The sequence below is a fragment of the Neorhizobium sp. NPDC001467 genome, assembly GCF_050275975.1.
Classification (GTDB): domain Bacteria; phylum Pseudomonadota; class Alphaproteobacteria; order Rhizobiales; family Rhizobiaceae; genus Neorhizobium.
Window position 1 is genome coordinate 1 of the sequence record NZ_JBNNPS010000010.1, and the last position, 114,527, is coordinate 114,527.

General features: G+C 61.8%; 111 protein-coding genes and 2 tRNA genes (1 of these 113 running past the window's edge). 84 read left to right on the top strand and 29 right to left on the bottom strand.

Annotated elements, in window-relative coordinates; translation table 11 throughout:
- The first annotated feature begins 140 nt into the window (after nt 1–140).
- From ACQKKX_RS17060 to ACQKKX_RS17100, 9 genes are all read left to right on the top strand, one after another.
- The gene (locus ACQKKX_RS17060) at nt 141–572 is read left to right on the top strand and encodes a DUF2948 family protein (RefSeq protein WP_427572305.1); all 432 of its coding nucleotides are present in this window, start codon (nt 141–143) and stop codon (nt 570–572) included.
- A 94-nt stretch (nt 573–666) separates the two neighbouring features.
- Nucleotides 667–1,965, top strand: a complete 1,299-nt coding sequence (hisD, locus tag ACQKKX_RS17065) for a histidinol dehydrogenase (protein ID WP_427572306.1) — start codon at nt 667–669, stop codon at nt 1,963–1,965.
- 3 nt (nt 1,966–1,968) lie between these two features.
- On the top strand, nt 1,969–2,442 hold the full coding sequence (locus ACQKKX_RS17070) for a UPF0262 family protein (protein ID WP_427572308.1): 474 nt from the start codon (nt 1,969–1,971) through the stop codon (nt 2,440–2,442).
- Nucleotides 2,443–2,446: 4 nt separating this feature from the next.
- The gene (locus ACQKKX_RS17075) at nt 2,447–2,926 is read left to right on the top strand and encodes a low molecular weight phosphatase family protein (protein WP_427572310.1); all 480 of its coding nucleotides are present in this window, start codon (nt 2,447–2,449) and stop codon (nt 2,924–2,926) included.
- 156 nt (nt 2,927–3,082) lie between these two features.
- Entirely contained in the window at nt 3,083–3,301 is a 219-nt protein-coding gene (gene infA / locus ACQKKX_RS17080) for a translation initiation factor IF-1 (RefSeq protein WP_004435948.1), read from the top strand.
- A gap of 9 nt (nt 3,302–3,310) precedes the next feature.
- Entirely contained in the window at nt 3,311–3,931 is a 621-nt protein-coding gene (locus ACQKKX_RS17085; RefSeq protein ID WP_427572313.1) for a Maf-like protein, read from the top strand.
- A 116-nt stretch (nt 3,932–4,047) separates the two neighbouring features.
- Complete coding sequence (gene yacG / locus ACQKKX_RS17090) at nt 4,048–4,245, top strand: DNA gyrase inhibitor YacG (RefSeq protein WP_427572503.1); 198 nt, start codon at nt 4,048–4,050, stop codon at nt 4,243–4,245.
- Nucleotides 4,246–4,437: 192 nt separating this feature from the next.
- Nucleotides 4,438–4,513, top strand: a tRNA-Phe gene (locus ACQKKX_RS17095).
- A gap of 159 nt (nt 4,514–4,672) precedes the next feature.
- Nucleotides 4,673–4,906, top strand: a complete 234-nt coding sequence (locus ACQKKX_RS17100) for a hypothetical protein (protein WP_427572314.1) — start codon at nt 4,673–4,675, stop codon at nt 4,904–4,906.
- A 3-nt stretch (nt 4,907–4,909) separates the two neighbouring features.
- Here the strand turns inward: ACQKKX_RS17100 and ACQKKX_RS17105 are convergent, their stop codons facing one another.
- From ACQKKX_RS17105 to mprF, 5 genes are all read right to left on the bottom strand, one after another.
- Complete coding sequence (locus ACQKKX_RS17105) at nt 4,910–6,151, bottom strand: TIGR03862 family flavoprotein (protein WP_427572315.1); 1,242 nt, start codon at nt 6,149–6,151, stop codon at nt 4,910–4,912.
- A 5-nt stretch (nt 6,152–6,156) separates the two neighbouring features.
- Entirely contained in the window at nt 6,157–7,368 is a 1,212-nt protein-coding gene (locus ACQKKX_RS17110; RefSeq protein WP_427572316.1) for an amidase, read from the bottom strand.
- Nucleotides 7,369–7,407: 39 nt separating this feature from the next.
- On the bottom strand, nt 7,408–8,040 hold the full coding sequence (locus ACQKKX_RS17115; protein ID WP_427572317.1) for a TerC family protein: 633 nt from the start codon (nt 8,038–8,040) through the stop codon (nt 7,408–7,410).
- Between the two features lie 183 nt (nt 8,041–8,223).
- Nucleotides 8,224–9,597: a virulence factor family protein gene (locus tag ACQKKX_RS17120; RefSeq protein ID WP_427572319.1), complete on the bottom strand. Its 1,374-nt coding sequence runs from the start codon at nt 9,595–9,597 to the stop codon at nt 8,224–8,226.
- Nucleotides 9,594–12,194 carry a bifunctional lysylphosphatidylglycerol flippase/synthetase MprF gene (mprF, locus tag ACQKKX_RS17125; RefSeq protein WP_427572320.1) on the bottom strand — a complete coding sequence of 867 codons (2,601 nt, stop codon included), beginning with the start codon at nt 12,192–12,194 and terminating at the stop codon, nt 9,594–9,596. The genes ACQKKX_RS17120 and mprF overlap by 4 nt, the downstream gene beginning before the upstream one ends.
- Here mprF and ACQKKX_RS17130 point away from each other — a divergent pair.
- The 14 genes from ACQKKX_RS17130 to visR all read left to right on the top strand — a co-directional run bounded on the left by ACQKKX_RS17130 (nt 12,193) and on the right by visR (nt 24,984).
- Complete coding sequence (locus ACQKKX_RS17130) at nt 12,193–12,342, top strand: hypothetical protein (RefSeq protein ID WP_427572322.1); 150 nt, start codon at nt 12,193–12,195, stop codon at nt 12,340–12,342. The two genes, mprF and ACQKKX_RS17130, sit on opposite strands and share 2 nt — an antisense overlap.
- A 619-nt stretch (nt 12,343–12,961) precedes the next feature.
- Nucleotides 12,962–14,557: a methyl-accepting chemotaxis protein gene (locus ACQKKX_RS17135; RefSeq protein ID WP_427572324.1), complete on the top strand. Its 1,596-nt coding sequence runs from the start codon at nt 12,962–12,964 to the stop codon at nt 14,555–14,557.
- A gap of 48 nt (nt 14,558–14,605) precedes the next feature.
- Entirely contained in the window at nt 14,606–14,905 is a 300-nt protein-coding gene (locus tag ACQKKX_RS17140) for an STAS domain-containing protein (RefSeq protein WP_427572326.1), read from the top strand.
- Nucleotides 14,902–15,267 carry a chemotaxis response regulator CheY1 gene (gene cheY1 / locus ACQKKX_RS17145; protein ID WP_112727556.1) on the top strand — a complete coding sequence of 122 codons (366 nt, stop codon included), beginning with the start codon at nt 14,902–14,904 and terminating at the stop codon, nt 15,265–15,267. Before ACQKKX_RS17140 ends, cheY1 begins: the two co-directional genes overlap by 4 nt.
- A gap of 16 nt (nt 15,268–15,283) precedes the next feature.
- Entirely contained in the window at nt 15,284–17,518 is a 2,235-nt protein-coding gene (locus ACQKKX_RS17150; protein ID WP_427572328.1) for a chemotaxis protein CheA, read from the top strand.
- A 30-nt stretch (nt 17,519–17,548) separates the two neighbouring features.
- Nucleotides 17,549–18,016, top strand: coding sequence for a chemotaxis protein CheW (locus ACQKKX_RS17155; protein WP_427572329.1), 468 nt, complete (start codon nt 17,549–17,551; stop codon nt 18,014–18,016).
- Nucleotides 18,013–18,921, top strand: a complete 909-nt coding sequence (cheR, locus tag ACQKKX_RS17160) for a protein-glutamate O-methyltransferase CheR (protein WP_427572331.1) — start codon at nt 18,013–18,015, stop codon at nt 18,919–18,921. Before ACQKKX_RS17155 ends, cheR begins: the two co-directional genes overlap by 4 nt.
- Nucleotides 18,918–19,955 (top strand): protein-glutamate O-methylesterase CheB, encoded by a 1,038-nt coding sequence (cheB, locus tag ACQKKX_RS17165; RefSeq protein ID WP_427572333.1) that lies wholly within the window; start codon nt 18,918–18,920, stop codon nt 19,953–19,955. The genes cheR and cheB overlap by 4 nt, the downstream gene beginning before the upstream one ends.
- Nucleotides 19,956–20,345, top strand: coding sequence for a response regulator (locus tag ACQKKX_RS17170; protein WP_112727551.1), 390 nt, complete (start codon nt 19,956–19,958; stop codon nt 20,343–20,345).
- Complete coding sequence (gene cheD, locus ACQKKX_RS17175; protein ID WP_427572335.1) at nt 20,342–20,899, top strand: chemoreceptor glutamine deamidase CheD; 558 nt, start codon at nt 20,342–20,344, stop codon at nt 20,897–20,899. Before ACQKKX_RS17170 ends, cheD begins: the two co-directional genes overlap by 4 nt.
- Before the next feature lie 78 nt (nt 20,900–20,977).
- Nucleotides 20,978–21,367, top strand: a complete 390-nt coding sequence (cheT, locus tag ACQKKX_RS17180) for a chemotaxis protein CheT (RefSeq protein WP_427572337.1) — start codon at nt 20,978–20,980, stop codon at nt 21,365–21,367.
- Nucleotides 21,368–21,483: 116 nt separating this feature from the next.
- Nucleotides 21,484–23,178 carry a flagellar basal-body MS-ring/collar protein FliF gene (fliF, locus tag ACQKKX_RS17185; protein ID WP_427572339.1) on the top strand — a complete coding sequence of 565 codons (1,695 nt, stop codon included), beginning with the start codon at nt 21,484–21,486 and terminating at the stop codon, nt 23,176–23,178.
- 307 nt (nt 23,179–23,485) lie between these two features.
- Nucleotides 23,486–24,223, top strand: a complete 738-nt coding sequence (gene visN, locus ACQKKX_RS17190; protein ID WP_427572340.1) for a transcriptional regulator VisN — start codon at nt 23,486–23,488, stop codon at nt 24,221–24,223.
- A 14-nt stretch (nt 24,224–24,237) separates the two neighbouring features.
- Entirely contained in the window at nt 24,238–24,984 is a 747-nt protein-coding gene (visR, locus tag ACQKKX_RS17195; protein WP_427572341.1) for a transcriptional regulator VisR, read from the top strand.
- Nucleotides 24,985–25,046: 62 nt separating this feature from the next.
- On the opposite strand, the gene ACQKKX_RS17200 is transcribed toward visR, so the two are convergent.
- The 6 genes from ACQKKX_RS17200 to motA form a co-directional block, all read right to left on the bottom strand.
- Nucleotides 25,047–25,484, bottom strand: a complete 438-nt coding sequence (locus tag ACQKKX_RS17200; RefSeq protein WP_427572342.1) for a hypothetical protein — start codon at nt 25,482–25,484, stop codon at nt 25,047–25,049.
- On the bottom strand, nt 25,481–26,569 hold the full coding sequence (gene flhB / locus ACQKKX_RS17205; protein ID WP_427572344.1) for a flagellar biosynthesis protein FlhB: 1,089 nt from the start codon (nt 26,567–26,569) through the stop codon (nt 25,481–25,483). The genes ACQKKX_RS17200 and flhB overlap by 4 nt, the downstream gene beginning before the upstream one ends.
- A 193-nt stretch (nt 26,570–26,762) precedes the next feature.
- The gene (fliG, locus tag ACQKKX_RS17210; protein WP_427572346.1) at nt 26,763–27,827 is read right to left on the bottom strand and encodes a flagellar motor switch protein FliG; all 1,065 of its coding nucleotides are present in this window, start codon (nt 27,825–27,827) and stop codon (nt 26,763–26,765) included.
- Between the two features lie 30 nt (nt 27,828–27,857).
- Entirely contained in the window at nt 27,858–28,514 is a 657-nt protein-coding gene (gene fliN / locus ACQKKX_RS17215; protein ID WP_427572348.1) for a flagellar motor switch protein FliN, read from the bottom strand.
- 76 nt (nt 28,515–28,590) lie between these two features.
- Complete coding sequence (locus tag ACQKKX_RS17220; protein WP_427572350.1) at nt 28,591–29,562, bottom strand: FliM/FliN family flagellar motor switch protein; 972 nt, start codon at nt 29,560–29,562, stop codon at nt 28,591–28,593.
- Between the two features lie 3 nt (nt 29,563–29,565).
- Nucleotides 29,566–30,441, bottom strand: coding sequence for a flagellar motor stator protein MotA (gene motA / locus ACQKKX_RS17225; RefSeq protein ID WP_427572352.1), 876 nt, complete (start codon nt 30,439–30,441; stop codon nt 29,566–29,568).
- Between the two features lie 244 nt (nt 30,442–30,685).
- Between motA and flgF the strand changes: the two genes are divergently transcribed.
- Genes flgF through fliP form a run of 13 tightly spaced genes read left to right on the top strand, consistent with a single transcriptional unit; the run spans nt 30,686 to nt 39,594 of the window.
- Nucleotides 30,686–31,420 (top strand): flagellar basal-body rod protein FlgF, encoded by a 735-nt coding sequence (flgF, locus tag ACQKKX_RS17230; RefSeq protein ID WP_427572354.1) that lies wholly within the window; start codon nt 30,686–30,688, stop codon nt 31,418–31,420.
- 15 nt (nt 31,421–31,435) lie between these two features.
- Complete coding sequence (gene fliI / locus ACQKKX_RS17235; RefSeq protein WP_427572355.1) at nt 31,436–32,818, top strand: flagellar protein export ATPase FliI; 1,383 nt, start codon at nt 31,436–31,438, stop codon at nt 32,816–32,818.
- A gap of 3 nt (nt 32,819–32,821) precedes the next feature.
- Entirely contained in the window at nt 32,822–33,400 is a 579-nt protein-coding gene (locus tag ACQKKX_RS17240) for a flagellar protein (protein WP_427572357.1), read from the top strand.
- A 53-nt stretch (nt 33,401–33,453) separates the two neighbouring features.
- A complete protein-coding gene (gene flgB, locus ACQKKX_RS17245; protein ID WP_427572358.1) occupies nt 33,454–33,840 on the top strand; it encodes a flagellar basal body rod protein FlgB in 387 nt (128 codons plus the stop codon).
- Nucleotides 33,841–33,844: 4 nt separating this feature from the next.
- Nucleotides 33,845–34,264: a flagellar basal body rod protein FlgC gene (gene flgC / locus ACQKKX_RS17250; protein WP_427572360.1), complete on the top strand. Its 420-nt coding sequence runs from the start codon at nt 33,845–33,847 to the stop codon at nt 34,262–34,264.
- Nucleotides 34,261–34,599, top strand: a complete 339-nt coding sequence (locus ACQKKX_RS17255) for a flagellar hook-basal body complex protein FliE (RefSeq protein ID WP_427572362.1) — start codon at nt 34,261–34,263, stop codon at nt 34,597–34,599. The genes flgC and ACQKKX_RS17255 overlap by 4 nt, the downstream gene beginning before the upstream one ends.
- A 22-nt stretch (nt 34,600–34,621) precedes the next feature.
- Nucleotides 34,622–35,410, top strand: coding sequence for a flagellar basal-body rod protein FlgG (gene flgG / locus ACQKKX_RS17260; protein ID WP_427572363.1), 789 nt, complete (start codon nt 34,622–34,624; stop codon nt 35,408–35,410).
- Nucleotides 35,411–35,430: 20 nt separating this feature from the next.
- A complete protein-coding gene (gene flgA, locus ACQKKX_RS17265; RefSeq protein ID WP_427572365.1) occupies nt 35,431–35,937 on the top strand; it encodes a flagellar basal body P-ring formation chaperone FlgA in 507 nt (168 codons plus the stop codon).
- Nucleotides 35,938–35,939: 2 nt separating this feature from the next.
- Nucleotides 35,940–37,052, top strand: coding sequence for a flagellar basal body P-ring protein FlgI (locus ACQKKX_RS17270; protein ID WP_427572367.1), 1,113 nt, complete (start codon nt 35,940–35,942; stop codon nt 37,050–37,052).
- A 14-nt stretch (nt 37,053–37,066) separates the two neighbouring features.
- Nucleotides 37,067–37,591 (top strand): MotE family protein, encoded by a 525-nt coding sequence (locus ACQKKX_RS17275; RefSeq protein ID WP_427572368.1) that lies wholly within the window; start codon nt 37,067–37,069, stop codon nt 37,589–37,591.
- Complete coding sequence (gene flgH / locus ACQKKX_RS17280) at nt 37,588–38,307, top strand: flagellar basal body L-ring protein FlgH (protein ID WP_427572370.1); 720 nt, start codon at nt 37,588–37,590, stop codon at nt 38,305–38,307. Before ACQKKX_RS17275 ends, flgH begins: the two co-directional genes overlap by 4 nt.
- A gap of 34 nt (nt 38,308–38,341) precedes the next feature.
- Nucleotides 38,342–38,860, top strand: coding sequence for a flagellar basal body-associated FliL family protein (locus ACQKKX_RS17285; RefSeq protein WP_427572372.1), 519 nt, complete (start codon nt 38,342–38,344; stop codon nt 38,858–38,860).
- Nucleotides 38,857–39,594, top strand: coding sequence for a flagellar type III secretion system pore protein FliP (fliP, locus tag ACQKKX_RS17290; protein WP_427572374.1), 738 nt, complete (start codon nt 38,857–38,859; stop codon nt 39,592–39,594). The genes ACQKKX_RS17285 and fliP overlap by 4 nt, the downstream gene beginning before the upstream one ends.
- A gap of 62 nt (nt 39,595–39,656) precedes the next feature.
- On the opposite strand, the gene ACQKKX_RS17295 is transcribed toward fliP, so the two are convergent.
- From ACQKKX_RS17295 to ACQKKX_RS17315, 5 genes are read right to left on the bottom strand one after another with little or no spacing between them, the layout of a single operon-like run.
- Nucleotides 39,657–40,373, bottom strand: a complete 717-nt coding sequence (locus ACQKKX_RS17295; protein WP_427572376.1) for a class I SAM-dependent methyltransferase — start codon at nt 40,371–40,373, stop codon at nt 39,657–39,659.
- Nucleotides 40,370–41,380 (bottom strand): ATP-grasp domain-containing protein, encoded by a 1,011-nt coding sequence (locus ACQKKX_RS17300; protein ID WP_427572378.1) that lies wholly within the window; start codon nt 41,378–41,380, stop codon nt 40,370–40,372. Before ACQKKX_RS17300 ends, ACQKKX_RS17295 begins: the two co-directional genes overlap by 4 nt.
- Complete coding sequence (locus tag ACQKKX_RS17305) at nt 41,370–42,263, bottom strand: glycosyltransferase family 2 protein (protein ID WP_427572380.1); 894 nt, start codon at nt 42,261–42,263, stop codon at nt 41,370–41,372. Before ACQKKX_RS17305 ends, ACQKKX_RS17300 begins: the two co-directional genes overlap by 11 nt.
- 53 nt (nt 42,264–42,316) lie before the next feature.
- Nucleotides 42,317–43,801, bottom strand: coding sequence for an FAD-dependent oxidoreductase (locus ACQKKX_RS17310; RefSeq protein ID WP_427572381.1), 1,485 nt, complete (start codon nt 43,799–43,801; stop codon nt 42,317–42,319).
- Between the two features lie 28 nt (nt 43,802–43,829).
- On the bottom strand, nt 43,830–44,939 hold the full coding sequence (locus tag ACQKKX_RS17315; protein ID WP_427572383.1) for a DegT/DnrJ/EryC1/StrS family aminotransferase: 1,110 nt from the start codon (nt 44,937–44,939) through the stop codon (nt 43,830–43,832).
- Nucleotides 44,940–45,146: 207 nt separating this feature from the next.
- Between ACQKKX_RS17315 and ACQKKX_RS17320 the strand changes: the two genes are divergently transcribed.
- Both ACQKKX_RS17320 and ACQKKX_RS17325 read left to right on the top strand, forming a co-directional pair.
- Nucleotides 45,147–46,142, top strand: coding sequence for a hypothetical protein (locus ACQKKX_RS17320; RefSeq protein ID WP_427572385.1), 996 nt, complete (start codon nt 45,147–45,149; stop codon nt 46,140–46,142).
- Between the two features lie 40 nt (nt 46,143–46,182).
- Nucleotides 46,183–47,163 (top strand): hypothetical protein, encoded by a 981-nt coding sequence (locus ACQKKX_RS17325; RefSeq protein WP_427572387.1) that lies wholly within the window; start codon nt 46,183–46,185, stop codon nt 47,161–47,163.
- 89 nt (nt 47,164–47,252) lie between these two features.
- Here ACQKKX_RS17325 and ACQKKX_RS17330 read toward each other — a convergent pair whose 3' ends face one another.
- Nucleotides 47,253–49,166 carry a glycosyl transferase gene (locus ACQKKX_RS17330; protein WP_427572388.1) on the bottom strand — a complete coding sequence of 638 codons (1,914 nt, stop codon included), beginning with the start codon at nt 49,164–49,166 and terminating at the stop codon, nt 47,253–47,255.
- A 312-nt stretch (nt 49,167–49,478) separates the two neighbouring features.
- Here ACQKKX_RS17330 and ACQKKX_RS17335 point away from each other — a divergent pair, with 312 nt between their 5' ends.
- From ACQKKX_RS17335 to ACQKKX_RS17485, 31 genes are all read left to right on the top strand, one after another.
- Nucleotides 49,479–50,423, top strand: a complete 945-nt coding sequence (locus ACQKKX_RS17335; RefSeq protein ID WP_427572390.1) for a flagellin — start codon at nt 49,479–49,481, stop codon at nt 50,421–50,423.
- 319 nt (nt 50,424–50,742) lie between these two features.
- Entirely contained in the window at nt 50,743–51,687 is a 945-nt protein-coding gene (locus ACQKKX_RS17340) for a flagellin (RefSeq protein WP_427572392.1), read from the top strand.
- 298 nt (nt 51,688–51,985) lie between these two features.
- Nucleotides 51,986–52,945: a flagellin gene (locus tag ACQKKX_RS17345; protein ID WP_427572394.1), complete on the top strand. Its 960-nt coding sequence runs from the start codon at nt 51,986–51,988 to the stop codon at nt 52,943–52,945.
- A gap of 313 nt (nt 52,946–53,258) precedes the next feature.
- A complete protein-coding gene (locus tag ACQKKX_RS17350) occupies nt 53,259–53,906 on the top strand; it encodes a hypothetical protein (RefSeq protein WP_427572396.1) in 648 nt (215 codons plus the stop codon).
- The gene (locus ACQKKX_RS17355) at nt 53,903–55,198 is read left to right on the top strand and encodes a MotB family protein (protein ID WP_427572398.1); all 1,296 of its coding nucleotides are present in this window, start codon (nt 53,903–53,905) and stop codon (nt 55,196–55,198) included. The genes ACQKKX_RS17350 and ACQKKX_RS17355 overlap by 4 nt, the downstream gene beginning before the upstream one ends.
- 2 nt (nt 55,199–55,200) lie before the next feature.
- Nucleotides 55,201–56,505 carry a chemotaxis protein MotC gene (motC, locus tag ACQKKX_RS17360; RefSeq protein WP_427572400.1) on the top strand — a complete coding sequence of 435 codons (1,305 nt, stop codon included), beginning with the start codon at nt 55,201–55,203 and terminating at the stop codon, nt 56,503–56,505.
- Entirely contained in the window at nt 56,502–57,989 is a 1,488-nt protein-coding gene (locus tag ACQKKX_RS17365) for a flagellar hook-length control protein FliK (RefSeq protein WP_427572401.1), read from the top strand. Before motC ends, ACQKKX_RS17365 begins: the two co-directional genes overlap by 4 nt.
- Before the next feature lie 94 nt (nt 57,990–58,083).
- Entirely contained in the window at nt 58,084–58,629 is a 546-nt protein-coding gene (locus ACQKKX_RS17370) for a transglycosylase SLT domain-containing protein (protein ID WP_427572505.1), read from the top strand.
- Nucleotides 58,630–58,909: 280 nt separating this feature from the next.
- Nucleotides 58,910–59,581 (top strand): response regulator transcription factor, encoded by a 672-nt coding sequence (locus ACQKKX_RS17375; protein ID WP_112727514.1) that lies wholly within the window; start codon nt 58,910–58,912, stop codon nt 59,579–59,581.
- A 196-nt stretch (nt 59,582–59,777) separates the two neighbouring features.
- Nucleotides 59,778–61,004: a flagellar hook protein FlgE gene (locus tag ACQKKX_RS17380; protein ID WP_427572402.1), complete on the top strand. Its 1,227-nt coding sequence runs from the start codon at nt 59,778–59,780 to the stop codon at nt 61,002–61,004.
- Nucleotides 61,005–61,036: 32 nt separating this feature from the next.
- Nucleotides 61,037–62,494: a flagellar hook-associated protein FlgK gene (gene flgK / locus ACQKKX_RS17385; RefSeq protein WP_427572404.1), complete on the top strand. Its 1,458-nt coding sequence runs from the start codon at nt 61,037–61,039 to the stop codon at nt 62,492–62,494.
- A gap of 2 nt (nt 62,495–62,496) precedes the next feature.
- Nucleotides 62,497–63,525 carry a flagellar hook-associated family protein gene (locus ACQKKX_RS17390; RefSeq protein WP_427572405.1) on the top strand — a complete coding sequence of 343 codons (1,029 nt, stop codon included), beginning with the start codon at nt 62,497–62,499 and terminating at the stop codon, nt 63,523–63,525.
- A 39-nt stretch (nt 63,526–63,564) separates the two neighbouring features.
- Nucleotides 63,565–63,912, top strand: coding sequence for a flagellar biosynthesis regulator FlaF (gene flaF, locus ACQKKX_RS17395; RefSeq protein ID WP_427572406.1), 348 nt, complete (start codon nt 63,565–63,567; stop codon nt 63,910–63,912).
- Nucleotides 63,909–64,358 carry a flagellar biosynthesis repressor FlbT gene (gene flbT, locus ACQKKX_RS17400; protein WP_427572407.1) on the top strand — a complete coding sequence of 150 codons (450 nt, stop codon included), beginning with the start codon at nt 63,909–63,911 and terminating at the stop codon, nt 64,356–64,358. Before flaF ends, flbT begins: the two co-directional genes overlap by 4 nt.
- A complete protein-coding gene (flgD, locus tag ACQKKX_RS17405; RefSeq protein ID WP_427572408.1) occupies nt 64,349–64,840 on the top strand; it encodes a flagellar hook assembly protein FlgD in 492 nt (163 codons plus the stop codon). Before flbT ends, flgD begins: the two co-directional genes overlap by 10 nt.
- A gap of 40 nt (nt 64,841–64,880) precedes the next feature.
- Entirely contained in the window at nt 64,881–65,147 is a 267-nt protein-coding gene (gene fliQ, locus ACQKKX_RS17410; protein ID WP_427572410.1) for a flagellar biosynthesis protein FliQ, read from the top strand.
- Nucleotides 65,148–65,280: 133 nt separating this feature from the next.
- Nucleotides 65,281–67,368 (top strand): flagellar biosynthesis protein FlhA, encoded by a 2,088-nt coding sequence (flhA, locus tag ACQKKX_RS17415; RefSeq protein ID WP_427572411.1) that lies wholly within the window; start codon nt 65,281–65,283, stop codon nt 67,366–67,368.
- 51 nt (nt 67,369–67,419) lie between these two features.
- The gene (fliR, locus tag ACQKKX_RS17420; protein WP_427572412.1) at nt 67,420–68,181 is read left to right on the top strand and encodes a flagellar biosynthetic protein FliR; all 762 of its coding nucleotides are present in this window, start codon (nt 67,420–67,422) and stop codon (nt 68,179–68,181) included.
- Between the two features lie 10 nt (nt 68,182–68,191).
- Nucleotides 68,192–68,605 (top strand): hypothetical protein, encoded by a 414-nt coding sequence (locus tag ACQKKX_RS17425; RefSeq protein WP_427572414.1) that lies wholly within the window; start codon nt 68,192–68,194, stop codon nt 68,603–68,605.
- A 133-nt stretch (nt 68,606–68,738) separates the two neighbouring features.
- Nucleotides 68,739–69,287, top strand: coding sequence for a rod-binding protein (locus tag ACQKKX_RS17430; protein WP_427572416.1), 549 nt, complete (start codon nt 68,739–68,741; stop codon nt 69,285–69,287).
- Nucleotides 69,288–69,312: 25 nt separating this feature from the next.
- Entirely contained in the window at nt 69,313–69,678 is a 366-nt protein-coding gene (locus ACQKKX_RS17435) for a hypothetical protein (RefSeq protein WP_427572506.1), read from the top strand.
- Nucleotides 69,678–70,220: a hypothetical protein gene (locus ACQKKX_RS17440; protein WP_427572417.1), complete on the top strand. Its 543-nt coding sequence runs from the start codon at nt 69,678–69,680 to the stop codon at nt 70,218–70,220. The genes ACQKKX_RS17435 and ACQKKX_RS17440 overlap by 1 nt, the downstream gene beginning before the upstream one ends.
- Before the next feature lie 184 nt (nt 70,221–70,404).
- Nucleotides 70,405–71,106, top strand: coding sequence for a hypothetical protein (locus ACQKKX_RS17445; protein WP_427572419.1), 702 nt, complete (start codon nt 70,405–70,407; stop codon nt 71,104–71,106).
- Between the two features lie 117 nt (nt 71,107–71,223).
- Entirely contained in the window at nt 71,224–73,059 is a 1,836-nt protein-coding gene (locus ACQKKX_RS17450) for a hypothetical protein (RefSeq protein ID WP_427572420.1), read from the top strand.
- A 126-nt stretch (nt 73,060–73,185) separates the two neighbouring features.
- Nucleotides 73,186–74,085, top strand: coding sequence for a bifunctional methylenetetrahydrofolate dehydrogenase/methenyltetrahydrofolate cyclohydrolase FolD (folD, locus tag ACQKKX_RS17455; RefSeq protein WP_427572507.1), 900 nt, complete (start codon nt 73,186–73,188; stop codon nt 74,083–74,085).
- Between the two features lie 119 nt (nt 74,086–74,204).
- On the top strand, nt 74,205–75,578 hold the full coding sequence (locus ACQKKX_RS17460) for an ABC transporter substrate-binding protein (protein ID WP_427572421.1): 1,374 nt from the start codon (nt 74,205–74,207) through the stop codon (nt 75,576–75,578).
- A 253-nt stretch (nt 75,579–75,831) separates the two neighbouring features.
- A complete protein-coding gene (locus tag ACQKKX_RS17465; protein ID WP_427572422.1) occupies nt 75,832–76,845 on the top strand; it encodes a carbohydrate ABC transporter permease in 1,014 nt (337 codons plus the stop codon).
- Nucleotide 76,846: 1 nt separating this feature from the next.
- A complete protein-coding gene (locus ACQKKX_RS17470) occupies nt 76,847–78,082 on the top strand; it encodes a carbohydrate ABC transporter permease (RefSeq protein ID WP_427572423.1) in 1,236 nt (411 codons plus the stop codon).
- A 38-nt stretch (nt 78,083–78,120) separates the two neighbouring features.
- Nucleotides 78,121–79,779 carry an alpha-glucosidase gene (locus ACQKKX_RS17475; protein ID WP_427572425.1) on the top strand — a complete coding sequence of 553 codons (1,659 nt, stop codon included), beginning with the start codon at nt 78,121–78,123 and terminating at the stop codon, nt 79,777–79,779.
- A gap of 19 nt (nt 79,780–79,798) precedes the next feature.
- Nucleotides 79,799–80,929 (top strand): ABC transporter ATP-binding protein, encoded by a 1,131-nt coding sequence (locus tag ACQKKX_RS17480; protein ID WP_427572427.1) that lies wholly within the window; start codon nt 79,799–79,801, stop codon nt 80,927–80,929.
- A 143-nt stretch (nt 80,930–81,072) separates the two neighbouring features.
- Entirely contained in the window at nt 81,073–81,429 is a 357-nt protein-coding gene (locus tag ACQKKX_RS17485; protein WP_427572509.1) for a hypothetical protein, read from the top strand.
- A gap of 27 nt (nt 81,430–81,456) precedes the next feature.
- On the opposite strand, the gene ACQKKX_RS17490 is transcribed toward ACQKKX_RS17485, so the two are convergent.
- Nucleotides 81,457–82,392, bottom strand: coding sequence for a GlxA family transcriptional regulator (locus ACQKKX_RS17490; protein ID WP_427572429.1), 936 nt, complete (start codon nt 82,390–82,392; stop codon nt 81,457–81,459).
- Between the two features lie 96 nt (nt 82,393–82,488).
- Here ACQKKX_RS17490 and ACQKKX_RS17495 point away from each other — a divergent pair, with 96 nt between their 5' ends.
- On the top strand, nt 82,489–82,992 hold the full coding sequence (locus tag ACQKKX_RS17495; protein WP_427572431.1) for a cysteine hydrolase family protein: 504 nt from the start codon (nt 82,489–82,491) through the stop codon (nt 82,990–82,992).
- Between the two features lie 155 nt (nt 82,993–83,147).
- Here the strand turns inward: ACQKKX_RS17495 and ftrA are convergent, their stop codons facing one another.
- Nucleotides 83,148–84,119, bottom strand: coding sequence for a transcriptional regulator FtrA (ftrA, locus tag ACQKKX_RS17500; RefSeq protein ID WP_427572433.1), 972 nt, complete (start codon nt 84,117–84,119; stop codon nt 83,148–83,150).
- 85 nt (nt 84,120–84,204) lie between these two features.
- Here ftrA and ACQKKX_RS17505 point away from each other — a divergent pair, with 85 nt between their 5' ends.
- The gene (locus ACQKKX_RS17505) at nt 84,205–84,609 is read left to right on the top strand and encodes a rhodanese-like domain-containing protein (protein ID WP_427572435.1); all 405 of its coding nucleotides are present in this window, start codon (nt 84,205–84,207) and stop codon (nt 84,607–84,609) included.
- Between the two features lie 82 nt (nt 84,610–84,691).
- Here the strand turns inward: ACQKKX_RS17505 and ACQKKX_RS17510 are convergent, their stop codons facing one another.
- The 7 genes from ACQKKX_RS17510 to ACQKKX_RS17540 form a co-directional block, all read right to left on the bottom strand.
- The gene (locus tag ACQKKX_RS17510) at nt 84,692–85,117 is read right to left on the bottom strand and encodes a type II toxin-antitoxin system VapC family toxin (RefSeq protein WP_427572436.1); all 426 of its coding nucleotides are present in this window, start codon (nt 85,115–85,117) and stop codon (nt 84,692–84,694) included.
- Nucleotides 85,118–85,273 carry a hypothetical protein gene (locus ACQKKX_RS17515; protein WP_427572438.1) on the bottom strand — a complete coding sequence of 52 codons (156 nt, stop codon included), beginning with the start codon at nt 85,271–85,273 and terminating at the stop codon, nt 85,118–85,120.
- Nucleotides 85,274–85,362: 89 nt separating this feature from the next.
- Nucleotides 85,363–87,180: a phosphogluconate dehydratase gene (gene edd, locus ACQKKX_RS17520; RefSeq protein ID WP_427572439.1), complete on the bottom strand. Its 1,818-nt coding sequence runs from the start codon at nt 87,178–87,180 to the stop codon at nt 85,363–85,365.
- A 112-nt stretch (nt 87,181–87,292) separates the two neighbouring features.
- The gene (gene pgl, locus ACQKKX_RS17525; RefSeq protein ID WP_427572440.1) at nt 87,293–87,991 is read right to left on the bottom strand and encodes a 6-phosphogluconolactonase; all 699 of its coding nucleotides are present in this window, start codon (nt 87,989–87,991) and stop codon (nt 87,293–87,295) included.
- 3 nt (nt 87,992–87,994) lie between these two features.
- Nucleotides 87,995–89,473 carry a glucose-6-phosphate dehydrogenase gene (gene zwf, locus ACQKKX_RS17530; protein WP_427572441.1) on the bottom strand — a complete coding sequence of 493 codons (1,479 nt, stop codon included), beginning with the start codon at nt 89,471–89,473 and terminating at the stop codon, nt 87,995–87,997.
- A gap of 95 nt (nt 89,474–89,568) precedes the next feature.
- Nucleotides 89,569–90,858, bottom strand: a complete 1,290-nt coding sequence (locus ACQKKX_RS17535) for an NAD(P)/FAD-dependent oxidoreductase (RefSeq protein WP_427572442.1) — start codon at nt 90,856–90,858, stop codon at nt 89,569–89,571.
- 10 nt (nt 90,859–90,868) lie between these two features.
- Nucleotides 90,869–92,296: a glutamine synthetase family protein gene (locus ACQKKX_RS17540; protein WP_427572443.1), complete on the bottom strand. Its 1,428-nt coding sequence runs from the start codon at nt 92,294–92,296 to the stop codon at nt 90,869–90,871.
- A 109-nt stretch (nt 92,297–92,405) separates the two neighbouring features.
- Between ACQKKX_RS17540 and ACQKKX_RS17545 the strand changes: the two genes are divergently transcribed.
- The 7 genes from ACQKKX_RS17545 to ACQKKX_RS17575 all read left to right on the top strand — a co-directional run bounded on the left by ACQKKX_RS17545 (nt 92,406) and on the right by ACQKKX_RS17575 (nt 100,392).
- The gene (locus ACQKKX_RS17545) at nt 92,406–93,638 is read left to right on the top strand and encodes an NAD(P)/FAD-dependent oxidoreductase (protein WP_427572444.1); all 1,233 of its coding nucleotides are present in this window, start codon (nt 92,406–92,408) and stop codon (nt 93,636–93,638) included.
- A 143-nt stretch (nt 93,639–93,781) separates the two neighbouring features.
- Complete coding sequence (locus ACQKKX_RS17550; protein WP_427572446.1) at nt 93,782–93,913, top strand: hypothetical protein; 132 nt, start codon at nt 93,782–93,784, stop codon at nt 93,911–93,913.
- A gap of 203 nt (nt 93,914–94,116) precedes the next feature.
- Nucleotides 94,117–95,955 (top strand): methyl-accepting chemotaxis protein, encoded by a 1,839-nt coding sequence (locus ACQKKX_RS17555; RefSeq protein WP_427572447.1) that lies wholly within the window; start codon nt 94,117–94,119, stop codon nt 95,953–95,955.
- Between the two features lie 328 nt (nt 95,956–96,283).
- A complete protein-coding gene (locus ACQKKX_RS17560; RefSeq protein ID WP_427572449.1) occupies nt 96,284–97,381 on the top strand; it encodes a polyamine ABC transporter substrate-binding protein in 1,098 nt (365 codons plus the stop codon).
- 86 nt (nt 97,382–97,467) lie between these two features.
- Entirely contained in the window at nt 97,468–98,619 is a 1,152-nt protein-coding gene (locus ACQKKX_RS17565) for an ABC transporter ATP-binding protein (protein ID WP_427572451.1), read from the top strand.
- A gap of 92 nt (nt 98,620–98,711) precedes the next feature.
- Nucleotides 98,712–99,575 (top strand): ABC transporter permease subunit, encoded by an 864-nt coding sequence (locus ACQKKX_RS17570; protein ID WP_427572511.1) that lies wholly within the window; start codon nt 98,712–98,714, stop codon nt 99,573–99,575.
- Nucleotides 99,576–99,579: 4 nt separating this feature from the next.
- Nucleotides 99,580–100,392 (top strand): ABC transporter permease, encoded by an 813-nt coding sequence (locus ACQKKX_RS17575; RefSeq protein ID WP_427572453.1) that lies wholly within the window; start codon nt 99,580–99,582, stop codon nt 100,390–100,392.
- Nucleotides 100,393–100,403: 11 nt separating this feature from the next.
- Here the strand turns inward: ACQKKX_RS17575 and ACQKKX_RS17580 are convergent, their stop codons facing one another.
- Nucleotides 100,404–102,245: an AsmA family protein gene (locus ACQKKX_RS17580; RefSeq protein WP_427572455.1), complete on the bottom strand. Its 1,842-nt coding sequence runs from the start codon at nt 102,243–102,245 to the stop codon at nt 100,404–100,406.
- A gap of 555 nt (nt 102,246–102,800) precedes the next feature.
- The gene (locus ACQKKX_RS17585; RefSeq protein ID WP_427572457.1) at nt 102,801–107,498 is read right to left on the bottom strand and encodes an ATP-binding protein; all 4,698 of its coding nucleotides are present in this window, start codon (nt 107,496–107,498) and stop codon (nt 102,801–102,803) included.
- Between the two features lie 285 nt (nt 107,499–107,783).
- Here ACQKKX_RS17585 and ACQKKX_RS17590 point away from each other — a divergent pair, with 285 nt between their 5' ends.
- The 3 genes from ACQKKX_RS17590 (at nt 107,784) to ACQKKX_RS17600 (ending at nt 109,565) form a co-directional block, all read left to right on the top strand.
- Nucleotides 107,784–108,176 (top strand): phasin family protein, encoded by a 393-nt coding sequence (locus ACQKKX_RS17590; RefSeq protein ID WP_427572458.1) that lies wholly within the window; start codon nt 107,784–107,786, stop codon nt 108,174–108,176.
- Nucleotides 108,177–108,301: 125 nt separating this feature from the next.
- Nucleotides 108,302–108,378 (top strand) — tRNA-His (locus tag ACQKKX_RS17595).
- A 518-nt stretch (nt 108,379–108,896) separates the two neighbouring features.
- Entirely contained in the window at nt 108,897–109,565 is a 669-nt protein-coding gene (locus tag ACQKKX_RS17600; RefSeq protein ID WP_427572459.1) for a helix-turn-helix transcriptional regulator, read from the top strand.
- A 106-nt stretch (nt 109,566–109,671) separates the two neighbouring features.
- On the opposite strand, the gene ACQKKX_RS17605 is transcribed toward ACQKKX_RS17600, so the two are convergent.
- The gene (locus ACQKKX_RS17605) at nt 109,672–110,565 is read right to left on the bottom strand and encodes a LysR family transcriptional regulator (RefSeq protein ID WP_427572461.1); all 894 of its coding nucleotides are present in this window, start codon (nt 110,563–110,565) and stop codon (nt 109,672–109,674) included.
- 117 nt (nt 110,566–110,682) lie between these two features.
- Between ACQKKX_RS17605 and ACQKKX_RS17610 the strand changes: the two genes are divergently transcribed.
- The 3 genes from ACQKKX_RS17610 to ACQKKX_RS17620 all read left to right on the top strand — a co-directional run.
- Nucleotides 110,683–112,188, top strand: coding sequence for a CoA-acylating methylmalonate-semialdehyde dehydrogenase (locus ACQKKX_RS17610; RefSeq protein WP_427572463.1), 1,506 nt, complete (start codon nt 110,683–110,685; stop codon nt 112,186–112,188).
- A gap of 263 nt (nt 112,189–112,451) precedes the next feature.
- Nucleotides 112,452–113,525, top strand: coding sequence for a YjgN family protein (locus tag ACQKKX_RS17615; RefSeq protein ID WP_427572465.1), 1,074 nt, complete (start codon nt 112,452–112,454; stop codon nt 113,523–113,525).
- Nucleotides 113,515–114,527 carry the 5' portion of a M48 family metallopeptidase gene (locus ACQKKX_RS17620; RefSeq protein WP_427572466.1) on the top strand. Its footprint extends 55 nt past the window's final position, so 1,013 of the gene's 1,068 nt are visible here — the first part of the coding sequence; its start codon is at nt 113,515–113,517; the stop codon falls past the right edge of the window. The genes ACQKKX_RS17615 and ACQKKX_RS17620 overlap by 11 nt, the downstream gene beginning before the upstream one ends.

The window sequence follows — 114,527 nt, forward strand, 5'->3', positions numbered from 1 at the left end:
CTTCAAGAGCGCGCGACACGGCTATCACCCGCGATCGCCTGAGCATTGCTGTTGCTTCTCGTCGCATGCCATTCTATTTCCAGAACCGTGTGAAAGATGCGCTCTTCTTCGGAAAAGCGCCGCCAAGGATGGAACTCGCAATGAGCGATCTCAGGCTGCTGGCCATGGACAAGGACGATCTCGATATCGTCTCGGCGCATATGCAGGACAGCGTGTTCAAGGCGCCGGATATCGTCTGGGATGCCAGGCGCCAGCAGTTTTCGCTCGCCGTCAACCGCTTCGTCTGGGAAAAGAGCGATCGCCGCGCCAGGGGGCATGAACGCCGCCGTGCGCTGTTGGTGTTCAAGCGCGTGCAGGCAGTTCGCTCGCTCGGCGTCAGCCGCGGCGATGACGCGGCCGTGCATGCGTTGCTGGCAGTGCGCTTCGAGCAGAAGGGCGAAGGGCCGGAGGGCACGATCGAGCTGACGCTTGCGGGCGAGGCCGCCATTAGTCTCGATGTCGAATGCATCGAGGCGCAGCTTGCCGATACAGGCGGCGCTTGGGAAACCACCAACAGGCCGAACCACGCCTGACGGGCGGCTGGCAGGCAGCATGAATGTCGCAGTGTCTTTATTCACGCCATCGGCGTCGTTAGGCGTTGCAGGAAGATGTGAAAGGGGATGACGAGTGGCAATCTGGCTTGAGCAACGGGCAGCGGATTTCGAGGCGCAGTTCAAGGCCTTCCTGACGACGAAGCGGGAAGTGTCGGAAGATGTGAATGCGGTGGTGCGCGATATCGTCAAGGATGTGCAGGCGCGCGGCGATGCAGCACTTGCCGATTATTCGCTGCGGTTCGACAAGGTCGATCTCGATACGGTCGGGCTGCGCGTCACCGAGGCCGAAGTCGATGCCGCCGTCGCCGCCACCGATCCGCAAGTGCTCGACGCGCTGAAGCTCGCGGCGGAACGCATCGAAAGACACCATGCCCGCCAGATGCCGAAGGACGACATCTACGAGGATGCGATCGGCGTCGGTCTCGGTTCGCGCTGGACGGCCATCGAGGCGGTCGGGCTTTATGTGCCGGGCGGCACGGCGAGCTATCCGAGCTCGGTTCTGATGAATGCCGTGCCGGCTCGTGTCGCCGGTGTGCCGCGCATGGTCATGGTCGTGCCGGCCGGTGGCGGTGCCATCAATCCCGCGGTGCTGGCCGCTGCCCGCATCGCCGGGGTCACGGAAATCTATCGCGTCGGCGGCGCGCAGGCTGTCGCGGCACTCGCCTATGGCACGGAAACGATCGCGCCGGTCGCCAAGATCGTCGGCCCCGGCAATGCCTATGTCGCCGCTGCCAAGCGTCAGGTATTCGGCACGGTCGGCATCGACATGATCGCCGGGCCTTCGGAAGTGCTGGTCATTGCCGATGCCGAGAACGATCCCGACTGGATTGCCGCCGACCTTCTGGCCCAGGCCGAACACGATGCCGGCGCGCAGTCGATCGTCATCACCGACAATGCCGAATTCGGCCGCGCCGTCGAGACGGCCGTCGAGCGCCAGCTGAAGACGCTGTCCCGCACCGAAACCGCCGCCGCCAGCTGGCGCGATTTCGGCGCCGTCATCCTGGTCGATGATCTGGCAGCCTCCATACCGCTTGCCAACCGCATCGCGGCAGAGCATCTGGAACTGGCCGTGGCCGATCCCGATGTGCTGATGGCCGGTATCACCAATGCCGGCGCGATCTTCATCGGCCGCCACACGCCGGAAGTGATCGGCGATTATGTCGGCGGCTCCAACCACGTCCTGCCCACCGCACGTTCGGCGCGGTTCTCGTCGGGCCTCGGCGTGCTCGATTTCGTCAAGCGCACATCCATTCTGCGGCTCGGCCCGGAACAGCTGCGCGCGCTTGGCCCTGCCGCGATCACGCTCGCCCATTCCGAAGGGCTCGATGCCCATGCCCGTTCCGTCGCCATCCGGCTCAACCGGGAGCGTTGAGCCATGGCGGCTGGCGACTTCCGGCTCTGCGACATCGTCCTCGACGGCAGTGTCGGCCGGTCGACGCCGGATGTCGAGCATGAGCGCGCCGTCGCCATCTTCGATCTCGTTGAAGAAAACAGTTTTCAGCCGATCGGCCATGACGGCGGGCCCTATTGCCTCAGCATCGCCGTCAACGGTCCGCGTCTGGTCTTTGTCATCACCACGCAGGAGGGCGGCGAGGTCGCAACCCATATCCTGTCGCTGACGCCGTTCCGCCGCATCATCAAGGATTATTTCCTGATCTGCGAAAGCTATTACGAGGCCATCCGCTCCTCTACCCCAAGCCAGATCGAGGCGATCGATATGGGCCGCCGGGGCGTTCACAACGAAGGATCGGAAACCCTGCAGGACCGGCTGAAGGGCAAGATCGAGGTGGATTTCGATACCGCGCGCCGGTTGTTCACGCTGGTCAGCGTGCTCTATTGGAAGGGTTAGGGTCATGCCGACCGCCGCTGCCTTCGAAACCCATGTCGAACGGCCGAATGCGATCCTGTTCGTCTGCGGCATGAACGCCATTCGCTCGCCCATGGCCGAGGTGATTGCAAAACATCTCCTGCCGCACGATATCTATATCCAGTCGGGCGGCGTGCGGGCCGGCGATGCGGATCCCTTCGTCGATGTCGTGCTGGAAGAGCTCGGCCTTGAGCTGCGGCGCCACACGCCGCGCACCATGGAAGACCTCGAGGACGACTTTTTCGACCTGATCATCACGCTGGCACCCGAGGCGCATCACGCGGCCCTGGAACTGACACGGTCCAGTTCCGTCGAGGTGATCTACTGGCCGACGCCGGATCCGACGGTGGAAACCGGATCGCGTGAGCAGCGGCTGGAGGCGTATCGCGCCGTGCGTGATCGGCTTTGGGCGCTGATCGACGAACGTCTTGCTCGTGGGCTGCCGCGGCGCGCGCAAACGCCGTGATAGCTGGCGGCGGGCGACGAATTGACCGCGCGCTGCATAAGACGGAGAATCGATGTTCACAAAGCCGCGCTGATTGTGTAGTTTCCGCGCAAATTTCCAAGGCTGCCGGTCCGGCGGCCTATTCCGCATTCAAAAAAACAGGAAGACAAGCTCTAGATGGCTAAAGAAGAAGTTCTCGAATTCCCGGGCGTCGTGACGGAATTGTTGCCGAACGCGACATTCCGCGTGAAGCTGGAAAACGAACACGAGATCATCGCTCACACCGCCGGTCGCATGCGCAAGAACCGCATCCGTGTTCTCGCCGGCGACAAGGTGCTGGTGGAAATGACGCCCTATGATCTGACCAAGGGTCGGATCACCTATCGCTTCAAGTAAGCGGGCCTCATGGCGCAGGAACAGAAGCTCATCCTGGCCTCCGGCTCTCCGCGCAGGCTCGATTTGCTCAACCAGGCCGGCATCAGGCCGGCTCGGTTGATGCCGATGGATATCGACGAGACCCCGAAAAAGTCCGAGCATCCGCGCTCGCTGGCCCGCCGGCTGGCAACGGAAAAGGCCGAGGCGGCTCTCGCTGTCCTCAAGGGCGATCTGGAATGGCGCCATAGCTACATTCTCTCGGCCGACACCGTGGTCTCCGTCGGTCGGCGCATTCTGTCGAAGACCGAATATTCCGACGAAGCCTCCTCGGCGCTGCATCTCCTGTCCGGCCGCGGCCACAAGGTCTATACCGGTATCTGCCTCGTCACGCCCGGTGGTCAGGCCCGGATCCGCGTCGTCGAGACCAAGGTGCGCTTCAAGCGTCTGTCCGGCCTCGAGATCGACCACTACCTCGCCTCCGACCAGTGGCGCGGCAAGGCCGGTGCCTATGCCATCCAGGGCATTGCCGGCGGCTTCGTGCAGAAACTGGTAGGCTCCTATACCAATGTCGTCGGCCTGCCGCTGTACGAGACGCTCGGACTTCTGTCCGGCGAGGGTTTCGACGTGACCGCGGGCTGGGCCGAGGGATAATATCCCGTCGCCGCAAAGGCCGGCTCCATTCCGGCGCCATGCCGCCCGCGCCTCTCTGCAGCCGGTATGCGGAAGGGGACTATAACCCGATTGAAAGGATGAACATGTCTGATCCGATCAGGACCGGCGGCAAGGTCGAGCCGTTGCGAAAGACCATGCCATGCCCGGTCTGCAACAAGCCGTCGGTACGCGACCACTACCCCTTCTGTTCGGACCGCTGCCGCACGCTCGATCTGTCCAAATGGTTGAGCGGATCCTATGCCATTCCGGTCGCCGATGACGAGGCAAAGGCCGACGACGTCGACGAGCGCTGACCCCAAGCCTCGGTGCGACCGGCGCTTTTTCCGCTTCTGCACAGGGCATGTCCGCTAAAAGTGCGGAACCGTCAAAAAAGTGCAATGGAGCGCTTGCCATGGCCGAACAAGATGTTATAACCCCGCTCGCTCCCGGGGGAAACGACCTCCGGTCAGCCGGAAGCGGCTGATAGGCTTGACGAAAGCCCAGATGCCCGGATAGCTCAGTTGGTAGAGCAGCGGATTGAAAATCCGCGTGTCGGTGGTTCAAATCCGCCTCCGGGCACCATTTTTCTACATCAGAACCCCTGCTGTCGCCGTATATAGTCCATTCCATATTGCGGCCATGCTTGACATGCAGCCGCCCGGGCGCGACCCTGACGCATTCGCGGGGGAGGGGCCGGCGCATCACGCGCTTGCCGCGCCGCGATGTCGGAGGAGAATGCATATGACATGGCAGATCGTGCTGAAAGACGGGTCGCGTCACGAGGTATCTGGCGATATCCATTTCGAAAGCGTGCGCGGCAGCAAGCGGATCTACCCGAGCCCGATCGGCGGCGACAGCGATATCCTCGTGCGGGCCGTCGAACAGCATGACGTCGTGCTGGAATCGCCCCATGGCCATCATTACAAGGCAGCCGTCGAGATGGTCGACGGCAAATGGCGGGTGGTCGGGCTGTAGGGTTTATGCGCCGGCGGGCCGCGATGCCAGCCAGGTCTCGATGCCGGCTGCGGCAGTGCGGCCGGTCGCGAAACAGGCCGTCAGCAGATAGCCGCCGGTCGGCGCCTCCCAGTCCAGCATCTCGCCGGCCACGAACATGCCAGGCAAAGCCCGCAGCATGAAGCCTTCATCGACCGCATGGCGGACAATGCCGCCGGCTGAGGAGATGGCTTCGGCGATCGGACGCGGCGCGACGAGTGGTACCGGCAGGGCCTTGATCCGTGCTGCCAGCATCTCGTGACCGGCAAGCGTGCCGGCGCTCGATAGTTCGCGCAGCAGCGCCACCTTGGTGCCGTCGAGGCCCGCCCCCTTGCGCAACCGGTTGGAAAGGCTCGCCTTGCGATCCTGGCGGGCAAGATCGCGCGCCAGCCGATCCTGGCTGCGTCCGGGCATCAGGTCGAGCACCAGCGCCGCCTTCCCCGTCATGCGCAGGCGCTCGCGAAGGCTGCCTGAAAAGGCATAGACGAGGCTGCCTTCAATGCCGTGGCGGGAGATCACGAATTCACCGGGCAGCGTGTCGCTGCCGGCAACGGACACGGTCACCGACTTGACTGGGGCGCCGGCATTGCGGTCGCGGAAATGGTCGCTCCAGGCAACGTCGAAGCCGCAATTGGCGGGACGGAACGGGGCAATCTCCACGCCGCGGCTTTCGAGCCATGGCACCCAGGCAGCGTCCGAGCCGAGCCGCGGCCAGCTTGCGCCGCCAAGCGCCAGCAGCACGGCATCCGCCTCAAGGATCAAGGGGCCATCCGGCGTCTCGATCACCGGACGGTTTCCCTCAAAGCCCGCCCAGCGATGGCGGGTCATGATCTCCACGCCCTGTTGGCGCAGCCGCGCCATCCAGCCCCGCAGCAATGGCGAGGCCTTCATGACGGTTGGAAACACTCGGCCCGACGTGCCGACAAAGGTTTCCGTCCCGAGATCGGATGCCCAGGCGCGAACGTCATCAGGCGTGAACGCCTGCAGCGACGCGTGCAGCCAGTCATTGGCCTCTCCGTAGCGCCCGCAAAACGTCTCGAAGGCTTCGGAATGGGTGATGTTGAGACCGGATTTGCCTGCCAGCAGAAATTTGCGCGCCACTGTCGGCATCGCCTCGTAGACGCGCACGGCATGCCCGCGGGCGGACAGGATTTCAGCGGTCATCAGGCCCGCCGGGCCGCCGCCGATAATAGCGATCCGCGCGCCGTCTTTGGTGTTCGTCGCCATGCCGGTCAGCCGCCGTCCTGGCCACTGGCGCTCAGCAGCGATCGACCGAGCGCGATCAATTGCCGATCGCTGCCGGCCGGCCCCAGCAGGGAAATGCCGAACGGCGCGCCATCGACACGCCCCAGAGGCAGGGTGATCTGCGGAAACCCGGAAAGTCCGGCCCAGCAAAGCAGCCTGAGCGCCCGTTCGCGGTAACCCTGCAGCGCATCCAGGGAGAGGTCCTTCAGCGGTGCTGCGCCCGGCACAGTGGGAAGAACGAGGAAGCCGTCGCCACCTAGAAGATCGGCGAGATAGTCGCGGAAGACGGCGCGGTCGGCCATGTCCTGCCGGTAACGGGCGATGTCGATCTGCGCGCCGTAGGCAAAGCGGTCCCGCACGCCGGGTCCAAGCTCTCGGTCGGTCTGCGAAATCCAAGCGCCATGCGCCGCCCATGCCTCATAGGCCTGTATCCTGCGGAACAAGGTGTAGAGGCCGTCAATGCCGAAAGGGGGCGCGATCGTCGCGATGCGCGGCGTGCCGAGGATGGGGCGTGCGGCATCGCGCATACGGGCATATTCGTCCGTTTCCGCAGCGCCCGGCAGAACCGCATCGAGCGCCGGCACGGCGATGGCGCGGACCAGCGTTTCGTCATGGGGGTCTTCGCCCAGCAGCACCGCACCGACGGCCTCGTATACCGCAGCGTCACGCGCGAACCAGCCGAATGTATCAAGGCTCGCGGCAAGCGGCATGGCGCCGGACATCGGAATGCGCGCATGGCTGGTGCGCAGGCCGATCAATCCGCAAAAGCTCGCCGGCGCGCGGATCGAACCGCCCGTGTCGGATCCGCAGGCTATATCGACAAGGCGCGCGGCGATCGCTGCCGCCGAGCCCGAGGACGAGCCGCCGGTGACGCGGTCCGGCGCCGCCGAATTGATCGGATGGGGAAAATGGGCATTCTGACCCATCAGCGAGAAGGCAAGTTCGTCGGTCTGCGTCTTGCCCACATAGCGCGCGCCGGCATCCATGAGGGCCTGCACGGCAGGCATGGTTGCGGCGGCAGGCACGGAGGCCTCGAGAATCTGCGGGTTGCCGCAGCCGGTACGGTCTCCGGCGACGTCGAAAATATCCTTGACCGCCAGCGTCAACCCGGCGAGCGGGCCCGAATGCCCGTCGAAAGGCAGGTCGCGCAGCGGCGGGCGGTCAAGAAAGGCGTTCACGGTGTCCGGACTGTCGGTCATGGGCGCCTTCCTTGTCGGTCTGATGGCTGTCTTTCCGCGTCAGGCCATCCATTGCTGGATATAGGGCCACATCTGCTCCCAGCCGTGATAGAGCATCGTTGCCGCGACATAGACGATGACGGCCAGGCCGACATAGGCGATCCAGCGGTGGCGATGCAACAGGCGGGCGACGAGATTGGCGGCAAGCCCCATTAGCGCGATGGAAATGACCAGGCCGATGATGAGCACCGTCGTATGGTCCTGGGCCGCGCCGGCCACAGCCAGGACGTTGTCGAGCGACATCGAAACGTCGGCGATCACGATCTGCATGGCCGCCTGTGCGAATGTCTTCTCGACCCGCGTTTCAGCCGCCGCTGCGGCGTTCTCGGCATCTTCGGCGGCGTGGTCGGCGGAGCGCAGTTCGGTCCACATCTTCCAGCAGACCCAGGCCAGCAGCAGGCCGCCGATGAATTGCAGGCCGACAATGCCCAGAAGCTGCGCGGTCACGGCGGCAAAGCCGATGCGCAGCACGGTCGCTGCGATGATGCCGACAAGAATGGCTTTCTTGCGTTGCTCGGCCGGCAGGCCGGCGGCGGCAAGTCCGATGACGATGGCGTTGTCGCCCGCCAGAACCAGATCGATTGCAATGACCTGCAACAGCGCTGCAAAACCGGCAGCTGTGAAGATTTCCATAGTGTGACGTACCTTCTCCTCTGGAGCCTGCGGGCCGCAAGCGGTCGGCATCATGCCGGCATTTTGCCTCGAAACGGCATGATCCGTGCTGTCGCTACGGGTTTGGGCTCTTGAACTCCACGGTCACGGGTACTGACATTTGCGTGAGGATGGCAAGCGAAAACTTGACATGGACAGGGTTCGTCAGGGCTTCCTGTCCAGACGTGTCCTCAATCCCGCAAGGATGCGCTCGGCAAGGCCCTTGTAATCCTCGTCGAAATGGTGGCCGCCTTCGATGCGCACCGTTTCGACCCCGGATGACGCAAGCGTCGGGCAGGGGTCGTCGTCATCTTCCGTGCCATAGATGCACTGGACGATCCTGGGATCGATCCTGCCCAGATCCACGATGCTGTCGCCGCCCTTGCCCTCGCCGGCGACACCCAGCCACCCGGTGACGGAAATTTCGTAATCCACCTCGCGGGCAAGCGCGAGCAGCGACATCTGCACGACGCTCGCCTTGGGATCGGCCTGAAGGCGATTATAGGTCGCCGGCAGCACATCCGCGCCGAAGGAATAACCGATCAGCAGCACATGCTTGACGTTCCATTCGCGCCGGTAGGTGCGGATGATGCGCTCGAGATCGTCGGCCACCTGTTGCGGTTTCAGCTCGGTCCAGAAATAGCGCAGCGCATCCATGCCCACGACCGGAATGCCCTGCGCCTGAAGCGTCTCGCCGATCTCGCTGTCGATGTCGCGCCAGCCGCCGTCGCCGGAATAGATGATCGCCAGCGTATCGAGGGTCGGCGTTGCGGGCAGGATGGTCAGCGGCAGGCCAAGCGGCTGGTCGGTGCCGGCGGCGGCATCGATCTGGTCCGACAGCGTGGCGGCCAGGAGCTCGTTCGGATCGCCGTCGTTCTCGTCGACCTCGATCTCGCTCCAGGTCTTTTCAAGATCGCGGACATGCGCCTTGCCCTGCGCATCGGCCTGCGGCGACAGCACGACCGTGACCGGCGCCGGAAGCGGTCCTTCGGTCAGGGCATAGACGATACCGCCCTCGACCGGCGTCTTGGCGGCCGGGGTGCACAATTGCTTCGTCAGCGGAACGCGCGCGAGCGGATTAACGGCGATCGCTCCGTCGATCGTGGCGAACGGGCTTTGGGCGATCATGGCGAGAACCAGACCACCGCCGGCGCCGATGCCGGCCAGCATCGGACGATGATATCGGCTGTTGCCGCGCGCGCGCTGCACCTGCTGGGCAAGCGATTCGATATCGGAAATCGTGTAGATGCAGTCCTGACTGTCCTTGGCCAGCGAGGCCATGTAGGACGGAAAGTCGATGCCGACGACGATCGCGCCTTTCTGCGTCAGTGCCTGCGCCTGTTTCTCTTCCGCAGGCCCCCAGCCGGCTGCGTCCGAAATCAGAAACACGCTGGCGGTGACCTCGCCCTTCGGCTGGAAGATGTGGGGAGAAGGGATGAGGCCGGTATCGTAGCCGGCTGCGGCCTGTTGCGCGCTTGCGGGCAGGGCGCTCGCGCCGGCAAGGGCTGCGCAGATCATCAGGGAAACGAAACGGTTCATTTGCCGACCACTCCTCGAACACCTCCACTGATCAGGAGGGTGACATCCATCAGCGCCAGCACCGCGCCGGTGCCGCCGGAAACGGCAAGATAGCGCGGTTGCCAGCGCGGATGAAACTTCGATTTGAAGGCACGCAGGCCCTTGAAGTTGTAAAACCGTTCGCCGTGCTCGAACATCGTGCCGCCGATACGGTCCCAGACCGGTGCGATCTCGCGTTTCGACATGCCGGAAAGAGGCGCCATGCCGAGATTGAAGACCTGGTATCCGTCGCTCTTGAGCTGTTCCAGCAGGCTGACGAAGAGAAAGTCCATCGATCCTTTCGGCGCGTCCGGGGCAAAGCGCATGATGTCGACCGTCGCCTCATGCTTGGTCGAGGTCACGAAGATGGTGGCAAACGCGACGACACGGCCTTCCTTGCGCAAAAGCGCGACCGGCTGAGCGGTGACGTAGTCGTCGGTAAACGCGCCCAGCGAGAAGGTTTTTTCGCGGGTATTGTGCTCCGACAGCCAGGCGTCGGAAACGGCCCGCAGTTCGGAAAGGATCGGCGCCACATCGGGCGGCGCCACGATCGAGAACTCCAGTCCCTCGCGGACCCCCTTGCTGAGCGCCTGTCTGAGACCGGCCAAACGGCCGCCCTTGAGTTCGAAATGGGGCAGGTTCACGGACGCCATCTCGCCCAGCTTGAAGGCACGCAGGCCGGCATCGGCGCAGTAGGACAGCAGCGACGGCGAGACCTGATAGAGAACGGCGCGGCCACCGGCGGCGCGTGCCGTCTCCACGAACCGCCAGATCAGGTCTGCTGTGTCGTCCGCCGCGCCCACCGGATCGCCAAGCGCAATCCACGACCGCCCCTGGATGCCGTACATGATGAAGGCTTTGCCGCTGTCGGAAAACATCACCCGCTTGTCGCCCATGCGTACCAGATTGGCATCGGCCAGATCCTGGGTGCCGACGATCGCCACGGCTTTCTCCAGATCGTCCGGCTGCAATTCTTCCGGGTGGCTGAAGGCCGGACGCAGCAGGCTGAAGAAGGCGATGGCCGAGGCCGAAAGCGTCAGCGCCAGAAGCGCGCGAAGGCTGCGCGGGGCTTCCTGATCGAATTCGAACTGCCACCACAGATCACGGCTGTAATCGATATCGCGATAGACGAAGAACAGGATGGTCACGGCGCTGGCTATGATCACCAGCAGGGCCGCCAGCCATGCCGGGCTCAATGCCTGGCCGAACAGCGATGCCGGGCGGTTGAAGCGTTTGACGTTGAGGATCAGCGCGAAGATGAAGAGAGCAAGCACGGTCGCTTCGACCACGGCAATGCCCTTCAGGAAGGCAAGCACGAAGGCACCGATCGCGCAGATCAGCGACACCCACCAGGCACCGTCCAGCCGCTGGCCGAGCCCGCGTGAGGCGATGGCGAGGACGAGGCCGAGCAGGCTCGAAAACAGATGCGCGCCCTCGATGACCGGCAGCGGCAGATAGGCGGACAGAAAATCGAGATTGGTATCCGGCGTCGGCGTCACGCTGGAAAAGATCAGCATGGCGCCGAGAATGAGCCCGTAGGCGGAAAGCAGATGCGGCGCCAGTCGCACGGCCATATTGCCGATGTCGTTGGCGACCGGATGCTGCATCGCCTCGCGCAGTTCGGCACCGACAACCAGCAGCACGGCGATCACCAGCGGCAGCACGTGATAAATCACCCGGTAGAGCACAAGGCTGCCGAGCAGCGCGTCGAGGCTGATGGCATTGCCGAGCGCCCCGAGCATCACCGTCTCGAACACCCCAAGTCCCGCCGGGACATGGCTGAGCACGCCCAGTCCGACCGCCGTCGCATAGATGGCGAAGAATGTGGGCCAGCTGACATTGGTTTCCGGCAGCAGCACATAGAGCACGGAAGCGGACGCTGCGATATCGGCTGCCGTGATCAGGAATTGGCGCGAAGAGGTCAGCGTGTCGGGAAGGCGCAGCTTCAGCTTGCCAAGCGTGACGACCCGGCCGTTGCGGCCGACAAACATCAGCACGGCGAGAACGGCGATGACCGAAAGCGCGATCAGCCGCAGGAGACCGGTATCCATGCCGGCCACGGTGGCCAGGCGCGGCGCGGTCGCAAGCGCGGAGAAGGCGCCCACGGCGAGAAGCCCGATGCCGAAAGCCAGCGTGACGAAGGCGATCACGCGGGCGATCTCCTCAGGCGTCAGCCCGAGCCGGGAATAGGTGCGGAAGCGGATGGCGCCGCCGCTCAATGCGCCGAAGCCCGCCGTATTGCCGATCGCATAGGCGCTGAACGCCGTCATCGCCACCGGCACCGGCGGCAGTTTGCGGCCGATATGGTCGAGTGCGTTGAAATCGTAAAAGATCAGCGCCGCAAAACTGATGGCGGTAAACAGCACTGCCAGTGCCATGGAGGTCCAGGTCGTCTGCGACAGGGCATCGAGCACCTCGTCGTAACGAACCTCCTGCGTCAGCTTGTAGACCGCGACGGTCATCAGGCCGAACACCGCGATCACGGCAAGCGAGGCAAGATAGGTCCTGAAGCGCAGCAGCGCTACGAGAAGCGGACGGCGTTCGACGGCGCCGGCTGCAGCGTCTGGAGAGGCGGGCATGTTTGAGAGCGTCACGGGGCACCTGATCAACGGCTGCGCGAATTCCGTGTTTAACCCAACGGCAATTCAGGGCAAGCAATCCCTTTTCAATCGGGCGGAATTTCGGCCGGGAAAAGAACAGTCGGGTGCGGGCTGGATCGGTTCATGAGCGCAATCGAATGGAAATGCGGCGCGGACGATGGCCGTTACAGAATACGGCGCGATGCCGCCGTGCGCTTCTGATCCAGTCTAAGGATCTGTGCCATTGCAAGCAGGAATACGATAGAAATAAACATTGCGCATGCTTGAAGAACAATCATTGCTCTCTCTCTGATGGCGTCATGGCCTGAGGATGATGTAGTATTGGACCTCAATCTTGCTCGAAGCTTACCTGTTTGCACTTTGAAAAATTTTCCGAGCATCTATCGGTCGAAGTTTACGCGTAAAAGACCTCTCCGTTGCACCGTTCATTAACCTTCGGGCAAGGAATTAACCATACATATGAGGACACACGGCGAATGGCCGGACCTGCGTCCGACCGTCAGGCATGAAGCCGCCGACGTCGTACCGGTTCCGATCCGGTATCCATCATGACATTGCCAAGGGGCCTGGCGGCCGGAACGCGAAAGGCGCGCAGAGTGCGCCAAGGGTTCCGCGTAGGGTTCTTCGAACGGTCGGCCGCATCACGGCAGGCTCGGGCAGGCCGGCAGTGGGGAACGATCGAAAGTGCAGCCATCCGACCATGTCGGAACGTCAACGGGGACTGGATTTTGGGGCAGGATACGCCAATGGATCAGGCGAGAAGCGCACAGGCGGGCAGCCTGCGTGACCGCCTAGCCTTTGCCGGTCTCGACGCCGGCCAGTGCGATCTGCTGCGCCGTTTCCGCCCCATGCTCGAAGAGCAGCTGCAGACGGGCCTGCGCGATCTTTTTCTCCGTTTCCAATCTTTCCCCGATGCCGCCCGCAATTTCGAAAACGAACGCCAGCTCGATCGTCTGCATGACCTGCAGGCCTCCCACTGGAGCGTGCTGACCGATGCCCGCTTCGATGCGCTCTATGCCGAGCGGGTAAAAGTTCTTTCTGACGCCGAAAGCCGCATGGGCCTTGATCCACGCTGGCATGTGGCCGGTCATGCGGTGATGCTCGAACATCTGGTGGCGGCACTGGTCGAACAGATCGGTGCAAAGTCGCTTCTGCCGGGCGCGCGCCGTCGCGACCAGGAAATCTCCGAAGCCATCGCCGCTGTCATCCGCCTCGTCATGGTCGATGTCGAGATCGCCGTCTCGCTGCGTTTCAACGAGTTGCGCCAGCGCCACCAGCGCTCCGCGCAGGAACAGCGGAAGGGCGATCAGGCCCAGGCTGTCGATACGTTCTTCGATTTTGCTTCCGCTCTCTCGATGAAGGATCTGACGGCGCGCGTGGAAGGCGACGTGCCGGATGTCTATTCGGAACTGGCCGGCATTCTCAATCAGGCCGCTGAGGCCATGCGCGGCGCGATCGAAACCGTCGGCGACAGGATGAGCCGCATCGATGCGCTGTCCGGCGGCCTCATCGCCGACGCCCGCACCGTTGCCACCGAGACGGCCGAACATGCCCGCCATCTTGCCGATACCTCGGGTGAATTGCGCGAACTGACCATCCGTTTCCGCGATACCGCCAGCCGTACCGTTGCCGCCGAACAGGCGGCAAGCGAGACCCGCAAATCGGTTGAGGAAAGCGGCGAGATCGTCGGTCGCGCCATCAACGCCATGACCGACATCGAACAATCGGCGGAAAAGATCGGCGAGATCATCGGCGTCATCGACGAAATTGCCTTCCAGACCAATCTTCTCGCGCTGAACGCCGGTATCGAGGCGGCGCGTGCCGGCGAGAGCGGTCGCGGTTTTGCCGTTGTCGCTCAGGAAGTGCGCGCGCTTGCGCAGCGCTCGGCCGATGCCGCCCGCGAGATCAAGACGCTGGTGTCCGGCACCAAGACCCAGGTCGGCGCCGGCGTCGACATGGTTCATCGCACGCAGGATGCCATTGCCGGCATCGTCCGCCAGGTCTCCGACATAAACGACAGCATTGCCGGCATAGCCCATGATAGCGGCGAACAGGCGCAGTGTCTCGATCGCCTCAGCGGCGAAATCGGCGGGATCGGGCAACGCGTCCTGGCGACCGCGGATATCGCGTCGCGCTCCGGTGCCAATGCCGACGAACTGCATACCGTCATTCTCGAACTGGGCCAGACGGTGCGCGAATTTCGCATTGCCCGCCAGGCCCATGAAAAGGCCAATCGCCCAACCCCGCGCGTCCAGTTGCAGCAGGCAGAAGGCGAAGCCGAAGAATACCATAACCCGGTGCATCAGCTGTTTTCGGCGCAACTCGCCGCTTTCAGGGGCTGAGATGCCGACAAGCAATTTTCTTTTTATGCCAACGACAAGGATCGGCTGATGGCGAGCAAGAAAGCAGACAAGGGAAGCCTCAAGCTGGTTCCCATACTCGACCTCAACGAAGCGTCGGTCCTGCATGGCCAGTTGACCAACATGCGCGGCGAGGACGTCAGAATAGACGCTTCCGAAGTCGAGCGCGTCGGCGTCCAGTGCGTCCAGGTCATTCTGGCCGCGGCCAAGACCTGGGAAACCGACAAGAAAAATTTTGTCTTCGAAAAGGTTTCGGAGGCTTTCGAAAAGACGATGCAGCTCATCGGCATCGATATTGAACATCTGCTCGCCAAGGAGATCCGGCAGTGAAGAAAAAAGTCCTGACAGTGGATGATTCCAGAACGATCCGGAACATGCTTCTGGTTACCCTCAACAATGCCGGTTTTGAAACCATTCAGGCCGAAGACGGCGTCGAAGGCCTCGAAGTGCTCGAAGGCTGCAACCCGGACGTCATCGTCACCGACATCAACATGCCGCGTCTCGACGGCTTCGGCTTCATCGAAGGCGTTCGTCGCAACGAAAAGTACCGCGCCATCCCGATCCTGGTCCTGACCACGGAAAGCGATGCGGAAAAGAAGAACCGCGCCCGCCAGGCCGGTGCGACGGGCTGGATCGTCAAGCCCTTCGACCCTGCAAAACTGATCGATGCGATTGAGCGTGTAACCGCCTGATACGGGAATTCCTGAAATGGATATGAACGAAATCAAAGAGATCTTTTTCCAGGAATGCGAGGAACAGCTCGCCGAACTGGAATCCGGTCTTCTCAAGCTGAATGATGGCGACCGCGACCCGGAAACGGTGAATGCGGTGTTCCGTGCCGTCCACTCGATCAAGGGCGGCGCCGGCGCCTTCGGTCTCGACGACCTGGTTTCGTTCGCTCACGTCTTCGAGACCACTCTCGACTGCGTGCGCTCCAACAAGCTGGAGCCCAATCAGGACGTTCTGAAGGTCATGCTGAAATCGGCCGACGTTCTGGCCGACCTCGTCACCGCCTCGCGTGATGGCGGCAGCGTCGACGAAAGCCGTTCGCGCACGCTCGTCAAGGAACTTGAAGCGCTGGCCAAGGGCGAAATGCCGAGCGGTGGTGCTGCCGAGGCCCCGAAGTCGGCTGCAGCCGCACCGGTTGCCGCCGCACCCGCGCCGACCGACGACAGCGGTTTCCAGCCGGTCCCGTTCTCGTTCGATGACGATTTCGGCGGCGACGACGATGCCGACAAGGCGGTCTTCGAAGTGACCTTCAAGCCGCGTCGCGAGCTGTATTCCAAGGGTAACGAGGCGGCTCTGCTTCTGCGCGACCTGTCGCGTCTCGGCAGCATGGCCATCAATTGCGATATCGATGCCCTGCCTTCGCTCGAAAAGATGGATCCGGAAGAGACCTATTTTTCCTGGACGATTTCCATCACGACCGACAAGACCGAGGAGGATATCCGGTCCGTCTTCGAATTCGCCGAATGGGATTGCGATCTGGAGGTGAAGGAACTGGCTGCGGAAGCCGCTGAAGAACTGCCGATGGTGCCGGTTCCATTCGATCTGTCGGCGCTCGACGACGAGCCCGCCGCTCCACCGGCCGCTGCTGCCGCAGCACCGGCCGAAACCAAGATGGCCGCCGCCGCTGCCCGCGTCGAAAAGAAGGAAGCGGCTGCCGCTCCGGCCCCTGCCGCCGCCAACAATGCTGCGGCTGCCGCCAACGCCGCCGGCCAGACGATCCGCGTCGACCTCGATCGCGTCGACCGCCTGATCAACCTCGTCGGCGAGCTTGTCATCAACCAGGCCATGCTCTCGCAGAGCGTCGTCGAAAACGACACGAATGGCACCTCGTCCATCAACATGGGTCTCGAAGAGCTGCAGCAGCTCACCCGCGAGATTCAGGACTCGGTCATGGCCATCCGTGCGCAGCCGGTCAAGCCGGTCTTCCAGCGCATGTCGCGTATCGTCCGCGAAGTGGCCGACATGGTCGGCAAGTCGATCCGTCTTGTCACCGAAGGTGAAAACACCGAAGTCGACAAGACGGTTATCGACAAGATCGCCGAGCCGCTCACCCACATGATCCGTAACGCCGTCGACCACGGCATCGAAAGCCCCGAAAAGCGCGAGGCCGCCGGCAAGGATCCGGAAGGCACGATCAAGCTTTCGGCAAAGCACCGTTCGGGCCGCATCCTGATCGAACTGATCGACGATGGCGGCGGTATCAACCGTGAGCGCGTGCGCCAGAAGGCCATCGACAACGACCTGATCTCCCCGGATGCCAACCTGTCGGACGAGGAAATCGACAACCTCATCTTCGCGCCGGGCTTCTCGACCGCCGACAAGATCTCCGACATTTCCGGCCGCGGCGTCGGCATGGACGTGGTCAAGCGTTCGATCCAGGCACTCGGCGGTCGTATCTCGATCTCCTCGCGTCCGGGCCTCGGCTCGACCTTCACCATGAGCCTGCCGCTGACGCTCGCCGTCCTCGATGGCATGGTCGTCACGGTCGCCGGCCAGACGCTGGTCGTGCCGCTCACGGCAATCGTCGAAACGCTTCAGCCCGAAGCGTCTGCCATCCACTCGTTCGGCGCCACCCAGCGCCTGATCTCGATCCGCAACTCCTTCTGCCCGCTGGTCGATGTCGGTCGCATCCTCAACTTCCGCGCCACCCAGGCAAACCCGGTCGAAGGCGTGGCGCTGCTGGTGGAATCGGAAGGCGGCGGTCAGCGCGCCCTCATGGTCGATGCCATCCAGGGCCAGCGTCAGGTCGTCATCAAGTCGCTCGAAGCCAACTACACCCATGTTCCGGGCATCGCTGCCGCAACCATCCTCGGGGATGGCCGGGTCGCACTCATCCTGGATGTCGATGCGGTCGTGGGCGCCTCGCGCGGACAGTCGATGAAACAGGATGGTGGCGCCCTCAAGGCGGACGTGTCGCTGGCAGCGGCCGGTTGATAGCAAAGTCTCAACAGACGGAAACGTAGCATGTCGTATATCGTGAAAAATCTTGCTCAGGGTGACCGGGAACTCATCGCGTTCCGCGTTGGCGATCAGGAATTTTGCGTGAATGTCATGGCGGTGCGCGAAATTCGCGGCTGGACGAAAGCCACGCCCATGCCGCACGCGCCCTCCTACGTCATCGGCGTGATCAATCTGCGCGGCGCGGTCCTGCCGATCGTGGATTTCTCCGCCCGTCTGGGCATGCGCCGCACCGAGCCGACCGCCCGCCACGTCATCATCGTGTCGCAGGTCGGCTCGCGCATCGTCGGTCTTCTTGTCGAGGCGGTGTCGGACATCCTCACCGTCACGCAGGAAAACATCCAGCCGGTGCCGGAAGTCGCGTCCGACCTGGTCAAGCAATATGCGCGGGGCATTCTCGCGATCGAAAAGCGCATGATCTGCATGATTGAACTCGATTCCCTGTTCCCCGAGACCGAAAGCGAAGCCGCATGAAGGCGATGAGCGCCCTGGATAGCCGGCAGTCACCCGACGAGATCCTCGCCAGCGGGGAATACCCGCTGTCGCGCAAGGACCTCGCTGATATTGCCGCGATGATCTATGCCGATGCCGGGATCTACTTGAACGACAGCAAGGCGTCGCTGGTTTATTCCCGCCTGTCGAAACATATCCGCAACCTGGGTCTCAGCGGCTTTCGGGAATATTGCGCGCTGGTTTCCTCGCCGGAAGGTGCGGGACCGCGACGTGAAATGCTGTCGCATCTGACGACCAATTTCACCCGCTTCTTCCGCGAGAACCACCATTTCGAACATCTTCGCGACGAGGTTCTTCCGGGCCTTCTCAACCGTGCCCGCTCTGGCGGCCGCGTGCGCATCTGGTCCGCTGCCTGTTCCGACGGGCAGGAGCCCTATTCCATCGCGCTGACCGTGCTGGGGATGATGCCGAATGTCGCCGATTACGACTTCCGCATTCTGGCGACGGATATCGACCCGAAGATCCTGGCGCAGGCGCGCGCCGGCGTCTACGACGAAAATGCCCTGGAGACCGTCTCGCCGGCCATGCGCAAGCAATGGTTCCGCGATGTCGATGCCGGCGGGCGCCGCAAGTTCCAGGTCGATGACCGTGTCAAGAAACTGATCACCTTCAACGAATTGAACCTGATGGCGCAATGGCCGTTCAAAGGCGGTTTCGACGTCATTTTCTGCCGCAATGTGGTGATCTACTTCGACGAGCCGACGCAGATGAAGATCTGGACGCGCTTTTCCACCCTGCTTCCCGAAGGCGGGCACCTCTATATCGGCCATTCCGAGCGTGTGTCGGGGGATTCGAAGAACTTTTTCGATAACATCGGAATAACCACCTACCGCTATACCGGTAAGGGTGCAGGAAGGAGAGCTTGAGCATGCCGGCACGCGTTCTCGTCGTAGATGACTCGCCCACCATGCGCGGCCTCATCACCGCGGTCCTGAATTCCGATCCTGACGTCAGCGTCATCGGCCAGGCCGGCGATGCCATGGAAGCGCGCGCAGCGATCAAGGAACTCAATCCCGATGTCGTCACGCTCGATGTCGAGATGCCCAACATGAACGGGCTGGAATTCCTCGACAAGATCATGCGGCTGCGGCCCATGCCGGTCATCATGGTCTCGGCCATGACCCATCACGGCGCCAATGCGACGCTTGCGGCGCTCGAAATCGGCGCCTTCGACTGCGTCGGCAAGCCCGCGCCGGGTGACGTGCGTCCGTTTGGCGATCTCGCCGACAAGGTCAAGGCGGCTGCCCGCTCCACCCTTCGCCGCAGCGCAGCCCCGGCCGCCGCCGTGACGCCGACGACAGAATACAAGGTCGGCCGTAAGGTTGTCGCCATCGGCTCGTCTACCGGCGGGGTGGAGGCGCTCATAACAGTACTTCAGAACTTTCCAAAAAACTGCCCGCCGACAGTAATTACGCAGCACATGCCGTCGACGTTTACCAAAAGTTTTGCAGAACGTCTTAATCGTATCTGTGCGCCTGTTGTGCAGGAAGCCACCGATGGTGCCCGGCTGGAGATCGGCAAGATCTATCTGGCGCCCGGTGGCGATCGGCACCTGCAGGTGGTCAATCCGTCCGCTCCGGTCTGCCGACTGGTCGAGCGCGATCCGGTCAACGGCCACAGGCCGTCGGTGGATGTGCTGTTCGATTCGGTCGCCGAACTGGCCGGTCGCAATGCCGTCGGGGTCATCCTCACCGGCATGGGCCGCGATGGAGCCTCGGGCCTGCTCAAGATGCGCCAGGCCGGCGCGCGCACGGTGGGCCAGAACGAAAAGACATGTGTGGTCTACGGCATGCCGCGGGTCGCATACGAAATAGGGGCGGTTGAGACCCAGCTGCCCTTGAGCTCCATCGGTGAGGAAGTTTTGAAATTAACCGCCGCCCGCAAAGAAGGTACTGAATAAATGTCTATCGCTGAAAAAATCAAAGTTCTGATCGTCGACGATCAGGTCACCAGCCGCCTCCTGCTCAGCGACGCCCTGACCCAGCTCGGCTTCAAGCAGATCACCGCTGCCGGTGATGGCGTCCAGGGCATGAAGATCATGAGCGAGCAGCCGCATCACCTGGTCATCTCGGACTTCAACATGCCGAACATGGATGGCATCGGCTTCCTGCAGGCCGTTCGCGCCAATCCCAACACCAAGAAGGCCGCCTTCATCATCCTGACGGCGCAGGGCGACCGCGCGCTGGTTCAGCGGGCTGCCCAGCTTGGCGCCAACAACGTTCTGGCCAAGCCGTTTACCATCGAAAAGATGAAGGCTGCCATCGAGGCAGTATTCGGAGCCCTTAAATGAATGACCTGGCGGGTGCCAAGCGAGTCCATATAATCCAGGGCGAATTCAAGGTCGTGGACGATCCAAACATCGTCCTTTCAACGATCCTGGGTTCGTGCGTGGCTGCCTGCCTTCGTGATCCTGTCGCCGGCGTCGGCGGCATGAACCACTTTCTCCTGCCCGGATCCGGCGGTGCCATGAACGGAGGCGGAGATGCAAGCCGTTACGGCGTGCATCTCATGGAACTGCTGATCAACGGGCTTTTGAAGAAGGGCGCCCGACGCGAACGGCTGGAAGCCAAGATCTTCGGCGGCGCGAAGACCATTGCCAGCTTCTCCAATGTGGGGGAACAGAATGCTGCTTTCGCCGCCGAATTCTTGCGCGACGAAGGCATTACCGTGGTCGGCGCGTCGACGGGCGGAGAGTTCGGACGCAAGCTCGAATACTGGCCCGTCAGCGGCCGGGCTCGCCAGTATCCGCTGACCGGCGCGGAAACCCAAAAGACCGTCGCGGCCGAGCAGCGCATTCCCAAACCGGCCCCCAAGCCGGTCGAAGACTCAATCGAATTTTTTTGAAATCTTTTATTACGATATGTCGGATCGTTGGGGGCGGGGGCCGCTGCGATCTTTTGCCTGCCAATTTTGAGGAAAGCCATGAACGACCTTATGCCGCCGCCATCCGCTTCCCTCGAGGAAGCGCTGCCCGACGTCCTGATGCGCCTCGTCACCGAGCTGCACGATGTCGCCTATCTGATCGAGCGGATCGAGCCGCAGCTGCTCGAGATTGGTGGTCCCGAGGCCGGCATGTCGGCGGAAACGATCAAGATCATCCAGGGCATAGACCTGGCCGTGCAGAAGACCCGCGGTCTGGCCGAATTCATCGACACGATCACCGCCTCCATTCCGCAGGAATGGATGGTCGATGTCTCCACCGCGCTCAGTCTCGTCAAGCTCGCGGACATGCAAAAGGCGCTCGGAAAGGGACTGCGTCACGGTCATTCGCAGCCGCTGAGCAAGGTCGCCGGAGATTTCGACTTCTTCTAATAAACCCTGACTTTCGGGGGTATCTGTCCCGCAAGCGAAACGCTCGCACAAGCTTCGCGAACTAGGGTGCCATTGGGCATAAGGCTCAAAACTCTTGTTCATGATGCGGGAACAGAATGAATCTGTTAGCTCAATTTCAGCAAATCGGTAAAAATATCACGTCATTAGGCCAGACCAAACTGCTGGCGCTGGCAGGCGTCGGTATCGTGTCCATGGCGATCGTCATTGCGGCCGCCATGTTCGTCAATAAGCCGGCCTATGAAAATCTTTATGTCGGTCTCGAGACGACGGACCTCAATCAGGTCTCGATCGCGCTTGCCGAAAGCAATATGGATTTCCAGGTCGGTGCCGATGGGCAAAGCATTGCCGTTCCAGTCGGCATGACCAGCAAGGCGCGCATCATGCTGGCCGAACGCGGCCTGCCCAACAGCGCCAATGCCGGCTACGAACTGTTCGACAAGGTCGGCTCGCTCGGCCTCACGTCGTTCATGCAGGAAGTGACCCGCGTTCGCGCGCTTGAAGGCGAAATCGGTCGTTCGATCCAGCAGATCAGCGGCGTCGCCGCGGCCCGCGTCCACATCGTCATGCCCGATGTCGGCAATTTCCGCCGCGCCGGACAAAAGCCGACCGCATCGGTGATGATCCGCGCCAGCACGACCACCGGTCGAAAGGCCGCGTCCTCGATCCGCCACCTCGTTGCCTCTGCCGTTCCCGGCCTCGACGTCGACGACGTGACGATCCTTGATTCCACCGGCCAGCTGCTCGCCTCGGGCGACGACTACGGCAACAGCGCGCTTAGCCGCAATCTCAACATCGTCCAGTCGGTGCAGCAGGAAGTCGAACAGAATATCGACAAGGCGCTCGCCCCCTTCCTCGGCATGGACAATTTCCGCTCCAGCGTTACGGCCGCACTCAACACCGACAGCCAGCAGATCCAGGAAACCGTCTACGATCCGGAATCGCGCGTCGAGCGCTCGGTCCGCACCACCCGCGAAAACCAGCAGTCGCAGCAGCAGCAGAACGACTCGGCCACCACTGTCGAGCAGAACGTGCCGCAGGCCGCACCGGAAACGGGGGGCGCCAACGGTCCGCAATCTTCCGACAAGTCCGACAAGCGCGAAGAACAGACCAACTACGAAATCAATTCCAAGACGGTCGCAACTACGCGCAACAGCTACAAGCTGGAAAAGATCTCGGTCGCCGTCGTCGTCAACAAGGGTCGTATCGGCAAGCTTGTCGGCGAACCGGTCGATCAGGCCAAGATCGACGCTTATCTCGCCGAGATGCAGAAGATCGTCGCATCGGCGGCCGGCATCAATCCGGAGCGCGGCGACGTGGTGACGCTGACGGCGATGGACTTCCTCGAAAACCAGCTGCTCGAAGAAGCCGTCACCTCCGGCCCGGGTTTCGCGGATGTGCTCAACCGCAATCTCGGCGGCATCATCAACTCGCTTGCCTTCGTCCTGGTCGCTTTCCTGGTGGTCTGGCTTGGCCTGCGCCCGATGATCCGCAGCGTCGCCGGTGGCGGCAGCAGCGCCGCTCCGGCAGGGGAACTTGCCGAAGAAGGTCTCGGCCTGGAACTGCCCGACTTCTCCCCTGGCACGGCAAGCCCTGCGCTGATGGATGGGTTCGGCGCGGACTTCGGCTTCGACAGCTCGGACGATGTCTTCGGTGGCGGCGACGATCCGAACGGTGGCTTCAACCGTCGCGTCAAGGAAGGCCCGGAAAAGCGTCTGTCGCGCATGGTCGAGATTTCGGAAGAACGTGCAGCCAAGATCCTGCGCAAATGGGCTGTCGATCGCGCCGCCTGAGGCAGATTCACGCCTTCGTGATAACAGGGGTCGACGCAAGTCGGCCCCTTTTTTCGGTCCAGACTCGTTGGTCATTGCGGCGAAACAGTGGTGGTGACAGCCACACCTGCCCGCAGACTTGTGCAGTGCACAGCATTAATCGCGGAGCGGCGATAGCAATTCCTTTACGGATTCCTACAATGCAGTGATTCGTTGCGGCGAATGGTTGTGTTCGTGGAGGTCATGTTTACCGCGGGTCGGTGCTCAATCGTGAATCATGCTGACGATTGCGAACTGAACGCTTATCCCTGTTGGGGAGAAATTCGAAATGGAGCTTCTGGGGGCAGAAAGCAAATCTGAGGGTCGGCCTTTTCTGGAGTCGATACCACCGCGCACGGCATTGCGCGACCAAATCATTCGCCGTTTGGCGATCACGTCGGCGGCAAGCAATGTCCCGGCGACGATGCGCATTTTGTGCGAATATGTCGGCGCATCGCATTTTTTGCTGGCGCGCTACGACCTCATTCAGGACCAGGGTCTCGATTTCATCGTGGCCTCGAACTGGCCTTTCGATCTGGTGCGTCGTCTGGGCGCGGAGTTGGCGCGCGGCTATGCCAAGTCGACGGAACTTGAAAAATGCCTGTCGAGCCTGACGCCGCAATTCGCGCTTTTGCCCGACGAGGTGACGACGCCGCAGGAGTTAAGCCGGCAATATTGCTCGCTGACCTTCTGTGCCGGCCGCACGCGGTTTTCGCTGATGCTGCTGTTTCTGGAGGGCATCATCCTGTCGCAGGAACGCCTACGAGAAGTCGGCCTGATGGCCGCCTATTCGTTGAGCCTGGGCGCCGGCATAGGCGCCAAGGTCGAACGTGATTTCGAACTGACCGAACGCGAGCTGGAATGTCTGTTCTGGATCGCGGAAGGCAAGACCAGCGACGAGATTGCCATGATCCTCGGCATTTCGCGCAACACGATCAACAATTACATCACCAGCGTCATGCGCAAGACGGCGACCAAGACGCGCTCGGAAGCCATTGCTTATGCTGTTCGTAACAACCTCGTATAGGGCCGGCACCTGAAATGGCTTATTCGCGCGAACACGTGTCCGATATCGGTACCGGCTTTCAATATGTCCGCGTTCAGCGGGCCTCCAGCCGGTCGGACCTGTTTCCCAAGCTGGTCTCGATGCAAAAGAACCTCAACGCGCGCAATTTCGCGGTATTCAGGATTGCCGGCGCCGGCTTGCCGAACAAGCGCAAGCTGGTCTGCGAGCTCGAAAACTGGGGCGCGTCCGGGCTCGAAAACGGCAACAGGCTGATCGACGCCTGCGGCGAACTGTTTCTCCAGCACATCGATTTTTCGTTGCTGCCCGTCGTATGGGAAGGAACGGAGCTTGCCACCCGCGTCGATACCAACGAATTCGCCCCGATGATCAAGCGGCTGGAGCAGGTTTGCGTGCCGTTTGGCGGCATCGCCTTTCCGGTCCGTCTGGGCGCAGTCGGCAATGGCTATGTGGCGTTCTTCTCCAACACGCTCGATGTTACCAGCGACATCATCGTCGACCAGCATGTGCGCAGCTGCCAGATCATGGTCGATCTATTGGCGCTCGAAGAGAAGCGTGCAGTACCGTCCGAAACCCTGAGCGATCGTGAAATCGCTTGCCTGCAACTGGCCGGCGACGGCCAGATCAGCGAGGAAATTGCCGACAAGCTTGGCCTTTCCGTCCATACGGTCAACGCCTATCTCGGCTCGGCCACGATCAAGCTCGATTCGGTCAATCGCATCCAGGCCATCGCCAAGGCGATCCGCCTCGGTTATATCCACTGACGAAACGACAAGGGCCGCAGCGCGATCGCGCGCTGCGGCCCTCGTCGTAAGGCGATTGTGTCTCAGGCCGCTTCGGCCTGGCGGCTGATCGCGAACTTGGATTCTGCCAGGCTGTGCGCCAGGAAGCGGGTGTTCTCGTCGGGATCCTCCGATGGGTTCTGGAAGGCGATATGGTCGATCTCGACCGCGGCCTGCTGATCAGCCAGCATGAGGCGCGCATAGACGGACACGCCCTTGGGCTTGATTTCCAGATCGAGCGTGATTTCCGGCCCGCCGCTCCATTCCAGACGGTAATCCCCACCCGAACCGAAATTGACCGTGCCGGGATGGAAATACAGTTCCGCCGCCGAGGACACCAGATCCGCCACGCTGGTGTAGCGTTCAAGTCGCAACAGTGCGATCAGATCGCCGGCATCCAGTAATCGTAACTCCGATGCCACCGGTGCGATTGCATAGGCCAGGATCTCTTCGCGTTCTTGAGAGAAGTTACATTTTTTCATTGCGGTTGGCGTGTCCGTTGTTTGGGCGACCGGGCGGCGTAAACCCGGTGTATGAGTTCCGCCACAGCCTTGTAAAAAGCTGATGGAATCACACTATCTACCGAGACTTGCGCAAACATGGAGCGCGCCAGCGGTGGATCGTCGAACACCGGAATGTTGTTCTCCTCCGCTATCTGCCTGATTTTCAAGGCAACAAGGTCCTGCCCCTTGGCGACGATGACGGGTGCGTCGTTTTCCTCGCGCACGTAACGCAGGGCGATCGCGTAATGCGTCGGGTTGGCGATCACCAGTGTTGCGCGCGGAATGTTCTGGATCATCCGCTGGCGGGCGCGGCTGCGCATCACCGAACGCTGTCGCGCCTTGACCATCGGATCGCCCTGCGACTGCTTGTGCTCGTCCTTGATTTCCTGCTTGGTCATCTTCAGGTTGGTGAACCACTGGTGTTTGGTCCAGAAGAAATCCGCCACCGCAAGCGTCGCCGTCGCCATCAAAACGATGACCATCATCTTCTTGGTCGTCGTTTCCAGCTTCACGAGAATATTGGCCGGATCGGAAAACATGATGTCCAGCGATCCCATGAAATCGCGATGCAGGACGACATAGAAGATCGCCGAGACGACCAGCAGCTTGAAGAGCGATTTGCCGAATTCCACCAGGCCGGCGACGCTGTAGATGCGCGAAAAGCCCTTCGAGACCGAGATGCGTTCCGCCTGCGGCCGGATGCGCTCCAGCACGAAGGAGGGAAGGTTCTGGGCGAAGGACGAGGCAAGGCCGAAAACGATCATCAGGATCATCGCGGGCGCCAGAAAGCCGGCCATGTCCCAGCCAATGCGACTGCCGATCGACACCACGTCGGTCGCATTTTCCAGCGGCCATCGATCCGGTTGCTCGAAAATATCCTTCAAACGCTCGGTCAGCGAGGCGATCGCCCCGGGCAGGAAAAACACGAGATAGACGTAAAAGGCGAGCGACGAGGCAAACAGCGTGATCTCGCGCGACATGGCGACGTTGCCCTTGAGGGCAGCGTCGCTCAGCTTTTTCGCTGTCGGGTCTTCTGTTTTACTGTCTTTGTCTTCGTCGGACATAAACCACGTCCCTGTTGCGAATCGCTCGGCCTGATCGGGGCATTCTATCGCATCAGGCGGCCTTGCGCAGTTGGGGCCCGCAAGCACTCGGGGTTCGCGGCAGAGCATGCACAACAAAAAGCCGGCGATCGACATCGCCGGCTCTCAATCTGTTCGCTCCGCAAGGGGGGCAAGGGAGGGATCGGGGAAGGGATCAGGCGGCTTCCGCGGCGTCCTCGGCAGGCTGTTCGACGGCGGCGTCCGGATCCTTGAGCTGGATCTGGCCGCTGGCTGCAAGCCGGATGGCCTCCTGCGCCACGGCGCGGCGGGCAATCGCCACCTCGCGCGGGTTGATCACCGTATTGGTTGCCGCAAGGTCGGATTCGATCATGCGACGCTGGCGCGGGCTGATCGCCGAAAGCACGGCTTCCTTGATCTCCATCGAGGCGCCACGCAGCGCCATGGTGATGATGTCGCCGGCAATGTCGTTGAGCAGCAGGACGCGGCTGCGCTGCGGCATGGCCAGAAGATCCTCGAACAGGAAGATTTTCGGGCGAACCTTGTTGACCGAGGCCTTGTTCATCGTCTCGAGCGAATTGAGCAGCGTATCGACCTGCGGCTTCTCGAGCTCGTTCATCAGTTCGGCCACCTTGTTGGCGCCGTTGGAATTGCGCTCGGCGTCGATCTTGGAGACGAGATCCAGCACCCGGTTTTCGATGATCTGGGCAGCCTTCGGGCTGACGTCCTTCATGTTGACGGTCCGGTTCATGATGTCGGCCCGGCGGCTTTCCGGCATTTCCAGCAGAAGCTTGGCGCCGAAGGCCGAAGGGATCATCGACAGGATATAGGCGATCGTCTGAGGATGCTCGCGGCTGAGGAACTTGCCAACGAAAGCCGGCTCCGCATCCTGCAGCTGATCCCAGATCGATGTCTGATAGGCTTCAAAGGCGGTGCGACGGCCAAGCAGGCCATCGACTTCCTCGGGGGTCAGGCCTTCTTCGAGAATGCTTTCGATGGCCTTGGCATTGTCCATCAGACCCGCACCTTCCGTGAACAGGTCCTCGAACTCGTTGACCAGCGTCAGCAGTTCGTCCGGCGGAATTTCACGCAGGTTCTGGGCCGAGGCAATGATCGTCTGCAGCTCTGCCTGGGTGAAATATTTCAAGAGCTTGCCGGCGACGCCCTTGCCCATGGCAAGCAGCACCGCAGCAGCTTTCTCAGCCTGGGACAGGGGTGAACCGGCTACAGCGCCTCCACCGAAATCCTCGAAGTCCATCATGGTCTTAACCTCACTGTCCCTACATCGGGATCAGATTGCTTTGGTGCTCAAAACTTCCGTCAGTTTCACGCCGAAGCGCGTATCGTCGTTTTCCAGGACGGTAATTTCGCCCTTTGCGATGCGCCGGCCGTTCACGGTGATTTCCACCGGCTCGCCGATCTTCTTGTCGAGCGCGATGGTCGCGCCTTCTTCCAGGTTCATCAGACCTGAAACCTGCATGCGGCTGGTGCCAAGCACGATCTCGAGATTGATCGGGATATCCATGATCAGGTCGAGATTGGCATTGAGCGCGCTGCCCGGAGCAGACGAAGCCGTACCGGCAGAGCCGCCGAAATCGGCACCTGCAAAATCCGAACCGCCAAAGCTTGCGCCGCCGCCGAAATCGCCGCCGCCAAGGTCGGAACCGCCGAAGTCGGTGCCGCCAAAATCCGAAGTGCCGAAATCCGAAGTGCCGGCATCAGCCGCGCCGAAGTCCGCAGTGGTGTCGAGACCGCCGCCGCCGAACTGCGCGTCGAGATCGAAATCGCTCGTGCCCGCGCCGAATTCGGCATCGAAGGCCGGCGTCTCGCCGCTGGCATCAGCTTTCAGGACGCCGCGCAGATCGTCGATCGCCTGGTCGAGATCAGCCTCGTTGCCGACCGCAGACAGCGCATCACTCTGGTTAATGGGGGTCGTTTTCTTAGCCATGGAAAACATTATTCCTTATGAAACTTGCGTCAGCCTGCCCAAGGGCATGATTTCATGTGTTGCAGGTGATCGACGATCATCCTGCCAGATGCTTGATGATATCCTGTTCGCTGCCGATATTGTCCTTGACGCGCACCGTGTAGCGCTCGCCGGCGCGGCCAAATTCGCACAGATACATGTCCTTGCCGTTGGCGCTGACCTGGACGGAAACGTCGCCCTTGTCCTCGAACCCGATGACATCGCCGGCGGCGAGACGCGAGATCGTCGACAGGGTGAGCTTTTCCAGCCGGATGCGGGCTTCGAGCGTCACCTGCGAGCGGCGTACCTGCTCGCTGATGCGGTCGCTCCATTCCTGCTTGCTGCGGGCAATCTGTCCGCTCGGCCTGGGCAGTTCGACCCGCGTCCTCAACAGGGCGCGCTGCGGAATGACCAGCGCAAGCTCTGACTTGACCTTGCCCATTTCGATCGACAGGCGGACGACGGCGCCGAAATCGGTGCGGGCCTCCGGCTCGTGTTTTGCCCGGTCGTCGGCATTGTGCGGCGGCTCCAGCATCGGCTCGAACCCACCCTCGGCATTGACGCCGGAACGCAGCACACTGCCGATCCTCTCGAACACCATCGCGGCAAGGTCGAGTTCGATCTCGGAAAGAGGCCGCTCTGCCGGCTGTTCGATGGTTTCCTCCTCACCGCCCAGCATCAGCTCCATCAACGAAATGACGAAGGCATTGCCGCAGGCGAGAACGAAATTCGGGCACCAGTTGCGCAGGCCGCCGTTGACGAAGGAAAACGTGTCGCCCAGATCGGCGACCAGTTCTGTCATCAGGCCGCTTTCGCAGCCGACATAGCCGATCTGGATGGCGATACCGGTTTCGGCGTGAAACACGTCCGGGAGAAAGCCGGTATAAAGCTGACCAAAATCGCCGCAGATGCGCTCCACCGTCTGGCGGTCGCCCAGCCCGCCGGTCAGCTTGGCAAGCAGGGAGGGATCCATTGCAGGAGCGGTAGCGGGCGCCACGGCGGGCGTTTCGGAGAGGTTCGTGTCGCTCATGGCTTAGGCCGCCCTCTCGGCGCCACCGCCCGGGTTCATCATCTCCTGCTCGACGCTGTCGATCGACGGGCGCTCGTAGTTGGAGATGGTCTTGCGACCGTATTCGAGCGCGACCTGTGGCACCGAGCCGTTCATGTAGGCGAGCAGGGTCTGCTTGACGATGATGTAGAGACGGTGCTGCTTGCCGCGCACGATCTTGATCTGCGAGGTGAGCGGGTTGACCAGGCAGTAGGAGAGGAAGATGCCGAGCATGGTGCCGACGAGAGCGGCGCCGATCAGGCCGCCGAGCACTTCCGGGGATTCGTTGATCTTGGCCATGGCCTTGATGACGCCGAGAACGGCGGCGATGATGCCGATCGCCGGAAAGCTGTCGCCGATCGCAACGATCGAGTGATACGGCTTCATCTTGTCATGCATCATCGTTTCGATTTCTTCATCCATCAGCGCCTCGATTTCGTGGCTGCGGGCATTGCCGATGATGATGAGACGAACGTAGTCGCAGATGAAGGACGTCAGTTCCTTGTTCTTGAGAACGGTCGGAGCCGCCTGGAAGATCGGGGATTCGTCGGGATTGTCGATATGGGCCTCGATCTCGTTGCGCGACTTGGTGCGCAGGTCGCGCATCAGCGAATAGAGAACGCCGAGCACGTCGAGATAATGCCGTTCCTTCGGCACCGCGTATTTGAAGGCTTCGGCCATTGCCTTGCCGGAATCCTTCACGACCTTCAGCGGGTTGCCCATGATGAAGGCGCCGACACCCGCCCCGCCGATGATCACCAGCTCGAACGGCTGGAAAAGAGCGTCCACATGCCCGCCCATCGCCATGAAGCCGCCGATAATGCAGCCGACGGTGATCACAAATCCGATAATAATAGTCATCGCGTGTCTATGCCCGATCGTTTTTTCGTGCCGACTGGATACGGGTTCTGGCTTGCGTGAGGCTGGCTGTAGCTGACGTTTCGCTGCCCATATCCGAGACAGTTTCGCACAAGTCTTCGCGCCTAGTTTCCGCACACGATCGGTCGGAATCCCCGCCCGCAACAGCATGCCGCGGCGGCCTCCTTGCGATGTCACAGCCCTGGACATGCTCCTCGCCCTATTCCCCGAAACGGAGGCAGACCATATGCAATCCGGACTGTATGTCGGCATTTCCTCACAGATCGCGCTTGAGCGCCGGCTCAACACGATCGCCGACAACATGGCGAACATGAACACTGTCGGTTTCCGTGCCACGGAAGTGAAATTCGACGAGGTCATGAGCAAGACCCGCAACGATATCAACGCCAAGGTCGCCTTCGTCACCCAGGGCAACGACTATCTTTCCACCCGCAGCGGCGCCATGGAAGCCAGCGGCAATTCGCTTGATTTCGCCATCAAGGGCGATGGCTGGTTCGCGCTCGATACGCCGGCCGGCCAGGTTCTCACCCGCGACGGTCGCTTCACCATGAAGGAAACCGGCGAGCTCGTGTCGTCGCGGGGCTTCCCGGTTCTCGATGCCGGCGGCGCGCCGATCCAGCTCAACCGGGCCGGTGGTCCGCCGCAGGTCGGCGCTGATGGCGGCATCCTGCAGGACGGCATCCGCGTTTCCCAGATCGGCGTCTTTAGCGCCGATATCTCCAAGGGCTACCTGCGCTACGAGAACTCGGGCGTGATCCCGACCGAAGCACCGCAGCCGATCGTCGATACGATCAGCACCGCCGTGGTGCAGGGATATGTCGAGGAATCCAACGTCAACGGCATCGGCCAGATGACCGAACTCATTCAGGTCAACCGCGCCTTCGAAGGCATCGCGTCGCTGATGCGCGACAGCGAAACCTCGCTTGCCGAAGCGATCAAGACACTGGGCGGCTCGCGCTAAAGGATCATGCAAGGCATGGAAACCATCATTGCCGCCACCCTGGCTTCGGGCCGTCTGGCCCATCTCGCCGGGCTTGCCAAACGCCACGCCGCGCCGGAACATTCCGTCGCCCATGGTGGGCGCGTGCGCACCATCGCCGCCGGCCATTATACGGTCAGCGGTCTTTCCCGGCATGTGCGGCTCGGCGAATTCGTCGGCCATCGCAGCGCCACCGGCATCCATTTGGGTGAAGTCGTCCGCGTCGAGCCGGATCTCATCTATGTCTGCCCGATCGAGCCGGGCGAACCGATCGGCATCGGCGACGTGGTCATCCAGAAGGGCGCCTTCCGCGTCGCCCCGGACGATAGCTGGTGCGGTCGCACCATCAATTCGCTGTGTGAGCCGATCGACAATCGCGGACCGCTGTCGTCCGGTCTGGAACGCCGATCGATCGCCAATACCGCGCCGCCCTCGATGACGCGCAAGCGCGTCGAAACCGGTTTCACGACCGGCGTGCGCGCCATCGATATCTTTTCGCCGCTGTGCCTCGGCCAGCGCCTCGGCATCTTTGCCGGTTCCGGCGTCGGCAAGTCGACGCTTCTGTCCATGCTCGCCCGCGCCGATGCCTTCGACAAGGTGGTGATCGCGCTGGTCGGCGAACGTGGACGCGAAGTGCGCGAATTCATCGAGGACACGCTCGGCGACAATATGGCGAAATCGATCGCCGTCGTCGCCACCTCCGACGAAAGCCCGATGCTGCGCAAGATGGCACCGCTCGTTGCCATCACCATCGCCGAGCACTTTCGCGACAAGGGCGAGAACGTTCTGTTCATCGCCGACAGCGTCACCCGTTTCGCTCATGCGATCCGCGAGGTGGCAGTCGCCGCCGGCGAACCGCCGGTGGCGCGTGGCTACCCGGCCTCGGTCTTTACCGAACTGCCGCGCCTTCTGGAACGCTCCGGCCCAGGCCCCGAAGGCACCGGCACGATCACTGCGATCATCTCCATCCTCGTCGATGGCGACAATCACAACGACCCGATCGCCGATTCGGCGCGCGGTATTCTCGACGGGCACATCGTGCTCGAACGCAGCCTGGCGGAGGAGGGGCGCTATCCGCCCATCAACCCGCTGTCCTCGATCTCGCGTCTTGCCCGCAAGGCCTGGAGCGGCGACCAGGAAAAGCTGGTGGCGCGGCTGAAATCGCTGATCCACCGTTTCGAGGAAACCCGCGACCTGCGCCTGATCGGCGGCTACCGCGCCGGCAGCGATCCCGATCTCGACATGGCGATCAAGCAGGTGCCGATCATCTACGACGTCCTGAAACAGACGCCGTCGGACCCGGCCAGTACCGATGCCTATGGCGACCTTGCCAATGCCCTTCGCGCCGGCATGGCGCCGCAGCAGCGACCGAGAGGATAAACCGTGATCGAAGACGACGAAGATGTTCCGGTCAAGCCGATCCGGACCGCAAGGCAGAAATCAAAACTTTCCGATCATCTGGTGCTGACCATAGGCATCGTGCTTGCAGGCGCGTCCGCCTTCTTTCCGTGGTACGTGTTTTTGAACGAGGACAAGTTCGGCATCAAGGTGGCGCCGATGGACCACACCCGCGACCTGCCGCCCGGCCATGTGACCAATGTCTTCAGCGTTTCGCCGCTCGCCATGGCCAACAGCAACAAGACAGAGCAGCCCAAACCGCCGGTCGATCCGATCGATGCCATCACCACCGCCACCACCTCTTCGGTCGGCGCCATCCGTCAGGCGCCGCCGCAGGATCTGCTGGAAGACCAGCCGCTTCCCGGCCGCGGCGGCTTTCGCCTGATGCATGTGTCGAATGGCCGTGCGCTGATCGAGGACGCTGCCGGCATGTACATGGTGCGGGTGGGCTCGATCCTGCCCGACAACAGCCGGCTTGCCACGCTCGAACAGCGGGACGGCAAATGGGTGATCGTCACCTCGGCCGGCGAGATCTATTCCAACGAGGGAACGTCGCGTCCGTAAGTCTGACGCAAGATTGCTAACATAGGCTTCAGCCACAAGATGGAGAGAAGCCTATGCAACCCATTCAATTATTCGCGCTGGCATCCAGGCAGGCCGAGTGGTTGTCTGTGCGCCAGGAAGTCGTTGCGACCAACATCGCCAACGCCAACACGCCGCAGTACCGCGCCAAGGATGTCGCATCCTTCGACGCCGTGATGGACAATACGTCGATGCGCATGGCGCGCACCAATGCCGCCCATTTCGGCGACAGCGCTCTCAGCAACAACGTCAAGGTCGAGGACGCCGCGCTCAACGACGAGATCGGCATTCAGGAATCCGGCAACACCGTCGCGCTCTCCAAGGAGCTGTCGAAGGCGGGTGAAATCAAGCGCCAGTACGAGCTCAGCTCCAATCTGGTGCAGTCGTTCAACAGCATGATGCTCTTGACTGTGAAGAGGTAAGTAAATGGATCCGCTTTCAGCCGCTTCGAAGATCGCAGGGTCGGGGATGGAGGCCCAGGCCACCCGACTTCGCATCGTTTCGGAAAACATCGCCAACGCACGCACCACGGGCGATACGCCCGGCGCCGATCCCTATCGCCGCAAGACCATCACCTTCGGCGCCGAGATGGACAAGGCTGCCGGCACGGAACTGGTTGCGGTCAAGAAGCTTGGCGTCGATCGCGGCGATTTCGCCCAGGAATACGATCCGAGCCATCCGGCCGCCGACGCCAAGGGCATGGTCAAGATGCCGAACGTCAACATGCTCATCGAAATGGCCGACATGCGCGAAGCCAACCGCAGCTATGACGCCAATCTCCAGATGATCAAGCAGACGCGCGACATCGTTTCCTCCACGCTCGAACTTCTCAAGGGCTCGCAATGATCGACGCAATCAAGAACGTCAGTTCGCTTTCGCTGTCCCGCGGCATCGGCTCCATTTCGTCGGACGAGAACACGACCTCGCTGCTCGGCCAGACCCAGAAGCCGGTCGAAAACGCCGGCGTCAGCTTCGCAAGCGTGCTGGGCAGTGTCGCCAATAACGCCATGGAAACGCTCAAGACGGCCGAAACCAAGTCTTTCGAAGCGATCCAGGGCAAGGCCAATACGCGTGAAGTCGTCGATGCCGTCATGGAAGCCAATCAGTCGCTGCAGACCGCAATCGCGCTGCGCGACAAGCTGATCTCGGCCTACCTCGATATTTCAAAGATGCAGATCTAGTAGCGGATAGGGAATTTTACCGATGAGAGCACTTTCCGTTGCAGCGACGGGCATGGATGCCCAGCAGACCAATCTCGAGGTCATCGCCCACAACATCGCCAACATCAACACGACCGGCTTCAAGCGCGGCCGTGCGGAGTTTTCCGATCTTCTCTATCAAACCGAACGCGCCCAGGGCGTGCCCAACCGCGCCAACCAGGCGATCGTGCCGGAAGGCGCGAACGTGGGTCTCGGCGTGCAGACGGCGGCCGTTCGCTATATCCATGAGCAGGGTCAGCTGACGCATACGGAAAACAACCTCGATCTCGCGATTGTCGGTCGTGGTTTCTTCCAGGTGCAGTCGCCGGATGGCGGCACGATGTATACCCGCGCCGGTGCCTTCAACCAGAATGCCGAGGGCCAGCTGGTCACCATCGAAGGCTACCAGGTCGTGCCGAACATCACCTTTCCGGCCGATGTCACCGAAACCGTCATCAGCCGTACCGGTCAGGTGAGCGTGCGCATCGGCAACGCGACCGAATATACCGAGGTCGGCCAGCTCACCATGGCGAACTTCGCCAACGAAGCCGGCCTGAAGCCGCTTGGCGACAACCTTTATGCCGAAACGCCGGCATCGGGCGAAGCGGTCATCGCGGCTCCGGAAGACCCGGGTTACGGCTATCTGCGCCAGGGCTATCTCGAATCGTCCAACGTCGATGCGGTCAAGGAAATCACCGACCTGATCTCGGCGCAGCGCGCTTACGAAATGAATTCCAAGGTCATCACGACAGCCGACGAAATGGCCTCGATCGTCAGTAAGAACCTCAAGTAAACCCAAAAGGCAGGGCAGACATGATGTTTCGCCGGACACACGAAAATGCAGCAGGGACCGGTCGAAAGACCGTCCTTGCCCTTCTGTCGCTTCTCGCTGCAAGTCTGGCCTCGCCGGCTGCAGCCGACATGGGCGCCAATATGGGCATGGCCGTCGTGCCGACGCGGATCATCTATCCGGGCGAGGAAATCGAGCCCGGTTCCCTCAACGTGGTCGAGGTGACCAACCCCAATCTCGCGGGCGATTTTGCACGCTCCGTGGACGAGGTGACGGGGATGATCACCAACCGCACGCTTCTGCCCGGCCGCACCATTCTCGTGTCCTCGCTGCGCGTGCCCTATCTCGTCAAGCGCGGCGCCAGTGTTCGTCTGACCTTCGGCATCGGCAACATGGTGATCTCGGCCTCCGGATCGCCCTTGCAGAACGGCTCGGTCGGCGATGTCATCCGTGTCCGCAACATCGATTCCGGCCTGTCCGTCAGCGGCACCGTCATGGCCGACGGCACCGTGCAGGTGATGGCGAAATGATCATGAAACGTCTCCTTGCCCTTTCCCTCGCAGTCGCGACGCTCATCGCACCGGTGCAGCCGGCCTTTGCCGATGCGGCCCGCATCAAGGATATCGCTTCGCTGCAGGCCGGTCGTGAAAACCAGCTGATCGGCTACGGTCTCGTCGTCGGCCTTCAGGGCTCCGGCGACAGCCTGCGCTCCTCGCCGTTCACCGAACAGTCGATGCGCGCCATGCTGCAAAATCTTGGCATTTCGACGCAAGGCGGCCAGTCGAGCGCGAAAAACCTGGCGGCCGTCATGGTCACAGCCAACCTGCCGCCGTTTGCCAGCCCCGGCAGCCGCATCGACGTCAATGTCTCGTCGCTGGGCGACGCCACCTCGCTGCGCGGCGGAACGCTGGTCATGACCTCGCTGTCGGGCGCCGATGGCCAGATCTATGCGGTTGCGCAAGGGGCGGTCGTGGTCTCCGGCTTTCAGGCGCAAGGTGCGGCCGCGACGCTTACCGAAGGCGTCACAACATCCGGCCGCGTGCCGAACGGCGCCATCATCGAGCGCGAATTGCCCTCCAAGTTCAAGGATGGGGTCAATCTCGTGCTGCAATTGCGCAACCCCGACTTCTCGACTGCGCAGCGCATGGCCGATGCCGTCAACATGTTTGCCTCGCAGCGCTACGGCGGCCCTGTCGCGGAAGCCCGCGACAGCCAGGAGATCATCATCTCCAAGCCGCGCTCGGCGGATCTGACGCGGCTGATGGCCGAGATCGAAAACCTGGTCGTGCAGACCGATACCCCGGCCAAGGTTGTCATCAACGAGCGCACCGGCACGATCGTCATCGGCGCGGATGTGAAAGTGTCACGCGTCGCGGTCAGTTATGGCACGCTCACCGTTCAGGTTTCGGAAACGCCGCAGATCGTCCAGCCGGAACCGTTTTCCGATGGCGTGACCGCCGTACAGCCGCAGACCGACATCATGGCCATGAAGGATGGCGGCCAGGTTGCCATTCTCAATGGTCCCGACCTGCGCACGCTGGTCGCCGGCCTCAACAATATCGGCGTCAAGCCGGACGGTATCATCGCCATCCTGCAGGGCATCAAGTCCGCCGGCGCCCTTCAGGCCGAACTCGTGCTGCAATGACGGAGAGACAAGCGATGTTCACGATCACGATTTCCGCATCGACCGTTCGCAGGCTCCTGGTCGCTGGCGTGGTTCTCGCCGCCGTGCCGCAAGTCAATGCGCAGCAGGCCGCCGATCAGATCGCGCCGACCACGGCCGACGATATCCAGCGTTTCTGCACCAATATCGCCGATCCGGCCCGCGACCAGCGCTATCTTCTGCAAAAGCAGGAACTGGAAAAGCTGCAGTCGGATGTCGATACCCGCATCGCCACGCTCGAAACCCGCCGTGCGGAATACGAGGAATGGCTCAAGCGCCGCAACGATTTCCTGAAGAGTGCCGAGGTCGGTCTCGTCGACATCTTCAAGACGATGAAGCCGGATGCCGCGGCGCCGCAGCTTGCGGAAATGAAGATGGAGGTCGCCGCGGCGATCATCATGAAATTGCCCCCGCGCCAGTCGGGCCTGATCCTTGCCGAGATGGACCCGCAAAAGGCGGGCATGATCTCGACGATCATCGCCAGCGCGTCAGACCCCAAGACTTCGAAGGACCGTACATGATGAAGCGTGCTTCCGCCGTGATGGCCGCGCTGTTTCTGGCGGGTTGCCAGAACCAGACGCTGAAGGAGATCGGCAATGCCCCGGCGATGAGCCCGATCGGCAGCGGTCTGCAATATGCGCAGGCGCCGCAGATGTCGTCCTATCCAAAACAGCCGCGCCAGATGGCAAGCGGCTATTCGCTGTGGAGCGACAACCAGGCTGCCCTCTTCAAGGATGCGCGCGCCCTCAATATCGGCGACATCCTGACCGTCGACATCCAGATCAACGACAAGGCCGATTTCGACAATGAAACCGACCGCAGTCGTACCAATTCGACCAGCCTCACCTGGGGTGCCAACGTCAAGAACATCCTCGGCTTCAACACCGATACCGGCACGTCCGGCGATCTCGGCACCGATTCCGACTCGTCGAGCAAGGGCAAGGGCTCGACCAAGCGCGCCGAAAAGCTGACGCTTCTGGTCGCCGCCGTCGTGACCGGCGTTCTTGAAAACGGCAACCTCCTGATCAGCGGTTCGCAGGAAGTGCGCGTCAACCACGAGATCCGTATCCTCAACGTTGCCGGTATCGCACGTCCCAAGGATGTCGATGCCGACAACAAGATCTCCTACGACAAGATCGCCGAAGCCCGCATCTCCTACGGCGGCCGCGGCCGTCTGATGGAAGTGCAGCAGCCGCCGATCGGCCAGCAGGTCGTCGACCTCTATTCGCCGTTCTGATCGCGCCAGGGGGATCGGGTAAGGGAATATGGCTATGGACGAAACGACCCCGGAAGACGGCGCTGCCAAGAAGAAGGGCGGCCTGTTGATGACGATTGCCGGCGTGGCCGTCGTCACGCTGGTTGCGGCCGGTGGCGGCTGGGTGCTGGGCGGCATGATCGCGCCGCCCGTGCCCGAAACGCCGGCTGCCGCGGCCGAGCCTGCGGCAGCCGCAGGCCACGGCAAGGGCGATGCGAAGGATGCCGGCATCCAGCCGATCTCGACCGAGGCCAACGGCATCGTGCTGCTTGACCCGATCACCACCAATCTCGCCTATCCTTCGGACAACTGGGTGCGGCTGGAAGTAGCGCTGATGTTCCGGGGTCCGACCGACACGCCGCTCGCCCAGGAAATCCACCAGGATATCCTCGCCTATCTGCGCACCGTTTCGCTGCAGCAGATCGAGGGCCCGCGCGGCTTCCAATATCTTCGGGATGACCTCCAGGAGCGTGTTGACCTGCGCGCGAAAGGGCGCGTATCGAAGGTAATGTTCAGAACCTTCGTGATTGAATGATTCGACTTCTCGTACTGCTTGCCGTCCTTGTCGCGGCACCGGGCTTGGCCCATGCACAGCAGTCGCCGGCAGATCTTCTCAATCTGCCGACCGACGGTTCCGCAGCCTCGTGGATTATCCGCACATTCGGCCTGCTGACCGTCCTTTCCATCGCTCCCGGCATCATGATCATGGTGACGAGCTTTCCGCGCTTCGTCATCGCCTTTTCCATCCTGCGCTCCGGCATGGGCATGGGCACGGCACCGCCCAACATGGTGCTGGTATCGATGGCGATGTTCATGACCTTCTACGTCATGTCGCCGACCTTCGACCGCGCCTGGAACGAGGGCGTACAGCCGATGTTGTCGAACCAGATCACCGAAGCCGAAGCATTGCCGCGCATTGCCGAACCGTTTCGGGTGTTCATGAGCGCCAACACGCGCGACAAGGATCTCTCGCTGTTCGTCGATATCGCCCGCGAGCGTGGCCAGTCGGTGGGCACGCCGGAACTGATCGATTACCGGGTGCTGGTGCCGGCCTTCATGCTGTCGGAAATCCGCCGCGGCTTCGAAATCGGTTTCCTGATCATCCTGCCGTTTCTGGTCATCGACATGATCGTCGCCGCCATCACCATGTCGATGGGCATGATGATGCTGCCGCCGACCTCGATCTCGCTGCCCTTCAAGATATTGTTCTTCGTGCTGATCGATGGCTGGAATTTGTTGGTTGGCAGTCTGGTGCGCTCGTTCAACTGAGCCCCGGGTTCCGGTTCCTGGACAAAATACGGCGGCCGGGTGCCGCCGTTTTCATGTCCCGGTCACAGTTCGCCGATGCACAGCAGCCTTTCGCTCTGCTCCAGGAATTTATGGCCGCAGCGATCGAAATAGCGCTTCAAGATCGCCGGATCGGTCTTGCCGCGGTTGATCAGCTCGTCCTCATGCGACTTCTTGCCCTTGCCGACCGGGATGACCGTGACATTGCGGGCAACCGTCTTCATGATGTCGGTGATCTCATCGACGGTGAAGAAGCGGATGCGGTACAGCGGGTCGGTCTGCGAGACGCGGGCAAAATAATCGACGAAATCAGCATTGTGACCGTTGTGGACGGTGGCGATCATCAGGCGGCGCGACACTGTCGCCTGTTCGCGTGCCAGCCGGGCCATGTCTTCGTCGCCGAACAGGCCCCAGAAACCATTGTGATAGCTGACATCGAAGGCCTTGTCGCCATAGGTCAGAGCGAAAGCGTCCATCTTGGTCGCCTTGTCCTTGAGGTCGGGATATTCGCCGATCGTGCGGCTGACCGCTTCGCCGGAATAATCCATGCCGTGGCAGTCGATGCCGAGCCTGTTCAGCATGGCCACATCGCGAAAACTGCCGGCGGCGATCTCCAGGACCCTGTCCTGCGGCCGGCAGAAGGCATGGATGTAATGCGCATGCCGCAGGTCACGCTGGTACTGGTTAAACACATCCGTCCAGGTCCGGTCCCACTCGTGGTCTTCCTTCAGGCCATCCGCCAGTGCATTCGTCATCGTCATTCACCTATGCGTTCGAACGTGCCGATCCTGCGCGAGAAGATCGTTTCCGCGTAGGAGATCTGTTCTCCCGTCGGCAGGCCCATGTGAAGTTTCAGGCAGTTCTGCACCATGTCGTATCCGGCCTCGGCCGAGACCCCGACACCGGCAGAGAACCGCGGATTGATGTCCATTAATAGATAGCGGTCGTCAGCGCGCATGAACTCGAAATTGATGCATCCGTGAATATCCAGCGCATCGGCCAGCTCGGTGGCGATCCGTCCCAGTTCAGCCGAGGGTTCGAGCTGAACCGCCAGCCCCGCGCCGTTGGCCGTGCGGGTCAGTTCCCTGCGCCCCACTGTGACCGTCTTCGATATGTGCCTGTCGCGAAGAACGTCAACGACGAAGACCGCGGATGTCAGGAGCGGCTGGAAGATGTAGCTGTCGCGATCGATCGTGCTGCCGATCGCCGAAAGGTCCGCCAAGGCCGGGACCTTCACGAAGCCCTGCATGCTGCGACCGTTTCGCGGCTTGCCGATCAGCGGAAAGGCCAGTGCACCGGCGATCGCTTCCGAAAAGGTGGCGGTCGGAATGACATGGTCGGGAAAGCTCTGCCGCAAGACCTGCTGCCAGGCGTATTTGTCGCGCAGCAGCGCCGCGCGATCGAGCGGCGCGCAGATGGTGACGCCGCGCGGAAGCGCCGCCGCCCTGCGGGCGAACAGATCGACCTCGACATCCGTCAGGGGTATCAGATGCGATATGGCATGACGGCTGCATAGGTCGCCAAGCACCTGCAAATAGAGATCGGGCTCGGACGCCGCGAGCGGCACCTGCAAAAAGGCATCAACGCCAGCGGCACTGGCCAGCCAGGCTTGCGGATGGATGTCGCATCCGACGATCCGGCCGACGCCGAAACGCCGCAGCGAGGCGATGACCGGTTCCGCAGATAAAGAGCCGATCGCTGTCACCAGCACGTTCGGTGCGGCCGAGCTTGCCGGTGAATGGTCCATGTCCCTGGGGTCAGCCGGCATCGGGCGTGCCGGTAAGCATCGCGTTGATCTCGTCGATCAGCGGGTTGAGTTCGGGATAATGCGGCGCCCAGTAGCGGTATTCCCGCAGCAGGTTGGTATACGCGAGCGGAATGTCGCTCTCCGACAGGTAGCCGTTGTTCTTCGCAAACTCGAGGATGACGCCCGGATAGCGGATGACGTGGATAAAGGTCTTGCTGATCGTGTGGTTGGAAGACGAGTTGCCGTGCTGCCTGAAATAGGAGAGGGGATGCGGATGGGCGACGAAGGCGCCGCGCTGCGCGAGTTCGACCCAACCTGAAAGATCAAGCGTACCGGCGAAATATCCGTCGGTCAGCCGGTAGAGACAGAAGGTGCCACTGTCGTCGAAGCAGTCCTTCTTGCGGAAGAGAGCAGTGGTATATTCGCCCACCAGATTGACGTGGTTGATGGCGGTCAGGCGAATATAGTCGCGACCGCTAATGATCTTGGCGTCGTTCTCGACCTTGAAATAGTTGACCAGCCGCGTGACGCGGCTGTGCTCGTTGATGAAATAGCGCGGCGAGAAGGCCATGACGGTTCCGTGCGCCCGGCTGCCCTCCAGCGCCTCCAGCAGAAACTGCACGCAAAAGGGATTGAGCACGTCGTCATCGAAGAGAAACTTGATGTATTCGCCATTGGCGATCGTGGCGAGCCGGATGATATTGTTGATCTGGCTGGGTTTGGGATTGCGGCTGTAGGAGACCTTTTCGGCATAGCGCGCGCAGATGCGCTCGATGGCATCGGTCGGGCAGTCGTCCGAGACGATGATCTCGCAATCCTCGTAACTCTGGGCAAGCGCGCTGCGCAGTGCCAATTCGAAGAAGTCCGGCTTGTAGGTCGGTATGCAGATGGAAACGCGGGGCATCTTGGCCGTTCCGATCATTCTGTGGCGGTTCGTTGCGGACGTGATGGTGGCTCTCAGGCGACGAGCGGGGTTTCCCTTGATGGGGCGACGGCGGCATCGGCATCCGTCCACTCGTCACCACTGAGCGAGGGTCGGCTAAATCCGTGAAAAGCTTCGAGATGGCGATCGCGATCCTCGACGAACAGCGAGCTTGCCAGGCCCTCAACGAGGCGGGACGCTCCTTCGCCGACCGATGGAACGCCGCTGGTGATCTTGCCATGCGACATGACCGCAGGGAAAGTGAAGCAGTGAATGTGGGAGATCGCCGCATCCGTCACTTCCCGGCCCGGTTTCGGCAGGAACTGGAAATGCCGGCCGAGATAGGGATATCGACCGAGATCCTGCCGTTCCCATTCCGGCTCGGGCCGAAAGTGGTCCTGCCACATGGCGATCCTGTCCGACAGGGCCGCGAGTTCGGGCGCTTTCGTGTGATCGACGCGAAAGCCGGTGGCGAAGATCACCAGGTCGGCGCCATACCGGCCTTTCGGGGTAACGATCTCGATGGCTCCACCGGTTTCCTTCAGCGCCTGTACGGGGCTGCCGAAATGGAAATGCGCATTGGCATGCGCCGAGACGCGCAGCACGCTGTGGCGCGGCGGTGGTACGGCATTGCGTTCGCCAGCAACGCTCAGTTGCCATTTGACCGCGTCGGGAAGATCGACATAGCCATGGATCATTCCCGGCCCGGCAATGCCGGAAAACTTGTCGACGCGCGGAAAGCTCGGGCGCCGTGCGAAAATGTCGACTCGCGCAGCACCGGCTTCCAGCGCCGCGGCCGCGTTGTCGAGGGCCGAGGCTGCAAGGCCGACCACCGCGACGCGTTTGCCGCGCAGCCCTTCAATGTCGATATCATCGCTGGCATGGGCAATATAAGCGGCTGGAACCGACCGAGCGATCAGCGGCAAGGCCGCCCCGCCCATGCCGTCGATACCGGTTGCCAGAACAAGCCTGCGTGCAAGCAGGGTGCGGCTTTTTCCAGCCGTCACCGCGTCGAACTCGACCAGCCCGTCGGACGTCAGTCTGATGTTGCACACATCGGTGTCGTTCTCGACGGGCAGATCCAGGACGTTGCGATACCAGACCATGTAGGCCATCCACATGTCGCGTGGAATTGCGGGCATGTCGATGAAGGCCTGTCGGCCGAATTGCGCCTCGAACCAGGCGCGGAATGTCAGCGAGGGAACGCCCAGTGCCAGCCCCTGCGATTCCTTGCGGGTGCGTAGAACCGGCATGCGCGCATAGGTCAGCCACGGTCCTTCGGCACCTTGTGGGGCGCGGTCGAAACAGGCGACATTCAGGATCGCTGCACGGCGAAGCGCGAACAGGGTCGTCAGGCCACACAGGCCTGCGCCGACGACCGCCACATCGAGCACGTCGCGGCCATCCACCTGGCGCGGCGGAATCCAGCTTTTGGCCGGCATGTTCAGCCACAGCAGATCGTCCGCCAGACGCTCTTCCAGGCCTTTCAGGAGGGATGCAGGGGGGTGGGCGCTCGTCATAGGCGGTGTACCCAAACTATGTGCCCGTTCAGCACGAGCGGATGAAATCCGTGATCTTTTCGATGACGTCCATTTCCAGATCCGGGAAGATCGGCAGGCAGAGAACCTGCTGCGAGGCGCGGGTCGCCACCGGCAGGTTGCTTTCCTGCGACGACGGCATGCTGCGATACATCGCAAAGCTCGAGATCAGCGGATAGAAATAGCGGCGCGCATGGACCCCGTTTTCCTTGAGCGCGTCGTAGAGCGCATCGCGGGAAATCGGAAAATCTTCCCCTACGAGGATCGGAAAATAGGAATAGTTCGAAACGGTCTCGGTCGAGGGATCGAGGCAACGGATGCCTTTGACGCCCGCCAGCCGTTCCCGATAGGCGGTATCGATGCGCTGGCGCGCCTCGATCATCACGTCGATATATTTCAGCTGCAACACGCCGAGCGCCGCATTGAACTCGCTCATCTTGCCGTTGGTGCCGGAGGCCACGACCGAGATTTCGCCGGTATGGCCGAAATTCTTCAGGTTGTCGACGCGCGCCTTGGTCTTGGCATCGGGGCAGATGATCGCGCCGCCCTCGAACGTGTTGAACACTTTCGTCGCATGGAAGCTCAGGACCGAAAGATCGCCGTAATTCAAGATGCTGCCATTGACGTCGCGGACGCCGAACGCGTGCGCGGCGTCGTAGATGACCTTGAGATTGTAATCGTCGGCAATCCTCTGGATCGCATCCGTATCGCAGGGATGGCCATAGCAGTGAACGGGCACGATCGCGGTGGTGTTCTGCGTGATCGCCGCCTCGATCCGGGCCGGATCGAGGTTGAGATTGTCGCGCTCGACATCGACGAAGACCGGCTGGATGCCATTCCACAGAAGCGAATGCGAGGTTGCCACAAAGGAATAGGGCGTGGTGATCACTTCGCCGGTAATGCGCAGCGCCTGAAGCGCGGTCTGCAGCGCGATCGTGCCGTTGGCAAACAGGCAGACATGCTGCACGCCCAGATGCTCGCACAGTTTCTGCTCCAGTTCCTTGTGGAACGGCCCGCCATTGGTCAGCACCCGGTTGTCCCAGATCTTTTCGAGCGACGGAATGAATTCCTCAAGCGGCGGAAGGCTCGGCTTGGTCACAAAAGTCGTTGCGTTTTTCATCCAGGTCTTCCCGACGCTCAAATCCTGCCATGACCTGTCGCGTCGAATCGAACATGACGGTCAGACTGGGACGATCGCATGACGACCTGTCGTGAGGCTTGCGGGCTGCGAGGCGGCGCCAATAAGCGGTGGAAGGCAGCGGCGCAAGACGCCGATACAGAGGGCGGTTAATGGCCGGCCGCGCCACAGCGCCAGCGCGGCACAAGTTTGCCAACCGATAATCGGGTCAAGCCCTATCGTGTCGTCAAGGACCTTCGCGTGCCGATCAACCCGTCCACCGCTTTACAGCACTTCGCGGATCCTGCGCCTTATGCCCACCCGGCCGTTGTGCCGGTCGTGATCTACCAGCCCTATCTCAACGACGCCCAGAAAAGCCAGGTCCATCCGCAGGCGGTGGCGCTGGACATCGGTTTCAATACCGCTGCGGCCAGCCGTGAATACGAGCTTTTCGCCCATCTGCGGGACCGCCATGCCGCCGAAGGGTTCGACGACACGGCATTTTGGGGACTGGTCTCCACCAAGTTCGAGCTGAAATCCGTATCCTCCTTTGCGGATTTCGTCGCGCAGGCGGGCCAGGCCCATGCCGAAGGTGCCGATGCCTATCTCTACAATCCGCTGATCGGCTGCGCGGCCATCTATGCCAATGTCTGGGAACAGGCGATGCTGGGCGGGCATCCCGGCATGGAGCCGATCTTCACCTATCTCAACGAAAAGGGTTTCGGCGCGGCCCTGCCTCAGGCCGCAAACCGTTTCTTCTTCTGCAACTACATGTGCGGCAACCGTGCCTTCTGGGACGGCTATTTCGGCTTCTGCGAGATGGTTCTCGGCATGCTCGACGACGAGGCGCGCCGAGGCACCACCGTCGGCCTGGCCTATGCCGGTCAGGGCCATTACGGCCGCGATCGCAATGCCCTGATGCGGCCGTTCGTGATCGAGAGGCTGCTCGGCCTTTATCTGCACAGCCCGATGGCGCAGGGTCTGAAGATCAGCACCTATATTCCGCATGCCGGCGATTTCGAATGGAAGTTCGGGCCACGCCTCGGCCGCCTGCTGCACCGTCTCTACGATCTCAAGCAGAGCTTCGTCGCCCGCCCCGACCAGCAAACCATCGCGGCCTGGCAGACGGCGCGTCAGCCGCTGGTGAAACAGCCGCAGGTGATCTGGCAGATGGACGATCCGCCGGCCTGGATGCCGGCGCGCTAGACCAAGGCCGCAACGATATGCCCTCAGCAAGGACAAAGCCATGACCAAGCTTCAACGCAGGCGTTCCGCCACCCGGTCCGTTACGAAGACCGCGGCTCCCCGGGCCAAGGCCGCCGGACCAGCGCGGCTGACGCCCTTTGCCGGCGGATGGGAAGCCCACAAGGACAGGCGCTGCATCTGGATCGTCACGCCGAACAACTACCCGCACAGCCATGCTTTCGACGAAGTCGCGCTCGCAATGCAGGGGGCCTGGCAGGAGCTTGGCGGGTCACTGCCGATCGTCACAGAGTTCAAGGACTTTGCAGGCCGCTCGCCGATCATCTATGGCGGCAACCTGCTGCCGGAAGAGATCATCCCGCATCTGCCGGCCGACAGCGTCATCATCAATCTCGAACAGGTGTCTGACGACAGCGTCTGGATCAATGCGCGATATCTGACGGTGCTGCGCAATTTCCCGGTCCTCGATTACAGCGCACGCAACCGCGACCGGCTGACGGAAAAGGGCATCGTTCATGCGGGCCTTCTCGAGATCGGCTACAGCCCGTGCCTGACCCGGATCGCGCCGGCGCCCGTCAAGGATATCGACATTCTCTTTTACGGCTCGCTCAACAAACGCCGCGCCGACATCCTGCGCGCCCTGCAGATCGCCGGGCTTAACGTCATCCATCTGTTCAGCGTCTATGGCGAGCAGCGGGACGCGGCGATCGCCCGCGCCAAGGTGGTCATGAACATCCACCAGTTCGACAGCAAGGTGTTCGAGATCGTCCGGGTGTCTTATCTTCTGGCCAACCATGTCTGCGTCCTGACGGAAGGTGATCCGGCCGACCCTGATGTCAAACCGCTGATCGAGGGGCTGGCGGTCGAGCCGTATGAGACGCTGATCGGCCGGGCGATCATGCTGGTTGCGAGTGAGGAGGATCGCCGCGCGCTGGCGCAGAACGGCTTTGATATCATCAGCCGGCAGTCGCAGGCCGAAAAGCTGAAATCCGTCATGGACGCCGGGGCCGCGAGCCCGGGCTGAAGCCTTTGAAAGCTTGCTCGCCAATACAGTAGATACGAAAAAGGCCGCCCTTGAAGCGGCCTTTCTCGTATCTACTGTATTGGCGCCCTTTAAAGAAACGGCGCCGTGCGGTCGGGCAGGGCAGGCACGTCGATATGCTCCGGCGGCAGGCCCTTTCGCGCACGCTCCGCCATCATCTCGAACGCGGTTTCCAAGTGCCGGCAGAAGCGTTCGGCATCAAAGAGCGGTTTGACCATGCGGTTTTCCTCCAGCCGTTTGCTGAAGGCGGCGACCTTGTCGCGGTCGGAAAAAAGCTCGGCAGCCAGGCGCACATAGTCCGCCTCGTCGCGGGCGACCATTTCCGGCAGGCCCATCGCGCACAACAGGCTTTCCGAAACGCGCGAGGCGAAATGCGTTCCCTTCAGCGTGAGTACCGGCAATCCGGCCCAGAGCTGTTCCGAGGTCGTCGTATGGCCGTTATAGGGAAAGGTGTCGAGGCCGACATCCGCCAGCGTGATGCGCGACAGATGCTGCTCGAAGGGCACGACCCTGGTAAAGACGATCCGCTCGGCTGCAATGCCGGCGTCGGTCAGCTTGCGCTCGATATTGTTCTGCGCCTCGCGCGACTTGACCATGATCCAGATCACGCTGCCCGGGGTCGCCTTCAGCACGCGGATCCACAGGTTGATCGTGCGGAGCGAAATCTTGCGGGTGGCGTTGAAGGACGCAAAGACGAAGGCATCCTGCGGCAGCCCGGCTTCCGCGCGCGTGAACATGCCGGTCTGCGCGGCCGGCTGGTTCGGATTGTTGGGCTGGTAGCATTCCGGCATGCGGCAGAATTTTTCCCAGTAATGCGGCTTGGCCCGATCCGGCAGGACCTTGTGGTCGCCGATGACATAGTCGAGATCGACATTGACCGTCGTGCCCGGAAACCCGAGCCAGGCGACCTGGACCGGCACCATGGTCTTGTTGAGGATCATCGCCCGTCCACCGCGGGTATGGCCCTTGAGGTCGATGAGGATGTCGATGCCGTGCTGTTCGATCACCTGCGCCGCCTCGGCGTCGGTCATGTCCCCGACAGAGACGATGCGTCCCCACTGCCGGCGCTCTGCCTCCTGTTCATCGAGGAACTTGCCGTCCGTATAGCAGAACAGGGTGATGTCGAAGCGCTCGGTATCGTGCGCCCGCAACACGGCATTGAGCAGTTTCATGGTCGCATGCATGGCCCAGAAATCCGACGACAGATAGCCGATGCGGATTTTCCGAGCCCATTGATGCGGGGCCGAACGGCGCTGCCGCTGCTTGTCGAGGGAATAGGCGTCGGGGAAATAGCCGACCTTCTTGTTCATCGCCTCGTTGGCGAGCCAGGTCAGGTTGTAGAAGGGCGCCTCGACCTGCAACAGCGTCTGCGGCGTTTTTGCAAGGATGCGGTCAAGTTGCGGCTGCAGCCGTTCGATTTCCTTGTAATTGTTGACCTCGCGCTGGGTGACGAGATGGGCCATCAAAAGCGGCAGGCTTTTCGGCATTCGTGCCTGCATGGCCGCCAGCGCCTCGCGGTCGGCCGTGTCGTCCGCAGCACCGGTCAGCAGCATGAAGGCCAGACCGGTATGCTTGGGATTGCTGCTTGCCGAAAGGACGGGCAGGAAGGCGCGGATTGCCTGCTTCTCGCCACGCTTACGAAACAGGCTGGCGATGATGAAGGCGAGATCCGCATCGTGCTGGGCCTTCTGGAGCAGGGGCAGGCCGAGGCTGAGGGCCGCATCGTCATGGCCGAGTTCGAAATGCAGCTTCATTGCCTCGGCATAATAGGTGTCCGCGTCCGGGCCGCCCAGTTCGGCGGCAAGAACATAGGTATGGGCAGCTTCCGTCTTGAAACTGAGGGCAATCAGCGTCCTGGCCAGAAGCGCGTAGGTCTTGGCGTCCTTGGCATGATCCAGCAGCCTGTTGAGCGCAGTCAAGGCATCGGTATAGCGACCACGCTCAAAGCTCTTTGAAGCATCGGCGAACAGGGTCAGAGGGGTCAAGGCGGGCTCCGGGCGATCTGGTTTCGAGAGGGGAGGGCGCCGGCAAATGCGCACGATCCCCCGCCGTGCCAGCGATAGCCGCTCAAGCTTGCCCGAAGCGGGTGTGGATTATGCAAAAATGTTGGATTTTATGAGATGTTGCGACGCGCCGCTTAAGGAATCCGAAATCATTGTTTGCGAGTGTCAGCATCACATGACGGGTTTGGTTTTCTCCAGCGAGAGAAGCCGAGTGGGCATGAAGCCAGACGTCATCGCCGGTATTTACAGCCCGGTATGTCCCCACCGTATTCTGTTTAAAAGGGACTAAATTCCATGACCAGCATTCTCACCAACGCCGGTGCAACCGCCGCTCTCTCCACGCTGCGTTCGATCAACTCCGAAATGGAGACGACCCAGAACCGCATCTCGTCGGGCTACAAGGTTGAAACCGCTTCGGACAACGCTGCTTACTGGTCGATCGCAACTACCATGCGTTCGGACAACAAGGCTCTCTCCACCGTTCAGGACGCTCTCGGCCTCGGCGCTGCCACGACCGACGTTGCCTACACGGCTCTGGAAGCCTCGATCGACGTCGTAGACGAGATCAAGTCCAAGATCACCGCGGCTTCGGAGCCGGGCGTTGACAAGGACAAGGTCCAGAAGGAAATCAAGCAGCTTCAGGACCAGCTCCTGTCGATCGCCAAGTCGGCTTCCTTCTCGGGCGAAAACTGGGTCTACCACAGCGCCGACTCGTCTGCCGGCACCCAGTCCATCGTCGGTTCGTTCAACCGCGATAGCGAAGGCAGCGTCAGCCTGACGACCCTGAAGTTCGACACGTCGAACTCCTCGCTGATCTACGTTGACGGCGACGGCAAGGTCGACAGCTCGGGCGACGCTCTGCTCTCGCAGAACATCACCTATGTCGGCACCGACGGCAACGACGTAACGGCTGGCTTCTCCGTCATGTCGCTCGACGTCAGCACGCTCGACACGGATGCAAAGCTGGACGAAGCCCTCAAGGCCATCGACACCGTTCTTCAGGACATGACGGACGCTGCCGCGGACGTCGGTTCGATCAACAGCCGTATCGACATGCAGACCGACTTCGTCGCCGACCTGATGGACAGCATCGAAACCGGCGTCGGCAAGCTGGTTGACGCCGACATGAACGAGGAATCGACCCGCCTGAAGGCTCTGCAGACGCAGCAGCAGCTCGGCATCCAGGCCCTGTCGATCGCAAACGGCTCGACGCAGAACATCCTGTCGCTCTTCCAGTAAGATCGGCTTCATCTGCCAGAACAAAGGTCGCGCCCTCCGGGGCGCGATTTTTTTTTGAGCTTATATCCTGTTTTTTGATCGCGCTTTTCGCGCCCCTTCGCCGAGGTGCTGGGCGATAAAGTCTAACTTCCTGACCTCGTTAACGAATATTCGGTTTTGGATTTACGGTTCATTAAGGACGTTATGGTTAATTGGTCCTACTCAAGCGGTGCGTCTCCAGCGTAAGCAGTCGAGACGAGCATGATGCGGCTCACCCCTTGCCGGAGAGAAACCGGAGTTTGTTTTATCAGATTCAGTTCGTACTGAGAGGCATCGATCCATGACCAGCATCCTCACCAACACGGCCGCAATCGCAGCTCTGTCCACCCTGCGCTCCATCAATACCGACATGGAGACCACGCAGAGCCGCATTTCGTCGGGTTACGAAATCGAGACTGCCAAGGACAACGCTGCCTACTGGTCGATCGCGACCACCATGCGTTCAGACAACAAGGCTCTCTCCACCGTCCAGGACGCGCTCGGCCTCGGCGCCGCGACGTCCGATGTCGCCTATACGGCTCTGGAAGCCTCGATCGACGTCGTAGACGAGATCAAGTCCAAGATCACCGCGGCTTCCGAGCCGGGCGTTGACAAGGACAAGGTCCAGAAGGAAATCGAGCAGCTTCAGAACCAGCTTCTGTCGATCGCCAAGTCGGCTTCCTTCTCGGGTGAAAACTGGGTCTATCACAGCGCCGACGCGACTGCCGGCACCGAATCCATCGTGGGTTCCTTCAACCGTGACGGCGAAGGCAATGTCAGCCTGACCATGCTGAACTTTGACACCACCAAATCCTCGCTGATCTACGTCGACGGCGATGGTGCAATCGACAGCAACGGCGACGCTCTGCTCTCGCAGCACATCACCTATGCCGGCACCAACGGCGACGTAACGGCTGACTTCTCGGTGATGTCGCTCGACGTCAGCACGCTCGACACGGCTGAAAAGCTGGACGAGGCCCTCAAGGCGGTCGACACGGTTCTTCAGGACATGACGGACGCTGCCGCGGACGTCGGTTCGATCAACAAGCGCATCGACATGCAGACCACCTTCGTCGCCGACCTGATGGATAGCATCGAAACCGGCGTCGGCAAGCTGGTCGACGCCGACATGAACGAGGAATCGACCCGCCTGAAGGCCCTGCAGACGCAGCAGCAGCTTGGCATCCAGGCCCTGTCGATCGCCAATACCTCTTCGCAGAACATCCTGTCGCTGTTCCAGCAGTAAGACGCTCAAACTCCCAGATACGAAGGCCGCGCTCTCCAGCGCGGCCTTTTTACGTTGATTTTTCGGGTACGGTGGTGCCCTCCGGGTCGAGGCTGGTGCGAGGCTTAACCCGTGCTTAAGCAAGGTTAAAACTCCGTATTGCATTAACGCCTCATTAACCATATTGGCTTTAACCGTAGTTTAAAGAACGTATGGGTCGACCAACAGGGCAAAATGGCTGGTCGGCAAGCATGATGCGTCCGCACGTTGCCGGCAGGCTCCGGTATGTCCCGCACTCCTCAAGGGGCATTTATTTCAGATGACCAGCATTCTTACCAATACCGGTGCCATGGCGGCGCTGCAGACCCTGCGTTCGATCAATTCCGACATGGAGACGACGCAGAACCGCATCTCCTCGGGCTACCGGGTCGAAACCGCTGCGGACAACGCCGCCTACTGGTCGATCGCAACCACGATGCGCTCCGACAACTCGGCGCTCTCTACCGTCGAGGACGCGCTCGGTCTCGGTGCCGCCAAGACGGATACCGCCTATACGGGTCTCGAAGCCGCCATCGACGTGATGACCGAGATCAAGTCGAAGATTACCGCCTCGCGCGAGCCGGGCGTCGACAAGACGAAGATCGACAAGGAGCTTTCCGAGCTCAAGAACCAGTTGTCCTCCATTGCCGAATCCGCGTCCTTCTCGGGCGAGAACTGGCTCTACAACACCGCCACCACCGGCATGCCGACCAAGGAAATCGTCGCTTCTTTCAACCGTTCGACGGATGGTGCGGTGTCGCTGACGACGCTCAATTTCGATGCGGCGGAATCGGTGATGATCGATACGTCCAGCGCCGGCGGCGGTATCCTGACCAGGGACTGGGACGTGACGGACGCAGACGGCAACGTTATCGGCACCTATTTCCTCATCGACGCCGACAGCACCGATCCGGCCTCCGGAACCGAGGTCAAGCTGGATGACAACACCACCGATACGCAGATCGACGGCATGCTGGTGGCGGTTGAAAAGATGCTGCAGCAATTGACCGATTCGGCCGCCAATCTGGGCGCCGTCAGCAGCCGTATCGACCTGCAAACCACCTTCGTGTCGACCCTCATGGATGTGATCGACAAGGGCGTCGGACGTCTGGTCGACGCCGACATGGACGAGGAATCGACCCGCCTGAAGGCATTGCAGACGCAGCAGCAGCTCGGCATCCAGGCGCTGTCGATCGCCAATACCAACGCCCAGAACATCCTTACGCTGTTCCAGCAGTAACGGGCTCGGGGAGGCGACCGGCCTCCCTCCTTTACAGGCTGTTTCTGGCATCGTCTTTTCGCCGGGCCCCGGTCATCGGCAACGGCGACGCTGGACCGCGCATTTGCCCTGTCGCGGTCCAGCATCTTCATTTTCGCACAAGTTTGACTGCCTAGTTTGTCGCAAACGTATCCGCACGAGGCTTGCCTGCCGCGTGCCGGTCCTCCGCTCTTGAACGGGACAGCGCAATGATTGCAGTGGTGAATTTTTGGCTTTGGCCCGCCTGTGCGCGCGGCCGGTCCGCAGTCCCGGGCAGAATATACGGAGCGCGGGCATGAGCGCGTCGCTTGCAAGATATCTCAAGGATTTCAGCGAACCGCAGCCGACACCGGTCCTGCTGACGCCGCAATTCGATCTCGGTGATATGGCCGCAGATTTTGATTTTCCCACGATCGCGCCGGCGGAACCTGCCATCGATATCGATGCCGAACGGGCCGCGGCCCATGCCGAGGGCGTGGAGGCCGGGCGTGCGCAGGCGCAGCGGCAATGGGCCGAGGAAAGACAGGCGCTTGAAGCCGCCTATGCGAGCGAACTCGACGCCCTTCGCGCGCGCTGCGAGGTTCAGGCGGTCGAAAGGATCGACGCCGGCCTCAATGTAATTGCGAGCAAGCTTGCCGCAACGATCGGCGAACAGACCGTCGGCGCGCTGATACCGTTCCTGGAGGAATCGCTTGCCGCCAAGGCCGTCGAGGAACTGGCGGACCTGATCCGCAAGGCGTTGTTCGATGGCGATATCGGCACCATTACCGTGTCCGGTCCGGGACCGATGTACGAGAAACTGAAGGCGGCGCTCGGCTCCGATGCGCCTGTCCTGCGTCACGTCGAAGCCGATGATCTCGACCTGTCGGTCGACATCGACGGCAGCGTGCTCGTCACCAGGCTTTCGGCCTGGGCGGCGAGCCTGAGAAAGGTGCTCGGATGAGCGAAAACCATCATCACGGCAAGAACGAGATCATCGTCGTCAAGAAGCACGGCGGCGGTCACGACGGGCACCATGGCGGCGCCTGGAAGATTGCCTATGCGGATTTCATGACGGCGATGATGGCCTTCTTCCTGGTCATGTGGCTGGTCAACGCCGCCAACGAGGAGACCAAGGCCTCGGTCGCGAGCTATTTCAATCCGATCAAGCTGTCCGACGAAACGCCCGCCAAGAAGGGGCTGGAAAAGCCCGTCGATACGTCCGAGGGGCAGGCAAAGAAGGATCGCTCGAAGGTCAAGGCCGATGAGGGCCAGACCGTCGGTTCGGCTGCGGCAAGCGGCGAGGACATGACATCGAGCGCCGGCGAGGAACAGAACTACTCCGAAGCCGATTTCTTCGAAAACCCCTATTCGGTTCTGGCCGAGATCGCACAGGAAGTCGGCCAGCAGGCCAATGTCAGCGCCAAGGGCGAGGGCGGAGCGTCGACCTCCGGACCGGCGACCGGCGCCGATGGCGGCGAAGCCTATCGCGACCCTTTCGATCCGGATTTCTGGACCAAGCAGATCGAGGTGGTTCGCGCCGAGGGAAGCGAGACGGAAACGCTCGCGCGAAACGAAGCGGAAAAGACCGTCGCATCACAGCAGCAGGCGAGCCTGAGCGAAGCGGTGAACACCGATACGCCCGCTGAAATGCTGCCGCCGACACCTTCTGTCGCAAATGGCAAAAATCAGCCGAACCCGGCCGAGCCCCAGGCTGCGAACGTCGTTCCGCAGTCGCGGCCCGATCCGGCCACCGTCAGGCAGGATGCCGCTCAGGCAGATGCGCAGGCCAGCAAACAGGCGGCCGAGCTGCGCGAAGCGATAGAACAGCAGATTGCCGGCATTTCCGGCAAGCTCGCCGAGGGTCTTCAGGTCACGACATCCGAAGGCGGCCTGCTGATCACGATTTCTGACCAGAGCGATACGCCGATGTTCAACCTGTCTTCCGCCGTGCCGCGCCGCGAAATGGTGCTGGCCATGGAAAAGATCGGCCAGATCCTCAAGGATCGCCGCGGCGACGTCGTCATTCGCGGCCATACCGATGGTCATCAGTTCAAGGGTGAAGGCAACGACAACTGGCGCCTGTCTTCGGCACGCGCCCACAGCGCCTATTTCATGCTGGTCAAGGGCGGGCTTGCCGAGGATCGCGTCAAGCAGATCTCGGGCTTCGCCGATCGTCGCCTGCAGGTGCCGGATGATCCGTTCGCCCAGTCCAATCGTCGCATCGAGATCCTTCTCGACGCAGCCAAGGGATGAACATGGCGCGTTTTCCGCATCGTCTCCTCGGCCTGGCATCGGCCGCCTTTGCGGCGGTCTCGCTGCAAGGCGCCGCCGCACAGCAGGAGGGGGAGAACCTTGCCCCCTACCAGATGCTGCGATCGCTGCAGTTCGTGCAGGACACGGTCGTGACCGGCGATCATTCGGCCGGCGAAATGCAGCGCTACCTGATCGGCGCGATCGACAAGCGGCTGCGTGCGGTGGACCCTTCCGTCTATTCCGACCCCCGTAATGTCGATGCGGCGCTGATCTATGCGATGAGCGGCGGAAATCCGTCGACGCTCGAATACCTGGTCTCGCGCGATGTGGCCGGCAATTTCGACAACCGTGTCGCCGATATCCTGCGCAAATATCTGAGCGGCCAGGGCACGATGGTCGTCAATACGCTGAAAGCCATGGTGCCCGAATACAGGAACGAGCGGATCGGGCCCTATCTGGCACTGGTTGCCGGCAATGTCGCCGTCGCTGGCACGCCGCTCGAAGCTCTGGAATTTTATGACTGGGCACGGCTGGCGGCGCCCGGCACGATCGTCGAGGAGGCGGCGCTGCGCCGTTCCGTGTCGATCGCCGTCGAGGCCGATCTGGTCGATAGGGGCATGGGCTATGCGCGCAAATATGCGCGGCGCTACGTGCACTCGCCCTATGCCAGCCAGTTCGCCGATCTCTTCGTTCTTCTGGTCGTGCGCCACTACGGCAAGGACGTAGCCGCAGCGGATGTCGAGGGCACGCTTGCCTTCATGGATGCCGATCGCCGCCGCGAGGTCTATCTACGCATGGCCCGCCAGGCGGCCATCGCCGGAAAGAACGATCTGACGCGCTACGCATCCGAACAGGCGACCGGTATCAGCGGCGGAGCGGACGATCGCAATGCGGAACAGCTGGCGCGGCTTTACGGTGGCATGGCCGATATCCCGAGCGAAAAGGTCGGCGATGCGATGAAAACGATCGCCGATCTGCCGATGGCCACCCTTTCGCCGGCCGATCAGGCCCTGCGTGCGGCGGCACAGGCGATTGCCGATGCGGTGGTACGCCCGCCTGTTGCGCAAGGCGCCGGCTCGGAAAGGCTGGCACAAGACACGGGCGCCACTGTCGCGCCCACAAGAGACGCGGTGATCGACACCGCGTCGTCCGCCAATGATGTGCGCGGATCGGGCTCTGCCCCTGGCCAGACCGCCGGCGACAGCGCGGCGAAGGACGTTTCCGACTTCCAGACCTATGTCGATAGGGGCCGTTCGACACTGAATGCGATCGACGATCTGCTGAAGGAAGAGGGTGTTTTGCAATGATCAATGCCGAGGTGACGGCAAGAGCCGGTGCGTCCGACGCGACCGGTGCGGTGCGGGGATTGGCCGGAAAGCAGAGCGGTGACGGCGATAAAAGCGGGTTTTCCGACGCGCTGTCGAGCGCCGGCAACAGTGCGCGCAAGAACGACGACACCGTGGCCGAAGGCGATACCGACAGCGCGCCGGCCGCAGCGGAAGCCGTCGAAGATACGCCGCCGACCAAGGCGCGCGGCACGCTCGATCTGACGGCTCGGGTCCTGTTCGGCAAGGCCGAGGATGGGGGGCGCAGCACCCTTTCCGTCAGCGATGCGATGGGCGGCCACGCAAAGGCGACGACCAATGCCACGCCCGATCCGGATGCGGCGACGCCCAGAAAGAACGCCAAGCCGGGCGCGGATGGCGCAACGGCCATCGACACCACCGGTTCAGACCAGCCGAACAAGGCCGACAAGGCCCACAAGACGGACAGGGACAAGGTCGACAGGACCGAAACCGATCTCGACGGCAGTGCCGGCGCGGACGCTAGGGACGCGATTGCAGCCGGCAAGGAAACAGGCCTCAAGGATATGCTGTCCCTGCTGGCGGGTGGCGCGCCGGTGGACACATCTGCAAACGCAGCTCCAAAACCATCCGTTCAGATGCGCGAGCGCGACGAAACGCGTGGCGAAAAAACCGTCGGTGCTGCCGCGCCGGGACGCGGCGCGCAGGCATCTGCCGCGGCCAAGGCATCGGATGCGCTCGACATGCCGGAAGGCAGCGACAGGGCGCTTGTGGACGAGCGCACCTTCCGTCTCTCCTCCGGCCGGGGCGGGCAGGGCCTCGATATGACGGTCGGCACCGACGAACAGGGCAAGGTCGCCTTCGAGACGCGGGTCGGTGGCAATGGTGCTGCCGAAAACGTCGTCGTCCTCGATTCGCGCCGCTTCCTCGGCTTCGGCCAGAGCGCCAATGGCGCGGCCCTGACAGCGGCCATGGCCGACGACAAGACCTGGGCGGCTGCCATGACGTCCGGCACCTCGCTTGGCGATCCATTGGCCTCAAGCACGAACAATGTCGTCAATACACTCAAGCTGCAGCTTAATCCGCACGATCTCGGATCCGTGACGGCAACCCTTCGGCTGACCGGCGAAACGCTCAACGTTCACCTGACGGTCGAAAACCACGCCGCCTATCGCCAGCTCACCGACGACAGTTCCGGCATGATCGAATCGCTACGCTCCCAGGGCTTTGCCGTCGATCAGGTGACCATCAGCGTCGCCAGTACCAGCCAGTCGGACACGTCCGGCCAGCAGCAGGGGCAGCAATCCGGCCAGTCGGCTCAACAGCAGGCAGCCGCCCATGACGGACGCCAGGGTGCTGGCGCCGGTCGCGAGCAGAACCAGGGCCAGCCAGGCTCGATGACAGGCGAAAGCGCAAGAGGCACGAATGACCCGGTATCCGACACTGTCGCTGCTGGCAACGCTCGCCCTGACCAGCTTTACCTCTGACGCATCGCGGGCAGCCGGCCTCTATTCGACACCGACGCCCGCCATGCAGTCGCCGGCTCCGGCCGTTCGGGCCGCCAGTCAGCCTCCGTCGGCCATGCGCGCCAAGATCGGGACGGCGCCGCCCGTGAGCGCCGGCGGCGCTGCCGGCGCCGGGGTCTGCGAGGCACAGATACAGGCCGCAGCTGCCAAATACGGCATACCGGAGGGCATTCTCTATTCGGTCGGCCTGACGGAAACCGGCCGCAAGGGAAGTCTTTATCCCTTCGCCATGAATATCGAGGGCAAAGCCTTCTTCGCGTCGAGCCGGCAGGACGCGATGCGCCGGTTCGAGGAGGCGCGTGGCCAGGGTATCAAGCTGATCGACATCGGCTGCATGCAGATCAATCACCATTTCCACGGCGAGAACTTCGCCTCTGCGGAACAGATGTTCGACCCACGCCTCAACGTGGAATATGCCGCGAAGTTTCTCAGCAACCTTCACGGCCGTCACGAGACCTGGACAATGGCGGTAGCGAGATACCACGCCGGCCCCAATAACGACCCAGCCCAGAAGCGCTATGTCTGTCGCGTCATCGCCAATCTGGTCGCCACCGGCTATGGCAGCTGGACCGGAACCGCCTCCCAATTTTGTCGGGGATGACTATTAGCGGTTGATTGACCGGGTAGATTTTCCCCGGCGCCACAGTTATGTTCATGTTTTGGTCTCAATGTGTCAAGCAAGCCCAATTTTCAAACCTATTAACCTTTTCCACCGGATATTTGTATGAATTTTGCGGTGACCCACTAGATGTAGTGCAAATCGCGAGCAGGACCTTAATCAACTATTAAATTACATGGTTAATTTTACCCAGTTGTTCGTCTGGGGCTCGATTCGTATCCATTGCTCATCGAGGTTGCCACAGTGATTCGGAGGCGGACGAATGATCGTAGTGGTTGATGAACGTGAACTGGTGAAAGAGGGATATACATCCCTGTTTGGACGTGAGGGCGTGCCCTCTACTGGGTTTGATCCCAGCGAGTTCGGTGAGTGGGTCAACACAGCAGCGGATACCGACATAGCGGCGGTGGAAGCATTCCTGATTGGACAGAGCGAACGGGCTCTCGAACTGCCGCGGGCCATCCGCGATCGTTCGCAGGCCCCGGTGATTGCGGTGAGTGACCAACATTCGCTGGAAGCCACACTGGCATTGTTCGACAGCGGCGTCGACGATGTGGTGCGCAAGCCTGTGCATCCCCGCGAGATTTTGGCTCGCGCAGCGGCGATCCGTCGCCGTCTCAAGGCTCTTTCGACCCATACGGATGTCGGCGCGATCCGCGTCTTCTCCGATGGTCGCGATCCGGAAATCAACGGCGAAATCTTCGCCCTGCCGCGCCGCGAGCGCCGCATTCTGGAATATTTGATTGCCAACCGTGGCCGTCGCGTGTCGAAGACCCAGATTTTCAACGCCATCTACGGCATCTTCGATGAAGAGGTCGAGGAGAACGTCGTGGAGAGCCATATCAGCAAGCTTCGCAAGAAGCTGCGCAAGAAGCTCGGCTTCGACCCGGTCGATTCCAAACGCTTCCTCGGCTATTGCATCGACTGGAACTAAGGTTCTGAAATAAATCAGAGAAAAGGCCGGCATCCGATCATGGATGCCGGCCTTTTCTCGTTTTCGCACCCCGCGTCTTTTCGTGTTTGCAAATGAAGCAAAGACTGATCGAAAGCGCCGGCAAAGGCCAAAACAGACAGCTTCACGCAAGGCCCGTCATCTAGGTTCGCCAGCATAGGCAGAACGAGGATTTGAGATGAGCCTTTACGGAACCATGCGGACGGGTGTGTCCGGGATGAATGCGCAGGCAAACCGGCTCAGCACGGTTGCCGACAACATCGCCAACTCGAGCACCGTCGGCTACAAGAAGGCTTCGACGCAATTCTCGTCGATGATCCTGCCGTCTTCGAACGGCTCGTACAATTCGGGTGGCGTCAACACCACGGTCCGTTACTCGATCAACGACCAGGGTTCGTTCACCTACACGACGTCCTCGACCGATCTTGCCATCAATGGCGAAGGCTTCTTCATCGTCAGCGGCGCCGACGGTTCGAACTACCTGACCCGCGCCGGCAATTTCGAAGTGCAGCCGGACGGTTCGCTGATGAACGCCGCCGGCTTCACGCTGATGGGCTATCCCTATTCGTCGACGACCGATCCGACCATCGTCATCAACGGTTTCGACGGTCTGGCGCAGATCAACGTCCAGGCTGGCGGCATGAGCTCGACGCCCTCGACGACCGGCGTCGTCTCGGGCAACCTCCCCGCCGGCGAAGCGATCGGTTACGAAAAATCGTCGTCGCTTGTCGCTTATGACAGCCAGGGCAACTCGCGACTGCTTGATCTGAAGTACACGAAGACCGCCAATAACGAGTGGACGCTGGATGTCAGCTACACCGATGAGAACAAGACGCTCCATAACCTCGGCACGTATCCGCTCGAATTCGACGCCACCGGTAAGCTGATCACGCCGCCTTCGGGCGAGATCACCACAGCGGGTATGCTCGTCAGCGGTGGTTCCGGCATCAACGGCGCTGACCTGAACGGTCTCGACATCGACATCAGCGACATGTCGCAGCTCGGCGCGGCCTATTCCATCAAGGGCAATATCAACGGCCAGGCCGCGAGCGCCGTCGACAAGGTCGAGATCAGCAAGGACGGCATCGTCTCCATTCTCTACAAGAACGGCCAGTCGATGCCGGCCTACCGTATCGCCATGGCCAGCGTGCAGAGCCCCAACAACCTGACGCCGCGCGAAGGCAACGTCTATTCGCAGAGCAATGATTCGGGCGTCATCGTCATGGGTTATGCCGGCAATAGCGGTTACGGTTCAGTCCTCTCTGGCGCGCTGGAAGATTCCAACGTCGATATCGCCGAGGAACTCACCGGCATGATCGAATCGCAGCGCAACTACACCGCAAACTCGAAGGTCTTCCAGACCGGTTCCGAACTGCTCGAAACCCTGGTCAACCTGAAGAGATAACAGCGGGAATGATACCCGCAAAGGTCAGATAGATGTCGATTAGTGCAGCGCTTTCCACTGCCCAGCAGATCTTCAACAACACCGGTACGCAAACGTCGGTGACGTCGACGAACATCGCCAATACCCAGAACGCCAACTATGCCAAGCGTACTGCGGTCCTGGTCAGCAACGGCAATGGGGCGCTGGTCGCATCCACGACACGCGAACAGAACGAGCCGCTTCTGCGGCAGACGATTGCCAGCACCGCGCTGGCGAGCGGCCAGTCGACGCTGGCTGCGGGTCTCGAGGAGATCCGCAGCCTGCTCGGCGGCAATGACTATGAAACCTCGATGAGCACGAAGATGACGACGTTGCTCAACAACCTCGGTGCCTATGCGGCCAAGCCGAGCGAGGCCACCCTGGCGGCGACGGCAGTGTCCTCGGCGCAGGATGTCGTCAACACGCTGCGCACCACCTCCACCGAGCTGCAGGCCATCCGCGCCCGCACCGATGCCGAACTGAAGACCCAGGTCGACAAGCTCAACAACCTCCTGTCCCAGTTCGAAGCCGCCAACACTGCCGTCGTGCAGGCGCAGGCGATCAACAGGCAGGACAATAACGCGCTCGATACGCGCGATACGCTCCTCAAGCAGATTTCCGAGATCGTCGGCATTTCCTCGACCATCCGCGCAGGCGGCGACATGGCGCTCTATACGAGTGACGGCACGACGCTGTTCGAAACCATTCCGCGCGCCGTCACCTTCACGCCGACCAAGACCTATACCGCGGCCACCGAAGGCTCCGTGCTGCGGATCGACGGATTCGAGCTCAAGCCCGGCGTCGGCGGCGAGACCAGCGCCAGCGGCTCTCTTCAGGCCCTGCTGCAGATCCGCGACGACATCGCCCCGACCTTTCAGAGCCAGCTCGACGAGATCGCCCGCGGCCTGATCGTGGCTTTTGCCGAAACCGGTCCCAACGACGATCAGCCGGCGCTGGCGGGGCTGTTCACAAATGGCATCGACAAGACGGTCAACGACAGCGGCTCTCGCGTCGTGGGGCTTGCGGCGACCATTTCGGTCAACGCTTTTGTCAAGGACAAGCCGACGCTGCTGCGCGATGGTGATATCAACGGCGCCAGCCCGGCCTATGCGTGGAACCCGACTGCAGACAGCAGCTATTCGGCCCTGCTCGACCACTATTCGCAGATGATGCAGGCCAAGGGCAGTTTCGACGAGGACACCGCCGTCGGCGGCACGGATATCGACCTGATGTCCTTCGCCTCGGATTCGACCGGCTGGTTGGAAGCGCTTCGCAGTTCCTCCGTCACCGCCACTGAAACCAAGACGGCCATGCAGTCCCGCGCTGCCGAAGCCCTGTCCTCGGAGACGGGCGTCAGCCTTGATGAAGAACTCTCGCTGCTTCTCGACATTGAGCAATCCTACAAGGCAGCAACGAAGCTCGTCAGCACGATCGATGAAATGATCAGTGCGCTCCTTACCGCAGCAGGTTGATCATGAAGACCTCCTTTAGCTCCACGCATTCCATACAGACGACGCTCCTGCAAACGATGGCAAGGGCGCAGAACGATCTGGCCAAGGCCAACAAGGAAGTGACGACCGGCGTCTATGCCGATCTCGGCGCCGAGCTTGGCGCCAAGACGTCGCGCAGCCTCGATCTGTCCCGCGACATGCTGCGGATTGAATCGCAGATGACGACGAACTCGGTCGCCACCCAGCGTCTGACCTCGTCGGAAGAAGCGCTCTCGCAGCTTGCCGATATCGGCCAGGCCGTGATGGACTCGCTGGTCGGCCTGAGTGGCAGTTCCACCACGCTGGATGTCGCGCGCGGTACCATCAGTTCGGCGCTCAGCACGTTCACTGATGTCGCCAACACGTCCGTCAGCGGCGAATATCTGTTTTCCGGCACCAATAGCGACGTCAAGCCGATGATCTCCTATGAGGAGGACGGCGTCCTCAGCCAGGCGATCGACGATTTCCGCGTCGCCGGCGGCTATCCCGCACCGGCCGACATGACGGCCGGCGAGATGGAGACCTTTCTGACGGATCTGCGTACGCAGTTCAACGACGACGCCTTCTGGTCGACCAATGTTTCGCAGTCGAGCAACGCCAATATCTCCACGCGCATCAGCCCGACGGAAGTTGTCGAGACCTCAACCAACGCCAATAGCGAAGGCTTTCGAAGCTTCGTCTTCGCTTCGGTGATCTCGGCTAAATTCCTCACCAACGACGTGCCCGAACAGACGCGCCGTGCGGTGACCGACAGCGCCACCAATGCCATCGGCAAGGCGATTTCCGGCGTCAACGACCAGCGGTCGCAGATCGGTCTGTCGACCGAGCGTGTCAGCAAGGCGACCGTATCGCTCGCCGACCAGAAGGCGATCATCGAGACGCATATCAACGAGCTGCAGGGTGTCGATGTCTATGAGGCATCGACCCGGGTTAGCGCCCTGCAATCGCTTCTCGAGGCATCCTACACACTGACCTCAAGGATCCAGCAACTGAGCCTTGTGAACTACCTTTGATGAAACAAGGGTAGGGAATTGAAAATAAAGGGTACATGAATGTTCCAGTTTTCATATGCCGAGATCATGAAGGATGACGTCGCCGACGCCAAAGCGCGTGAACGGCAGACCCTCGATCGCTCGATCGAGCTCCTTCAGGCGGCTCGTGCCGACAATGACTATTCCCGTTCCGCGGTGGAGGCGCTGTTTTATACCCGGCGCGTCTGGATCAGGTTCATCGAGGACCTGCGGCAGCCGGAAAACGAACTGAATACCGAACTGCGCGCCAATCTGATCTCCATCGCCATCTGGATCTTGAAGGAATGCGAAAAGATCCGGCGGCGCCAGTCCGACAATTACCAAGGCATTATCGACGTAACCACCATCATCAGGGATGGCATTAAATGAAAAGCACTCTGCGTATCTCGCTCAAGTCCGGCGAACGAATCTTCATCAATGGTGCGGTTCTGCGCGTCGATCGTAAGGTTGCCCTGGAATTTCTCAACGATGTGACCTTCCTCCTGGAAAACCACGTTCTTCAGCCTCAGGATGCCACCACCCCGTTGCGTCAGCTCTATTTCATCGCCCAAATGATCCTCATCAATCCCGAGGGCAAGGATCAGTCGATGGCGATGTTCAAGAAGTCGGTCGCCATGCTTCTGACCTGCTTCCACGATGCCGACGTTCTGGCCGAACTCAAGCGCATCGACGCGATGGTCGCATCCGGCCGCGCCTTCGACGCCCTAAAGGCCATCCGTAGCCTTTACGCGACCGAGGACCGGATCCTCAACAATCAGGAAATCGCGCCGGCCATGGTCGAGACCATTCGCAAGGAAATCGCGCCATGGCGATAGACGCAGTCAGCACGGCGACCGCGGCATCCAATCCGTGGGCCAATGCCGGCGCATCGAACAGCGATGCCAACAAGGCGAGCCTGAACTATGACAGCTTTCTTCAGCTGCTGATCGCGCAGATGAAGAACCAGGACCCGACGGATCCGATGGATGCGTCGGAACAGGTGTCGCAGCTGGCCTCGTTCTCGCAGGTCGAGCAGACGATCCAGACCAACAAGCATCTGAAGAGCATGCTTCAGGCCGAAGCCCTGACCAAGGCCGGCGACATGGTCGGCAAGTACGTCATGAGCGCCGACGACAAGACCATGGGCAAGGTCAAGGAAGTCCAGGTCTATGCCGATGGCGTCATTGCCGTCACCGAAAAGGGCGACAAGGTTCTGCTGCAGGCCGGCGTCGTCGTGTCCGACAGGGAGATCGTCGCGGATACCAAGACCGAGACCGATAACTCGACGGACACGGACAAGGACGGTAAGACGAGCTGACGCGACGGCCGCGGATGATTCGCGGCCACGGAGAGCTCCAATGAATGAAGCCGACGCCCTTGAGATCATGCAGGCGGCGATCAGGACGGTCCTGATCGCTTCCGGCCCCGCCGTTCTGGCGGCCATGATCGTCGGCGTCGGCATCGCCTTTCTGCAGGCCCTGACCCAGATCCAGGAAATGACGCTGACCTTCGTCCCGAAGATCGTCGCCATCCTCATCACCATCGCCATTTCGGCGCCCTTCATCGGTGGTCAGGTCTATCTTTTCGCGGAACTCGTGTTTTCCCGCGTGCAGTCCGGGTTCTGACGCAGCGCCTTCCCGCCGGGCAGGGGCTGTGCCACGTCCGGGCCATCCTCGCGCAAGCTTCGGCCTCTAAGACGCATGGTGAACTGGCGGGGTTGTGTATCCCGTCGCCTTCTCATGAAGAGACGGAAGACCCATGGCGCAACCACCTGCACTGTCCATTCCGAAGGTAAATCCGAGCGGCCGCGATATCGGTTTTGCGATGGGCATCATCGCGATCCTGTGCATCCTGTTCCTGCCGATCCCGACCTTCCTGATCGATCTCGGTCTCGCTTTCTCGATCGCATTCTCGGTGCTGATCCTGATGGTGGCGCTGTGGATCCAGAAGCCCCTGGATTTCTCGTCCTTCCCGACCATTCTCCTGATCTCGACCATGGTGCGCCTGTCGCTCAACATTGCGACGACCCGTGTGATCCTGTCGCACGGCCATCAGGGCCATGATGCGGCCGGCGGCGTCATTGCCGGCTTTGCCGCGCTCGTCATGTCAGGCGACTTCCTGATCGGTCTGATCGTCTTCCTCATCCTCGTCACCGTGAACTTCATCGTCATCACCAAGGGTGCGACGCGTATCGCCGAAGTCGGCGCGCGCTTCACCCTCGACGGTATTCCCGGCAAGCAGATGTCGATCGACGCCGACCTTGCCGCCGGCACGATCGACGAGAAGGAAGCCCAACGCCGGCGTTCCGAGCTCGAAGAGGAAAGCATGTTCTTCGGCGCCATGGACGGTGCCTCGAAATTCGTGCGCGGCGATGCCATCGCCGGCCTGATCATCACCGCCATCAACGTCTTCGGCGGCATCCTTATCGGCTATTTCCGCCACGGCATGGAAATCGGCGAAGCCGCGGATGTCTTCGTGAAGCTGTCGGTCGGCGACGGTATCGTGTCGCAGATCCCGGCCCTGATCGTTTCTTTGGCAGCCGGTCTTCTCGTTTCGCGCGGCGGCACGTCGGGCCCGACCGACAAGGCGCTCGCCGATCAGCTCGGCGGCTATCCGCGCGCCCTTGCCATGTCGGCCGGCCTGATGGCTGTCCTGGCGCTGGTGCCGGGCCTGCCGCTGATCCCGTTCCTGGCGCTTGGCGGCGCCATGGGTTTCGGTGCCTGGTACATTCCCCGCCAGGCGGAGGCGGAAAGCAAGCTAGCCCGCGAGACCGAGGAGAAAAAGGTCGTCCAGACCAAGGAAGCCGAACGCGACTCGGTCAAGTCAGCGCTGAAGACCGCCGAAATCGAACTGGCGCTCGGCAAGCAGGTCTCGACCCGTCTCCTCGGCGCGCATCAGGAACTGGCTTTCCGCGTCGGCAAGATGCGTAAAAAGTTCGCCACCCAGTACGGTTTCGTGGTTCCCGAGATCAAGGTTGCCGACGATATCTCGATCCCGGAAAAGTCCTACCAGATCCGCATTCACGGCACGACGATCGCATCGAACACGCTGCGTGTCGGCGATGTCATCGTCGTCACCGGCTCCGGCCGCAAGCCGTCCATTCCGGGCGACGAGATCCGCGAACCCGCTTTCGGCATGCCGGCGGTGGCGATCCTCGAAAACTTCGCCGAAGACCTGAAGCGCGAGGGTTTCCACCCGATCGACAATGTCTCGGTCGTGCTGACCCACATGTCGGAAGTGATCCGCAACAACCTGCCGCAGCTTCTCTCCTACAAGGACCTGAAGATCCTCATCGATCGCATGGACCCGGAATACAAGAAGCTGGCCGACGAGATCTGCTCCTCGCACATGTCCTATTCCGGCCTGCAGGCGGTGCTGAAACTGCTGCTTGCCGAGCGCGTGTCGATCCGCAACCTGCATCTGATCCTGGAAGCCGTCGCCGAGCTTGCCCCGCATGTGCGCAAGACCGAGCAGATCGTCGAGCATGTGCGGGTGCGCATGTCGCAGCAGCTTTGCGGCGATCTGGCCGACAATGGCGTGTTGCGCGTGCTGCGGCTTGGCAGCAAGTGGGACATGATCTTCCACCAGGCGCTCAAGCGCGATGCCAAGGGCGAAGTGATCGAATTCGACATCGATCCGCGCGCGCTCGAGGAGTTTTCCGAGCAGGCCAGCCAAACAATCCGTGAATTCATGGATCGCGGCCTGCCATTCGTCCTTGTCACCTCGCCGGAAACGCGCTCCTATGTGCGCATGATCATCGAACGGCTGTTCGCAACGCTTCCGGTCCTGTCGCATGTGGAGCTTGCCAAGGGCCTGGAGATCAAGATCCTCGGCGCCATTTCGTGACGGCGCGCGGCCGAAAAACGCCGCGCCGCAACCGTCACCAAGGAAGTCACCATGTTTACGGGCCCGATAGACGCGCAAGGCATCGTACTGACGCTGTTCCTCTGCTTCTGCCGCATGGGCGCCTGCATCATGGTCATGCCCGGTTTTTCGAGCGCCCGCATTCCGCCGCAGGTAAGGTTGTTCGTGGCGGTTGCCGTGTCGATCGCCATCATGCCGGTCCTGTGGGACACGATCTATCCGCGCGTCTCAAATCCCGGCGCGGCCTATGTCGGCCTGATCGTGTCGGAAGCCTTTGTCGGTGTCATCTACGGTCTGATCGCCCGTCTCTATGTCATTGGCCTGCAGTTCGCCGGCACGATCATCAGCCTTTCGATCGGCTTCAATGCGCCGGGCGGCAGCGATATCCTTGAGGATTTCCCGGAAAACCAGCTGATCAACCTCATCAGTTTCGCCGGCCTGATGCTGCTCTTCCTGCTCGATTTCCACCACGTGATCTTTCGCGCCCTGGTCGATTCCTACGCGGTGACGCCGGTCGGCGCCATTATCGAACCGCAAAAGATGCTGATCACGCTGACCGATACGCTGAGGGCCTCGACGATGATCATGCTGCGGCTGGCGGGACCCTTCCTGCTGTTCGGCATGATCTTCAATATCGCCATCGGCCTCATCAACAAGCTCGCACCGCAGGTACCGGTGTCGTTCATTTCGGCGCCCTTCCTGCTGTTTGGCGGGCTGTTCCTGCTTTATCTTTCCATCGGTGCGATGTTGCGGCAATTCGCCGACGGCTTCGTGCCGGTCTTCACGTCATTCTAAGGGCTGAACCATGGCCGGCGGCGAACAGACACGATCGAAGAAACTCAAGCGGCTGGTCAATCTGCAGCGGCATCTGGAAAAGATGGCGGAAAGCGAACTGGCCGCCACCGGGCGCCAGATCGTCGAGGTCAATCAGTCCAAGGAACGCGTCATCGAGGCGATCGGCTCCGTTATCCCGATCCATATCCAGTTCGCCCATAATTACGCGGGCCGTTTCGGCAAGCTGATGCTGCGCGAAAAGCAGTTGACGGATATCCAGAAGGCCCAGGAAGTGCGCGTCATCAAGGAACGGACCAAGGGCGACCGCCTGCAGGACCAGATGCTCGAAGCGCGCGAGGCGGAGGACCGGGAGAAGGACGACAACGCCATCTACGACCTTCTGGAAATGACGCTTTCGACCGGCGGCACCGGGCGCGCCTTTTAAGGCAGATGCCGGCCATCCGCGGGTTTCTGCGGAAACCTCTCCCGTCGCCGGGCTTTAAAATTTCCACGCCAGCCTGCAGCAAGCTTCACCCGGCATAGTCCGCTCCAAGTTTTTCGAAAGATCAGGAGCTGACGTGGCTATATCTCCTCCAAGCGACCTCGTGCTTGACGTGCTTCGCGCCGCCGACCCGACGGATGTCCAGGCAGCGCAGGCCAAGCTGAAGGCCAACCGGGCCGCCTTTGCCGCCAACAGCCTGGCCGAGGCCGGCGCCGGTTTTGGCGCCGCTCTTGACACCAGCGCCTTCAAGGCCGGTCTCGGTCGCGTCGACAAATCTGCAAAGACCGCGGAAATGCCGGAGGAATATCGCAAGTTCGAGGCGACGATCCTGCAGAATTTCGTCAACACGATGATGCCGAGCGACAGCGAAAACGTCTATGGCAAGGGTTCGGCCGGCGAGTTCTGGAAGAGCATGATGTCCGAACAGATCGCCGATTCCATGTCGAGGACCGGCGGCATCGGCATTGCCGAACAGATGTATTCGCAGGCGCTTGACCGCCTCGATGCCAAGAAGGCGCTCAACGCCCAGACCGATGAAGACGATCGCGCCCGTGCGACCAGCATGATCGAGGATTTTCAGCGCCGCACGCTGAGCACGCAGGACATGAAGCAGGGGGAGGTTTGACATGACGAAAGCAGGAATGGAACATATGGAAGCGGTTTCCAGTGATTATCGTATTCGCACGGTGCTCGGCCGTCTGGAGATGATTATCGAAAACGAGAACCAGCGGATCGGCCACGATCCCGAATTCGACTTCAAGGTCTCGAATGCCCACAAGAGCCGCTGCCTGTATGAACTGACCATGCTGTTCCGCAGCGCCGACCCGAAGGAACTGGCGGCCAATCATGTCGCGCAGCTGCATGTCCTCAAGGGCAAGCTCAAGGTCAATGCCCGCCGCGTCGAAGCCCATCTCAATGCCGTGCGTACGGTTGCCGATCTCTTGAAGAATGCCGTGCGCGATGCCGACGGCGATGGCACCTATACGCAGGAACAGTTCCTTTACAGCGAGGCTTGATGGTCAAGCTCATCCTCACAGGCCTGTGGGTCTGCGTCGTCACGCTTGGCGCCGTCTACTTTTCCGTTCAGGCCGCGGCACCGCCGCCGCCGCTCGATGAAGAGGCGCAGCGCCTGGCCAACATGCAGGTCGTGAAGGGCGAAGCGATCAACGTGCCGCTCCTGTCGAACGGCACGGTGAAGGGCTATTTCATCACCCGCATTTCCTTCCTGATGGCGAAGGAAAAGATGCATGTCGTGGCTCAGATGCCGCTGACGGAAATGATGACCGACGAGCTCTACACTTTGCTCGTCGGCAACAAGATGATCGATCTCGACAATACCAAGGCCTTCCAGCTCGAAGCCTTCAAGCAGCAGATCAAGGACGGCCTCAACCAGAAGATCGGCGAGGGGGCCGTCACCGAGGTGATGGTCGAGCAGATCGACTATCTCGGCAAGGACGACATTCGCGAGAACACCTCGCGCTCGGCCAAGAACCAGGTGGCGCCGACGAAAATCGTCGAGGGCACACCCGTCGCGGCGCCGGCAAGCGGCGGTCATTGAACCGTTTGCGGACGGACCGAAACCCTCGATCCGTTGGCCCCGGCCGGCCGCAACAGATGCGGCCAGCCCGCTTATGGTCAATCAGGGGTTAATGCCCGGCATCGGATTGAAGCCATTGGCTTAAACGCGGTTTCACGACCCTTGTGATAAAGCTCCTCGCAGGATTTCACTGGTTGAAACGGCGATGATGCGACCCGCTCCCTATCCGAATGCCCGGCCCGCCCCTTTCGACGCGCTCGCGCAACTTCAGGCCGTCCATGTCGAGGCAAGGAGCGAGTGGATCGCCGCCATGCAGCCGGACGGTCTGCGCAGGTTCTGCGGCGTGCAGATCTGCGACATGGGCTGGACCGAGACGCTCGCCTATGTCGAGCTCGTTTCGAACCTGCGGCAGAATGCGCGGACGCTCTCTTTCGTCGATAGCCGCGCTGTGCTTCGCCTGTCGCTCGATGCCGGCTGCCGGGCGGTTCTCGGCCGTCGCATCCTTCTGCCCGCCAGCCGCAGTCTCGACGTCGCCGCGCGTCTCGGCGGTGGCGACCCTTTCAAAACCCGGTTCGATGCGACGCGTTTCGTCGATGCGCTTTTGACCTTCGTGCCGCGCTGCCATGTGGCGCTGGTCGGCGCAAGGCTGGGAAGGCTGGAAGCGATGCGGGCGCATTTGTCGGGCCATGCCCCCTGGCACATGCTGTCTGTGGTGCGCGCCGCCGATCTGGGCAGCGGCATCGCCGCCCACGGCGCCGTTGCCGGCTATGTCGGCTCCGTGCCGGATGTGGTAATCGTCGATTCCGACGGCTACCATGAGGAAGTCCGTTTCGAGCAGGCGGTGGGTCTGCGCCATAACGGTCTGATCATCATGGCGGGCACCGCCTTCGATGGACGGGGTCGCTAGACGTTTTTGATATCAGCGTCCAGCCGATGGAGCGAGTGCCCGCGCTGCGCCGTTAACCTTTTGTTTGCCAGAAAAGTTTAGCATGTCTTAATCTTGGACAGGCGCGCGGTTCGGCAGATGTTTCAATCCAGACAGATCGAAGGATCGCGCTCACGGGGAGACGCGGGCAGCGGCAACGGCGGCAGGGCGCTTCTGGCGCTGACCACCTCCGCGCTCGTCCTTGCCGGCGCCGCAGCACCGGTTTTCTTCGCCGCCGATTACAAGCTCGGATATGCCGTCGATACGGTGCTGCTGATCGATGCCCCGGATCTTTCCAAGGCCCAGCGGCAGCAAGCACTGACCGATGCCGGCAAGGCGGTGCGTGCCGCGGCCAGTCTCGATGACATGGTCGCCACGCTGAAGCTTGGCCGGGACCAGGAATTTGCCGTGGCCGCGCCCGGTCCGCTCGCCATCCTTTCCGATATCGTCACCGGCAAGGCCATGACCGTTGCTGCGACAGACGCCGTGCTGCGCGAACGCCTGTCCTCCACCTTTACCGCAAAGCCGGATGCGAGCGTCAGCCGGTTGACCGTCACAGCCAAGGCGGGGCGGGCAAAAACCGCGGCGGATATTGCCGACGCGGTTGCCGGCAGCTATCGGCGGGAGATCGCCGGCGCGGCGGCACGCTCTGCTGGCGCGCTGGCGCAAAGCCTGGAACGCGCCATGCAGAATGCGGAAAACGCGGTGGCGCAGGCGCGTGCGCAGCTCGGCGATCCGGATGTGTTGCGCCGTGCCGAACACGAGCGACAGATGCTGGCGCAGGATATCGCCGCGCTGGAAACGAACGTTTCGAAACTGCGCGAGGATGCCAAGACCGTCGACGCCACTTCCGCTTCCGACGTGCTGACGAAGCCGTTGTCGTCAGCCTTCGATTTTTCCGGCATCGACCAGATGCGGCAGCTTCATCTGGATGCAAAAATTCTTGTCGATCAACTGTCGGCAAGCCTCGGTCCCCGGCATCCACGCCTTCTGGCCGCGCAGGCGGCGCTTGGGGAAATGCACGGCAAGATCGAGACGGCGCTGATGCGTCTGGCGGCCTCGCTGAGGCAGCGGGAAGAGAGTGCGGTCCGTGAGCTTGCCGATCTGAAGGGGCGCGAAAAGACGATGGCGGCCGCGCAAGAGACGCCGCAGGCCGCCGCTCTTGCCGAGCTTGAGGCCAAGGCCGAAAAGGCAAGGCAGGATTATCTGGCCGCCGTGCGAAGGCTCGATGCCGCGTCGAATGCCGGCGCCATCTCCGCCACCACCGTCAAGCCGGCCGATCCGGCTTCGGCAAGAATGCATGGCTTTCCGATGTGGGTCCTGTCCCTCATGGGTGCGCTGGCGGGGTTTGGCGTTGCAATGATACTGGCCTTCGCGGGCTGGGCGCGCGCCGCAGGCAATAGATATCGGCAGACCGGTTTCGACGACGAAAACCAGCCGGATTTCTTCGATGGCGAAGAAATCGATCTTCTGGATCCCGCAACCTTCACCGACCGCCAAGCGCAGGTTGCTCCGCAGCCGGCAGCGATCGCAGCGCCAGCACCCGCAGCGCGGCCGGTCCGTGTCTATCACGCGCAGGCCGGGGCCCGGTTCCGAAGCGGGCAGGTGTTCCATGGCGACGCCCCTGAACCGGCCGATCCGCTTCCGATGCCGGCCGTCAGCGCGACGCCGCTTGCCGACCGGGTGCGCGAACTGCTGCTTGCCAACCGAATGCGGGAGACGGAAGCCGAAGTCCATCTGCCGCCGCTTGTGGCGGCCGTCATGGCGGGCGGCGTTGTGGCCGCGCCCCGTGTCGAGGGCGAAGACGATGCCGGTGGATGGGCCGAAAGGCCGTCGGTGACGATGGCCGAAACCGACGCGCCAGGCAATGACATCATGGCGCTGCGCGAACGCGTCGCGCTTTTCGGCGCCCGCCGCAGCGCAGGGCAGCGCTGATCCTCACCCCTATCCGTGTCGCCAATGGCGCAAGGATTGTCCGATGCGAAGCTTGCCTTCGGCGCCTTTTGCCCGCATAGGCGTTGGAACGGGCATCATTCACGGACTTCGGGAGGCATGGCGCTGATGGCAACGGTAATCGACGGCAAACTGGCGGCGGAAAAGGTGATCGCCACGGTCACGCAGGCCTCCGCCGCATTGGAAAGCCAGAAAGGCGTGCGTCCGGGTCTTGCTGTCGTGATCGTCGGCGACGATGCCGCAAGCCACACCTATGTCGCTGCCAAGAGCCGCATGGCCAAGCAATGCGGTTTCAACTCCGTCCAGCACAGCCTGCCCGGCGACACCACGCAGGAGGCCCTGGAAGCGCTGGTCGAAGAGCTGAATGCCGATCCGGCCATTCACGGTATTCTCGTTCAATTGCCGCTGCCCAAAAATCTCGACAGCGAGCGCGTGACGCAGATGGTCGCGCCCGAAAAGGATGTCGACGGCCTGCATGTCGTCAATGCTGGCAAGATCGCCACCGGCGATTTCGAAACCGGCCTTGTCTCCTGCACGCCGGCCGGATCCATGCTTCTGGTCAAGCAGGCTCTGGGGGCAGATCTTTCCGGCCTCAACGCGGTCGTCATCGGCCGCTCCAACCTGTTCGGCAAGCCGATGGCGCTGCTTCTGCTTGCCGCCAATGCCACGGTCACGATGGCGCATTCGCGCAGCAAGGATCTCGCTTCGATCTGCCGGGCCGCCGATATCCTGGTTGCCGCCGTTGGTCGCCCCGAAATGGTCAAGGCCGACTGGGTCAAGCCGGGTGCAACGGTGATCGACGTCGGCATCAACCGCATCGATGCGCCCGAAAGGGGCGAGGGCAAGACGCGTCTGGTCGGCGACGTCGCCTTCACCGAATGCGAAAAGGTGGCCGGATCGATCACCCCTGTACCCGGCGGCGTCGGGCCGATGACCATTGCCATGCTGATGGCCAACACCGTGGTCGCCGCCAGCCGCGCGCTTGGGGTAGCTGTCCCCAAATTCTGAAAGATCACGGGGGCTTGACTCCTCCCAGAACGCCTTATGTCTTTTGTAACGGTACTGTCACGTGCCGGCACAAGAGCGGCGCGGCGGCACGACCGCGCATCACAGGCGGGAGGCTGACGATGAAACTGTCATTCTGGATGGGAACCGCGATGGCGGCGGTCCTGGCGACGGGCGTGGTGGCAAGCGCAGGGGCGCAGGAACTGAAGTTCGCGCCAGGCGAGGACCAGAAATTCAACTGGAAGAGTTTTGAGGATTTCAAGGCGGCGCACGGGGACCTCAAGGGCCAGTCGCTGACCCTGTTCGGCCCCTGGCGCGGCGAGGACGAAGTCCTGTTCAACAGCGTACTGGCCTATTTCAACGCCGCCACCGGCGCGAACGGCAAATACTCCTCCTCCGAGAATTACGAGCAGCAGATCGTCATCGATACGCAGGCCGGTTCGCCGCCCAATATCGCCATCATCCCGCAGCCAGGCCTGCTCGCCGACCTGGCCACCAAAGGCTTTCTGACGCCGCTCGGTGAGGAAACCCAGGAGTGGGTCAAGACCAATTACGGGTCCGGCGAAGACTGGGTGAAATACGGTACCTACAAGGACAAGGACGGCAAGCAGGCCTATTTCGGTTTTCCCTATAAGGCCGATCTGAAGTCGATCGTCTGGTACGTGCCGGAAAATTTCGAGGAGGCCGGCTACGAGGTTCCCAAGACGATGGAGGAGCTGGTCGCGCTCTCCGACCAGATCGTCGAGGATGGCGGCGTGCCCTGGTGCATCGGCCTCGGTTCGGGCGGCGCAACCGGCTGGCCGGCCACCGACTGGGTGGAAGACATGATGTTGCGCACCCAGTCGCCGGAAACCTACGACAAGTGGGTCTCCAACGAGATCAAGTTCGACGATCCGGCAGTGGTTGGCGCCATCGAGGAATTCGGCAAGTTCGCCAAGAACGACAAATATGTCTCGGGCGGCGCGGCAGCCGTTGCCTCCACCGATTTCCGCGACAGCCCGAAGGGCCTCTTCGACATTCCGCCGAAATGCTACCTGCACCATCAGGCCTCATTCGTGCCGTCCTTCTTCCCGCCGGACAAGGAGCTCGGCGTCGATGCCGACTTCTTCTACCTGCCGACCTATGCGTCGAAGCCGGAACTTGGCACGCCGGTTCTGGGCGCCGGCACGATGTTCGCCATCACCAAGGATTCGCCGGCGGCCAAGGCTTTCATCGAATTCCTGAAAACGCCGATCGCCCATGAGATCTACATGGCGCAGGCCTCGTTCCTGACCCCGTTCAAGGGCGTCAAGCCGGAAGCCTATGCCAATGACGTGCTGCGCAAGCAGGGCGAGTTGCTGACCACCGCGACCACCTTCCGCTTCGATGCATCCGACATGATGCCCGGCAAGATCGGGGCGGGCGCGTTCTGGACCGGCATGATCGATTATGTCGGTGGCAAGGACGCCAAGACCGCGGCGGGCGATATCCAGAAGGCGTGGGACGGGTTGAAGTAAGCGTATTGGTTCATGCATGTGAGGCTGGCGAGCGTGCATGGATCCTCCGGGCCAAGCCCCAGGGTGACGCAGGAGGGGAGGGTTCCTCCCCCCATCGACGTTTCAACACGCGAACGCTCGATCTGGCCAGCACAGCCGCACGCACTCGTCATCCTCGGGCGTGACCCGAGGAACCCCCACACAGCAGGCGCATACCGGGAAAACGCTGCCGCAATCAACACAACAAGCAGGCGGCACAAAGGGGAGGGTAACAATGGTCTCGCAGATCGTTTCGGCCATCGGGGTCATGGTCGCCGGCGTATTCGCCTGCGCGCTGTATTTCTGGCTGTCCGACCGGCTTCTGTCCCTGGCGCTGCCGGTACCCGAAGGCAATGTCCGGAAGGCTTCGGTCAATCTCAACCGCCGTGCCACCATCCGGCCCTGGCTGTTCTTGGGCCCGGCGCTGATCCTGCTTGGCGTCTATCTCGTCTATCCGGTCGTCGCCACCTTCATTCTCTCCTTCTATGATCGGTCCGGCGATCAGTATGTCGGCCTTGCCAATTACCGCTGGGCGTTTTTCGACCAGCAGTTCCGCCAGTCGATCTTCAACAATATCCTCTGGCTTGCGGTCGTGCCTGCCGCCTGCACCTTCTTCGGCCTCGTCATTGCCGTGCTGACCGACCGCATCTGGTGGGGCAATATCGCCAAGAGCATCATCTTCATGCCGATGGCGATTTCCTTCGTCGGCGCTTCGGTGATCTGGAAGTTCATCTACGAATTCCGCGGCGGCAACGAAACCCAGATCGGCCTCCTCAACGCCATCGTGCAGGCGATTGGCGGCGATCCGCAGATCTGGATCTCGCTGCCGTTCTGGAACAATTTCTTTCTGATGATCATCCTCATCTGGATCCAGACCGGTTTTGCCATGGTCATCCTTTCCGCCGCCCTGCGCGGCATTCCGGAGGAAACCATCGAGGCTGCCGTGATCGATGGGGCCAATGGCTGGCAAATCTTCTGGAAGATCATGGTGCCGCAGATCTGGGGCACGATCGCTGTCGTCTGGACGACGATCACCATTCTCGTCCTCAAAGTCTTCGATATCGTGCTGACCATGACCAACGGACAGTGGAACACAATGGTGCTCGCCAACCTGATGTTCGACTGGATGTTCCGCGGCGGCGGCGATAGCGGCCGCAGTGCGGTCATCGCGCTGGTTTTGATGCTGGCGGTGACGCCTATCATGATCTGGAACATCCGCCAGGCGCATCGCGATGCGGAGGGACACTGACATGGCCGACGCAAACACTGCCGACCCGACCGGCACGACTTCAACCGTCCCGGCACTGCCCAAGCGCAGCCCGGCGGCGCCGCTCGGCACGCGCCTTCGCCGTATCGGCCTGCCGCGCCTGCTCGTTCATCTTGCTGTGCTCGCCATCGTCATCCTGTGGCTGATCCCCACGCTCGGCATTCTCGTCACCTCGGTGCGCGACCGCGACCAGATCACCGCCACGGGCTGGTGGACGGCATTTGCCGGCTCCACCCAGATGGAGGCGGTGCGGCTTGCCGATCCGGCCACCCAGCGGGAAGAGGGCGGCCGCTTCGTCATCTCGGGCTCGGTGTTCGAAAGCGGCAGTGGCGCGCCGGTCTCGGCCTTCGGCGTGCGCGTGCAGGATCCGGCCGCCTTCGAGGTCGGCCAGCCGGCCGATATTGGCGACGGCGAAACGCTGCAGATCAACGAGGACGGGTCCTATGTCTACAGCAAGGCTGCCGCCTTCGACGACAAGCGTCCGAAACGCGTCTACCTGTCCCTGTCGACGCCGCCCGAATTTACGACTGAGAACTATCGCGACGTGCTGACGTCTGCCGGCATCGGCCAGGCCTTCGTCAATTCGCTGACGGTTGCCATTCCGGCCACCATTATCCCGATCCTGATTGCAGCCTTTGCGGCCTACGCGCTGTCCTGGATGCATTTTCCCGGCCGCACCCTGCTGGTGGCGCTCGTGGTCGGCCTTATCGTCGTGCCGCTGCAGATGACGCTCATCCCGCTTCTGACGCTTTACAACGATATCGGCGCTTTTTTCGGCATCCCGTCACGTTCCTATGTCGGCATCTGGCTGGCGCATGCCGCCTTCGGCATGCCGCTCGCCATCTACCTCCTGCGCAACTACATCGCCGGCCTGCCCAAGGAAATCATCGAATCCGCCCGCGTCGACGGCGCCAGCGATTTCGAAATTTTCGTGAAGATCGTGCTGCCTCTGTCCTTTCCGGCGCTCGCCTCCTTCTCGATCTTCCAGTTCCTCTGGACCTGGAACGACCTGCTGGTCGCCATGGTCTTCCTCGGTACCGGCAAGGATCAGCTGGTGCTGACCGGCGCGCTGAATGCGCTTTTAGGCTCCATGGGCGGCAAGTGGGAAATCCTCACCGCCTCGGCCTTCATCACCATCATCGTTCCCATTCTCGTCTTTTTTGCACTGCAGCGTTATCTCGTCCGCGGCCTGCTTGCAGGCTCGGTCAAGGGCGGCTGAGCGCCGCCGCATATATGTTTTCGATACAGGATTTATGAATGAGCAATGTAACGCAGCTGACCGAAACGCCGCTCGATCGTGACTGGTGGCGCGGCGCGGTCATCTACCAGATCTATCCACGTTCCTATCAGGATTCGAACGGTGACGGCATCGGCGACCTGAAAGGCATTACCGCGCGCCTGCCGCATATTGCTGCGCTGGGTGCCGATGCGATCTGGATTTCACCCTTCTTTCCGTCGCCGATGAAGGATTTCGGCTACGACGTCTCGAACTATACCGATATCGATCCGATGTTCGGTTCGCTGTCGGATTTCGACGCGCTGATCGCCGAGGCGCATCGCCTCAAAATCCGCGTCATGATCGATCTCGTCATGTCGCATTCGTCGGATCAGCACGCCTGGTTCATCGAAAGCCGCTCGTCGCGCTTCAACCCCAAGGCCGACTGGTATGTCTGGGCCGACGCCAAGCCGGATGGCTCGCCGCCCAACAACTGGCTGTCGATCTTCGGCGGGTCCGCATGGCATTGGGACCCGACGCGCATGCAATATTACATGCACAATTTCTTGACCTCGCAGCCGGACCTGAACCTGCATAACCCCGAGGTTCAGGATGCGCTGCTGGACGTCACCCGTTTCTGGCTGCAGCGCGGTGTCGATGGTTTCCGGCTCGATACCATCAACTTCTATTTCCACGACAAGGAATTGCGCAACAATCCGGCGCTCGATCCGTCGCGCCGCAACGCTTCCACCGCACCGGCGGTGAACCCCTATAATTTCCAGGAGCATCTCTACGACAAGAACCGCCCGGAAAACCTCGAATTCCTCAAGCGTTTCCGCGCGGTGCTGGACGAGTTTCCGGCGATCGCCGCTGTCGGTGAAGTCGGTGACAGCCAGTATGGTCTGGAAATCGTCGGCCAGTACACGTCCGGCGGCGACAAGATGCAGATGTGCTACGCCTTCGAATTCCTGGCGCCGGATTATCCGACCGCACCCCGCGTCGGCGAGGTGCAGAACGCGTTTTCAGCCGCAGCCCCGGAGGGCTGGGCCTGTTGGGCTTTCTCCAACCACGATGTCGTCCGCCATGTCAGCCGCTGGGGCGCCGACGTTCTAGACCGCGATGCCTTTGCAAAATTGCTGGCGGCACTGCTTCTGACCCAGCGCGGGTCGGTCTGCATCTATCAGGGCGAAGAACTGGGCCTGACCGAAGCCGATATCGCCTTTGCCGATCTGCAGGATCCCTACGGCATCCAGTTCTGGCCGGAATTCAAGGGCCGCGATGGTTGTCGCACGCCGATGGTCTGGGATGCGCAGGCGCTTCAGGCGGGTTTCTCAACGGCGGAAAAGACATGGCTGCCGATCCCGGTCGAACACCAGATCCGCGCCGTCAGCGCCCAATATGGCGATCCGGATTCGGTGCTGGAGCATTACCGCCGCTTCATTGCCTTCCGCAAACAGCATCCGGCTTTGTCCAAGGGCGAGATCCGGTTCGTGATCGCCGAAGGTCCGACGCTCATCTATGAGCGCATCTTCGGCAACGAAACGCTGCTCTGCGTCTTCAACATGGGGCCGGATGGCCAGACCATCGCGCTGCCTGAAGGCAACTGGCAGGCGCTGGAAGGCCATGGTTTTGCAAGCACGGTCGATAACGGAAACGTCGAACTGCCGGCCTGGGGCGCTTTCTTCGCAAGGCTCGGCTGACAAAAGGGGAGGGATGCACATGACCGGAGTGGTGCTGAAGGATATCAAGAAATCCTATGGCCAGGTGCAGGTTCTGCACGGCATCGATCTTGAGATAGAACAGGGCGAGTTTGTCGTTTTTGTCGGCCCCTCCGGCTGCGGAAAGTCGACGCTTCTCAGAATGATCGCCGGTCTGGAGGATATCACGTCGGGCGAGATGTCGATTGACGGTCATGTCGTCAACGAAGTGCCGCCCTCACGGCGCGGCATCGCCATGGTGTTCCAGTCTTATGCGCTCTATCCGCATATGACCGTCTACGACAACATGGCTTTTGGCATGCGCATTGCCAAGGAAAGCAGGGAGGAGGTCGATCGCCGCGTGCGTGCGGCGGCCGAGATCCTGCAGCTCACCCAATACCTCGAGCGTCTCCCCAAGGCGCTGTCCGGCGGCCAGCGCCAGCGTGTGGCCATCGGCCGCGCCATCTGCCGCGATCCTAAAGTCTTCCTGTTCGACGAGCCGCTCTCCAATCTCGATGCGGCGCTGCGTGTCGCCACACGCATCGAGATCGCCAAGCTGAAGGAAAGCATGCCGGACACGACGATGATCTACGTCACCCACGACCAGGTCGAGGCGATGACGCTGGCTGATCGCATCGTCGTGCTTTCGGCCGGGCATATCGAGCAGGTCGGGCCGCCGCTCGAGCTTTACGAGCGGCCGAAAAACCTGTTCGTCGCCCGTTTCATCGGCTCGCCGGCCATGAATATCATTCCGGCAAGGATCACGATGGCGGGAGCGCAGACCGTGGTCGAGCTTTCCGACGGCAAATCGGTGACGCTCGATATTCGAAGCGATGCGTCGCAGCAGGGCAGGCAGGCGAGTTTTGGCATTCGCCCGGAAGATCTCGCCATCGCGGGCGAAGGCGATCCCGGCCTGTTCGAAGGGCGGATCGGCATCGTCGAGGCGCTGGGCGAAGTGACGCTGCTCTATATCGAAGGGTTGACGAAGGACGAACCGATCATTGCCAAGATCCCGGGCATCCTGTCGGTCCAGAAGGGTGACACTGTCCGCTTCACCGCAAGACCGGAAAAGATGCATCTCTTCGATGCGGAGGGCTTGAGCCTGCGCCGCTCGGTGGACATGCCCAGCAACGCCGTTTCGCCGGCCCGGTAAAAACGCCGGGGAAGCTGATCCGTCGTCGGCTTCACACGGTCTATTAAGTTTCGCGCGCTAGATTCCCGTCAAAGAACAGGAGAATGGACGTGGCTGCGATTGCCGGGGGACGACCAAGTTATCTGAGCAAGGAAGAGTCCTTCATGTATGACCGCGAAACGCGGTATCGCATGGAAGACACGATGAATGCCGCCCGCATCGAATATACCGAAAAGGCGGTGATGAACCTCGCCGCCCGCCGCTGCGATGTGCTGCGCATCTCCATGAGCGGCGCCGTGCTCGGCATCCTCACCCAGTACAATCTGCCGAAACAGTTCTATCTCGACATTCCAGACGCACGCATCGACAAGATCGGCTGTCTGATGATGCGCCAGAACACCAATAACACGATCGACGTGCGTTTCCTGCGCCTTCTGACGCAGAAGGAACTCGACCGCATCTTCGTGTTCTCCACGCACCCGGCCCATCGCGACCGCAAGCTGGATGTGCGCAGCTGGTGATTTGCCGGAACGCCGGGCAGAGAAGGCCTAATCGAGCCTTTGCCTTGCCTGCCATTGCCGGGGGCTGACGCCCGCCTCCGTCCGGAATGCCATGCGCATCGACTTCGCATCGGCAAACCCGCAGCGCGCGGCGATCTGGTCCAGCCCGGTTGCACCTTTCAGGATGAGATCCTGCGCCAGCGCGACACGCGCGCGCCGCAGCCATGCGCCCAGACTGTCACCGGTCTGGGCGCGAATATGCCGACTGAGACTGCGCCGGCTCATGCCCGCCCTTGTCGCCAGGTCGGTCAGCGACGGCACATCTGACGGGTCGGCCAGCAGATCCTCCAGGATTTTGGCTGCGCGACGTTCGCCCGAGGAGTTGGGCGCCGGTCGCTCGATGAATTGCGGCTGTCCACCGCTTCTTTGCGATGCGACGACGAGATGGCGTGCGACCCGGTTGGCTTGCGCACTGCCGCAAAGGCGCGCCAGAAGATGCAGGCAGCAATCCAGCCCGGATGCGATGCCCGCCGACGTCAGGAGCCTTCCCTCATCGACGAATATCGCACCCCGATCGACCGCGACGCGGGGGTAACGTGCGGCAAAGGCGTCAAGCATTGCCCAATGGGTCGTCGCCCGTTTCCCGTCGAGCAGCCCGGCCTCGGCGAGGCCATAGGCTCCAAGACACAGTCCGACGACGATCGCGCTACGGGCATCCGCATCAAGGGTGGCGTCGATGATCGGTGCCGAAACGGGTTCGTCGGCATTTCGCCATCCCGGAAGGATCAGCACGTCCGCCTTGCGGGCATCACGCAGATCGAAAGCCGTCTCGATCGACATTCCCCCGATCGCCGTCAGCCGGGGCGTTTCGGCACAGACCAGTACCTCGCTATTATTCGCGGACCAGGCCTCCCCGGACACGGCAAGCGGCGTGGACAGCATGAACGGGCTGATCCCGTCATAGGCGAGAATGGCAATGCGCATTGGCCCGATATACCCCAAACATGACCATCAGGCCACTCCCGGTCCCCGCATCACTCGCATAAAGACTAAAGAGCCAGCTAGAAGGAGTGCGCTGCAATGGATCGTGTGCTTGTCGTCATAGACGTTCAGAATGACTATTTCCCGGATGGAGCCTTGCCGCTTCATGAGGCCGAGCAGGTCGAGGCGCGTATCGTCCACGCGATCAACAAGGCGCGCGCGGCAGGCGAACGGATCGTGCTGGTGCGACACGTCTCGCAGGCGCAGACCGGACTGTTTGCCGCCGGTGGTCCGGGGATCGCCATTCGGCCCGCAGTCCTTGCCGCGGCAGGGGATGCCCCGGTTGTGACCAAGCGTTTCGCCGATGCCTTTCAAGAAACCGATCTCGCCGATCATCTGCGCGGCGCGGGTAAACTGTTGATCTGCGGAATGATGACCCAGAACTGCGTGGTCTTCACGGCAATGTCGCGCGCGGCCGACGCATTCGAGGTCAGCGTCGTCGCGGATCTGTGCGCCGCCCCGGTCGAGGTCGTCCACAAGATAGCGTTGAATGCCCTTGGCTCGAAAGTGCCGGTTCTGACCGCCGCCGAAATCTGGCCCTGAACGATGCCCAACCCTGCTGCAACTGACTTGCGGCGGGCTCCGCTCTCAGGCTTTGCGACCGACGGCGTGTCCTGCGCCCGTCGGCTGTGGGAGGCACTCGACCGCATCCGATGCATCGAGTCCACCGTTCCCGCAAACCAGTCAGACAACGGGCGTTACGACGGCTGAGCCTGCCCAAATCGCAACTGATATTCGCGCGGACTGATGCCGATCCGTTTCCTGAAATGATGACGCAGCGTGTCTGCCGTACCAAGACCCGCGGCAAGTGCGATCTCGTCGATACCGAGACGCCCTGTCACGAGAAGCCGCTTTGCTTCCTCCAGCCGTTCTGCTGTCAGCCATTCGCCGGGTGAGGTGCCGGTTGCCTCCGCAAAACGCCGAACGAAGGTTCTCACGCTCATGCGACTTTCCGCTGCCATCCGTTCCAAGGTCCAGCCGGCGGCAAGATTTGCACGCATCCGATCGAGCAAAGGGGCGATTTCCGACTGCCGGCGGATCGGCACCGGCCGTTCCAGAAATTGCGCCTGCCCACCATTGCGGTGGGCCGGCATGACAAGGCGCCGCGCGACTGAGCTTGCCGCCTCTGGGCCGAAATCCTGCCGCACGATCTCGATCAGCAGATCCATGCCCGCAGCGCTTCCGGCCGATGTGAAAATGCGGCCATGATTGCGGTAGAGCGAGCTGTCATCCACCGCGATGGCCGGGCGGCGTTGGCGCAGCGCCGCGGCATACCGCCAGTGCGTGGTTGCGCTGCCGCCGTCCAGCAGCCCGGTTGCGGCAAGAACGAAGGCGCCGGAGCAGATGGAAACGAGGCGGGCACCACGGTCATGCGCCTGCTGCAGGCGCTCGCACAGCGTCTCGGGAACCGGCTCGTGGACACCCTTCCAGCCCGGCACGACGATGATATCGGCACGATCGATCAGATCGATGCCTTCATCCGGCATGATCGTGAAACCGCCATGGGCGCGAAGGGGGCCATCGTCCACTGCGCAACTGGCAAAACGATACCAGCCTTCGCCCATCTCAGGTCGGTGCAGCCCGAAAATTTCCGCAACGATTCCGAACTCGAACGTGCAGAGGCCATCATAAAGCAGTGCGGTGACCAGCGGTCCAGACGTGTTTGGCATGATTTACATGTATGATGGCAATCGTGCCAATGGCAATCGAAAACTGCCGGCAGCAAGATGCGGCCATCAACTGAAGGAGATCACGATGCCAAGCCCTGTTACCGCAATCGCTGCCGCCCCGAGCGAAATTGCCCGCGAGCACTTTTCCGCTGAATTCACTTTCGAAACCGATTGCTGGGACGTGCATGATGCCCTGTCCCGCGTGCCGGATTTCGTGCTTCTCGATGTTCGCAGCCCGGCACTTTTTGCCGCCGGTCATATCCCCGGTGCGATCAACCTGCCGCATGGCAAGATCGTGCGGTCGAAGATGCAACAATGGCCGGACGAGACGCTGTTCGTGACCTATTGCGCGGGGCCGCATTGCAATGGCGCGGCCAGAGGTGCGCTGCGCCTTGCCGAGCTTGGCCGTCCGGTCAAGATCATGGCGGGCGGGATCACCGGCTGGATCGATGAGGGTTTCGAGCTTGAACGGGGTGTAGCTGCGGCGTGATCCTGTCGCCGGAGCGATGACAGCCAAAAGACAGGGCGGCGACGAAACTCGCCGTCGCTGGATGCGCGCGGCTGGTCGTCGCTCAGCAGGCGACGGCCTCGACATATCCCGACGCCGCTACTTTTAGTATGACCGCATCCCGCGTGATGACCGGGAGTTTCCGAACGCGGGCGGTTGCGATCATGTCGCAATCGGCGGGATCGCGATGACCGGTGTCTTTGGCGACCGTGGCTGCTTCGATGGCGATGCGTTGGCTGATCGGTACAGAGCGGAAAAGGATTTGTCTTTGCGCCTGCTTCAGCCATTCTTCCAGCGTGAGATTGCCGAAGTTCAACGCATTGAACCGCTTCTGCAGTGCCAGAGACATGTCCCAGGCGCTTATTGGCGAGATGAACAGTCTACCCTGGATCTGGCTTTCACCAAGCAGGGTAACAGCTTGTGAGGAAAGCCGGCTTTCGCCGCTGACGGCCCAATAGAGTGCATGCGTGTCGAGCAATGCACCGGCCAATCAGCGCTCCTTGTCGGCGTTCTCGAGCGCCAGAACCTGCTCATAGATCGGCTTGGTCAGGTCGATCCGCGGATCGAGCTTTAACGGATGATCTTTCATCGAGCCCAGACCGCGCACGACAAGAACCTTGCCCGTTTTCGGGTCGGTCACAGTCATTTCGGTGGTTCCGCGTTTCCTGCTCATGCCACTATAGATAGCATGTCGGGCGCGGAAATGCGAGGGCGGCGCCAAGGCCGCCCGCCCCATTACGCAAACACACTGGCGCCGTGATCGGCATGGCCGACATTGCGGCGGAAGGCACCAAACAGTTCGCGACCCATGCCGTATTCGTTCTCCGTAAGATCGGCGGTAGCAGCCGGACGGGCGGCAAATTCGGCCGCATCCACAAGCACTTCCAGCGTGCCGGTGGTCGCGTCAAGGCGGACGACATCGCCGTCCCTGATCTTGGAAATCGGGCCGCCGTCGGAAGCTTCCGGCGTGATGTGGATCGCTGCCGGCACTTTTCCCGATGCACCGGACATGCGGCCGTCAGTGACGAGTGCCACCTTGAAACCGCGGTCCTGCAGCACGCCGAGCGGCGGCGTCAGCTGGTGCAGTTCCGGCATGCCGTTGGCTTTTGGTCCCTGGAAACGCACGACGGCAACGAAGTCCTTGTTGAGGTCGCCGCGCTTGAAGGCGTCCTGCAATTCCTTCTGGGTGTGGAAGACGATGGCCGGTGCCTCGATGATGTGGCGTTCCGGCTTGACGGCCGAGATCTTGATGACGGCCTTGCCGAGATTGCCATGCAGCATTTTCAGCCCGCCATTGGCCTGAAACGGCTTGTCGATCGTCGTCAGCACCTTCGGATCGCCGCTCACCTCCGGGATCGGTTCGCGGGCAACGCCGCCATTGTCGCCGAGCTTGGCTTCAATGGTGTAGGCCTCCAGACCCTGGCCGAAGACAGTGCGCACGTCGTCATGCACAAGGCCGCCTGCCAGAAGCTGCTTGATCAAAAAGCCCATGCCACCGGCGGCGGCAAAATGGTTCACGTCGGAAAGCCCGTTCGGATAGACGCGGGTGAGCAGCGGCACGATGTCCGAAAGCTCGGAAATGTCCGCCCATGTCAGGTGGATGCCGGCCGCGCGCGCCATGGCGACGAGGTGCATCGTATGGTTGGTCGAACCGCCGGTCGCATGCAGGCCGACAACGCCGTTGACGATCGAGCGTTCGTCGATCATCTCGCCGGCCGGCGTGAATTCGTTGCCGAGCGCGGTGATGGCAAGCGCGCGTTTTGCTGCTTCCTTGGTCAGTGCATCGCGCAGCGGCGTGCCCGGATTGATGAAGGACGAACCGGGCATGTGAAAGCCCATGATTTCCATCAGCATCTGGTTGGAATTGGCCGTGCCGTAGAAGGTGCAGGTGCCAGGACCGTGGTAAGACTTGGATTCCGATTCCAGCAGTTCGGCGCGGCCGACCTTGCCCTCCGCATACAACTGGCGGATGCGCGACTTTTCGTCATTCGGCAGGCCCGAGGTCATCGGACCGGCGGGCACGAACACGGCCGGCAGATGGCCGAAGGACAGCGCCGCGATGACAAGGCCGGGCACGATCTTGTCGCAGACGCCGAGATAGACGGATGAGTCGAACATGTTGTGGGAAAGGCCGATGCCGGCCGACATGGCAATCAGGTCGCGCGAGAACAGCGACAGTTCCATGCCGGGCTGACCCTGCGTCACGCCATCGCACATGGCCGGCACGCCGCCAGCCACCTGCGCCACGCCACCGGCCTCGCGGGCCGCATCGCGGATCAGTGCCGGATAGTTTTCATACGGCTGGTGGGCCGAAAGCATGTCGTTATAGGCGGTGATGATGCCGAGATTGGGAACGACGTCGCCAGCGAGCGCGTCCTTCTCGGCGGGGGAACAGACCGCAAATCCGTGGGCGAGATTACCGCAGGAGAGGACCGAACGATGCGTGCCGCGTTTCACGGCGCGGTTCAAACGGTCGAGATAGGCTTCTCGGTGCGGTTTTGATCGCTCGACGATACGTTTGGTAATCGCCTCGATGCTGGAATGGGCGGCCATGTGCAATCCTCCTTCGGTCAATCCCGGTCGGGGAGAGGCCGAAGCCACCGGGATTGCTATGCTTGAAATGTGCCGGCCTGCGGGTTGACCGCAGGGCCGGAGAGGGCGCCTGTTACGGCGCCCAGTAGATCTGCAGCGGTGAAACGGCGCGGTTCAGCACGGCGCGGATGGGCATGTCCATCTCGTCGTCGCCGTCTTCCGCCTTCTCCAGCACGATCATCTTGGCATCGCCCTCGATATGCAGAACCAGAAGGCGCGCATCTGAAAGGCTGGTGAAGGAGAAGGTCAGACGCTCTTCGCCGGCACCTTCGGCCTGCATGGTCAGAACGCCACGCGGACCTTGCGGATCGATGGCATGAGCCAGATTGTTGCCCTTGGGGAAGAAGGAGGCGGTGTGCCCGTCTCCGCCCATGCCGAGAATGACGACATCGAAAGGCTTGCCGAAACCGGCCGTCTTTTCCGTCGCGATCTTTGCGGCTTCTTGCGCCGTCGTGGAAGGCTGATAAAGCGGCACGAACGTGGCCGCCTCCGCCTTGTCTTTCAGCAGATGCGTCGCCACCAGACGGTGGTTGGAGCGCTCGTCGTCGGCGGGAACAAAACGTTCGTCCACCAGCGTGACGGTCACTTTCGACCAGTTGATGTCCTGTGCCGACAGCGCCTCGAAGAACCGTTTGGGCGTTGAACCGCCGGAAACGGCGATCGAGGCCGAGCCGCGAACGGCGATCGCCGCCGTCAGCTGGGCCGCGACGTCGATGGCAAGTTCGTCCGCCAGCGTTTCGGCATCGGGAAATTCATGCAGGTTACCGGACATGCCTCAGCCCTCGTGCCATGTGCGGCCGTCACGCTCGATCAGCGCGATGGCCTGGCTCGGGCCCCAGGTGCCGGCAGTGTAGCCCTGTGCCACCTGCCCGGTCTCGTCCCAACCTTTCAGGATCGGATCGACCCATTCCCATGCCGCTTCCACCTCGTCGCGGCGCATGAACAGCGTCTGGTTGGCGCGGATCGTGTCCATCAGCAGACGCTCGTAGGCATCCGGCGAGCGCACGTGAAAAGCTTCGGCAAAGCTCATGTCGAGCGAAACGTTGCGCAGGCGCATGCCGCCCGGACCCGGATCCTTGATCATCAGCGACTGCTTGACGCCTTCGTCCGGCTGCAGGCGGATGATCAGCTGGTTGGCGGAAATGCGGCCTGCCGCGCTGTCGAAGATGTTGTGCGGCACCGGCTTGAAGGTGATGACGATTTCCGACATGCGCTGTGTAAGGCGCTTGCCCGTGCGAATGTAGAAGGGAACGCCGGCCCAGCGCCAGTTGCCGATCTCGGCCTTGATGGCGACAAAGGTCTCGGTGTTGGAGACGCCGCCTTCCAGCTCTTCCAGATAGCCCTTGACCGGGCCGCCTGCGGAAGCGCCGGCGCGGTACTGGCCGCGCACCGTCATCTGTTCCACATTGTCGGCATTGATCGGCTTCAGAGCACGCAGAACCTTGAGCTTTTCGTCGCGCACGGCTTCCGAATTCATCGAGGACGGGGTTTCCATGGCGACAAGGCAAAGCAGCTGCATGATGTGGTTCTGCACCATGTCGCGCAATGCGCCCGCCGTATCGTAATAACCGGCGCGGCCTTCCAGACCGACGGCCTCGGCCACCGTGATCTGCACGTGGTCGATATAGTTTGCGTTCCAGAGCGGCTCGTACAGCGCATTGGCGAAACGCAGCGCCATCAGGTTCTGGACGGTTTCCTTGCCCAGATAATGGTCAATGCGGTAGATCTGTTCTTCCTTGAACACCTTGCCGATCGTGTCGTTCAGCACCAGTGCCGAGGCAAGGTCGCGGCCGATCGGCTTTTCGACGACAATGCGGGTCTTTGGCGTGATCAGCTTGTGGTCGCGGATCTTTTCCGAAATGGCGCCGAAAATGCCCGGAGCAACGGCGAGGTAGAAGGCGCGGATGCGGTCCTTGCCGGCGCCCTCGTCGAGCAGGGCCTTGAGGTCGCCCCAGCCCTGGTCGGACTTGGCGTCAACCGAGACATAGAACAGGCGGGCGCAGAATTTTTCCACTTCGGCCTCGTCATACTCGCCCTTCTTGAGATGCTCTTTAAGAGCATCGCGGGCGAATTTGCGATAATCGTCGTGAGACAAGGCGCTGCGCGAAGCACCGATGATACGGGTCGGCTCAGTGAACTGACCCTCGATCTGGCGATGGTAGAGCGCCGGAAGAAGCTTTCGCTCCGCAAGGTCGCCGCTGCCGCCGAAGACGATGCAATCGAAGGGCTCAACTGGAATGATCTGGCTGCTCATGCCTGGTTCTCTCGAAGTCGCGTTGGTGATAGGGGTCATAATCTAATCGATTTAAAAGCGCCAGCCCGAAAACGGATGGCCGTGATCATTTGCCTTCAGAACCGGTCGCGCAACGCATACCAGGTGAGGGCGAGGAAAAGGAGCGGAGCCCGCAGGCGTGTGCCCCCCGGAAAGGCCGGAACGTTCAGATCGGCAAGATAGGAAAGTTCGGTCGCTTTGCCGAGTGTCATATCAGCATAAAGCTTGCCACAATAATTTGACAGCATGACGCCATGGCCGGAATAACCGCCCACCGACATGACGCCGGGCATGACTTCGCGCACGAAGGGTTCGCGGGTCAGGGTAATCCCCACCGAACCGCCCCAGGAATGGGTAATCTCGACATCGGCGAGGGCCGGGTAGATTTCGGCGATCTGGCGGCGGATATGACGGGACATGTCGCGCGGGCTGTCGGCCGTATAGGCTTCGCGGCCACCGAACAGCAGCTGCCCGTTCTGCAACTTGCGGAAATAGCGCACGACGAAGCGCGAGTCGGCGACCGATTCATGGCCGGCAAGAATGGTCGGATGCGCGTCGAGCGGCGCGGTCGCGCCGATGAAGGAACGGATCGGCATGACATGCGCCGCCGTCACCGGCTCCAGCCTGCCGATATGCGCGTTGGTGGCGATCAGCACGCGGCTGGCGGTAATCGTGCCGCCCGGTGTCTCGATCAGCGTTTTTCCGCCCGTCTGCGCGATCGATGTCGCGGGCGTGTTTTCGTGGATTGCAGCCCCGGCAGCGGCAGCGGTCCGGGCAAGGCCAATCAGCAGTTTCAGCGGGTGGATATGACCGGTACCGGCGTCATAGACGCCGCAATGGTAATGGTTCGAGCCCAGCCGCTCGGCGGTCTCCTTCCTGTCCATGTAGGACAGGTAAGGGTAGTCGTATCGGCTCGCCGCGATCTCGGCATTGGCGCGGTAGTCCCTTTCATGCCCGGGCTTGTGGGCAACGCTCATGTGGCCGGCCACATAATCTGCGTCGATGCCATGCTTGTCTGCAAAATCCAGGAGATAGCGCTTGGCGTGCTCGGCCATGTCGAACAGCGCCCGCGAGCGTTCGAGCCCGAGCGTCTCTTCCTGCTCTTCCGGCCACCAGCGCTGGCCGGTGCCCAACTGCCCCCCATTGCGACCGGAAGCGCCGTCGCCGACCCGGCAGGCTTCGATCAGCGTCACCGACACGCCGGCCGAGGCGAGGCAGAAGGCGGCCTGCAGACCGGTATAACCGCCGCCGATGATCGCAACGTCGGTCGCCCGGGAGCCGTCGAGCGCGGGGTAGGTGGGGCGCTCTCCGGCCGACGTCTGATACCAGGACATACCGGGTGCGATCGGGCTCTGCCATGCGGTCATGCGGTCTCCTTCAAACGTTCAGCAACAGGAATTCACGCTCCCAGGGACTGATGACCTGCATGAATGTCTCGAATTCGCCGCGTTTGACCCCGGCATAGATATGGATGAAATCGGCGCCGTAAACCTCTTCGAAGGCCGGCTCGCCCTCCAGCAGCGCCACCGCTTCCAGAAGGCCGCGCGGCAGTTCGATCGAGCCTTCATTGGCGGTGTCGGAGGTCGGTTCGGTCGGCTGAATTTCCCGGGCGATGCCAAGCAGCCCGCAGCCGAGAGAGGCGGCGAGCGCAAGATACGGGTTGGCATCCGAACTCGGAAGACGGTTTTCGACGCGCCGCGCCGACGGATCTGAGACCGGCACGCGAAACGCCGTGGTGCGATTGTCGTAGCCCCATGCATTGTTGACCGGGCAGGCCATGTCGGGTGTCAGGCGACGGTAGGAATTCACGTAAGGCGCAAGCATCACCAGCGAACTCGGCACGAATTTCTGCATGCCGCCGATGAAGTGGAAAAACTCCTTCGAGGGCGAGCCGTCTTCATTCGAGAAGATGTTCTTGCCGGTGTTGATGTCGACCACCGACTGGTGGACGTGCATGGCCGACCCCGGCTGGCCCTGCATCGGCTTGGCCATGAACGTGGCATAGATGCCATGTTTCAGCGCCGCTTCGCGAATGGTGCGCTTGAACAGGAACACCTGGTCGGCCAGCTGGATCGGATCGCCATGGCGAAGGTTGATTTCCAGCTGCGCCGGACCCTCTTCATGGATCAGCGTGTCGATCTCCAGACCCTGCTTTTCCGAAAAGTGGTAAATGTCGTCGATCAATTCGTCGAATTCGTTGATGCCGGCGATCGAATAGCTCTGGCCGCCGGAAATAGACCGGCCCGAACGGCCCTTCGGCGGATGCAGCGGATAATCCGGGTCTTCGTTGACGGCGACCAGATAGAACTCGATTTCCGGGGCCACGACCGGCTTCCAGCCACGATCCGAATAAAGTTTGACGACATGCTTGAGCACATTGCGCGGCGTATAGGGCACGTTCTTGCCGTCCGCGCCGACGATGTCGCAGATCACCTGCGCCGTCGGGTCGCTTTCCCAGGGCACGACCGAAAGCGTCGAAAGATCCGGCACCAGCTTGATGTCGCTATCGCGGCTGTCATAACGGAAATTGCCGGTTTCGTCGGGATATTCGCCCGAAATCGTGTGGCGGTAGAGTGCCGATGGCAGCGCCAGCGAGGTATTGCTGGTAAATTTGGAAGCGGGCATCATCTTGCCGCGCGGCACGCCGGCAAGGTCAGGCGTGATGCATTCGACATCCTCGATGCCGCGCGCTTTCAGCCAGGCGGCGGCTTCCTGCCAGGATTTGACACCGCGTCGGGATTCCAGAACGGACGCGGGAATTTTTGGTGTCTGAACGGAAGGCGTCGGCTTTTTCTTGGGCGGCATGGCTCACCGGAAAGGTTGTTCGAGACGCCTATAATAAGCGTCCTGCGTCAATTGGCGATAGGCAGGGCGTCATGTTTGATCTCTTTGTCGGCATTGACACGCAGACGCGATGGCAACAGAAACGCCGCTCGTTTCCGGAGGTTTTCGTTTGGCACGCAGATTTGACGTGGTGATCCTTGGGGCCGGTGCGGCCGGGCTGATGTGCGCGATCCGCGCAGGGCAGGGTGGCAAACGCGTCCTCGTGCTCGATCATGCCAGGAACCCTGGCGAGAAAATCCGCATTTCCGGCGGCGGCCGCTGCAATTTCACCAATCTTCATGCGGAGCCGAAAAACTACCTTTCGACCAATCCGCATTTCGCCAAGTCGGCGCTGGCGCGCTACACCCCACGCGATTTTCTCGATCTGGTCGAAAAGCACCGGATCGCCTGGCATGAGAAGACGCTTGGCCAATTGTTCTGCGATGACAGCGCCAGGGATATCATCCGCATGCTGCTCGACGAGATGCAGGCCGTCGGGGTGACGCTGGAGCTGCGCACGGAAATCTCCGCCGTCGAAAAAGGCCCGGACGGTTTTCGCGTAGTCACATCGAACGGCATGGTCGAAGCAGGCAGTGTCGTCATCGCCACCGGCGGCAAGTCGATCCCGAAAATGGGGGCGACCGGCTTTGCCTATCGCATTGCCGCCGAATTCGGCCTGAAAGTCACCGACACGCGGCCCGGCCTTGTACCCCTGACGCTCGATCCGGTTTTACTCGAAAAGCTGTCGCCGCTATCCGGCATTGCTGTCGACGCGCAAGTAAAACGTGGCAAGACATCGTTCCGCGAAGCTTTGCTGTTCACGCATCGCGGCCTGAGCGGTCCCTCCATCCTGCAAATCTCGTCCTACTGGCGCGAAGGCGATGCGATCACGCTTTCCATCGAACCGGATATCGATATCGCCGCGCGCCTGAAGGAGGGCCGCAAGGCCAATGGCAAACAGGCGGCGCAGACCGTGCTTGGCGAAATCCTGCCGAAACGTCTGGCGCAATTCCTTACTGAAAATGCCGGCATGACCGGCCAGATGGCCGATCACGGCGATCGCAAGCTCGAAGCCCTGGCGGCCTCGGCGCAAGCTTGGAGCCTCGTGCCGGCGGGGTCCGAGGGCTACCGTACCGCGGAAGTCACCATCGGCGGTGTCGATACCGCCGGGCTCGATTCCCGGACCATGCAGGCAAAGACCGTGCCCGGCCTTTATTTCATCGGTGAATGCGTGGACGTCACAGGCTGGCTCGGCGGCTATAATTTCCAATGGGCCTGGGCCTGCGGTCATGCCTGCGGGACGGCATTGTCCGAACAGGTCTGATCCTCACGACGTCTTTTAGCAATTTTTAATAGGCCTGCGACATCCTGCCTTAATGCGCGCACAGTCGTGGATTCTTATCTGACCCGACGCGCTGGTCGTCGCCGCTGCGATGACCGAAACCCCTCCAGTCGGGATTGAGCCTGATGCAGAACCGTCGCCGTGCCCGTGCCATCGCCATCGCAAAGACCGAGACCGCCGCCCTCTTCGCATTTCGTCTGCTCGTGACCGCGGCCAGTGCGACAGCGGCCATTATGGTCTTGTCGCATCTCCTGTAACGCGCCTCATTCGGGTCGTAGCAACTGGTCAGATATATTAGTACCTTTGCTGCCTTTCGTTGGTATAGCAGCGATTTCAACATGCGCGGGCAGGTAATACAGCATTGCGCCCTCGCGGTTAGCCTGAAGTTCAGTAAATTTTTACGTATCTCAGGTACAGTAGATCCTAATTTATGACTGCATGTCTTGTTAGGGGTCGCTGTATGTTGAAGTTTCTGCCGTCATCCGTCGTTGCGCGGATCGTCAGCCTTTGTCTTTTCCTTGTGTTTGTGTCGATTTCCGCCTTGTCGGGAATGACCTATCTCAACCTTCGTTCGGACATCATGCACAATGCGCTGGACGATGCGCACAGCGCCGTGCGCGCCATGAGCGTCCTTTACGAAGTCGAGGCGGAAGGTATCGCGATTGCCGTCAAGGACGGCGAAGTGACCAGCATCACCAGCGCCGGACCGATCGAATTCAAGGACCATGCACTGGTTGACCACACCGCGGAATCGATCAGCGGCGTTGCCACCGTTTTCCGCAAGGACGGCAATGATTATGTCCGTGTGTCCACCAACGTGAAAAACGAGAAGGGCGAACGCGCCGTCGGCACCAAGCTTGCGGCAGAACATCCCGCCCAGAAGACGCTCGCCGCCGGCCAGCCGTATTTCGGTCAGGCCGCCCTGTTCGGCCGCGACTTCATGACCGGCTATTTCCCCATCAAGGACAAGGCCAATGCCGTCAGTGGCGTCATGTTCATCGGCATCCCGATGGAAGTCTACTTTGCCCAGCTTTCTGCCGCCGTCACCCAGATGGCCGTCACCAGCTTCCTGGCCCTGGTCGCCATGGGTCTCGTCGGCTTCTTCGCCATCCGTCATCTGGTCCAGCCGCTCAGCGTGCTGACCGGCACGATCCGCACCATGGCCGAAGGCACGGATACCGACGTGCCCTATCTCGACCGTCGCAACGAATTCGGCAACATTGCCCGTGCACTGGAAGTGTTCCGCGACAATGCCCGCCAGAAGCGCCTGATCGAAGCCCGCAGCGCCGACGACCGCGCCAGCGCTGAAGCCGACCGCCGTCGCAACGATGCCGAGAAGCTGGAAATCGACAACCAGATCAATCTCGCCGTCACCGAGCTTGGCGCGGCTCTCGCCCGCCTGTCGCAGGGTGATCTGTCGGTCAAGATCGACCGCGCCTTTACCGGCCGCCTCGAACAGCTGCGTGTCGATTTCAACGGCTCGATCGAGCGCCTTCGCGATACGCTGTCGCGCATCCGCGAAAGCACGCTTGCCATCCAGCGCAACAGCGGCGAACTCAGCCAATCCTCTGCGGACCTTGCCAAGCGCACCGAAAGCCAGGCGGCCTCGCTTGAGGAAACCGCGGCAGCCGTGGAGGAAATCACCGCGACCGTGCGCTCCTCCGCCGACCGCGCCCGCGAAGCCAATGAGGCGGTTGCCAAGACCAAGCAGAATGCCGACAGTTCCGGCACCGTGGTCAGCAATGCGGTGCAGGCGATGGACCGTATCGAAGAGGCATCCAAGAAGATCGAGCAGATCATCGAAGTGATCGACGACATCGCCTTCCAGACCAACCTTCTGGCGCTCAATGCCGGTATCGAGGCCGCCCGTGCGGGCGAAGCCGGCAAGGGCTTTGCCGTCGTCGCGCAGGAAGTCCGCGAACTGGCCCAGCGTTCGGCCGACGCCGCCCGCGAAATCAAGACGCTGATCAATCAGTCCAGCAACGAGGTCAGCAATGGCGCCGGTCTCGTGCAGCAGACCGGTCAGGTTCTGGCCATGATCAGCGAGCAGATCACCGGCATCAGCAAGCATGTGGAAACCATCGCCACCGGCGCCCGTGACCAGTCGGCCGCCCTGCAGGACATCAACGGCTCCGTCAACCGCATGGACCAGATGACCCAGCAGAACGGCGCGATGGTGGAAGAAACCAGCGAAGCGAGCCGCGCGCTTGCAGAAGAGGCAAACCAACTGATGTCCCTCGTGCAGCAGTTCCGCCTCGAAGCCGATCACGCCGCCGGTCACAAGCGTCACGCCGCCTGAACCTCTTAAGAATACGCATGCGAAAGGCCGGGTTGCGCAAGCAGTCCGGCCTTTCGCATTTTGGGGTCGGCGTGCGGGGCTCGGCAGGGATGGCCGTCTGCCGTAACCGTGCCGCTTGCTCTTGCCTTTCGTTATGGCCGACATCGGTGCGATGTAACCGCGGCCGCAGGGCCCGATCGTTCCCAAACGGGTTCGAAGCCTCTGCTGCAGCGAGCGTTTTTTCTTGTGGGTGGGGTTGTTCCTTCATACTCTAACGCAAAATACGTCCATAAAGAGGGAATGAGGCGCGGCGCTTGATGCGAGCGGCCTTCATCAAACAGGAGAAATCATGCGACCCCATCTGCTTCGTCTTCTGACCGCCGCTGCCGCCACGACGCTGATGGCCACCGCCGCTTTTGCGCAGGCGCGTGAGGTGCATGTCTATAACTGGTCCGACTATATCGATGAATCGGTGCTGGAAGAATTCACCAAGGAGACCGGCATCAAGGTCGTTTACGACGTGTTCGACAACAATGACGTGGTGGAGACCAAGCTGCTCGCCGGCGGCTCCGGTTATGACGTCGTGGCTCCAACCGGCCCGTTCCTCGCCCGTCAGATCCAGGCCGGCGTCTTCCAGAAGCTCGACAAGTCCAAGCTGCCGAACATGTCCAACATGTGGCCGGAAGTGACCGAGCGTCTGGCCAAGTACGATCCCGGCAACGAATATGCCGTCAACTACATGTGGGGCACGACCGGCATCGGCTACAATGTCGACAAGGTGAAGGCCGCGCTCGGCGACGTACCGGTCGACAGCTGGGACATCCTGTTCAAGCCGGAAAACGCCGAAAAGCTGAAATCCTGCGGCATCAACATCCTCGATGCGTCCGACGAAACCTTCGCGATCGCCATGAACTATATCGGCAAGGATCCGGACAGCAAGGACACGGCGGACCTGCAGGCCGGCGGCGATGTCTACAAGGCGATCCGCCCGTCGGTGCGCACCTTCAACGCGTCTGCCTATATCGATGAGCTGGCGAACGGCGATACCTGCATCAGCATCGGCTGGTCGGGCGATATCCTGCAGGCCAAGGACCGCGCCGAGGAAGCCAAGAACGGCGTCAATGTCGAATATGTCATCCCCAAGGAAGGCACTTATGTCTGGTTCGACAACCTCGCCATTCCGGCCGATGCCAAGAATGTCGCCGAGGCTCATGAATTCATCAACTTCATGATGAAGCCGGAAGTCATCGCCAAGTCATCGAACTATGTTCAGTACGCAAACGGCAACCTCGCCTCCCAGAAATTCGTGGACAAGGAAGTGCTGGAAAACCCGGCCGTGTACCCGTCGGAAGAGGTAATGAAGAAGCTGTTTGCGATCTCGCCCTATGGGCCGAAGGAACAACGCGTGTTGAACCGCGTCTGGACCGAGATCAAGACCGGCAACTGACCGGACAAGGATCGGGAACGGGTGTCGCGTCCGTTCCCGAAAATGCCTGATGGTGGCTGGCGACGACAGGATGAATAGGGACAGGCATGGCGAAATCTCTCGGGCCGGTAAAACGCAAATTTTCTCCCTGGACCGATCCCGCATCGGTGCCCTTCATCCGTTTCGAGAACATCACCAAGAAATTCGGCAATTTCACCGCCGTTGATAACCTGACGCTGGATATTTACGAGCGCGAGTTTTTCGCGCTGCTCGGCCCTTCGGGCTGCGGCAAGACGACGCTGATGCGCATGCTGGCCGGTTTCGAGGAGCCGACCGAAGGCCGCATCCTGCTGCAGGGCAAGGACCTGGCGGGCGTGCCGCCCTATCGCCGCCCCACCAACATGATGTTTCAGTCCTACGCGCTTTTCCCGCACATGACGGTCGAAAAGAACATCGCCTTCGGTCTGGAGCAGGATAAGCTGCCCAAGGGCGAGATCGAAGCCCGCGTGCAGGAAATGCTGAAACTGGTAAAGCTGGAACAGTTCGCCAAACGCAAGCCGTCGCAGCTTTCCGGCGGCCAGCGCCAGCGCGTGGCGCTCGCCCGCTCGCTCGCGAAACGTCCGAAGGTTCTGCTGCTGGACGAGCCGCTCGGCGCGCTTGACAAGAAGCTGCGCGAGGAAACCCAGTTCGAACTCACCGACCTGCAGCACACGCTGGGCCTCACCTTTTTGATCGTGACCCACGATCAGGAAGAGGCAATGACCGTCTCTGACCGGATCGCTGTCATGGACAAGGGCGTCATCATGCAGGTGGCGACGCCAGCCGAGATCTACGAGGCGCCGAACAGCCGCTACGTCGCCGATTTCATCGGCGATATCAACATCATCGAAGGCGCCGTCGTCTCCAATAGCGGTGCAGCCAGCGGTGGCGTCATGCTGGATTGCGATGGCCTGAAAATCGTCGTCGATCAGGAATGCCCGGCCTCCACGGGCGACCGCGTCGCCTTCGCCATCCGACCCGAAAAGGTGCGCCTCAGCATCGACCCGCCGACCGAGACCGCCGTGAACGCCGGGGCCGGCGAAGTCTGGGATATCGGCTATCTCGGCGACTTTTCGCTCTTTCTCGTCAAGCTCGATGACGGTCGCATCATCCGCGCCGCGCAGGCCAATATCCAGCGTCTCGTCGACCGCCCGCTCACATTCGGCGATCGCGTCTGGGTCAACTGGTCGCGTGATGCCGGCCTCGTTCTGACCCGCTGAAGGAGGGCGATATAGTGGTCGATACGCTTTCCCCGCAGCCCCGGCCGGAGCCGGTCGCCGCCGACCCCGGCCGCCGCAACCCAGCCCGCTGGCTGGTTGTCGCCACTCCCTATCTCTGGCTGCTGCTGTTCTTTGCAGCCCCCTTCGTCATCATCGCCAAAATCTCGCTGTCCGACACGGCGATCGCCATGCCGCCCTACACGCCGGTCTTTGACGGCTTTGCAAAATTCGGCGGATTCTTCTCAGCACTCGATTTCGAGAATTACGAGTTTCTGGCGAGCGACAGCCTCTATATCAAATCCTATCTCAACTCGCTGCGCATCGCCGCCATCTCCACCTTTCTGCTTCTGTTGATCGGTTATCCGATGGCGCTCGCCATGGCGCGGGCGAAAACCTCCATCCGGCCGACGCTGGTCATGCTGGTCATCCTGCCGTTCTGGACCTCGTTCCTGATCCGCGTTTATGCCTGGATCGGCATTCTGAAGCCGGAAGGCCTGCTGACCGTGCTGTTCCAGTCGATCGGCCTCATGGGGCCGGATGAACAGGTGCAAATCCTGCGCACCGATTATGCCGTCTTCATCGGCATCGTTTATTCCTACCTGCCCTTCATGGTGCTGCCGCTTTACGCGGCGCTGGAGAAGCTCGACAACACGCTGCTCGAGGCGGCAAGCGATCTCGGTTGCCCGCCCTGGAAAGCGTTTTGGCGCATCACATTCCCATTGTCCCTGCCGGGTGTAATTGCCGGTTCGCTGATCTGCTTCATCCCGATCACCGGCGAATTCGTCATTCCCGATCTTCTGGGCGGCGCCGATACGCTGATGATCGGCAAGACGCTGTGGACCGAGTTCTTCAACAATCGCGACTGGCCGCTTGCCTCGGCAATAGCCGTCATCCTGCTCGCGGTGCTGGTCATCCCGATCGCCTATTTCCAGAACCAGCAGCAGAAGGCGGGGTAAGGTCATGAAAAATTCCCGCTTCGACGCGACCGTTCTCACCCTCGGTTTCGCCTTCCTTTACATCCCGATCCTCATTCTGGTGATCTATTCCTTCAACGCCTCGCGCCTGGTCACGGTCTGGGGCGGGTTTTCGCTCACCTGGTATCAGCAAATGTGGTCCAATCAGGGCCTGATGGATGCCGCCTGGGTCACCGCCCGCGTCGCCGTCATCAGTGCCACCATTGCCACCATTCTCGGCACGCTTGCCGCGCTGACGCTGGTGCGGTTCAGAAAAATCCCCGGTCGTCTGCTGTTTTCCGGCATGATCTACGCGCCACTCGTCATGCCGGAAGTCATAACCGGCCTGTCGCTGCTGCTTTTGTTCGTATCGCTGGACATCGATCGCGGTTTCTGGACGGTGATCATCGCCCACACGACGTTTTCGATGTGCTACGTGGCGATCGTCGTGCAGTCGCGGCTGCTGACGTTTGACCGTTCTCTGGAAGAGGCGGCGCTCGATCTAGGCTGCCCGCCGGTCAAAACCTTTTTCCGCATCACCCTGCCGCTCATCCTGCCGGCGGTGCTGGCGGGCTGGATGCTGGCCTTCACGCTGTCGCTCGACGACCTGGTGATCGCCAGCTTCAACACCGGTCCGGGTGCCACCACGCTACCGATCAAGATCTATTCGCAGGTGCGGCTCGGCGTGACGCCGGAAATCAATGCCATCTGCACCATCCTGATCGGGCTTGTGGCACTGGGCGTGATCGCCGCGTCGGTTGCGACCAAGCGCAACGAAGTCCGCCGCCAGCGCGACGAACAGGCGGCAGCCCAGGGCTGATCTGCGGTCTGTTACTGCCGCGTCATCGGCCAGAAGACCGGTGCCGGCCAGGCGCCGCCGATGAACATCATCAGCGGATCGCTGGAAGGCATGCCGTCGGTCTTGGCATAGATGTTCGCCGATAAGGCCAGACCCTGCGTTTGCAGTGGCAAAAGGCCGCTCAGCACGATGAGGTCGCCTGTTCCATCCAGCCGGGCTTCGCCAAGCTCGGCAATGCCGTTGGCGATCGTTGCCGAAATGTCGGCGCGATCGAAGAACACGTCGCCGCCGCTGACATCGGTCAGCGCGAAATAGCCGTTCTGGGCTGCCTGACGGCGGATCGCCGCAAGGTCGATGCCGCTCAGCCGGCCGTTGCGTGCCGAAAGCTTGAATGAACCCGACAGGTCCCGCAAGGTGGCGATGCCGAACGGCTTGTTCAGATGCAGCGCCAGTTCGGCCGAGCCGGTCGCTTCCGGAATGACCGTTTCGGCACCGAACCGGCGCGAGACGCTGGCCAGATCGACATCGCGCAGCGACAGGCGCAGGTCGGCGCTCTCGGCAATGCGACCTTTAGGCGCGCTCATCTGGCCGGTCAGGCGTCCGCCATCGATGGCGCTGTCGACGAGGTCGATGCGCGCCATCTGCCGTGTATTGATCATGCTGACCGCCGCCTCGCGCAGCGGCAGCGGCCCGAGCTGCGCCTCGCTTGCCGAAAGGCGCAGGTCGATATCCATCAGGTCACCGAGAAGCGCAGCCGGTGTCACATCCTGCGGTTCGGCCGTTTGCGGCTGCGGCGAAAGCGCGCCGATGATGGCCCCGAAGTTCAGCCGATCGAAGGCGAGCGTGCCGGTCAGCCGCGGGCGGGCGTCCGGCGGTGCAAGGAGGTCGATGATTCCGGTCGCAGATGCCTCGTTGGCCTGCAGCGATACCTGTTCGAAACGCAGCGCATTGCCGCTGCTCATCAGCCGGGCGGTGAGCGACAGCTGTTGCAGCCGATCCATGCCGGTCACGTGGATGTCCAGCCAGTCCAAGACGTCCGGCACCCGCGGCATGGTGATGCTGAACGAGCCCGACAGAAACGCCGAGGCGGCCAGATTGGCGGTGCCGCTGAACTGTCCGGAAAAAAGGTTGGACGCCAGCGACAGATCGGCATCGGCATTGCCGCCGGACAGAAGGGTCAGCGGCTGCGGCGCCGACCCGGACAGTGTGAACGTCCTGCCGTTCACCGTTCCGGCAAGGCGTCCGGAGATTGCCGCGGACAGACGCGGCCACTCCACCGTACCGCTGAGCGCACTGATCAGCGTCTTGTGGCCGGTGCCGGCATCGATGATTTCCAGCGTCCCCTCTTCGATGGTCATGTCGCCGATGACGGCATCGAGCGCATCGTCCAGGGCCGGATTGCCGGCGTGGTCGCGCACTCTCTGCACGGCGTCGTTCAGCAGTCCGTCCATCGACCAGTCGATATCTCCCGGTGCCCGGCGAATGGCGAAAAGTTTTGGCCGCACAAGGTCGAAATCCTCAAAGACCAGCGTGCCGCGCAACGCCTGAAACAGTTCGAACGAGGCGGAAAGTCTGTCGACACGCGCAAGCAGGCGGGATGAGGCGCTGTCCGTTTCGCGAATGGCAACATTCTTGAGGATGATGTGCGGACGTGGCCAGAAATGCAGTTCCGGATCGCCGCCGATGGTCGCTTCGTGACCGAACCATTCCTCGATGGCATTTTCCATGCCGTTGCGCACCAGCGCGGTCGAGATCAGGTAGGGTGCGGCGACCTGCGAGACCAGCACCAACGCCACGGCGCAGCCGGCCACGACCATGAGAGCCCGGCGGTATCTTTTTCTGGTCTTGAGCGTCTGGATGAGCGACTGGAACATGTTTCCTCGAAGCGCTCATGGCTTCGCGTTTCGGGGCCTCGGCCATGCGTCGCCTTCGTTAGCGGAAATCCCGCAGCCATGCAAATCGCCGACCATCGACGGATGCCGACCGGTCGGGTGCCGCCTCGATCGTCGGCCAAGGTCTGCAGGTCCCGACCCGAAAGACGCGATCGATCTGGCATCCCTCGACGCAATGCCACCGGTGATTGTCCGAACGGAATGGCGAAATTCCATCACCCGGCGGGTGACGAGAGGATGCCCGCCTGTCCCGCTTCGGCACATGGCGCGGCCGCGCATACACATTTCGTTGTCTCTTTGCGGGAGATAGATGATTCTCTATCGTAAAATGCGCCTTTTACCTGGCGGATAACGAGAAAATTTACCGCTGGTTAAGACCTCTTCGTGCAAGGTTAACACCGAACGGAAAAGCGAATGTTGCCGGGTCTGGCGCTCGCTTTCACCGTCTGACACTTTTTTCCCGTCGTTGGGATAGCAGCATCAACTTATATAAAGGCAGCTTCGGCTGCCTTTCTTTTTTGCCCAAACGCTCGCCGCTCAGTTGGCAAGGACGCGGGGCGAGGGGAAGGTGATTTCCACAAGCGTGCCTTCGTTCGGCGTCGACGAGATGGCGAAGGATGCGCGGTTGGCATCCACCATCGCCTTGGTCAGCGGCAGGCCAAGCCCGGTGCCGTCGCCGCGCTTGCGCGCCGCACCGGTCACCTGCCGGAATGGCTGCATCGCCATTTCCAGTTCCGAACGCGTCATGCCGATGCCGGTGTCGCGAATGCGCAGGATGACATTGCCGTTCGGTTCCAGTGCCGTCGAGACGACGATCTGCCCGCCCGAGGGCGTGAAGCGGATGGCGTTGGAAAGGATGTTGAGAACGATCTGCTTGATCGAGCGCAGATCGGCGACCACCTGCGGCACGGCCTGCGACAGCGCGCTGCGGATGATCACCCGCTGGCCATTGGCCTGCGGCTGGATGATGGAGACCGCTTCCGACACCGTCTCGTTGAGACCCACGGCCTCGAATTCCAGATCCATCTCGCCGGCCTCGATCTTGGAAATATCGAGGAGGTCGTTGACGATGTCGAGCACGTGGCGGCCGGAACGGCCGATGTCGTTGGCGTATTCGATATAGCGCGGATGACCGATCGGCCCGAACCGCTCGGTGGCCATCATGTCGGCAAAGCCGATAATGGCATTGAGCGGCGTGCGGATCTCGTGGCTCACATGGGCAAGAAAATCGCTCTTGTGCGCATTCGCCGTCTCGGCGGCGCGCTTGGCGTTGCGAAGCTCCTCCTCCGTGCGCTTCCACTGGGTGATGTCGCGGATCACCGCGCAATAGCCGTTGGAGGAGGTGAGCCGCCCGATGGTCATGAACAGCGGCAGGAAACCGCCGCCTGCTTCGCGTCCTATCACCTCGCGCCCGTCGTTGAGCACGCTGGCAACGCCGTGGCCGGCCAGCCCGCCGAGATAATCGATGACCGAACGCTGGCTTTCATGCGCAAACAGCATGACGAAGGGGCGGCCGGCGGTTTCGTCATTGTCGTAGTTGAAGAGGGCGCTTGCCGCCTTGTTCATCGAGCGCACGTCGCCTTCCGACCCGATGATGACAACGCCGTCGGTTGCGGTTTCGAGGATGGAGCGCAACTCGTCCACCTCGACCTGGAGACGCGACACTTCGGCCGCTGCCGCCGCGGCTGCGGCCGAGCCCTCGTCGACGGCCCGTTCGTCGGAGGCGGGCGTGACGTCTGCGTGGGCAGGTGAGGGCGTGACGGGTTCGGCCAGGCCAGGCTCGGACCCGAAGCGCGCAGAGGCTGTGGGCGCAGACGGCGCTTGCTTGAGCGCCGTCGTTGCCGCAACCGGCATCAGCGCCAGCATCAGAGCGGTGGATTGTTCGAAACGGATCGATTGCAGCCGCGCGCTCACCGGCACCAGCGTGTCATCTGCCCGCACCACCACCATGCCACCCGCTTCCGCGGTCGTGGCCTCGAGTTCGTCACGCTGCAACAGCACATCGAGACCGCCGAGCGCCTCCAGTTGCTGCAGGCTGTCATAACCGGTCAGCCGCAGGAATTCGGCATTGGCATGAAACAGACGGTCGCCGGCATGCACGAGAAGGGCGACCGGCATCTGATCGAGAATATCCGCCGTCAGCCCGAGCCGCGCGCGCACCGGAATGATATCGGCAGGCCCTGGCCCCGTATCGGGCGACGCCTCGTCACGATCGCTATCCGATGGCGCGCGATCGTCGGTCACGACCGGCGCCTGATCGAGAAGCGGCAGCGCGTCGGCATCGGTCGCGTCGGCATCCGCTTGCCCGTTCGGGCCGGTGGTGCCGCCGCTCGTTGCCTCGTCGCCGCCTGCTGCCGCAGCCTCTTCTAGGTCGCCGGTTTCCAGCGTATCGCCTGCTTCATTGGCCCCGTCATCGCTCGCCGATGCATGTTCAACAAAATCGTCGCCCATCCGGTCGTCAATGTCACCGGCGTTATCTTCGGCATCGTGGGCGAGTGTCTCGTCAGGATTGGCGCGCTCGCCCGCATGACCGGGATCCTGCTCGACCTCATCCTCGGCGCCGGGATCGGAAACCGCGCCGGCAGCAGCATCGGCAACGGGATCGGCAGTGGCTGGATCGGCTTCACGCTCGGCATCGCCGTCGATGTCTGCATCCCGCACGATAGACACGTCGGAGGCGTGGCCGCCATGCTGCCTTGCTGCCGTGATGCTGTCCGTGGTCGCATCGGTACCCGGTTCGCGGTCCTTTTCGGATGCGGCGCCCAAGGTCTGCTCGACCGGTGCCTGCGCGTCGCGGTCGGCAAGCGGCATTTCCTGCCACGGTGTCTCGCTGTCGCGGCGGGCGTTTTCGTTGGCGGGACGCGCCGCTGCCGGCAGCGCGTCGTCGTGCCAGATCTCTTGCGCAGGCCGTTGTTCCGCGCGGCCTTCGTCCGGACCGAGGCCGGTCTCGTCCACAGTCCCCTCGACGAACGCCGCCTGCGGATCGAGGCGACGGCCGATCTCGACAAAGGCGGCCTGTTCGCCGGGCGTCAGCCCATCCCGGCGAAAGCGGCGTTCCTCGAAACGGATGACCTTGTCGGAATGGCGGTTCGTCGGCGTGTCGGCAAGACGCAGTGCCGGCTTTTCCATCCGCGGATCGGACACCGCGCCCGCTGCTGCGACGGGTGACACGTCCTGGGCAAGCGCGCTGTCGTCACCAGCCCCCTTGCCTGGCCTGTTGCCCGCGTCATAGCCCCCATCATCGCTATCGACGGCTTCAAAGCCAGCATCAGCGCCTGCGGGTTCCGGATCGCCGGACGTGGCATGTGACCATGCCGTCTGCCGCTCAATTTCCGGCTGCGTCCCGTCCTGTGCCTGCGACGCGGTATCTACCACCGCGTCGTTCAGGCTTTCCTCACCCTCTTGCGGCAGTGGAGCCATCTCGGCGGGGCTTGGGGCCGGCGTCAGGGTGATGCCGATCGCCAGTGGATCTTCCGCCGCATCTGCCACCCGCACGATGCCGAACCCACGGAAACCATCGAACTCGCGCGAACGCGTATAGGTCGGCAGCGCCGCCAGATCGACCGGCACTTTCAGCGTCGTGCCCTCGATCGGCCACCAGATGGTCTTGCCCGACCAGGTGTCGCGACGACGCAAGAGCTCGCCGATCTTGCCGTCGGGGTCGAAATTGAACAGGGCCGCAAGATCCGAAAAGGACAGTCCGGCGATATCGGCGGCATGCGGCCCGACGACGCGGGCAAACTCGCTGGACACTTCGCTGAACCGACCCTCGGCATCGATCTTCCAGACGAAACGCGTGGCGCGCATGTCGGGCGAAAACACGAAGGGTTCGGCATGGGATGACCTGGCTTTGCCAAACATCGTCGCCGGTGTTGCCGGCGTCGTCGCGGCATCGCTGCCGGCCCGATCCGTCGGATCGCCCGTACCCCCTCGGGATGCGTTTGCCGCCGCTGTCCATTCACCGGAAATCCGCGGTCCGGATGTCCCCGCGTCGGACGGACCCATGTCCGGTGCGCCCATGCTTGGTGCGCCTGGGCCTGATGTGTCTTTATCCGATGTCTGCGGACCGAATGTCCCGGCCGCGCCGCCCTCGGCTTTGGATCCGCGTATTTGAAAACCTTCGGCAGCGGTGGACGGGGTATCGGATGCCCGTGTCGGCCCAACCGGCGCCGCATCGGTATGCGCGGCTTCGGAAACAGGCGTCGCGTCCGGCTGGCCGTCAGCCGACGATGCTGGCGTCTCCGCGTCATTGTCTGCATCATGCCGTGCATCGGAATGGGCGGCAAAGCTGTCCTGCAAAGCCTGCCGCACCTCGGCCATGGCCTGCTCCGTCGCAGAACCCTTTTCGAGGCTGGCGCTCGTGCTGGCGTCGGAAGGGCGGAACTCCGCCTCTTCCACCGGTTCGTCATCGACGTCGGCGATGTCGGCCAGCGCATCAAGCGTCTCGACATAGCCATCGGCGGATCTGTCCTGTCGGGCAGGGGGCGCGGAAATGTGTGCCGGCGGATCGATCGCGCCCGCAGCCTCCTCGCCGCCAAGACGGTCTTCCATCGCAATGGCGAGGCCGGATTCCGCATCCGGCTCGACAATGAACAGAAGGTGCATGGCCGGGTCATCCGAGACCTTGCCCATGGCGGCGGGTAGGTAGCCGATGCGGGTCGGCACCGGCCGCTTGACGAGACCATCGGCATTCACGGCCGCCATGTTGACCAGCATGCGGGCGGTATGCGGCGTCAGGTCGAGTGCGGAAAAGCGCGGCGAGGCCGCCAGGATCTGGCCATTCTGGTCGAGTACGGCGCGGTGCGTATCGGTGTCGTCGAAACCCTCGATCATGCGTGCCGCGCACTGGATCGGCGATATCGCCGCCTCCGGCGCCGGGGCGGCCACCATGATCGCGTGATCGCGGCCAATGGTGACGCGTTCGCAGGTCGCCGTGACGGTGGTGCGCTGGAAGCCGCTGGTGACGCGCATGACAAAGGCGCGGCTCTCGCCGTCCTGCTTCAGCCCGCGCGCGGCCGCTTCCGCCTGGCGGAAGGACACATCCACCGGCGCCGTGCCATGGTCGAGAAAATCATAGATGTTTTCGTGGCCAAACAGTTCGGCGCCGCGCCCATTCGCCCACAGCGCATGTTTCATGTCGGGCGAGAAAATCACGATCGCCTCGCCGCCGGAAAAGCGCGCGCGAATGCGCGGATGAACGGCGATGTCGATAAACGGATACTGGACAGCGGACATGAACGAACCCTGGGAGCACCTTCGCCAGATACGCGGCGATATGCCAAGTTAACATATTGTTAGTAACTTCACAGGGGGCTGCGGTCCACCTTTGGCCCCCAGCTATCGGGCAAGAGGGTTAACGCCGGAGGGTGCGGCGCACAACGATATTGCATCGCACAATTAGCGATGTTAGATATAATGGGTGAGGAGCCAGCATCTGCTGCCGAACCAGTGTCGAGGAGGACATGGTATGGCTGAAGAAACCCATGATATGTTTCGATTTTCCCCTTTCGATCCGCCGGGATGGCCGAGCGCTTCGACCTCGTGGCGACAGCGGCGGTCGAGGGGGCGCGCATCGCCTTTTCCGGTTTTCATTCAGTGACTGCCGAAGCCACGAAAACTGTGGAGGAACTGCTTGTGGACGCGCACGACGACACGCTCGCGCTCGGTCGCCAGACGACCAGCCTGGTGTGCGACGTCGCCTCCTTGTCGCTCGCCCATGCGCGGGCGATGCGGGACGTTCGTTCCCCGGCCGAGCTGTTCGAACTGCAATCCGCATTTCTGCACCGGCATGTGGCATTGTCGATGGCGCAGCTGCGCCATCTGCAGGCCGCAGCCCACAGCGCGGCGGACCGTATGCTGCGGCCCGCCCGGCAAGCGCGGGAGCCGGCCGCCACCGGCTTTGCCGGACGATAGGCCGGTCGGTCAGACGCAGCATGCACGGGCAGGGGCGGTTCTTTCTGTCATCTGCGGATGTTAGGGGCTTGCCAAACGAGTTCGATCCTCGTATGTGAGCCGCAGACGCCAAGCGCGTCTGATGTGCGGTTGTAGCTCAGTTGGTTAGAGCGCAGGTTTGTGGCACCTGAGGTCGGTGGTTCGACCCCACTCAACCGTACCATTCCCCTCTTCCCGTCAGTCATTCTGTTAGGTCGACTGTCGCGGAGAGGGGATATTTGTTTTCCCCTCGAGGCATTCCCGTCGCATCGCGACCCTGCGGTCCGATTGCGCGGATCGGGGAAGCGGTGACGCCGCTGCCAATGTATTGCCCATCCGAAATAATGAAAAATCCCGCTTCTTCAGTATAGGCCCGTTTCGCGACCCATGTTTGTTTAGGGCGAAACTGTGGCGACTGGAGGTCTATTTGGCTTCAAAAACCGTTGTTTCCGCTCTTCTTACAGAGATTTTCGGTGAATAATTTATTACCATTTTGAGAAGGAAGTGGGTCATTTCGGGAATTCGGCAACCTTCGGTCGTCGTTTTCGCGTCAGCGTCGCAATAGTCCGGGAAAACTAATTAAGCATCTACGTTTAAAAGCATTTTCTGCTTGTCTGGGCAAAAATATTCGGCTCGTATGATCTCAGTTTTTAGCTGGGTACTTCATCTTATCTTATGCCTAAAGAGACTCCTTTTGCTGTCGTGAGCCGCAAGCTTCTTGATGCCTGGCTTGCATCCGATCCCAACCGTCCTGCCGATGCTATCGATATCTATCGCAGCGTAGTGGATCTTCTTTCGGCGCGCATGCGCCTGACATTGATCCGTGTCGATGACGGGGATCCCTGGCAATGGCGCATGCGCGCCATTCGTACCTATGGTTTCGCATCACGCCTGCTGGACATGTCGAAACTGCTTCCCGATGGCCCGCTGGGCGACGTCTCGGACCGGCAGTTCATGGAGCAGGCGGTCGTTCCGCGCATGCAGGAAGTCATCCAGACGCAGCAGCCCGTCATCGAAGTGGTCACGACCAAAGTGATGGGGCTGAGCGTCGGTTATGACCGCATCATGCTGCCGCAGAAGAACGCTTCCCGGCCGGAATGGGTGATTACCTCCACCATGGGCCGTTTCATGTTCGTAGCACCGCAAAAGCATGCGGAACTGGACCTGACGGACGAATCGATCGTGCAACTGCTTGTCGAAGGCGCGACCGCCAAGGAGATCGCGGCCCAGATCAACGTGTCGCCGCGCACGGTCGAGCACCGCATCGAGCGTATGAAGGACCGTATGGGGGCCCGCAATCTCGTACAGTTGACGGCAATGCTGATGGCCTACCGGCTCGGCCATGTCACCCCGGATCATCACGCCGACTAAGCGGGCAACGATCCGTTCCGCGCCGCTAATCTCCGGCGCCGGCAATTCTTCTCTCGCCGGCGCGCTCTAACCCGCAGTCCGGCGGCCGGCGCCCTCCCGGCAAGGGTCAGCTGTTCGAAGCGGCAAGGCCCAGGCGGCCGATCGTTTCTTTGAGAAAGGCGACCACGCAACGGATGCGCGGCAGGTCGCGCATGCTTTCATGACAGGTCGTCCAATAGGAGCGCCGGATGGTGATGTCCGGCAGCACCCGTTCCAGCAGCGGGTCGGTGCCGGCAATGTAATCGTGCAGGATGGCGATGCCCGCTCCGGCGCGGACTGCCTGCACCTGGCCGATCGCGCTCGAGATTTCGAAACCCGCGTCCCAGTCGCGCATCACCTCGGCGGTGAAATGTAGCGAGGGGGAAAAGATCAGATCCTCGACATAGCCGATGCGCGCATGCCGGCGCAGCTCCTCCACCGTGCTCGGCCGGCCTTTCCTGTCGAGATAGGTCGGTGCGGCGTAAAGACCGAGCGTGTAATCCGCAAGCTTGGCGGATATCAGTCGACCCTGCTGCGGCCGCTCGATGGTGATGGCGATATCGGCCTCGCGCTGCGACAGCGAAAACGACCGAGGCACCGGCACCAGTTGCAGTTTCAGCTGCGGATGACGCTCGGTCAGTTCGCAAAGTCGAGGAGCCAGCACCGCAACGCCCAATCCGTCCGGCGCACCGATGCGCACCGTGCCGGCAATAACGGCATTGTCGGCGCCGGCACCGCCAATGGCCTGCATCGCCAGCGTCTGCGCCTCCATCCGCTCGGCCGCGGCATAAAGCGCCTGACCGTGCGGCGTCAGCTCGCAGCCGCTGGTGCGGCGAACGAGAAGCTGCACCTGCAGATCCGCTTCAAGCGCCGTGATCCGGCGACCGAGCGTCGCATGGTTGATGCCGAGCCGCCGGGACGCGGCCAGAATCTGCCCGCTGCGTGCGACTGCGAGAAAGAGTCGGACATCGTCCCAGTTCACTTCTGTCCCCACTCCTTGGCGCATAATGTCGAAATTTGCACAACGGATGCGTAAATCACGGCGTTGCCCTGTGCAAATGCTAATGTCATCCTTCCCGACAACGAATGGAGGACGATCATGACGACACAGACAGTTCTGGGCCATTTCATCGATGGCAAGCGCGTTGCCGGCGCCAGCGGCCGCCATGCCGACATATTCAACCCGGCGACCGGCGAGGTGCAGGCTCAGGTGGCGCTGGCTGACGTCGATGAGGTCCGCGCCGCCGTCGCCAGTGCCCGTCAGGCCCAGCCCGGATGGGCGGCCACCAATCCGCAGCGCCGCGCCCGCGTGTTCATCCGCTTCGTCGACCTTCTCAATACCCATATGGACGAACTGGCGGCGATGCTGTCGAAGGAGCACGGCAAGACAGTCGAGGACAGCAGGGGCGATATCGTCCGCGGCCTGGAAGTCTGCGAATTCGTCATCGGTGCGCCGCATCTGCTCAAGGGCGAATTCACCGAAGGGGCGGGACCGGCGATCGACATGTATTCGATCCGTCAGCCGGTCGGCATCGGGGCGGGGATCACGCCCTTCAATTTTCCGGGCATGATCCCGATGTGGATGTTCGCACCGGCAATCGCCTGCGGCAACGCCTTCATTCTCAAACCATCGGAACGCGATCCGTCCCTGCCGCTGCGTCTGGCCGAGCTGATGATCGAGGCGGGGCTGCCGGCCGGCATTCTCAATGTCGTCAATGGCGACAGGCACGCCGTCGATGCGCTGCTGACCGATCCCGATATCGGCGCGATCTCCTTTGTCGGCTCCACCCCGATCGCCCGTTATGTTTACGGCACCGCGGCTGCGAACGGCAAACGCGCACAGTGCTTCGGCGGCGCCAAGAACCACATGGTCGTCATGCCGGATGCCGATCTCGATCAGGCGGTCAATGCGTTGATGGGTGCCGGCTACGGCTCGGCCGGCGAGCGCTGCATGGCGGTGTCGGTTGCCGTTCCCGTGGGCGAGGAGACCGCCAACCGTCTCGTCGAAAAGCTGGTGCCGAAGATCGAGGCCTTGCGGATCGGGCCCTTTACCGACGACAAGGCCGACATGGGGCCGGTCGTCACCAGGGAGGCCAAGGCGCGGATCGAGGGCCTGATCGACCGGGGTGTCGAGGAGGGCGCAAAGCTTCTGGTCGATGGCCGCGGTTTCAAGCTGCAGGGATATGAAGGCGGCTATTTCGTCGGCGGCACGCTGTTCGACCATGTCACGCCCGACATGGATATCTACAGGCAGGAAATCTTCGGGCCGGTCCTCTCCGTCGTGCGTGCCGGGACTTACGAAGACGCACTCGCACTGCCGATGAGCCACGAATACGGCAACGGCGTCGCCATCTTCACCCGTGACGGAGATGCGGCGCGCGATTTCGCTTCCCGCGTCAATATCGGTATGGTGGGCATCAATGTGCCGATCCCGGTGCCGCTTGCCTACCATTCCTTCGGCGGCTGGAAAGCTTCCTCCTTCGGCGACCTCAACCAGCACGGCACCGACTCGATCAGGTTCTGGACGAAGACCAAGACCGTGACCGCCCGCTGGCCCTCCGGCATCAAGGATGGCGCCGAATTCGTCATGCCTGTCATGAAGTGATCCTGCCGAAAACTTTTCACGAAGGCAGCGGAGGGCGCGCGCAGCAGGATTTAACGCTCCGGAAGGCGGTCAGCGACTGAAGGCCAAACGAGGCGGGACGAGGCTCGCCCTTCGGTTCCGATGGGACTCGAAAAGATACTCCGCTGGAGGGTAAAACTTCCCTGTCGTCATTCCGCGATTGAAATCGATTGATTTTCAGGTATCTGCCGCAGCGTGTGGCGAGGATGATCATCACGCGGGTTTCGAGGATCGGGAAAACAAACATGTCGATTTCTGACTTGGCGCCGTCCGCGGCCGGTTCTGTGAGACGCGCTTCTTTTACGGGCAATGCGCGCGAATACTTTGGAATCTGGATCGTCAACGTACTCCTCACCATCGTGACGCTCGGGATTTACTCGGCCTGGGCAAAGGTGCGCCGCAACCGTTACTTCTACGGCAATACGGTGATCGCCGACCGCGCCTTCGACTATCATGCCACCGGCAAGCAGATCTTCATCGGCCGGCTGATCGTCGTCGGCTTCTTCCTCGTGACCAACATACTGTCGACGATATTTCCGCCCTTCGCCTTGATCGTCTTCGTACTTATCCTCGTGGCCTTGCCGTGGCTTATCCAGCGCAGCCTGCGCTTCAGCGCCCGCGTCACCAGCTATCGCAACGTGCGATTCAATTTCACGGGCTCGGTCGGCGGCGCTTTCGTCTCCATTCTGCTCGGCAGCATGGTGGCTTCGCTCTCCTTCGGCATTCTTGCACCGCTGTCCAGCCGCTGGGTCTGGCGCTACGTCTTCAACAACCTGCATTACGGCGACCGCCCGTTTGCGACCGATCCGAAGATCGGCGCGCTGTACCGCGTCTGGATCCTGCCGGCGGTGCTGATCGTCTTCGGAACGGTGCTGGTGGCGGGCCTTGGCGCAATGATCGCTTCCGCCGCCTCGACCATGACCGAGACGGAAATGGTCGACGGCATGGCCGGTTTCAGCGTCTTCCACTGGGCTATCCTGTTCGTGTTCCTGGCCTATGGCCTTGCCGGCCTGCTGTATCGCATCGGTGTGCGCAACGTCGTGTTCAACGCCACCACGCTCGACGGCCGCCACCGGCTGGTCAGCGATGCTCCGCGTTTCCAGTATGCCTGGATCGCCATCTCCAACGTCATCGTCACGGTCCTGACGCTCAGCCTGATGCGCCCCTGGGCGGCCGTGCGCATGGCGCGCTTCATGGCCATTCACACGGGCGTCATCGTTGTCGGCGATCTGGGTGAGGTCCTGTCCTCGATGGAAGCCAGCGGTTCTGCGGTCAGTGCCGAATATCTCGATCTGGAAGGCTTCGACTTTGGCTTCTGACGACGACACGGTGATTGCGCGCGGCGAATGGCATCCCGCCCATTCCAGCCGCGCCGTCGCCGCGGATCTTCGTGAAAAGGACGGCCGTCTGGTCGTTGCCGCCGATGCGCTGGCGCTGACCTCCGGTCTGCACGAAGAGGTCGAGATCAGCGAGCGGGTGGGTTCGATCCCCAGGCGCCTGACATTCCTCGACGGCTCCGTCTTCGAAACGCGCGACAACAAGGCGATCGACGCTGTCACCAGTCGCCACGGTTCACGGCGTGGTGGTTTGGTCCACCGGCTCGAACAGTTCCATCCGCGGCTGATCGCGTTCACGCTTGCGGTTTTCCTTCTGGCGATCGGCATCTATCGCTATGCGCTGCCGGTCATGGTCGAAATCGCCGTGTTGGTGACGCCGCCGGTCGTACCGCAGATGATCGGCGCAAGCACGCTCGCCTCGCTCGACCAGACATTGCTGAGCCAGACCGCGCTGCCACCGCAGGAGCAGGAGGCGATCCGCGCCGAGTTTGCCCGTTTGGCCGCCCATGCCCGGGGTGGCGCGCAAGCCTACAAGCTGACGTTTCGCGATGCGCCGGTGATGGGGCCGAATGCCTTTGCTCTGCCGGACGGCACGCTTGTCCTGACCGACGCGCTCGTCAAGCTTGCCGATGGCGACCGCCAGATGGTGCTGGGCGTGCTTGGCCACGAGATCGCCCATGTGGAAGGGGAGCACAGCCTGCGACAGATCTACCGGGTCGCCGGTTTTGCTGCGCTCGTCATGCTGATTGCCGGCGATGTCGGCTCCGGCGTCGAGGATATCCTAACCCAGGGCGGAACACTGGTGGCGCTTTCCTATTCCCGCGACGCCGAAGAAGCGGCAGATCGTCGCTCCGTCGAACTGATGAAGGCTGCCGGATACGAGGCTGCGGCGCTTGCACGCTTCTTCGCGATCCTGGAGGAAAAGCTCGGCGATCACGGCGATACCAATATGTTGTCCACCCATCCGGGGACGCCGGCACGGCA

Coding starts and splice junctions, on each gene's coding strand:
- ACQKKX_RS17060 (WP_427572305.1), top strand. CDS start 141: ATGAGCGATCTCAGGCTGCTGGCCATGGACAAGGACGATCTCGATATC.
- ACQKKX_RS17070 (WP_427572308.1), top strand. CDS start 1,969: ATGGCGGCTGGCGACTTCCGGCTCTGCGACATCGTCCTCGACGGCAGT.
- ACQKKX_RS17075 (WP_427572310.1), top strand. CDS start 2,447: ATGCCGACCGCCGCTGCCTTCGAAACCCATGTCGAACGGCCGAATGCG.
- infA (WP_004435948.1), top strand. CDS start 3,083: ATGGCTAAAGAAGAAGTTCTCGAATTCCCGGGCGTCGTGACGGAATTG.
- ACQKKX_RS17085 (WP_427572313.1), top strand. CDS start 3,311: ATGGCGCAGGAACAGAAGCTCATCCTGGCCTCCGGCTCTCCGCGCAGG.
- ACQKKX_RS17100 (WP_427572314.1), top strand. CDS start 4,673: ATGACATGGCAGATCGTGCTGAAAGACGGGTCGCGTCACGAGGTATCT.
- ACQKKX_RS17105 (WP_427572315.1), bottom strand. CDS start 6,151: ATGGCGACGAACACCAAAGACGGCGCGCGGATCGCTATTATCGGCGGC.
- ACQKKX_RS17110 (WP_427572316.1), bottom strand. CDS start 7,368: ATGACCGACAGTCCGGACACCGTGAACGCCTTTCTTGACCGCCCGCCG.
- ACQKKX_RS17115 (WP_427572317.1), bottom strand. CDS start 8,040: ATGGAAATCTTCACAGCTGCCGGTTTTGCAGCGCTGTTGCAGGTCATT.
- ACQKKX_RS17120 (WP_427572319.1), bottom strand. CDS start 9,597: ATGAACCGTTTCGTTTCCCTGATGATCTGCGCAGCCCTTGCCGGCGCG.
- ACQKKX_RS17130 (WP_427572322.1), top strand. CDS start 12,193: ATGTTTGAGAGCGTCACGGGGCACCTGATCAACGGCTGCGCGAATTCC.
- mprF (WP_427572320.1), bottom strand. CDS start 12,194: ATGCCCGCCTCTCCAGACGCTGCAGCCGGCGCCGTCGAACGCCGTCCG.
- ACQKKX_RS17135 (WP_427572324.1), top strand. CDS start 12,962: ATGGATCAGGCGAGAAGCGCACAGGCGGGCAGCCTGCGTGACCGCCTA.
- ACQKKX_RS17140 (WP_427572326.1), top strand. CDS start 14,606: ATGGCGAGCAAGAAAGCAGACAAGGGAAGCCTCAAGCTGGTTCCCATA.
- ACQKKX_RS17150 (WP_427572328.1), top strand. CDS start 15,284: ATGGATATGAACGAAATCAAAGAGATCTTTTTCCAGGAATGCGAGGAA.
- ACQKKX_RS17155 (WP_427572329.1), top strand. CDS start 17,549: ATGTCGTATATCGTGAAAAATCTTGCTCAGGGTGACCGGGAACTCATC.
- cheR (WP_427572331.1), top strand. CDS start 18,013: ATGAAGGCGATGAGCGCCCTGGATAGCCGGCAGTCACCCGACGAGATC.
- ACQKKX_RS17170 (WP_112727551.1), top strand. CDS start 19,956: ATGTCTATCGCTGAAAAAATCAAAGTTCTGATCGTCGACGATCAGGTC.
- cheD (WP_427572335.1), top strand. CDS start 20,342: ATGAATGACCTGGCGGGTGCCAAGCGAGTCCATATAATCCAGGGCGAA.
- cheT (WP_427572337.1), top strand. CDS start 20,978: ATGAACGACCTTATGCCGCCGCCATCCGCTTCCCTCGAGGAAGCGCTG.
- fliF (WP_427572339.1), top strand. CDS start 21,484: ATGAATCTGTTAGCTCAATTTCAGCAAATCGGTAAAAATATCACGTCA.
- visN (WP_427572340.1), top strand. CDS start 23,486: ATGGAGCTTCTGGGGGCAGAAAGCAAATCTGAGGGTCGGCCTTTTCTG.
- visR (WP_427572341.1), top strand. CDS start 24,238: ATGGCTTATTCGCGCGAACACGTGTCCGATATCGGTACCGGCTTTCAA.
- ACQKKX_RS17200 (WP_427572342.1), bottom strand. CDS start 25,484: ATGAAAAAATGTAACTTCTCTCAAGAACGCGAAGAGATCCTGGCCTAT.
- flhB (WP_427572344.1), bottom strand. CDS start 26,569: ATGTCCGACGAAGACAAAGACAGTAAAACAGAAGACCCGACAGCGAAA.
- fliG (WP_427572346.1), bottom strand. CDS start 27,827: ATGATGGACTTCGAGGATTTCGGTGGAGGCGCTGTAGCCGGTTCACCC.
- fliN (WP_427572348.1), bottom strand. CDS start 28,514: ATGGCTAAGAAAACGACCCCCATTAACCAGAGTGATGCGCTGTCTGCG.
- ACQKKX_RS17220 (WP_427572350.1), bottom strand. CDS start 29,562: ATGAGCGACACGAACCTCTCCGAAACGCCCGCCGTGGCGCCCGCTACC.
- motA (WP_427572352.1), bottom strand. CDS start 30,441: ATGACTATTATTATCGGATTTGTGATCACCGTCGGCTGCATTATCGGC.
- flgF (WP_427572354.1), top strand. CDS start 30,686: ATGCAATCCGGACTGTATGTCGGCATTTCCTCACAGATCGCGCTTGAG.
- fliI (WP_427572355.1), top strand. CDS start 31,436: ATGGAAACCATCATTGCCGCCACCCTGGCTTCGGGCCGTCTGGCCCAT.
- flgB (WP_427572358.1), top strand. CDS start 33,454: ATGCAACCCATTCAATTATTCGCGCTGGCATCCAGGCAGGCCGAGTGG.
- flgC (WP_427572360.1), top strand. CDS start 33,845: ATGGATCCGCTTTCAGCCGCTTCGAAGATCGCAGGGTCGGGGATGGAG.
- ACQKKX_RS17255 (WP_427572362.1), top strand. CDS start 34,261: ATGATCGACGCAATCAAGAACGTCAGTTCGCTTTCGCTGTCCCGCGGC.
- flgG (WP_427572363.1), top strand. CDS start 34,622: ATGAGAGCACTTTCCGTTGCAGCGACGGGCATGGATGCCCAGCAGACC.
- flgA (WP_427572365.1), top strand. CDS start 35,431: ATGATGTTTCGCCGGACACACGAAAATGCAGCAGGGACCGGTCGAAAG.
- ACQKKX_RS17270 (WP_427572367.1), top strand. CDS start 35,940: ATGAAACGTCTCCTTGCCCTTTCCCTCGCAGTCGCGACGCTCATCGCA.
- ACQKKX_RS17275 (WP_427572368.1), top strand. CDS start 37,067: ATGTTCACGATCACGATTTCCGCATCGACCGTTCGCAGGCTCCTGGTC.
- flgH (WP_427572370.1), top strand. CDS start 37,588: ATGATGAAGCGTGCTTCCGCCGTGATGGCCGCGCTGTTTCTGGCGGGT.
- ACQKKX_RS17285 (WP_427572372.1), top strand. CDS start 38,342: ATGGACGAAACGACCCCGGAAGACGGCGCTGCCAAGAAGAAGGGCGGC.
- fliP (WP_427572374.1), top strand. CDS start 38,857: ATGATTCGACTTCTCGTACTGCTTGCCGTCCTTGTCGCGGCACCGGGC.
- ACQKKX_RS17295 (WP_427572376.1), bottom strand. CDS start 40,373: ATGACGATGACGAATGCACTGGCGGATGGCCTGAAGGAAGACCACGAG.
- ACQKKX_RS17300 (WP_427572378.1), bottom strand. CDS start 41,380: ATGCCGGCTGACCCCAGGGACATGGACCATTCACCGGCAAGCTCGGCC.
- ACQKKX_RS17305 (WP_427572380.1), bottom strand. CDS start 42,263: ATGCCCCGCGTTTCCATCTGCATACCGACCTACAAGCCGGACTTCTTC.
- ACQKKX_RS17310 (WP_427572381.1), bottom strand. CDS start 43,801: ATGACGAGCGCCCACCCCCCTGCATCCCTCCTGAAAGGCCTGGAAGAG.
- ACQKKX_RS17315 (WP_427572383.1), bottom strand. CDS start 44,939: ATGAAAAACGCAACGACTTTTGTGACCAAGCCGAGCCTTCCGCCGCTT.
- ACQKKX_RS17325 (WP_427572387.1), top strand. CDS start 46,183: ATGACCAAGCTTCAACGCAGGCGTTCCGCCACCCGGTCCGTTACGAAG.
- ACQKKX_RS17335 (WP_427572390.1), top strand. CDS start 49,479: ATGACCAGCATTCTCACCAACGCCGGTGCAACCGCCGCTCTCTCCACG.
- ACQKKX_RS17340 (WP_427572392.1), top strand. CDS start 50,743: ATGACCAGCATCCTCACCAACACGGCCGCAATCGCAGCTCTGTCCACC.
- ACQKKX_RS17345 (WP_427572394.1), top strand. CDS start 51,986: ATGACCAGCATTCTTACCAATACCGGTGCCATGGCGGCGCTGCAGACC.
- ACQKKX_RS17350 (WP_427572396.1), top strand. CDS start 53,259: ATGAGCGCGTCGCTTGCAAGATATCTCAAGGATTTCAGCGAACCGCAG.
- ACQKKX_RS17355 (WP_427572398.1), top strand. CDS start 53,903: ATGAGCGAAAACCATCATCACGGCAAGAACGAGATCATCGTCGTCAAG.
- motC (WP_427572400.1), top strand. CDS start 55,201: ATGGCGCGTTTTCCGCATCGTCTCCTCGGCCTGGCATCGGCCGCCTTT.
- ACQKKX_RS17365 (WP_427572401.1), top strand. CDS start 56,502: ATGATCAATGCCGAGGTGACGGCAAGAGCCGGTGCGTCCGACGCGACC.
- ACQKKX_RS17370 (WP_427572505.1), top strand. CDS start 58,084: ATGCGCGCCAAGATCGGGACGGCGCCGCCCGTGAGCGCCGGCGGCGCT.
- ACQKKX_RS17375 (WP_112727514.1), top strand. CDS start 58,910: ATGATCGTAGTGGTTGATGAACGTGAACTGGTGAAAGAGGGATATACA.
- ACQKKX_RS17380 (WP_427572402.1), top strand. CDS start 59,778: ATGAGCCTTTACGGAACCATGCGGACGGGTGTGTCCGGGATGAATGCG.
- flgK (WP_427572404.1), top strand. CDS start 61,037: ATGTCGATTAGTGCAGCGCTTTCCACTGCCCAGCAGATCTTCAACAAC.
- ACQKKX_RS17390 (WP_427572405.1), top strand. CDS start 62,497: ATGAAGACCTCCTTTAGCTCCACGCATTCCATACAGACGACGCTCCTG.
- flaF (WP_427572406.1), top strand. CDS start 63,565: ATGTTCCAGTTTTCATATGCCGAGATCATGAAGGATGACGTCGCCGAC.
- flbT (WP_427572407.1), top strand. CDS start 63,909: ATGAAAAGCACTCTGCGTATCTCGCTCAAGTCCGGCGAACGAATCTTC.
- flgD (WP_427572408.1), top strand. CDS start 64,349: ATGGCGATAGACGCAGTCAGCACGGCGACCGCGGCATCCAATCCGTGG.
- fliQ (WP_427572410.1), top strand. CDS start 64,881: ATGAATGAAGCCGACGCCCTTGAGATCATGCAGGCGGCGATCAGGACG.
- flhA (WP_427572411.1), top strand. CDS start 65,281: ATGGCGCAACCACCTGCACTGTCCATTCCGAAGGTAAATCCGAGCGGC.
- fliR (WP_427572412.1), top strand. CDS start 67,420: ATGTTTACGGGCCCGATAGACGCGCAAGGCATCGTACTGACGCTGTTC.
- ACQKKX_RS17425 (WP_427572414.1), top strand. CDS start 68,192: ATGGCCGGCGGCGAACAGACACGATCGAAGAAACTCAAGCGGCTGGTC.
- ACQKKX_RS17435 (WP_427572506.1), top strand. CDS start 69,313: ATGGAAGCGGTTTCCAGTGATTATCGTATTCGCACGGTGCTCGGCCGT.
- ACQKKX_RS17440 (WP_427572417.1), top strand. CDS start 69,678: ATGGTCAAGCTCATCCTCACAGGCCTGTGGGTCTGCGTCGTCACGCTT.
- ACQKKX_RS17445 (WP_427572419.1), top strand. CDS start 70,405: ATGATGCGACCCGCTCCCTATCCGAATGCCCGGCCCGCCCCTTTCGAC.
- ACQKKX_RS17450 (WP_427572420.1), top strand. CDS start 71,224: ATGTTTCAATCCAGACAGATCGAAGGATCGCGCTCACGGGGAGACGCG.
- folD (WP_427572507.1), top strand. CDS start 73,186: ATGGCAACGGTAATCGACGGCAAACTGGCGGCGGAAAAGGTGATCGCC.
- ACQKKX_RS17460 (WP_427572421.1), top strand. CDS start 74,205: ATGAAACTGTCATTCTGGATGGGAACCGCGATGGCGGCGGTCCTGGCG.
- ACQKKX_RS17465 (WP_427572422.1), top strand. CDS start 75,832: ATGGTCTCGCAGATCGTTTCGGCCATCGGGGTCATGGTCGCCGGCGTA.
- ACQKKX_RS17470 (WP_427572423.1), top strand. CDS start 76,847: ATGGCCGACGCAAACACTGCCGACCCGACCGGCACGACTTCAACCGTC.
- ACQKKX_RS17475 (WP_427572425.1), top strand. CDS start 78,121: ATGAGCAATGTAACGCAGCTGACCGAAACGCCGCTCGATCGTGACTGG.
- ACQKKX_RS17480 (WP_427572427.1), top strand. CDS start 79,799: ATGACCGGAGTGGTGCTGAAGGATATCAAGAAATCCTATGGCCAGGTG.
- ACQKKX_RS17485 (WP_427572509.1), top strand. CDS start 81,073: ATGTATGACCGCGAAACGCGGTATCGCATGGAAGACACGATGAATGCC.
- ACQKKX_RS17490 (WP_427572429.1), bottom strand. CDS start 82,392: ATGCGCATTGCCATTCTCGCCTATGACGGGATCAGCCCGTTCATGCTG.
- ACQKKX_RS17495 (WP_427572431.1), top strand. CDS start 82,489: ATGGATCGTGTGCTTGTCGTCATAGACGTTCAGAATGACTATTTCCCG.
- ftrA (WP_427572433.1), bottom strand. CDS start 84,119: ATGCCAAACACGTCTGGACCGCTGGTCACCGCACTGCTTTATGATGGC.
- ACQKKX_RS17505 (WP_427572435.1), top strand. CDS start 84,205: ATGCCAAGCCCTGTTACCGCAATCGCTGCCGCCCCGAGCGAAATTGCC.
- ACQKKX_RS17515 (WP_427572438.1), bottom strand. CDS start 85,273: ATGACTGTGACCGACCCGAAAACGGGCAAGGTTCTTGTCGTGCGCGGT.
- edd (WP_427572439.1), bottom strand. CDS start 87,180: ATGGCCGCCCATTCCAGCATCGAGGCGATTACCAAACGTATCGTCGAG.
- pgl (WP_427572440.1), bottom strand. CDS start 87,991: ATGTCCGGTAACCTGCATGAATTTCCCGATGCCGAAACGCTGGCGGAC.
- zwf (WP_427572441.1), bottom strand. CDS start 89,473: ATGAGCAGCCAGATCATTCCAGTTGAGCCCTTCGATTGCATCGTCTTC.
- ACQKKX_RS17535 (WP_427572442.1), bottom strand. CDS start 90,858: ATGACCGCATGGCAGAGCCCGATCGCACCCGGTATGTCCTGGTATCAG.
- ACQKKX_RS17540 (WP_427572443.1), bottom strand. CDS start 92,296: ATGCCGCCCAAGAAAAAGCCGACGCCTTCCGTTCAGACACCAAAAATT.
- ACQKKX_RS17545 (WP_427572444.1), top strand. CDS start 92,406: ATGGCAACAGAAACGCCGCTCGTTTCCGGAGGTTTTCGTTTGGCACGC.
- ACQKKX_RS17550 (WP_427572446.1), top strand. CDS start 93,782: ATGCAGAACCGTCGCCGTGCCCGTGCCATCGCCATCGCAAAGACCGAG.
- ACQKKX_RS17555 (WP_427572447.1), top strand. CDS start 94,117: ATGTTGAAGTTTCTGCCGTCATCCGTCGTTGCGCGGATCGTCAGCCTT.
- ACQKKX_RS17560 (WP_427572449.1), top strand. CDS start 96,284: ATGCGACCCCATCTGCTTCGTCTTCTGACCGCCGCTGCCGCCACGACG.
- ACQKKX_RS17565 (WP_427572451.1), top strand. CDS start 97,468: ATGGCGAAATCTCTCGGGCCGGTAAAACGCAAATTTTCTCCCTGGACC.
- ACQKKX_RS17575 (WP_427572453.1), top strand. CDS start 99,580: ATGAAAAATTCCCGCTTCGACGCGACCGTTCTCACCCTCGGTTTCGCC.
- ACQKKX_RS17580 (WP_427572455.1), bottom strand. CDS start 102,245: ATGTTCCAGTCGCTCATCCAGACGCTCAAGACCAGAAAAAGATACCGC.
- ACQKKX_RS17585 (WP_427572457.1), bottom strand. CDS start 107,498: ATGTCCGCTGTCCAGTATCCGTTTATCGACATCGCCGTTCATCCGCGC.
- ACQKKX_RS17590 (WP_427572458.1), top strand. CDS start 107,784: ATGGCCGAGCGCTTCGACCTCGTGGCGACAGCGGCGGTCGAGGGGGCG.
- ACQKKX_RS17610 (WP_427572463.1), top strand. CDS start 110,683: ATGACGACACAGACAGTTCTGGGCCATTTCATCGATGGCAAGCGCGTT.
- ACQKKX_RS17615 (WP_427572465.1), top strand. CDS start 112,452: ATGTCGATTTCTGACTTGGCGCCGTCCGCGGCCGGTTCTGTGAGACGC.